Annotated in this window: 106 protein-coding genes and 3 pseudogenes (2 of these 109 only partly in view); 47 read left to right on the top strand and 62 right to left on the bottom strand. The window is 72.1% G+C overall.

Annotation, left to right across the window (positions count from 1 at the left end; all coding sequences use genetic code 11):
• Positions 1 to 96 carry the 5' portion of a monooxygenase family protein gene (locus JNO44_RS41040; protein WP_205369025.1) on the bottom strand. Its footprint begins 357 nt before the window's first position, so 96 of the gene's 453 nt are visible here — the first part of the coding sequence; its start codon is at positions 94 to 96; its stop codon lies off the left edge, out of view.
• Between JNO44_RS41040 and JNO44_RS44225 the strand changes: the two genes are divergently transcribed.
• Positions 84 to 515, top strand: coding sequence for a hypothetical protein (locus JNO44_RS44225; protein ID WP_240167889.1), 432 nt, complete (start codon positions 84 to 86; stop codon positions 513 to 515). The two genes, JNO44_RS41040 and JNO44_RS44225, sit on opposite strands and share 13 nt — an antisense overlap.
• Here the strand turns inward: JNO44_RS44225 and JNO44_RS41030 are convergent.
• From JNO44_RS41030 to JNO44_RS44955, 3 genes and pseudogenes are all read right to left on the bottom strand, one after another.
• A pseudogene (locus JNO44_RS41030) lies at positions 494 to 940 on the bottom strand (serine hydrolase); the annotation flags it as partial. The gene JNO44_RS44225 and the pseudogene JNO44_RS41030 sit on opposite strands and share 22 nt — an antisense overlap.
• A 323-nt stretch (positions 941 to 1263) precedes the next feature.
• Positions 1264 to 1545, bottom strand: a complete 282-nt coding sequence (locus JNO44_RS41025) for a DUF1048 domain-containing protein (RefSeq protein ID WP_240167888.1) — start codon at positions 1543 to 1545, stop codon at positions 1264 to 1266.
• A gap of 408 nt (positions 1546 to 1953) precedes the next feature.
• Positions 1954 to 2166, bottom strand: a complete 213-nt coding sequence (locus tag JNO44_RS44955) for a hypothetical protein (protein ID WP_205369024.1) — start codon at positions 2164 to 2166, stop codon at positions 1954 to 1956.
• Between the two features lie 48 nt (positions 2167 to 2214).
• On the opposite strand from JNO44_RS44955, the pseudogene JNO44_RS44215 reads away from it, so the two are divergent.
• Positions 2215 to 2328, top strand: a pseudogene (locus JNO44_RS44215) (RNA polymerase subunit sigma-24); the annotation flags it as partial.
• 56 nt (positions 2329 to 2384) lie between these two features.
• Here the strand turns inward: JNO44_RS44215 and JNO44_RS41015 are convergent.
• Positions 2385 to 2744 carry an ArsR/SmtB family transcription factor gene (locus tag JNO44_RS41015; protein WP_205371390.1) on the bottom strand — a complete coding sequence of 120 codons (360 nt, stop codon included), beginning with the start codon at positions 2742 to 2744 and terminating at the stop codon, positions 2385 to 2387.
• A 340-nt stretch (positions 2745 to 3084) separates the two neighbouring features.
• Between JNO44_RS41015 and JNO44_RS41010 the strand changes: the two genes are divergently transcribed.
• Positions 3085 to 4368 carry an MFS transporter gene (locus JNO44_RS41010; RefSeq protein WP_205369023.1) on the top strand — a complete coding sequence of 428 codons (1284 nt, stop codon included), beginning with the start codon at positions 3085 to 3087 and terminating at the stop codon, positions 4366 to 4368.
• A gap of 300 nt (positions 4369 to 4668) precedes the next feature.
• Here the strand turns inward: JNO44_RS41010 and JNO44_RS41005 are convergent, their stop codons facing one another.
• From JNO44_RS41005 to JNO44_RS40995, 3 genes are all read right to left on the bottom strand, one after another.
• On the bottom strand, positions 4669 to 5418 hold the full coding sequence (locus JNO44_RS41005; RefSeq protein ID WP_205369022.1) for a Rossmann-fold NAD(P)-binding domain-containing protein: 750 nt from the start codon (positions 5416 to 5418) through the stop codon (positions 4669 to 4671).
• 157 nt (positions 5419 to 5575) lie between these two features.
• Complete coding sequence (locus JNO44_RS41000) at positions 5576 to 6259, bottom strand: HdeD family acid-resistance protein (protein ID WP_205369021.1); 684 nt, start codon at positions 6257 to 6259, stop codon at positions 5576 to 5578.
• A 51-nt stretch (positions 6260 to 6310) separates the two neighbouring features.
• Entirely contained in the window at positions 6311 to 7789 is a 1479-nt protein-coding gene (locus tag JNO44_RS40995) for a glycosyltransferase family 39 protein (RefSeq protein ID WP_240167887.1), read from the bottom strand.
• 1022 nt (positions 7790 to 8811) lie between these two features.
• On the opposite strand from JNO44_RS40995, the gene JNO44_RS40990 reads away from it, so the two are divergent.
• The 10 genes from JNO44_RS40990 (at position 8812) to JNO44_RS40945 (ending at position 21522) form a co-directional block, all read left to right on the top strand.
• Entirely contained in the window at positions 8812 to 9483 is a 672-nt protein-coding gene (locus JNO44_RS40990) for a Crp/Fnr family transcriptional regulator (RefSeq protein ID WP_205369019.1), read from the top strand.
• A gap of 271 nt (positions 9484 to 9754) precedes the next feature.
• The gene (locus JNO44_RS40985) at positions 9755 to 13735 is read left to right on the top strand and encodes an AAA family ATPase (protein ID WP_205369018.1); all 3981 of its coding nucleotides are present in this window, start codon (positions 9755 to 9757) and stop codon (positions 13733 to 13735) included.
• Between the two features lie 186 nt (positions 13736 to 13921).
• Positions 13922 to 15319 carry a cyclic nucleotide-binding domain-containing protein gene (locus JNO44_RS40980; protein ID WP_205369017.1) on the top strand — a complete coding sequence of 466 codons (1398 nt, stop codon included), beginning with the start codon at positions 13922 to 13924 and terminating at the stop codon, positions 15317 to 15319.
• A gap of 33 nt (positions 15320 to 15352) precedes the next feature.
• On the top strand, positions 15353 to 17686 hold the full coding sequence (locus tag JNO44_RS40975) for an MMPL family transporter (protein ID WP_205369016.1): 2334 nt from the start codon (positions 15353 to 15355) through the stop codon (positions 17684 to 17686).
• Positions 17683 to 18261 (top strand): ester cyclase, encoded by a 579-nt coding sequence (locus JNO44_RS40970; protein ID WP_205369015.1) that lies wholly within the window; start codon positions 17683 to 17685, stop codon positions 18259 to 18261. Before JNO44_RS40975 ends, JNO44_RS40970 begins: the two co-directional genes overlap by 4 nt.
• Positions 18258 to 19223, top strand: a complete 966-nt coding sequence (locus JNO44_RS40965; RefSeq protein WP_205369014.1) for a ThiF family adenylyltransferase — start codon at positions 18258 to 18260, stop codon at positions 19221 to 19223. The genes JNO44_RS40970 and JNO44_RS40965 overlap by 4 nt, the downstream gene beginning before the upstream one ends.
• Positions 19220 to 19696, top strand: coding sequence for a hypothetical protein (locus JNO44_RS40960; RefSeq protein WP_205369013.1), 477 nt, complete (start codon positions 19220 to 19222; stop codon positions 19694 to 19696). Before JNO44_RS40965 ends, JNO44_RS40960 begins: the two co-directional genes overlap by 4 nt.
• Positions 19697 to 19730: 34 nt before the next feature.
• Entirely contained in the window at positions 19731 to 20945 is a 1215-nt protein-coding gene (locus JNO44_RS40955) for an acyl-CoA dehydrogenase family protein (protein WP_205369012.1), read from the top strand.
• Positions 20946 to 21043: 98 nt separating this feature from the next.
• Positions 21044 to 21193: a hypothetical protein gene (locus tag JNO44_RS40950; protein ID WP_167390895.1), complete on the top strand. Its 150-nt coding sequence runs from the start codon at positions 21044 to 21046 to the stop codon at positions 21191 to 21193.
• A 14-nt stretch (positions 21194 to 21207) separates the two neighbouring features.
• Positions 21208 to 21522 carry a DUF4190 domain-containing protein gene (locus JNO44_RS40945; RefSeq protein ID WP_205369011.1) on the top strand — a complete coding sequence of 105 codons (315 nt, stop codon included), beginning with the start codon at positions 21208 to 21210 and terminating at the stop codon, positions 21520 to 21522.
• Between the two features lie 91 nt (positions 21523 to 21613).
• On the opposite strand, the gene JNO44_RS40940 is transcribed toward JNO44_RS40945, so the two are convergent.
• Positions 21614 to 22216 (bottom strand): hypothetical protein, encoded by a 603-nt coding sequence (locus JNO44_RS40940; RefSeq protein ID WP_205369010.1) that lies wholly within the window; start codon positions 22214 to 22216, stop codon positions 21614 to 21616.
• A 253-nt stretch (positions 22217 to 22469) separates the two neighbouring features.
• Here JNO44_RS40940 and JNO44_RS40935 point away from each other — a divergent pair, with 253 nt between their 5' ends.
• From JNO44_RS40935 to JNO44_RS40915, 5 genes are all read left to right on the top strand, one after another.
• Entirely contained in the window at positions 22470 to 23918 is a 1449-nt protein-coding gene (locus JNO44_RS40935) for an AfsR/SARP family transcriptional regulator (protein WP_205369009.1), read from the top strand.
• Between the two features lie 203 nt (positions 23919 to 24121).
• Positions 24122 to 26455 carry a sensor histidine kinase gene (locus JNO44_RS40930; protein WP_205369008.1) on the top strand — a complete coding sequence of 778 codons (2334 nt, stop codon included), beginning with the start codon at positions 24122 to 24124 and terminating at the stop codon, positions 26453 to 26455.
• Positions 26452 to 26853, top strand: a complete 402-nt coding sequence (locus JNO44_RS40925; RefSeq protein WP_205369007.1) for a roadblock/LC7 domain-containing protein — start codon at positions 26452 to 26454, stop codon at positions 26851 to 26853. The genes JNO44_RS40930 and JNO44_RS40925 overlap by 4 nt, the downstream gene beginning before the upstream one ends.
• The gene (locus JNO44_RS40920; RefSeq protein ID WP_205369006.1) at positions 26850 to 27215 is read left to right on the top strand and encodes a DUF742 domain-containing protein; all 366 of its coding nucleotides are present in this window, start codon (positions 26850 to 26852) and stop codon (positions 27213 to 27215) included. Before JNO44_RS40925 ends, JNO44_RS40920 begins: the two co-directional genes overlap by 4 nt.
• Positions 27202 to 27792, top strand: a complete 591-nt coding sequence (locus JNO44_RS40915; RefSeq protein ID WP_205369005.1) for a GTP-binding protein — start codon at positions 27202 to 27204, stop codon at positions 27790 to 27792. Before JNO44_RS40920 ends, JNO44_RS40915 begins: the two co-directional genes overlap by 14 nt.
• Positions 27793 to 27836: 44 nt before the next feature.
• On the opposite strand, the gene ssuE is transcribed toward JNO44_RS40915, so the two are convergent.
• The 13 genes from ssuE to JNO44_RS40850 form a co-directional block, all read right to left on the bottom strand.
• Entirely contained in the window at positions 27837 to 28397 is a 561-nt protein-coding gene (gene ssuE / locus JNO44_RS40910) for an NADPH-dependent FMN reductase (RefSeq protein WP_205369004.1), read from the bottom strand.
• A 59-nt stretch (positions 28398 to 28456) separates the two neighbouring features.
• Entirely contained in the window at positions 28457 to 30076 is a 1620-nt protein-coding gene (locus JNO44_RS40905) for an FAD-binding oxidoreductase (RefSeq protein ID WP_205369003.1), read from the bottom strand.
• 55 nt (positions 30077 to 30131) lie between these two features.
• Complete coding sequence (locus tag JNO44_RS40900) at positions 30132 to 31019, bottom strand: LLM class flavin-dependent oxidoreductase (RefSeq protein ID WP_205369002.1); 888 nt, start codon at positions 31017 to 31019, stop codon at positions 30132 to 30134.
• Positions 31016 to 32437: an aminotransferase class V-fold PLP-dependent enzyme gene (locus tag JNO44_RS40895; RefSeq protein WP_205369001.1), complete on the bottom strand. Its 1422-nt coding sequence runs from the start codon at positions 32435 to 32437 to the stop codon at positions 31016 to 31018. The genes JNO44_RS40900 and JNO44_RS40895 overlap by 4 nt, the downstream gene beginning before the upstream one ends.
• Positions 32438 to 32475: 38 nt before the next feature.
• Positions 32476 to 33282, bottom strand: a complete 807-nt coding sequence (locus tag JNO44_RS40890; protein ID WP_205369000.1) for an SDR family NAD(P)-dependent oxidoreductase — start codon at positions 33280 to 33282, stop codon at positions 32476 to 32478.
• A 112-nt stretch (positions 33283 to 33394) separates the two neighbouring features.
• Entirely contained in the window at positions 33395 to 34252 is an 858-nt protein-coding gene (locus JNO44_RS40885; protein ID WP_205368999.1) for a sulfurtransferase, read from the bottom strand.
• 87 nt (positions 34253 to 34339) lie between these two features.
• Complete coding sequence (locus JNO44_RS40880; RefSeq protein ID WP_205368998.1) at positions 34340 to 35539, bottom strand: MFS transporter; 1200 nt, start codon at positions 35537 to 35539, stop codon at positions 34340 to 34342.
• A gap of 49 nt (positions 35540 to 35588) precedes the next feature.
• Positions 35589 to 36110, bottom strand: a complete 522-nt coding sequence (locus JNO44_RS40875) for a cupin domain-containing protein (protein ID WP_205368997.1) — start codon at positions 36108 to 36110, stop codon at positions 35589 to 35591.
• A gap of 71 nt (positions 36111 to 36181) precedes the next feature.
• Complete coding sequence (locus tag JNO44_RS40870) at positions 36182 to 37456, bottom strand: styrene monooxygenase/indole monooxygenase family protein (RefSeq protein ID WP_205368996.1); 1275 nt, start codon at positions 37454 to 37456, stop codon at positions 36182 to 36184.
• Positions 37453 to 38595: an LLM class flavin-dependent oxidoreductase gene (locus JNO44_RS40865; RefSeq protein ID WP_205368995.1), complete on the bottom strand. Its 1143-nt coding sequence runs from the start codon at positions 38593 to 38595 to the stop codon at positions 37453 to 37455. The genes JNO44_RS40870 and JNO44_RS40865 overlap by 4 nt, the downstream gene beginning before the upstream one ends.
• Positions 38592 to 39830, bottom strand: a complete 1239-nt coding sequence (locus tag JNO44_RS40860) for a styrene monooxygenase/indole monooxygenase family protein (RefSeq protein ID WP_205368994.1) — start codon at positions 39828 to 39830, stop codon at positions 38592 to 38594. Before JNO44_RS40860 ends, JNO44_RS40865 begins: the two co-directional genes overlap by 4 nt.
• Before the next feature lie 48 nt (positions 39831 to 39878).
• Complete coding sequence (locus tag JNO44_RS40855) at positions 39879 to 40685, bottom strand: TauD/TfdA dioxygenase family protein (RefSeq protein WP_205368993.1); 807 nt, start codon at positions 40683 to 40685, stop codon at positions 39879 to 39881.
• 1 nt (position 40686) lies between these two features.
• Positions 40687 to 41652 carry an isocyanide synthase family protein gene (locus JNO44_RS40850; RefSeq protein ID WP_205368992.1) on the bottom strand — a complete coding sequence of 322 codons (966 nt, stop codon included), beginning with the start codon at positions 41650 to 41652 and terminating at the stop codon, positions 40687 to 40689.
• A gap of 573 nt (positions 41653 to 42225) precedes the next feature.
• On the opposite strand from JNO44_RS40850, the gene JNO44_RS40845 reads away from it, so the two are divergent.
• Positions 42226 to 43215, top strand: coding sequence for a LysR family transcriptional regulator (locus tag JNO44_RS40845; RefSeq protein ID WP_205368991.1), 990 nt, complete (start codon positions 42226 to 42228; stop codon positions 43213 to 43215).
• A 114-nt stretch (positions 43216 to 43329) separates the two neighbouring features.
• On the opposite strand, the gene JNO44_RS40840 is transcribed toward JNO44_RS40845, so the two are convergent.
• The gene (locus JNO44_RS40840; RefSeq protein ID WP_205368990.1) at positions 43330 to 43770 is read right to left on the bottom strand and encodes a hypothetical protein; all 441 of its coding nucleotides are present in this window, start codon (positions 43768 to 43770) and stop codon (positions 43330 to 43332) included.
• Positions 43771 to 43949: 179 nt separating this feature from the next.
• Here JNO44_RS40840 and JNO44_RS40835 point away from each other — a divergent pair, with 179 nt between their 5' ends.
• The 4 genes from JNO44_RS40835 (at position 43950) to JNO44_RS40820 (ending at position 47627) form a co-directional block, all read left to right on the top strand.
• Positions 43950 to 45194, top strand: coding sequence for a sensor histidine kinase (locus JNO44_RS40835; protein ID WP_205368989.1), 1245 nt, complete (start codon positions 43950 to 43952; stop codon positions 45192 to 45194).
• On the top strand, positions 45191 to 45829 hold the full coding sequence (locus JNO44_RS40830) for a response regulator (protein ID WP_039640358.1): 639 nt from the start codon (positions 45191 to 45193) through the stop codon (positions 45827 to 45829). The genes JNO44_RS40835 and JNO44_RS40830 overlap by 4 nt, the downstream gene beginning before the upstream one ends.
• Positions 45830 to 45890: 61 nt before the next feature.
• Entirely contained in the window at positions 45891 to 46718 is an 828-nt protein-coding gene (locus JNO44_RS40825; protein ID WP_205368988.1) for an SDR family oxidoreductase, read from the top strand.
• Positions 46719 to 46919: 201 nt separating this feature from the next.
• Positions 46920 to 47627, top strand: a complete 708-nt coding sequence (locus tag JNO44_RS40820) for a restriction endonuclease (protein WP_205368987.1) — start codon at positions 46920 to 46922, stop codon at positions 47625 to 47627.
• Here JNO44_RS40820 and JNO44_RS40815 read toward each other — a convergent pair.
• From JNO44_RS40815 to JNO44_RS40800, 4 genes are all read right to left on the bottom strand, one after another.
• Positions 47624 to 48448, bottom strand: a complete 825-nt coding sequence (locus tag JNO44_RS40815) for a class I SAM-dependent methyltransferase (RefSeq protein ID WP_205368986.1) — start codon at positions 48446 to 48448, stop codon at positions 47624 to 47626. The genes JNO44_RS40820 and JNO44_RS40815 overlap by 4 nt on opposite strands.
• A 99-nt stretch (positions 48449 to 48547) precedes the next feature.
• Entirely contained in the window at positions 48548 to 49213 is a 666-nt protein-coding gene (locus JNO44_RS40810; protein ID WP_205368985.1) for an SDR family NAD(P)-dependent oxidoreductase, read from the bottom strand.
• Between the two features lie 119 nt (positions 49214 to 49332).
• Positions 49333 to 49998 carry a class I SAM-dependent methyltransferase gene (locus tag JNO44_RS40805; RefSeq protein WP_205368984.1) on the bottom strand — a complete coding sequence of 222 codons (666 nt, stop codon included), beginning with the start codon at positions 49996 to 49998 and terminating at the stop codon, positions 49333 to 49335.
• Positions 49999 to 50128: 130 nt separating this feature from the next.
• Positions 50129 to 51511 (bottom strand): MFS transporter, encoded by a 1383-nt coding sequence (locus tag JNO44_RS40800; RefSeq protein ID WP_205368983.1) that lies wholly within the window; start codon positions 51509 to 51511, stop codon positions 50129 to 50131.
• Between JNO44_RS40800 and JNO44_RS40795 the strand changes: the two genes are divergently transcribed.
• Positions 51510 to 51659, top strand: a complete 150-nt coding sequence (locus tag JNO44_RS40795) for a hypothetical protein (RefSeq protein WP_205368982.1) — start codon at positions 51510 to 51512, stop codon at positions 51657 to 51659. The two genes, JNO44_RS40800 and JNO44_RS40795, sit on opposite strands and share 2 nt — an antisense overlap.
• Positions 51660 to 51758: 99 nt before the next feature.
• The gene (locus tag JNO44_RS40790) at positions 51759 to 53186 is read left to right on the top strand and encodes an amino acid permease (protein WP_205368981.1); all 1428 of its coding nucleotides are present in this window, start codon (positions 51759 to 51761) and stop codon (positions 53184 to 53186) included.
• Positions 53187 to 53298: 112 nt separating this feature from the next.
• Here the strand turns inward: JNO44_RS40790 and argG are convergent, their stop codons facing one another.
• The 3 genes from argG to JNO44_RS44695 form a co-directional block, all read right to left on the bottom strand.
• Positions 53299 to 54753, bottom strand: coding sequence for an argininosuccinate synthase (gene argG, locus JNO44_RS40785; RefSeq protein ID WP_205368980.1), 1455 nt, complete (start codon positions 54751 to 54753; stop codon positions 53299 to 53301).
• A 376-nt stretch (positions 54754 to 55129) separates the two neighbouring features.
• Positions 55130 to 55366 carry a hypothetical protein gene (locus tag JNO44_RS40780; protein WP_039630984.1) on the bottom strand — a complete coding sequence of 79 codons (237 nt, stop codon included), beginning with the start codon at positions 55364 to 55366 and terminating at the stop codon, positions 55130 to 55132.
• Between the two features lie 77 nt (positions 55367 to 55443).
• Positions 55444 to 56475, bottom strand: coding sequence for a SpoIIE family protein phosphatase (locus tag JNO44_RS44695; protein WP_275695790.1), 1032 nt, complete (start codon positions 56473 to 56475; stop codon positions 55444 to 55446).
• A gap of 785 nt (positions 56476 to 57260) precedes the next feature.
• Between JNO44_RS44695 and JNO44_RS40770 the strand changes: the two genes are divergently transcribed.
• The 4 genes from JNO44_RS40770 to JNO44_RS40755 all read left to right on the top strand — a co-directional run bounded on the left by JNO44_RS40770 (position 57261) and on the right by JNO44_RS40755 (position 60495).
• Positions 57261 to 57758, top strand: coding sequence for a hypothetical protein (locus JNO44_RS40770; RefSeq protein ID WP_205368979.1), 498 nt, complete (start codon positions 57261 to 57263; stop codon positions 57756 to 57758).
• A 292-nt stretch (positions 57759 to 58050) separates the two neighbouring features.
• Positions 58051 to 58329, top strand: coding sequence for a hypothetical protein (locus JNO44_RS40765; RefSeq protein ID WP_039630977.1), 279 nt, complete (start codon positions 58051 to 58053; stop codon positions 58327 to 58329).
• A 751-nt stretch (positions 58330 to 59080) separates the two neighbouring features.
• Positions 59081 to 59890, top strand: a complete 810-nt coding sequence (locus JNO44_RS40760; RefSeq protein ID WP_205368978.1) for a hypothetical protein — start codon at positions 59081 to 59083, stop codon at positions 59888 to 59890.
• 329 nt (positions 59891 to 60219) lie between these two features.
• Positions 60220 to 60495 carry a hypothetical protein gene (locus JNO44_RS40755; protein ID WP_039630974.1) on the top strand — a complete coding sequence of 92 codons (276 nt, stop codon included), beginning with the start codon at positions 60220 to 60222 and terminating at the stop codon, positions 60493 to 60495.
• A 353-nt stretch (positions 60496 to 60848) separates the two neighbouring features.
• On the opposite strand, the gene JNO44_RS40750 is transcribed toward JNO44_RS40755, so the two are convergent.
• The 3 genes from JNO44_RS40750 to JNO44_RS40740 all read right to left on the bottom strand — a co-directional run bounded on the left by JNO44_RS40750 (position 60849) and on the right by JNO44_RS40740 (position 62160).
• Positions 60849 to 61187, bottom strand: a complete 339-nt coding sequence (locus JNO44_RS40750; RefSeq protein ID WP_205368977.1) for a hypothetical protein — start codon at positions 61185 to 61187, stop codon at positions 60849 to 60851.
• 128 nt (positions 61188 to 61315) lie between these two features.
• Entirely contained in the window at positions 61316 to 61591 is a 276-nt protein-coding gene (locus tag JNO44_RS40745) for a hypothetical protein (RefSeq protein ID WP_205368976.1), read from the bottom strand.
• A 326-nt stretch (positions 61592 to 61917) separates the two neighbouring features.
• Positions 61918 to 62160 carry a hypothetical protein gene (locus JNO44_RS40740; RefSeq protein WP_039630971.1) on the bottom strand — a complete coding sequence of 81 codons (243 nt, stop codon included), beginning with the start codon at positions 62158 to 62160 and terminating at the stop codon, positions 61918 to 61920.
• A 727-nt stretch (positions 62161 to 62887) separates the two neighbouring features.
• On the opposite strand from JNO44_RS40740, the gene JNO44_RS44950 reads away from it, so the two are divergent.
• Together JNO44_RS44950 and JNO44_RS40730 are read left to right on the top strand one after the other, a co-directional pair.
• Positions 62888 to 63505 carry a hypothetical protein gene (locus JNO44_RS44950; protein WP_205368975.1) on the top strand — a complete coding sequence of 206 codons (618 nt, stop codon included), beginning with the start codon at positions 62888 to 62890 and terminating at the stop codon, positions 63503 to 63505.
• A 129-nt stretch (positions 63506 to 63634) separates the two neighbouring features.
• Positions 63635 to 63982, top strand: coding sequence for a hypothetical protein (locus JNO44_RS40730; RefSeq protein ID WP_205368974.1), 348 nt, complete (start codon positions 63635 to 63637; stop codon positions 63980 to 63982).
• Between the two features lie 301 nt (positions 63983 to 64283).
• Here the strand turns inward: JNO44_RS40730 and JNO44_RS40725 are convergent, their stop codons facing one another.
• Together JNO44_RS40725 and JNO44_RS40720 are read right to left on the bottom strand one after the other, a co-directional pair.
• Positions 64284 to 64574 carry a hypothetical protein gene (locus JNO44_RS40725; RefSeq protein WP_205368973.1) on the bottom strand — a complete coding sequence of 97 codons (291 nt, stop codon included), beginning with the start codon at positions 64572 to 64574 and terminating at the stop codon, positions 64284 to 64286.
• Between the two features lie 376 nt (positions 64575 to 64950).
• A complete protein-coding gene (locus tag JNO44_RS40720; protein ID WP_205368972.1) occupies positions 64951 to 65127 on the bottom strand; it encodes a hypothetical protein in 177 nt (58 codons plus the stop codon).
• A 367-nt stretch (positions 65128 to 65494) separates the two neighbouring features.
• Here JNO44_RS40720 and JNO44_RS44200 point away from each other — a divergent pair.
• The 4 genes and pseudogenes from JNO44_RS44200 to JNO44_RS40705 all read left to right on the top strand — a co-directional run.
• Positions 65495 to 65722, top strand: a pseudogene (locus tag JNO44_RS44200) (chaplin); the annotation flags it as partial.
• Positions 65723 to 65758: 36 nt separating this feature from the next.
• The gene (locus JNO44_RS44690) at positions 65759 to 66007 is read left to right on the top strand and encodes an LPXTG cell wall anchor domain-containing protein (RefSeq protein WP_235096162.1); all 249 of its coding nucleotides are present in this window, start codon (positions 65759 to 65761) and stop codon (positions 66005 to 66007) included.
• A gap of 367 nt (positions 66008 to 66374) precedes the next feature.
• Positions 66375 to 66839 carry a MerR family transcriptional regulator gene (locus tag JNO44_RS40710; RefSeq protein WP_205368970.1) on the top strand — a complete coding sequence of 155 codons (465 nt, stop codon included), beginning with the start codon at positions 66375 to 66377 and terminating at the stop codon, positions 66837 to 66839.
• Positions 66840 to 66847: 8 nt separating this feature from the next.
• Positions 66848 to 67891: an aldo/keto reductase gene (locus tag JNO44_RS40705; protein WP_205368969.1), complete on the top strand. Its 1044-nt coding sequence runs from the start codon at positions 66848 to 66850 to the stop codon at positions 67889 to 67891.
• Between the two features lie 22 nt (positions 67892 to 67913).
• Here JNO44_RS40705 and JNO44_RS40700 read toward each other — a convergent pair whose 3' ends face one another.
• Together JNO44_RS40700 and JNO44_RS40695 are read right to left on the bottom strand one after the other, a co-directional pair.
• Positions 67914 to 68543, bottom strand: coding sequence for a class I SAM-dependent methyltransferase (locus JNO44_RS40700; protein ID WP_205368968.1), 630 nt, complete (start codon positions 68541 to 68543; stop codon positions 67914 to 67916).
• 76 nt (positions 68544 to 68619) lie between these two features.
• Entirely contained in the window at positions 68620 to 69609 is a 990-nt protein-coding gene (locus tag JNO44_RS40695; RefSeq protein WP_205368967.1) for a GlxA family transcriptional regulator, read from the bottom strand.
• A gap of 201 nt (positions 69610 to 69810) precedes the next feature.
• Here JNO44_RS40695 and JNO44_RS40690 point away from each other — a divergent pair, with 201 nt between their 5' ends.
• Positions 69811 to 70401: an isochorismatase family protein gene (locus JNO44_RS40690; protein ID WP_205368966.1), complete on the top strand. Its 591-nt coding sequence runs from the start codon at positions 69811 to 69813 to the stop codon at positions 70399 to 70401.
• Between the two features lie 139 nt (positions 70402 to 70540).
• On the opposite strand, the gene JNO44_RS40685 is transcribed toward JNO44_RS40690, so the two are convergent.
• Entirely contained in the window at positions 70541 to 71791 is a 1251-nt protein-coding gene (locus JNO44_RS40685; RefSeq protein WP_205368965.1) for a PP2C family protein-serine/threonine phosphatase, read from the bottom strand.
• A 190-nt stretch (positions 71792 to 71981) separates the two neighbouring features.
• On the opposite strand from JNO44_RS40685, the gene argJ reads away from it, so the two are divergent.
• Complete coding sequence (argJ, locus tag JNO44_RS40680) at positions 71982 to 73136, top strand: bifunctional glutamate N-acetyltransferase/amino-acid acetyltransferase ArgJ (protein ID WP_235094951.1); 1155 nt, start codon at positions 71982 to 71984, stop codon at positions 73134 to 73136.
• A 303-nt stretch (positions 73137 to 73439) separates the two neighbouring features.
• Positions 73440 to 74234 (top strand): SDR family NAD(P)-dependent oxidoreductase, encoded by a 795-nt coding sequence (locus tag JNO44_RS40675; RefSeq protein ID WP_235094952.1) that lies wholly within the window; start codon positions 73440 to 73442, stop codon positions 74232 to 74234.
• Between the two features lie 69 nt (positions 74235 to 74303).
• On the opposite strand, the gene JNO44_RS40670 is transcribed toward JNO44_RS40675, so the two are convergent.
• From JNO44_RS40670 to JNO44_RS40660, 3 genes are all read right to left on the bottom strand, one after another.
• Positions 74304 to 75023, bottom strand: a complete 720-nt coding sequence (locus JNO44_RS40670) for a DUF305 domain-containing protein (RefSeq protein WP_205368963.1) — start codon at positions 75021 to 75023, stop codon at positions 74304 to 74306.
• 88 nt (positions 75024 to 75111) lie between these two features.
• Complete coding sequence (locus tag JNO44_RS40665) at positions 75112 to 75579, bottom strand: DUF6153 family protein (RefSeq protein ID WP_205368962.1); 468 nt, start codon at positions 75577 to 75579, stop codon at positions 75112 to 75114.
• Positions 75580 to 75787: 208 nt separating this feature from the next.
• Entirely contained in the window at positions 75788 to 78067 is a 2280-nt protein-coding gene (locus JNO44_RS40660) for a heavy metal translocating P-type ATPase (RefSeq protein ID WP_205368961.1), read from the bottom strand.
• 549 nt (positions 78068 to 78616) lie between these two features.
• Between JNO44_RS40660 and nicT the strand changes: the two genes are divergently transcribed.
• On the top strand, positions 78617 to 79693 hold the full coding sequence (gene nicT, locus JNO44_RS40655) for a Nickel transporter NicT (RefSeq protein ID WP_205371386.1): 1077 nt from the start codon (positions 78617 to 78619) through the stop codon (positions 79691 to 79693).
• A 52-nt stretch (positions 79694 to 79745) separates the two neighbouring features.
• Here nicT and JNO44_RS40650 read toward each other — a convergent pair whose 3' ends face one another.
• Genes JNO44_RS40650 through JNO44_RS40640 form a run of 3 tightly spaced genes read right to left on the bottom strand, consistent with a single transcriptional unit; the run spans position 79746 to position 84410 of the window.
• A complete protein-coding gene (locus tag JNO44_RS40650) occupies positions 79746 to 81317 on the bottom strand; it encodes a GMC family oxidoreductase (protein WP_205368960.1) in 1572 nt (523 codons plus the stop codon).
• Between the two features lie 46 nt (positions 81318 to 81363).
• A complete protein-coding gene (locus tag JNO44_RS40645; protein ID WP_205368959.1) occupies positions 81364 to 82944 on the bottom strand; it encodes an APC family permease in 1581 nt (526 codons plus the stop codon).
• Positions 82941 to 84410: an aldehyde dehydrogenase family protein gene (locus JNO44_RS40640; protein WP_205368958.1), complete on the bottom strand. Its 1470-nt coding sequence runs from the start codon at positions 84408 to 84410 to the stop codon at positions 82941 to 82943. The genes JNO44_RS40645 and JNO44_RS40640 overlap by 4 nt, the downstream gene beginning before the upstream one ends.
• 214 nt (positions 84411 to 84624) lie before the next feature.
• On the opposite strand from JNO44_RS40640, the gene JNO44_RS40635 reads away from it, so the two are divergent.
• Positions 84625 to 85059, top strand: a complete 435-nt coding sequence (locus JNO44_RS40635) for a DUF6314 family protein (protein ID WP_205368957.1) — start codon at positions 84625 to 84627, stop codon at positions 85057 to 85059.
• A gap of 24 nt (positions 85060 to 85083) precedes the next feature.
• On the opposite strand, the gene JNO44_RS40630 is transcribed toward JNO44_RS40635, so the two are convergent.
• Together JNO44_RS40630 and JNO44_RS40625 are read right to left on the bottom strand one after the other, a co-directional pair.
• Positions 85084 to 85995 carry a class I SAM-dependent methyltransferase gene (locus JNO44_RS40630; RefSeq protein ID WP_420882726.1) on the bottom strand — a complete coding sequence of 304 codons (912 nt, stop codon included), beginning with the start codon at positions 85993 to 85995 and terminating at the stop codon, positions 85084 to 85086.
• Positions 85996 to 86004: 9 nt separating this feature from the next.
• Complete coding sequence (locus JNO44_RS40625) at positions 86005 to 86748, bottom strand: ATP-binding cassette domain-containing protein (protein ID WP_205368956.1); 744 nt, start codon at positions 86746 to 86748, stop codon at positions 86005 to 86007.
• A 343-nt stretch (positions 86749 to 87091) separates the two neighbouring features.
• On the opposite strand from JNO44_RS40625, the gene JNO44_RS40620 reads away from it, so the two are divergent.
• Positions 87092 to 87910, top strand: a complete 819-nt coding sequence (locus tag JNO44_RS40620; protein ID WP_205368955.1) for an SAM-dependent methyltransferase — start codon at positions 87092 to 87094, stop codon at positions 87908 to 87910.
• Positions 87911 to 87970: 60 nt separating this feature from the next.
• Here JNO44_RS40620 and JNO44_RS40615 read toward each other — a convergent pair whose 3' ends face one another.
• Positions 87971 to 88879 (bottom strand): helix-turn-helix domain-containing protein, encoded by a 909-nt coding sequence (locus JNO44_RS40615; protein ID WP_205368954.1) that lies wholly within the window; start codon positions 88877 to 88879, stop codon positions 87971 to 87973.
• A gap of 122 nt (positions 88880 to 89001) precedes the next feature.
• Complete coding sequence (locus JNO44_RS40610) at positions 89002 to 89244, bottom strand: DUF397 domain-containing protein (protein ID WP_039630922.1); 243 nt, start codon at positions 89242 to 89244, stop codon at positions 89002 to 89004.
• Between the two features lie 215 nt (positions 89245 to 89459).
• On the opposite strand from JNO44_RS40610, the gene JNO44_RS40605 reads away from it, so the two are divergent.
• Positions 89460 to 89987 carry an ATP-binding protein gene (locus tag JNO44_RS40605; protein ID WP_205368953.1) on the top strand — a complete coding sequence of 176 codons (528 nt, stop codon included), beginning with the start codon at positions 89460 to 89462 and terminating at the stop codon, positions 89985 to 89987.
• A gap of 36 nt (positions 89988 to 90023) precedes the next feature.
• The gene (locus tag JNO44_RS40600) at positions 90024 to 90935 is read left to right on the top strand and encodes a LysR family transcriptional regulator (RefSeq protein WP_205368952.1); all 912 of its coding nucleotides are present in this window, start codon (positions 90024 to 90026) and stop codon (positions 90933 to 90935) included.
• A 31-nt stretch (positions 90936 to 90966) separates the two neighbouring features.
• Here JNO44_RS40600 and JNO44_RS40595 read toward each other — a convergent pair whose 3' ends face one another.
• From JNO44_RS40595 to JNO44_RS40575, 5 genes are all read right to left on the bottom strand, one after another.
• Positions 90967 to 91332 carry a coenzyme f390 synthetase gene (locus tag JNO44_RS40595; RefSeq protein WP_205368951.1) on the bottom strand — a complete coding sequence of 122 codons (366 nt, stop codon included), beginning with the start codon at positions 91330 to 91332 and terminating at the stop codon, positions 90967 to 90969.
• A 77-nt stretch (positions 91333 to 91409) separates the two neighbouring features.
• Positions 91410 to 92534, bottom strand: coding sequence for a DNA-binding protein (locus JNO44_RS40590; RefSeq protein WP_240167885.1), 1125 nt, complete (start codon positions 92532 to 92534; stop codon positions 91410 to 91412).
• A gap of 174 nt (positions 92535 to 92708) precedes the next feature.
• A complete protein-coding gene (gene meaB / locus JNO44_RS40585) occupies positions 92709 to 93812 on the bottom strand; it encodes a methylmalonyl Co-A mutase-associated GTPase MeaB (RefSeq protein WP_235094962.1) in 1104 nt (367 codons plus the stop codon).
• 11 nt (positions 93813 to 93823) lie between these two features.
• Positions 93824 to 96055 (bottom strand): methylmalonyl-CoA mutase, encoded by a 2232-nt coding sequence (gene scpA, locus JNO44_RS40580; RefSeq protein ID WP_205368950.1) that lies wholly within the window; start codon positions 96053 to 96055, stop codon positions 93824 to 93826.
• A complete protein-coding gene (locus JNO44_RS40575) occupies positions 96052 to 97938 on the bottom strand; it encodes a methylmalonyl-CoA mutase subunit beta (protein WP_205368949.1) in 1887 nt (628 codons plus the stop codon). The genes scpA and JNO44_RS40575 overlap by 4 nt, the downstream gene beginning before the upstream one ends.
• 193 nt (positions 97939 to 98131) lie before the next feature.
• On the opposite strand from JNO44_RS40575, the gene JNO44_RS40570 reads away from it, so the two are divergent.
• Positions 98132 to 99418: a DUF4185 domain-containing protein gene (locus JNO44_RS40570; protein ID WP_205368948.1), complete on the top strand. Its 1287-nt coding sequence runs from the start codon at positions 98132 to 98134 to the stop codon at positions 99416 to 99418.
• Between the two features lie 18 nt (positions 99419 to 99436).
• Here JNO44_RS40570 and JNO44_RS40565 read toward each other — a convergent pair whose 3' ends face one another.
• The 4 genes from JNO44_RS40565 to JNO44_RS40550 form a co-directional block, all read right to left on the bottom strand.
• On the bottom strand, positions 99437 to 99838 hold the full coding sequence (locus JNO44_RS40565) for a DnaJ family domain-containing protein (RefSeq protein WP_205368947.1): 402 nt from the start codon (positions 99836 to 99838) through the stop codon (positions 99437 to 99439).
• Between the two features lie 99 nt (positions 99839 to 99937).
• The gene (locus tag JNO44_RS40560) at positions 99938 to 100567 is read right to left on the bottom strand and encodes a hypothetical protein (RefSeq protein WP_205368946.1); all 630 of its coding nucleotides are present in this window, start codon (positions 100565 to 100567) and stop codon (positions 99938 to 99940) included.
• On the bottom strand, positions 100564 to 102090 hold the full coding sequence (locus JNO44_RS40555) for a sensor histidine kinase (RefSeq protein WP_205368945.1): 1527 nt from the start codon (positions 102088 to 102090) through the stop codon (positions 100564 to 100566). The genes JNO44_RS40560 and JNO44_RS40555 overlap by 4 nt, the downstream gene beginning before the upstream one ends.
• Positions 102087 to 102791: a response regulator transcription factor gene (locus JNO44_RS40550; protein ID WP_073448522.1), complete on the bottom strand. Its 705-nt coding sequence runs from the start codon at positions 102789 to 102791 to the stop codon at positions 102087 to 102089. Before JNO44_RS40550 ends, JNO44_RS40555 begins: the two co-directional genes overlap by 4 nt.
• Before the next feature lie 154 nt (positions 102792 to 102945).
• On the opposite strand from JNO44_RS40550, the gene JNO44_RS40545 reads away from it, so the two are divergent.
• Positions 102946 to 103728, top strand: coding sequence for a polysaccharide deacetylase family protein (locus JNO44_RS40545; RefSeq protein WP_205368944.1), 783 nt, complete (start codon positions 102946 to 102948; stop codon positions 103726 to 103728).
• Between the two features lie 106 nt (positions 103729 to 103834).
• Here the strand turns inward: JNO44_RS40545 and ssgD are convergent, their stop codons facing one another.
• The 3 genes from ssgD to JNO44_RS40530 all read right to left on the bottom strand — a co-directional run bounded on the left by ssgD (position 103835) and on the right by JNO44_RS40530 (position 106463).
• Positions 103835 to 104245: a spore wall synthesis regulator SsgD gene (gene ssgD / locus JNO44_RS40540; RefSeq protein ID WP_039630897.1), complete on the bottom strand. Its 411-nt coding sequence runs from the start codon at positions 104243 to 104245 to the stop codon at positions 103835 to 103837.
• A 107-nt stretch (positions 104246 to 104352) separates the two neighbouring features.
• Positions 104353 to 105948, bottom strand: coding sequence for a PH domain-containing protein (locus tag JNO44_RS40535; RefSeq protein ID WP_205368943.1), 1596 nt, complete (start codon positions 105946 to 105948; stop codon positions 104353 to 104355).
• Positions 105945 to 106463: a PH domain-containing protein gene (locus tag JNO44_RS40530; protein WP_205368942.1), complete on the bottom strand. Its 519-nt coding sequence runs from the start codon at positions 106461 to 106463 to the stop codon at positions 105945 to 105947. Before JNO44_RS40530 ends, JNO44_RS40535 begins: the two co-directional genes overlap by 4 nt.
• A gap of 119 nt (positions 106464 to 106582) precedes the next feature.
• On the opposite strand from JNO44_RS40530, the gene JNO44_RS40525 reads away from it, so the two are divergent.
• Together JNO44_RS40525 and JNO44_RS40520 are read left to right on the top strand one after the other, a co-directional pair.
• The gene (locus JNO44_RS40525) at positions 106583 to 107311 is read left to right on the top strand and encodes a TetR/AcrR family transcriptional regulator (RefSeq protein WP_240167884.1); all 729 of its coding nucleotides are present in this window, start codon (positions 106583 to 106585) and stop codon (positions 107309 to 107311) included.
• 218 nt (positions 107312 to 107529) lie between these two features.
• Positions 107530 to 107856, top strand: coding sequence for a hypothetical protein (locus JNO44_RS40520; RefSeq protein WP_039630887.1), 327 nt, complete (start codon positions 107530 to 107532; stop codon positions 107854 to 107856).
• A gap of 41 nt (positions 107857 to 107897) precedes the next feature.
• Here the strand turns inward: JNO44_RS40520 and JNO44_RS40515 are convergent, their stop codons facing one another.
• Together JNO44_RS40515 and JNO44_RS40510 are read right to left on the bottom strand one after the other, a co-directional pair.
• The gene (locus tag JNO44_RS40515; RefSeq protein ID WP_067345211.1) at positions 107898 to 108404 is read right to left on the bottom strand and encodes a MarR family winged helix-turn-helix transcriptional regulator; all 507 of its coding nucleotides are present in this window, start codon (positions 108402 to 108404) and stop codon (positions 107898 to 107900) included.
• A 91-nt stretch (positions 108405 to 108495) separates the two neighbouring features.
• Positions 108496 to 110098, bottom strand: partial view of an FUSC family protein gene (locus tag JNO44_RS40510; RefSeq protein ID WP_205371380.1) — the 3' portion only. It continues 374 nt past the right edge of the window; only the last 1603 of its 1977 coding nucleotides appear in the window; its start codon lies off the right edge, out of view — the gene reads right to left on this strand; its stop codon occupies positions 108496 to 108498.

Genomic DNA, 110098 nt, shown 5'->3' with positions numbered 1-110098 from the left:
CGACCGCCACCGGTTGATCCGGATTCCGATGAGAAAGACCACCACGTACCCCTCGGCCGCCGCCGTGACCCGTCCCGTTATCGGTGCCGTACTCATGCTACGCTCCCCGCTCTCCACTGGAGAGCATCACGATCCATGACGACGAACTCGCCCCCGCTCTGGGCACGCTCGTCGCCTCCGTCGCCGCGCTCGTCCGCCTCGGGTACCCCTGCGACAGCGCGCATCTGCTGCCGTACGGCCGCATCGCCACCGAACCCGCCGTCGTCGACCTGGACGTGGTGGAGGAACAGCCCACGGCCGCCGGGCAGATCGAGGCGGCCGTCGCGCTCACCGTGCGCTACGAACCGGTGCTGCTCAGCCTGCGCAGGCTGGCGCACGTCCAGGAGGCGGCCCGGCGGTTCAGGAGCACGCTGGGTTCCGTCCGGCGGATCATGTGGATGCCCGGAGCCTGGTCGAGGTCTGTCGGCGGACCTGCCTCGACCAGGCAGGCGGGTCAGGCATCGATCGCCTGGTAGAGCGCGGTCCAGAAATCGTGGATGACCCGCGCCGAATCCGGGGTGGACATCCCGGTCTGGGTGAGCAGGATGCCGACGAGTTGGTTGTGCGGGTCGGCGTAGGTCGTGGTGCCGGCCCCGCCGTCCCAGCCGAACTGGCCGATGGGCGCGAAGTCACCGCGGTAGGTGCGCACCGCCATGCCGAAGCCCCAACCGCCGTGCTGCCCCAGGCCGTATGACAGATGGACGAGGTTGCGGGCCACGGCTTCTCGGGCGGTCAGCTGTTCGGACGGGAGGCGGTTGGTGGTCATCAGCTCCACGGAGGGCCGGGACAGGATGCGTTGGGCCCCGTGCATCCCGTGGTTGAGCAGCATCCGGAAGTAGGCGTGATAGTCGTCGACGGTCGAGTCGAGTCCACCGCCGCCCGACGGGAACGCCGGAGGCTTGCACAGTCCTGCTTCGGAGAAGCCGTTGGTGCCTCTTCTCATGATGAATCTCCAGTGTTCGATACACGCGGTGTTCGATCTGCAAGACCCGTCCCGGCGTGGCGCTCAGGGCAGCCGTGAGCGACGCACGAGGGGCAGGGGTGAGCGCGGCGTGGCCCGGTTCGCAGCCCCGAGGGGGCAAGCGCCCGAAGCGCGTTCATGGCATGCGCCATCGCCAGGCGCGCTGATACCGGCTGCCGCGGTCTTGGTGTCGCGGTCTTGGTGTCGCCGTCTGGATGTCGCTGTCTGGATATCGCTGTCTTGATGCCGACGCTGACGTGCTGTCAGGCCGTCTGGTCTTCTTCGCTGCCGGTGTCCTCGCCGGCGGCGCGCGTGAGGGCGTCGGTCAGCCGCTTCCGTTCGCGGGCGGGGACGTAGCCACCCTCCGAGTAGTTCTGGACGAACGCCTCGACGAACTCGACCGGGTCCTGCCCGACGATCTCGCGGATCGACGTTCCGTCCACCGCGGCCTGCTCGAACAGCTCGGCAAGGTCTTCAAGCATCGACGCATTGCTGTCACCGTCGGTCGGCACGAAATGCATCAGGTACCGCTCGATCGCCTCCACCGCCGCTTGGGGCCGATCACCTTGCGAGAAAGCCGCCCTTTCCAGCGTCGGACATGGTCATCTGCCTCTGCCTCTGCCTCCGAGCCCCCCTTCAGCTACTCGGTACTGCCGAGTACCAGTACACGGTAACACTGACTACTGGCGCCTGGCGCCGCTGAAGACGGCGACACCCGCCGTGCCGAATTCCGAAGGCAGGGCTTCCGCTTGAGGGCGGGGAGGACATGGTCAAGCAGCTCGGTGCGGTGCCTGAGAACGTCGAGGTGACGTGGCGCAGCCCCAAGGTGGCACAGGACAATCTGGAGTTCGGCGGCAAGGTGGGGGCGTGGGATGCGGCCGACGCGAGCCTGAAGCCGTTCGCGCGCATGGCCATCGCGGCGCTGGTCGGCTGCGGCTGGTGCCTAATGTCGGCTATTTCCAGGCGTAGAACGCGACGTTGGACCTGCCCAAGGCGAGCCAGGTCGCGCGGTGGCGCGAGTCTGAGGTGTTCATGCCGCTGGAGTGGGACGTGTTGGAGTACGCCGAGGCCATGACGAGCACCCCGCCGACCGTCACCGACGCGATGTACGCGAGCCTGCTCGACCGGCTCGGTCCGCCGGCGTTGGTCGAACTCGCCACGTTCATCGCCTATGTCAACCTGGCGACCAGGGCCAACGTGGCGAACGGAATCTCTGGCTGTGGTGGGCCGACACCGACCGCACGCAGGTGCGCGACCCCCGGTCCTGTCTGGTCCGGATCGTCACGCGTCAGGCACTCAACCGTCTGCGGACGTTGTCGCGCAGCCGCGGTGGACTCCGCTCACCCGGAACGGCACAGGGGGTGCTGGCTTGTGGCGGACGGTGTCAAGTCCGCTGCTGTTCCTGCCAGTTGGCGACCAGGGTCAGTAGGCCGGGGAACCGCGCCTCCAGGTCTTCGATCCGGACGTGGCTGCGCCGCTCCAGTCCGTACTGCCGCTGACGGATCAGCCCGGCCTCCCGCAAGGCTCGGAAGTGATGGGTGAGTGAGGACTTGGGGCGGTCCAGGCCGAACCAGCCGCAGGTGTGGTCGAAGTCCTCGGACTCCAGGAGCAGGGTGCGCACGATCCGCATCCGCAGCGGATCGCTCAGCGCGCCCATGACGACCTCCAGCCGCAGGGCGTCCCGTGCCGGCTCCGGCAGCGGCTCGGGCGCGTCGGCCGGTACGGGCCGCTGGAGCGTGGCGATATCGGGTCGTGCTGCACCCGAGCTGAGCGACGCGTCCGTGGAGCGCGGTCCGGTCCGCCGGCGAGGTGCCGTGGACGATGCCTTGGCGCTCGCGCTGCCTGTGCCCTTGGCGGCGCCTGTGCCTGTTCCTGTGCGTGTGCCTGTGCCTGTGCTCGCGTCTGTGCGCGTTTCCGTGTCGGTGTCCGTGTCTGCGCCCATGTCTGCGTCCCTCCCGTGCGGCGGCCTCACCCGCACCCGTCGTCTGCAGTACGACTTGCATCGTACTGCAGATCCCTGTACGAATCTTCTCGTACCGTCTGTACGAATCATCTCGTACTGGCTGGATGAGGAGGGGACACCCATGCCTGAAACCCGTACGGCGCCCATGCCCGGAACTCGTGCGCCACGCCCGGCGGCTTCCCGTGCGGTGCCGTCGGTGCCGACAGCGTCGTCGGCGTCATCGATGCCGCCGACCAGAGAGATCTGGTTCGCCGCGTGGCCGGTGGTCGCCGTCTTCGTCCTGTCGAACGCGGCGATGCCGCTGTACGCGGTCTGGCAACGCCGACTCGGCTTCACCTCGGGCACATTGACGTTGATCTTCGCGGCCTATGTGGTCGGTCTGTTGGGCGCATTGTCGGTGGCGGGAGTGGCCTCGGACCGCATCGGGCGCAAGCCGGTCCTGGTGCCGGCGCTGCTCCTGGGCCTTGTCGCCTGCCTCGTCTACGCCACCGCGCCCTCGGTGACGGCCCTGGTCGTTGCCCGCCTGCTGACCGGCGTGGCCACGGGCGTCGCGGTGTCGGCCGGCATGGCGGCCGTGACGGACGTCGCGGCCGGGCGGAGGATCGGGCCGCTGTTGGCGTCCACCGGAATGGTCCTGGGCGCCGGGATCGGCCCCGTACTGGCCGGGGTGCTGTCGGAGACCGCGCCCGCACCGACCGTGACCGTCTTCGCCGTGGAAGCCGTCCTGCTGGTGACGGCGCTGGTGGCGGTGGTCAGGATGCCGTTGCCCCGGCGGGACCGCGGCGCCGGCGCCGCCGCGAACGGTTCCTGGGTGCGGCTGCCGGCCGTGCCGCGGGCCAACCGGCGTCATCTCGCCCTCGGGCTGGCCGCGTTCGCACCGGGCATCAGTGCCACGTCCTTCGTGCTGTCGCTCGGGCCCTCGCTGCTGGCCGGTCTGCTCGGCACCGCGAACCGGGCGCTGGCGGGCGGGATGGCGCTGGTGATGTTCCTGTCCGCCACCGGCGTGCAGTTCGTGCTGCGGCGGATGGCCGTCCGCACCGTCCTGCTGGCTGCCGGCGCGGCCACCGTTGTCGGCACCCTGGCGCTGGTCACCGCCATCCACACCGCCACGCTCGTCCCTCTGGTCGCCGCGGTGGTGCTGGCCGGCGCGGGCCAGGGCGCCGGCCAGTTGGGCGGGCTCACGTTGCTCAGCCGCGAGGTCCCGGCCGCCCGCCGTGCGGAGGCCAACGCGGCCCTGAACGCCGGGGGTTACCTCCTCGCCGGCACCCTCCCGGTCGCCGACGGCTACCTCAGCGACGCCATCGGTCTGCCGGCGGCGGCCACCGCCTTCGGCCTCGCGGTCGCCCTCCTGGCCGTGGCCGGCGCGGTACTGGTCGCGGCGCGGGGCGGAGCGGCGCGCGGGTAGGCGAAGTTGCCGCCGGTGGCCGTGGCATGCCGCTGGTGACCACGGCAGGTCATCGCTGACCACGCATGCCACCGCTGACCACGGCATGACGCCGCGGATTGCGTCGGGCTCGCCTCGGGTGACGTCCGGGACTCCGGCGCGGTTCGCGGCGTCATCGCGGATCCGATATGATCATGACGCAACTTCGCCCCGCGGGCAGCGGGTGGGAGTCATGCGTCCGTGGTCCAAGGAAAGACGTCCACCAACCGGTGGGAGATGCAGGTGCAAGGCCGGCCGGGCGCTCGATGAAAGGCCCCTTCCTCATAAGAGGAGGGGGCCTTTTCCTTTCGGGCTCGGGCTCGGCGCGGGCGTGGTCTGCTCGGCTTGTCCCCGTGGCCCGTGCCCCGTGCCCCGTGCCCCGTGGAGCGTCTCGTACGGAGAACGGGGCAGCTCGCCTCGCGGCAGGCCGCTCGGCCCTCTAGCGTCGGGATCACGTCCGGTCCGGTCAGGACGGTCGGGATGAGGCTGGGGCGCACTGTCCTTCGCACGTCGGTGCGTCCAGCCGCCCGCCCCGGCGGCGACTGCCCTTTCCTCCCTCCCCTCGATGATCGCGACGTACGGCCCGGTGACGTCGAGGTACTCGCCCGTGTGCCCGCCCTCGGCGAGCAGGGCCGCGCCCACCGCGGCGCAGTCCTCCCTGGCGACGTATCCGACGTATCCGAGGGATCCGAGGTACCCGATGTCACCCTCACCGCTGGTACCGCTGATAGCGCTGATCCCGCCCAGGACCCCGTTGTTCACCGCTTCGCGCAAGGGCGCCAGTTCGAGCAGCACGTCCGGGTAGATGTTGTTGCGCAGGACGGTGAACGGCACTCCGGACCGGGCGAGCAGTCGCTCGGTTGCGCGGTGTTCCGGTACCGGCGTCAAGGGGTTGCCCGGCTCGCCGGCGCGTACGGCGACCTTGTCCGGGGTGCGGGTGAGTGCCACGACCTTCGCGGCGTCGACCCGTTCGACGAGATGCCGGAGGGTCAGCCGTCCGAGCCTGCCGGAAGCCCCGGTCACCACGTACATGCGGGCTCCCTCGGTTGCGCACCGCCCCGATTGCGACCTGTCTCGACTTTTCGTGGTCCGGTAGGTGGTCGTGGCCACGGCTGTGAGCCACCGGGCGGCGGGAGTCGCCGGCCCGGTGGCTGGTGGAGGGCGCTACGCGATCGGTCCGTAGCGCGGGTCAGTGTTGTGGGTGGGGGTGGAAGTGGAACGGGGACCGGTGGTGCTTGGTGGTGGTGCCCTTGGTGAGCCGGCCGGCTGCGACGCGCAGTTGGATGGCATGGGCCACCTCGACCACGCCCAGCACGATGGCCGCGATTCCCGCCACCATGGTGAGCACGGCGATCGAGGGGAACGGCGAGACGATCAGGACGATGCCGGCGAGGAGGGTGATGATTCCCAGGAACATCTGCCACCCGCGGGCGGGCATGTTGGGTGTGGACCCCGCGGCCGCCGTCATCATGATGCCGCGCAACAACCAGCCGAAGCCGATCCAGAGGGCCAGCAGCAGTATCGACTGCAGGGTGCCCCGGAAGCAGACGAGCCCCAGCAGAACGCTGAGCGCACCCGTGATGAAGTGCAGCGCCCGCAGATGACCGGGAACATGTGCGCCGAAGGCCGCGGCCAGCTGGAAAACACCGCTGACCAGCAGGAAGATACCGAAGACCACGCCGACGACGTGCAGCGTCTTGCCCGGCCAGGCCAGCACGGCCACACCCAGGGCGACCGATGCCAGGCCGATGGTGATCAGGGCTTGCCAGCTGCGGTTCGCGAGGGTGCCCAGCGCCTCGCCCATCGGGGAGGCGCCCTCGGCCTGCGGCTCACGCGGCGGGCTGTTGCCTGAGGATTCGGAGGGGGAAGTCATGCCGCCTGCCTCTCTCTGGAACAGCAGGATCAGGTCTGGACACCTCCATCGTCACCCCTTCGGCCCAGTCGCGCTCGGGGAGTGGGAACGGCCCGTCGCCCGTCGCTCGTAGACGCTCACCCTGCGGCCCCGCTGGACGCTGTCCGCGCGGCGCACGAAGTAGGTGTCCAGGACGCGCCGCTTGGTGCGGTCGGCAGCGGAAGTGGCACGGCTCGGACCGGGATCGGTGACGAGCACGATGTGTCGGGCGCTCAGCATGGCCCGCTCTATGTCCCGTGGCCCGGCCTCTATGCCCTTCAGCGTGCCGGACTCCACCGGCCCCTGGGCCAGCGCCAGATCCCGCAGACCCGCGAACGCCCGGGGCGAGACGAGGGCGGTGTCGCGGCGCGCGGCGGGGAGGAACAGCACGCCGTCGGCGGTGCTGCGGACGTGGTCGACGGTGGCCGCCGCGGTGAGCACGTCGTCGACGCGGCTCTCCATGGTGCGCAGCCGGAGCTCGATCGGGAGCAGCGCCACGAGGGCGACGGCCACGGTGGCGGGCAGCAGTATCCGGGCGTGGGTCCGCAGGCGCGTGGCGAGCGTGAACACGAGGACGCCTATGCAGAGCGCGAGACCTGCGTACGCGAAGAGCACATAGCGGGTGACGTAGAGCGGCTTGGCCACGGAGATCAACGCCAGGCCGAGTTGCGGCACCGCGCAGAGCGGCAGCGCGACGGCTGCCAGGGTCACCTGCCCGTGCGGCTCTCCCGGTTGGGTGCGCTCGGGGCGGCGCGCCCGTGGCAGGAGTGCGCCAAGGGCCGCGATCGCCACGGTGGTCAGCACACCGAGCACGGTCGGCCAGCCGAGCGGCTTGATCCAGGAGACCAGCGAGACCTGGCTGCGACTGGTCAAGATCACCGGCAGGGCTCCGACGACGGCCCCGGAGGCGGCGAGCCCCCACCCGACCCGGCGGGCGCGGTCGGCCCGGACGCACACCAGGGTGACGGCATGCGCGGCGAGCGCGAACAGCGAGAACCAGTTGAGCCACGCGGCCACCAGCACGGCCGCCGCGTACCAGGCCCACCGCCGACCGGTCGGCCGCTCAAGGGCCCCCACCAGCAGCCAGGTCGCGAGCATCACGAAGGCGAGGACGAAGGCATAGGACCGCCCCTCCTGGGCGTGCTCCTGCACCGCCGGGACGACCGCCAGCGCACAGCCGGCCGCCATCCCGGCCCAGCGTCCGGCGAGCCGGGCGCCGACCAGTGCGGTCAGGCCGCACGCGGCGGCGGTGGCGAGCACCGAGGGCAGCCGCAGGGTGACCAGGCTGTCGCCGAAGAGGACGAACACCGCGTGCATCACCGCGTAGTAGAGGCCGTGGACGACGTCGGCCTGGCCGACCATGTGCGCTATCTCAGCCAGCGACCGATGCGCCGCCTGCCACGTCGCCGCCTCGTCACGCCACATGCTGTGCTCGCGCGTGAGGCCCCACAGCCCGAGAGCGAGGGCGAGGACGGCCGGACCTGTGCAGACGGATATGCGACCGTGTCGCACTGTGCCTCCAATGACTGTGACGGTGGGGGTGGGGCCGGCCGGGCCGAAGGGACGCATGGTTCGGCGGTGCCGGGCGGTTCCGCTCGGCCGCGTCGGACGTCACGCGTCGCGCTCGGGCGCGGAGAGCGACGGCGCCGAAGTCGCCCAGGGCACGGGCCTGTTGGGCGCGTGCGGTGCCGTTCGGGCGTGGAGTGCGGCCCGGCGGGCGGGACTTCGCGGGCGCGGCCCGGGGGGCCATCCGATGGGTCAGGGTCGGACAGACCCTAGTGGCGGTCGGGTGATGCCCCAGCTGGCGCCGTGTCGTTGACGGCGAACCCCGCGGTCGTCTTCCTCGTCATGGGCGATGCTCCCCCTGTGCGGGCATGAACTCGATGCCATGCCTCCTGATCGCGTTCCCTACGGTACGAAGCGCGAGCCTGCACGTTCAAGTTACATCGTGAACGTATTTCCTAAAGGTGCCGGTCTGCGGTGCCCTGGTGGACCGCCCTCGGTCCGCCGCCTGTCGTGCCTCGTCCGGTGCGGGCGGGCGGCGGTTCCGCGTTCTGTTATCGATTGCGGAAAGGGGAGTGGGGAAACGGGGATTGGTGGGGGAATTTCTTGTTGCCGGAATCGGAATCCTGGTCGATTGGTGGCCGGGGGCGATGTGGGTCGGCCGGTCGGGGCGAATGAATTTGGCCCGCTTTGTGGGAGAAGTGGAAACCGGCCGGTAGCTGCCGTCACAAAATTTTCACATGATCGGAGAGTTGGATCGTTGCGGGTGTCGCTTATCGGTGGGATGATCCCCGCTGGGCGCTGGGCGGTATCCTGATTTCGGTCAATTGAGGATCGGCAGCGTGGGGGGTAGTGCGTGTATGTCGCGGCTGGTAGGGGAGCGCCGAATTTTATCGCGGTTGATGCGTGTGTGCCGATGGTGAGTTCCGCGGGGTGTGGTTGTTCTCGGTGTCGGGGCCCGGAATTCCGGCTTCGTTCGAGCGTGGCTGTTGCCGTTCGAGGGGAATTGGCCTCCCGTGGACGCTGAAGTAATGGCCACGTTGGCCCGCACTACGCTGTTTCGATCGCTCGGCGAGGACGCGCTGTTGAGCGTTGCTCGTTCGTGCGTGTCGCGTAATTTCTCCCGTGGTCAATTCCTTTTCTATCAGGGAGATCCCGGTGACCGGCTTTTCATCATCGTCTCCGGTCTGGTGAAGGTCGTCTTCACGTCGGTGCAGGGCGACGAACTGGTACTCGCGACGCTCGGGCCGCGCGAGGTGGTGGGGGAGATGGCGGTGCTGGACCAGGTGCCGCGCTCGGCGTCGGTCATCGCGACGAAGCCGACCAGGGCCCTGCTGCTGAACCGTCCGGTGCTGCTCGGGCTGATGCACACGCATCCGCCGGTGATGGACGCGCTGCTGAAGCTGCTCGGCGGGCTGGTGCGCAGACTCACCGAGCAGACCGGGGAGCTAGCCTTCCTCGATCTGCGCGGCAGGCTCGCGAGTGTGCTGTTGCGGCTCGCCCACGAGCGCGGACTCGCCGGCGCGCCGGCGGTGCTCGACCTGGGGCTGACCCAGTCCGATCTGGGCGCCATGATCGGCGCGTCCCGGCCGGCCGTGAACCGGGGGTTGCAGTCGCTCGCGAGCAGCGGGCTCATCGAGTTGCGCGGTCCGTGTATCGCACTGATCGATCCGGCGGGATTGCGGCGGCAGTCCGGCAATTAGCAGGGGCGTCATGCGGGGGAGTTCCCTCAAGGAGCTCCCCGCTTTCTCCTGCGCGTGACACGGCTGTCGGAGCCGGCGCGGGTGAAGTGGTGGTCGAGCGCCCGTCAGGGGCTCGCGGGAGTGGGGAGGTGCCGGCGCAGTGTCCTCGTACGTGCGCGATCGGTATGAAGTGGTTCCGGGTCCGTCGGATGCCCAGGGATTTCTGCTGGCCAGGGACCGCCAGCTCGATCGGCTGGTGAACCTTGAGTTCCAACGGCTCGATGATGCACAGATGCGTCGGCGGCTGTCCGAGCGCATCCGCGAGGTGTTGGCGATGCCGCCGCATCCCGGGCTCGTCCTGCTGCGTGACGCATTCCACGACGATGCGCGGTATTGCCTGATCAGCGACTGGGTCGACGGTGAGCGGTGGGGGACCCGTCCGCTTCCGGTGGCGGTCGCGCTCGACCAACTCGCGCAGATCGCCGACGTATTGGAATTCCTGCGGGCGCGGCGACCGAGCATGGTGCACGGGACGCTCAGCCCGGAACGGCTCGTCGTCCGGCCGGACGGGCGGGTGTGCGTGCACGGCCTGGCCACTTCGCTCCTGCGGGCCCGGCGAGGGCCGGCACCGGCCGCGGTCGTGCCCTTTCTCGCGCCGGAGGTGCTGGCCGGCGAGGAGCCGACCCCGGCGAGCGACCTCTACAGTCTCGCCGCGCTCGCCATGCACCTGCTGACGGGCCTGTCACCGGCGTCGGCGGCCGAGCACGGGCTCAGCGCCTCACCGCGGGAGGCCGCGCTCATCACGCACGTACTGCGCACCGGTCTCGCGCACGACCCGGTGCTGCGCCCGCCCTCCCCGGTGGATTTCGTCCGGCGGTTACGCGCCCGGCTGACCGCCACGCTGCCCACGGGCACGGTGACGTTCCTGCTGACCGACGTGTGCGACTCGACCCGCCTGTGGGACACCAACCCGCAGACCATGGTCACCGCGGTCGAGCGGTACGAGCAGCTGTGCACGGAGGTCGTCGACCGCTTCGGCGGGTTCCATCCGCGGGATCAGGGCGAGGGTGACAGCCACTTCGTGGTCTTCCGGCGGGCCGCGGACGCCGTGGCGTGCGCGGTGGAGCTGCAACGCAGGCTCGGCAACGAGGAGTGGCCCACCGGCGCCCCGCTGAAGGTGCGGATCGCGCTGCACTCGGGGGAGGCCAAGGTGCGCAACGGCAACTACCGCGGCATCGCGGTCAACACGTGCGCCCGGTTGCGCTCCCTGGCACACGGGGGCCAGATCGTGCTCTCGCCGGCCCTCGCCGAGGCGGTGCGCCCCGCGCTGCCCCCCAAGGTGCGGTTGCGCGACGTGGGTCTGCGCACCCTGCGCGGCGTCGCCCGGCCGATGCGGGTGTTCCAACTCGTCGGCGACGGACTGCCGGCGGACCTCCCGGCCCCGGGGAGCGCGGCGGGCCTGCCGTCCGGCGACCTGATCGGTCACGACGAGGAGATGTCCAGGATGTTCTCCGCGCTGGACACCGCGATCGGGGGCGTCCCGCAGGTCGTGCTGCTCTCCGGCCCCAGCGGGGTCGGCAAGTCCCAGCTGTGCGTGCGGCTCGCCGAGCACGCGCGGCTCAAGGACGTGGAGGTGTACCAGGGCAGGTGCTCGGAGCAGCAGGGCGCCCCCGCCTACTGGCCGTGGCTCCAGGTCATGCGGGAGATGTTCGACCAGTACGCCGATGCCGAGCTGCGCACGGCGCTCGGCGACGGCGCGTCCGACGTGGTCACCTTCCTGCCCGAACTGCGGGCCCGCATCGGCGAGGTGGCACCTCTGCCGCAGGTCTCGTCCGAGGCCGCCAGGTTCCGGCTCTTCGAGTCGCTGACGTCGTTCGTGCGCAAGCACTCCGCGCGCCGGCCCCTGCTGATCGTGCTGGAGGACGTGCAGTCCGCGGACCAACCGTCCGTCCTGCTGCTGGAGTTCCTGTCCGCGTACCTGCACCACGCCCGGGTGCTGCTGGTGGTGACCTACCACGATCCCGAGCCGTCGTTCGGGGCCGAGGGCCGGCGCGGCATCGGCGGGCTGCTGCGCCTGCAGTCCAGCGTGCGGATCGGGCTAAGCAATTTGACGAAGAGTCAGGTCAGTCGCTACATCGAGGCCGACGCCGGCGTCGAGCCGCCACCGGAGGTCGTGCACGCCGTCTACGAGTCGAGCGGCGGAAACCCGTTCTACGTCAAGGAGATCGTGCGGTTGCTCGCCGCCGAGAACAAGCTGCTGACCCCGCGCACGATCACCGAGATCGCCGCACCGCACGGCGTCCGGGAAGTGATCCTGCGGCGCGTCGGGCTGCTGCCGGATGCGGCCGCGCGGGTGCTGCGGGTGGCCGCCGTCATCGGCCGCACGGGGCCGTTGGAGGTGCTCGCCCACGTCGTCGGGTACGAGCACCGGGCACTGCTGGAGGCGCTCGACCAGACCGCGGCGGCCGAGTTCCTCACCCTCGGCACCGGTGCGCTGCCGCACTTCGTCTTCCCGCACTCCGTGGTGCGCCAGGCGCTGTACGAATCCGTCGGCCAGGCGGAACGGGCCGGGCTGCACCTGGTGATCGCCGAGGCGCTGGAGTCGCGTCCCCCCGTGGACTCCCGGCTCCCCGAGATCGCCCATCACCTGCTCGCCGCCGCCCCGTGGGGCGCGATCGGCAAGGCCGGCGACTACGCGCGCCGCGCGGCGCGGGAAGCGGTCGAGCGGTCGGCGTACGAGGAGGGCGCGCGGCTCTACCGGGCCGCGCGGCTGGCGCCCCGGGCGTTCGACGCACAGCTCGACACCGCGGAACAGTGCGACCTGCTGCTCGCCGAGGGCGAGGCGTGGTGGCGGGCGGGCGAGGCCACGGCGGCCCGGGCGGCGCTCGGCGAGGCCGCGCACGTCGCACGCGAGCGGGGCGACGGCACCCGTCTGGCGCGCGCGGCGCTGACCGCCGGTGAGCTGTGGGTCGAGGTGGGGCTGGTCGACGAGCCGATGGTGGCGATCCTGCGGGACGCGCTGGCGCTCCTGGACCCGGACGACGGGCGTACCGCACCCGTCCGCGCCCAGCTGCACGCGCGGCTGGCGATGGAACTGTCCTACGCGGGCGGCCCGCGGGGCACCGTCGACCACAGCGGGGACGCGGTGGAGCTGGCCCGGCGGTGCGGCGACCGGCGGGCGCTGGCCTTCTCGCTGTTGGCGTACCGGTACGCGCTGGTCCAGCCGGCCAGGTTGGCCGAACGGCTCGCCGCGATCACCGAGAGCATCGAACTGGCCGCGTCGGTGGGCGACTGCGAGCTCGTCCTGCGCGGCCGGGCCCTGCGCGCGATCGATCTGCTGGAGAAGGGCGACCTGGCGGCGGCGCGGAGCGAGATGGCCGCGTTCACCAGCGAGGCGCGCGCACTGCGCCAGCCGTTCCACGCCAACTGCAGCGCCGTGATGCGCGGCATGCAGGCGCTCATGGCGGGCCGTTTCGCGGACGTCGAGTCCGCGACCGAGCAGGTCCTCGCCGCCTCCCACCTGCTCAAGCGGCGCAGCGCGGTGCAGGCGGCGTATGTGCAGCTGTTCTTCCTGCGGCGCGAGCAGGGCCGGCTGGCCGAACTCGTCACCAGATTCGCCGAGTTGGCCGAGAACGACCGGATCCCGGGCTGGCAGGCCGTGCTGGCGCTCGCCCATCTCGACCTGGGCCATCGCGACCTGGCCCGGCGCGCGGTCGACACGATGCTGGCCGACGGCCTGCCCCGGCCCGTGGACACCACATGGCTGCCGATGATGGCGGCGGCCGCCGAGACCGCTGCGGCGCTGCGGGACCGTGCCACCTGTGACCGGCTCCACGCGGAACTCACGCCGTTCGCCGACCGCGCCGTGGTCGTCGGCGTCACCACACCGGCGGTGTGCCTTGGCTCGATGTCGCGCTACCTCGGCCTGCTGGCAGCGGAACTGGGGGACCTGGACGCCGCCGACGCGCACTTCGACCGGGCGATCGCGGCCAACCGGGCCCTGGGCGTCACCCCGGCCCTCGCGCACTGCCGGTTCGAACGGGCCGCGCTGCTGCTGCGCCGCGGTGGTGCCGACGACCTGCGGGCCGCCGCGCAACTGCTCAGCGAGGCCGCGGCGATGGCCGAGCGGTGCGGCATGCATGTGCTGGAACGGCGCCTGCACCTGCTGCGCCGGGACCGGCGCCTGGATCAGGCGGCGCGGCAGGTCATCCCCCAACCGAAGCGCCGCGGCGCGCCCCGCGGGGAGAGCGGGGCGGCCTCGTCGCGCCCCTGAGATCGCGGTGACTTCCGCGGGCCGCCCGGCGTCCGACGGGCGGCCCGCCTCCGCGCCTCCCCCTGTGCTCCAGGAGACACCCCGTCGGTCATCGGCGGCACAACCTCGCTCTCCCATCGCTGGCACAGTCCTACTCGGCAGCCGTCGTGGGGCGGTTGGCCGGGCGCGCGAGTGTGGGGGGAGCATATGGGAAGGGTGTCGGAGGCGCGGTTGACGACCGCGCTCAAAGCCGAACTGCTCGACCGGGTCGACCACGACCGGTTGAGCGGCCTGGACGAGCTCGACCGGAGCCTGCCGGTGTACCGCAGGCGGCGGCGCGGAGTGCGCGTGCACGCGGTGTGGGCCCGTGACCTGAGTGCCGATCAGCTGCGGTGTCTGATCGAGTTCCGGATCGCGCAGTACCTGCGCATCGGGTTCGTCGACCCGGCGAGGCTGGCCGCCGCGCTCGACGACGACCGGCCGCGCGGCGCTTCGTCGCCCGACGACCTGCACGTCGTGGCCTGCACGGACGACGGCCGGGTGCTCTGTTCGGCGCTGCTGCGCGCGCCGTCGGAGTCGGATCCGACGCGGCGCATGGCCGACCGGGACCGCGCGCTCTTCCCGGTGGAAGAGGTGCACGGCAGCGGGGTGTTCGACCGGCTTCTGCTGCTGCCCGAACTGCGGGCGGTGCGGGTGCGCGAGCTCGGCGGGTTCGTCAAGCGCAGGAGCGCCGAACCGCTGTCGGAACTGCTGTTGCGGGCGCCGGTCGAGGTCGGGGTGGCGATGTTCCGCGTCGTCGCGGGACCGCTGGCGCTGCCCATGGACGCGGTGATCGGCGATCTCGAATCCTCCGTCGCGAAGCTGAACCTCGATTTCTTCGGGGTGCGACCGGTGCTGGTGCGCGGCACCTCGCCGCGGGTGCCCGACGGCTCCTTCCTCGGACCTCGCTACGAGGGCCGGAAGGTCCACCCGTTCGCGATCCTGACGAGCGACCTCACCACGGCGCTGCCGCGGCTGGACGAGATCGACCGGGCATTGGACCAACCGGGGCTGCTCAGCCTGTTCGGGTTGCGGAGCAGCCTGGCGCCCGCGGAGCGCAGCACCCTCTCGCGCGACGGCGCGGACGACCTGCCGTCGGTCGATGCCCGGCCCGCCGGCGGGGACCCGCACGCGCTCGCCGACGAGATCCTGCGGATGCCGTTGCTGGACTGCCTGTCCCGCGCCGAGGCGGTGGCCCTGGCGAGCTGCCTGGAGGAGGTGCACGCCGAGGAGGGCGACACCGTCGTCCACCGCGGGGTGCCCGAGGACGCCATGTACCTGGTGCGGTCCGGCACCGCGGTGGTCCAGCTCGTCGACGAGCGGGGCCGGCGCACGACCGTCGGCGAGTTCCGGCCCGGGGACCACTTCGGGGAGATCGCTGTGCTGTTCGGCGGGCCGCGTACCGCGTCGGTGGTCGCGGCCACGCCGTTGCGGCTGTGGCGGTTGCGCAGCGTGGACTATCGGCACTACCTGGAGCGGGTCGCCGAGGTCGACCGCAGGCTCACCCGGATCGCGGCACAACGGGTGCACAGCCGTCTCGGCGACCTCCTCCGCATGGCCTCCTGAAGCTGTTCGACGACCATGGAGAAGGCAAGCACGATGTCTGAGGGAAAGGGCGACCGGTTCGCCCGGGCAGGCGAGTTCCTGGCTCGCCGCCGATGGTGGGTGGTGATCCTGTGGCTGCTCGTCGCCGGCGCGCTCGGAGCGTTCGCGGGCAAGGCCCAAACCACCTTGCAGGGCGCGGGGTTCGACGTCGAGGGCAGTGAGTCCCAAGCCGTCGCGCAGCTCCTGGACCGCGAGTTCCACGACTCCACCGCGACCAGCGCCGTGGTCGTCTACACCTCCGACGGCCCGGTTACCGACCCCGCCTTCGCCAAGAAGGCGGCGGTGGTCGACGAACGGCTGCGCAAGGTGCCCGGCGTGGCCGAGGTCCGCGGCTTCGCCACCTCCGGCAATCCGGAGCTGGTGAGCCGGGACCGGCACACCGCCCTCTCGACGGTGGTGCTGTCCGGCGGACAGAGCGCGGCGCAGAACGCGATCCCGGCCTTGCGGGAGCGGACCGCGGACGCGGGCATCGACGTCAAGATCACCGGGTTTCCCGCGGTGCAGTACGACACCTACCAGCTGAGCCAGGACGACCTGACGAAGACCGAGGCCATCACCTTCCCGGTCGTCGCCGTCTTCCTGCTCATCTTCTTCCGGACGGCGGTGTCCGCCCTCGTGCCGCTGCTGTTGGGCGGGATCGCGGTGGCCACCGCGACCGGGGTGCTCGGCCTGCTCGGCGCGCAGTTCCCGATCTCGGTGTTCGCGTTGAACATCGGCTCGCTGATCGGTCTCGGTCTCGCCATCGACTTCTGCCTGATCATGGTGCGCCGGGTGCGCGAGGAACGGGCCGCCGGTCGCACCGCGTCCCGGGCCGTGACCGCGATGCTGACGACGTCCGGGCGCTCGGTGCTGTTCAGCGGACTGACGCTGCTGCTGTCGATGGTCCTGGTCACGGTCGTCTTCCGCGACATGATGATCGTCCGGTCCATCACCTTCGGCGTCGCCCTGGTCTCCGCCGTCGGCCTGGCCGGCGCCATGACGCTGGTGCCCGCGCTGCTGTACCTCCTCGGGGACCGGATCGAGCGGCTGCGCGTGATGCCCGCTCCGAAGCCGAAGGCCCCGAACTCCGGTGTCTGGTACCGGCTCAGCATGTCGGTGACCCGTCGGCCGACCGGCTGGCTGCTGCTCTCCGTGCTGCTGTTGGGAGTGCTCTCCCTGCCGACCCTGCACATGGAATTCGTCGGCGCCAACACCGGCGCGCTGCCGTCGTCGACCGGCTCGGCGGTCGGCGCGCGGGAGGTCGAGTCCGCGTTCACCAAGAACGCGCTCACCCCCATCAAGATCACGATCCGGAGCCGGGACCGGAACGGCGCGTTCACGCCCGACTTCCTCATCGCGCTGCGCACGACCACCGACACCCTGGCGCGGGACCCGCGCACCGAACAGGTCGCCTCGCTCTCGACGATGCTGGGCAAGCTCCCGGACGGCGCGTTCGCGAAGCTGCGCAAGGACTCCTTCGACGGGGCGCCGGCGGCGCGGAGCGCGCCGGTCGCACGGCTGGTCAACCTGCACTCCCGCGCGGACACCGCGACGATCACCGTGGTGCCCAAGGCGGAGATGTACGACCGCGAACACCTCGACTACGTCACCGATCTGCGCGAGCACGTGCTGCCGGAGCTGACCGGCCTGCGCGGGTACGACGTCCAGGTCGGTGGTGACGCGGCCTCGTTCGTCGACTTCGAGACGTCGCTGTACGGGCGCTTCCCGATCGTCGCGGCGGTGATCACCCTGGCGATCCTGGCGCTGCTCCTGCTGTTCTTCCGCTCCCTGCTGCTGCCGCTCAAGGCCGTGGTGACCAGCGTGCTCCCGCTCGTGGCCGCCTACGGCGCGCTGGTCTGGGTGTTCCAGGACGGCCACGGCGAGGGTGTGCTCGGCTTCACCTCGCAGGGACGGCTGAGCGTGATCACCCCGATGATCGTGTTCACCATCCTGTTCGCCCTGTCCACCGACTACGAGGTGTTCCTGCTCTCCCGTGTGCGGGAGAACTTCGAGCGCACCGGCGATACGGAGCGGTCGGTCGCGCTGGGGCTCCAGCAGACCGCCGGCCTGATCACCGCCGCCGCGATGATCCTGATCGCCACGTTCGGCTCGCTGGCCGCCTCCTCGGTGGAGACGCTCAAGGAGATCGGCATCGGCCTCGCCATCGGCGTGCTGCTCGACGCCACGATCGTCCGACTGATCATCGTGCCCGCCACGATGCAACTGGCGCGCGGCGCCAACTGGTGGCTGCCGAAGTGGCTGCGCCCGATCCTGCCGCAGCTGTCGCACGAGGGCCCGTCCGCGCCCCGGCGCGTGGACACCCCGGAACCCATGGAGAGCACCGCATGACGATGACCGATACGCAGGACCACACCACGGAGGAGCGGGCGAACCTCGCCGCGGTCGCCGACGTGCTGCCGTACTGGAACGCGCACGACATCGAGGGCGTGCTCGGCTTCTACCAGCCGGACATCACCTGGAACAACATCGCGCTGGAGGCGACCTACCGCGGCAGGGCCGAGGTCGGCGGGTTCCTGGGCGAGCTGTTCACCGCGTTCCCCGACCTGACCTTCGCGGTCGGCGAGCGCCTCGCGCGGGGCGACCGGGTCGCCGAGAAGTGGACGATGCGCGGCACCCACCGCGCCGAGTACCTCGGCGTGCCCGCCACCGGCCGGATCGTGGAGATCAACGGAATGAGCATGGTCCGGATGCGGGCCGGCAAGTTCCTGGTCGACGACTTCTACTTCGATGCCTCCGGTGTGCTGCGCCAGTTGGGCCTGCTGCCGTCGCTCAAGGCGACGAACGGGACGGTCGGCCGGGCGGTCCTGAAGATCGCGGTGGCCGGTCGGCGGCTGGTCGGCGGCCTGGCCGCGGCACTGCCGGGGCGCGCCACCACCAAGCGCCGCGGGGACGGTGCGTCATGACCTCACCCTCGGTGTCGATCGGCCTGTCGGACGACGGCGACGAGCACGGCCGCGAACTCACCCACGACGCGTACTACGCCGAGCTGGTGACCCGCAACCGCGGACTGCTCTCCGCGCGGGACCAGGAGTCGCTGCGCCGGGCGACCGTCCTGGTGGCCGGCTGCGGCTCCATCGGCGGTGCCGTGATCGAGCCCCTGGTGCGACTGGGCGCGGAACGGTTCGTGCTCGCCGAGCCCGGCTCCTACGACCTGGCCAACCTCAACCGGCAGCGCGCGTGGTTCAGCGACGTCGGCCGCGGCAAGGCGCTGGTGCAGGCGGAACGGGCGCGCGACATCAACCGGTTCTGCACGGTCCGGGTGGTGCAGGACGGCATCACGGCCGACAACGTCGAGGAGCTGGTGCGCGCCGCGGACGTCATCGTCGACGCGATCGACGTGACCACCCCGGAGCCCATCAAGGAGAAGATCTCACTCCATGTGCACGCCGCCCGGCACCGGGTACCCGTGCTCTGCGGGTACGACGTGGCGGGCACCCAGGCGATGCTGGTGTACGACTACCGCAAGCCGCGGCGCGCACCGCTGGACGGGCGGATCAGGCCGGCCGACGTCGCGCGCACCGGACCGCTGGGGTTCCTGGCGAACGTGGTGCCGCGGGCCGCGATCCCGTTGGAGATCATCCCGGAGCTGCTGCGGCTGGTGCGCGGGCAGAACGACGGCTTTCCGCAACTCGTCTACACCGCCGACCTCTTCGGGGTGCTGGCCAGCCGCGCGGTCGTCGAGCTGCTGGCCGGCCGCCCGGTGCGCCGCCACACCGTCATCGACGTGCACCAGATGCTCCGGCCGCTCGGATCCCGGCTGCGGGTCGGCGCCGCGCGGGCGCTGAACCTGCTCCTGTTGCAGCGTCACATCGTGCAGGCGAAGGCCCACCGCCACGATCCGCCGGGCGCCGACGCCGGCCGGTGACCTCGCCGGCGGGTTCATCGGCGGGCGACCGCCGCACCACCACGACCCTCACCACCACACCGTCATCCCTGGGGGAGACCATGGCGTACTTCCGGACCAAGGAACAGGCCGCCGGCGTGTTCGCGCACCTCTTCACCATCCTGCTGTCCGACGAGCAGTTCACCGCGCGGATGCGCGAGGCCGGGTTGACCCTGCGCCTGGTGCAGTCCAAGCCCGACGTGGAGCTGTACGTCGACCCGGACGGCGTCACGGTCGACGCCGGCGTCGACAAGGCAGTGATCAACATCAAGATGTCGTGCGACACCGCGCACGCACTGTGGTCCGGACGCCTGCTGATGCCCGTCGCCCTGGCGACCGGCAAGGTCCGCATCCGCGGCAGCGTGGCCAAGGTGCTCGAATTCGTCCCGCTGCTCCAGCCCGCGTTCGACCGCTACCCGGAGATCGCCGCCCGGGCCGGCGTCGCCGCAGCGTGACTTCACTTTCCACACCCGAGGGGGACATGTCCTGATGACGACCGCTACCGATCACCTCGCATTCGGTTCGCTCACACCGGAGTTGACGGTGCTGCAGCAACAGGTCCGCGACTTCGCCGACGAGGTCGTGCGGCCGCGGGTCTCCCGCAACGACCAGGCACCCGCCGACGACTTCGACTGGGAACTGGTGCGCCGGGGCCACGAACTGGGGCTGTTCCGACTCGTGATCCCCAAGGAGTACGGCGGGCTCGGCCACGGCGTGCTCGGCGTCGCCGTGGCCCTGGAGGAGCTCGCCGCGGTCTGCGCGGGCACCGCGCTGATCTTCGGGGCGACGCTGCTCGGCCAGGCCCCCGTCCTGCTGTCCGGCGACCCGCGCCTGCAGAGCCGGTACCTGCCGCTGTTCAACGCGGCGGACCCGGTGCTCGCCTGCAACGCGGTGACCGAGGACCTGGCCGGCTGCGACCTGCTGATCCCGGAGAACGCGGTGCACGCCGCCGACGTGCTCAGCGCGCGCAAGGTCGGCGACGGCTACGTCCTCAACGGGCGCAAGCGCTTCATCACCAACGGCAAGGTCGCGCACTTCGCCAGCGTGTACGGCAACCTGGTGGGCAGTCCCGGCGCCACCGGCCTGACCTGCTTCATGGTCCCGCTCGACGCCGAGGGCGTCACCCGCGGCCCGGTCGCGGACAAGATGGGCTACCGGGCCTGCCTGGGCACCGAGCTCGTGTTCACCGACGTGGTGGTGCCCGCCGATCAGGTCGTCGGCGGCGAGGGCAACGGCATGGTCGTCAACATCCAGCAGATGAACATGGCCCGGGCCACGGTCGCCGCGATCTCGACCGGCATCGCCCGCGGGGCGTTCGAGCGCGCGAAGGAGTTCGCGGGGGACCGGGTCCAGGGCGGGGTGCCGCTGTACCGGCACCAGTTCAGCGCCCGCAAGCTCGCCGAGATGTCGGCCAAGATCGACGCGGCCCGGATGCTCTATCTGCGGGCGGCCCACCTGGCGGACACCGAACTGCCGGCTCCGGCGTACGAGCCGGCCGCGGCGAAGCTCTTCGCCGACCGCATCGCGATCGAGGTCGCCGAGGAGGCGATGTCGCTCATGGGGGCGCGCGGCTACCTGCGCGAGTACGGGATCGAGAAGTTCGTCCGGGAGTCGTTCGGCGCCCGGATCTACGAGGGCACGCCCGAGGTCCTCGCGCTCGCCGTCACCGAGGCCCTCTACGCGGAGGAGGACGACGACTTCTGAGCGCGCCCCGGCGCGCCGCGGGCGCCGCCTCCTGGCCACACGGCGGCGACCGTCGAGGACCGACCGAACCGACCGAACCGACCGAGGAGGGGCCGGAGATGGTTTCAGTTATCGCTGCGTACGTGGTGCTCGGAATCCTGCTGGGCGCCGTGGCCCATTTACCGGTGTCCGCCAGCGTGACCGCCGGCGTCGGGATCGGTGCCTGGCTGCTGGTGTTCCTGGTGCGCGAGCGCCTCAACGACCGCTGAGGGAGGTGTGCGGGATGACGATGACCGCACCTGGAAGGAAGAACGCGGACAGCGGGACGGAGGCGAGGAGCGCGGCCGTCGGGGGCACCCGTGGCCGGGGGCGGGACGCCGACGGCATGGCGGTGGCGGCCTTCGTCCTCGGCCTGGTGGGACTCCTGGTGGGGAACGTGCTGCTCGGACCCAGTGCCCTCGTGCTGGGCCTGCTCGCCCTGGGGGGCGGTACGGCCCGGCGGGCCCGGGCCTGGTCCGGTATCGCCCTCGGCGTCGCCGACCTCGTCGTCCTCGCCGTCCTGGTCTCCGTGGACGGCACGGTGTCGTGGAGTCTCTAGGGTCTGCCCGCGCAGTCCCGTCCGCCGGGCGGTGTCCGGCACACACTCTCGCCGCACCGGACACCGCCCGACCCGGCAGCGCCGCCCGCCGTCACGCCCCCGGGATGGTGGCGCGGAACTTCTTCGTCAGGTCGGCGCCGCGGATGACGCCGCCCTGGTGGTACTTCAGCCCCCAGGCGTCGATCACCGAGCCGTCGGCGAACATGCAGGCGGAGGTCGCCTTCGAGGGGTCGGTCTCGTTCTTGGGACCCCAACCGCCGCCGTCCGTGGGCCGGTTGCCGAACATGGCGGTGCCGTTGATGCCCTGGCAGTAGGCGATGGAGGGATTGCCGGGGCTGCTCGGGCCGCTGGGCTTGCGGACGTAGGCGAGCGCGGCCAGGGTCGGCTTGTCCGCGGCCAGGGTGTCCGCACCGATCATGATCTTGCTGCCGTCACCGGCGGTGAAGAGGCACATCTCGCGCTCACCGCCCAGCGGGGTGATCTTGTTGCCGGTGCTGGTGTAGTAGGGCACGCGGGTCTCCGCCGTGCCGCCCTGCTGCGCGCACCAGGCCGCGGCGGCCGACAGGTGGTGCCGTGCGGGCGCGGTGGCGGGGCCGCCGCGCGGCGTGCCGGCCGCGTTGGCCGCGTTGGCCGCCACGGCCGTACCGGACAACAGGACGAGAACGGACGCCGCAAGGGCGTAGGAACGCTTCACGCTTCCTCCTCGGGACGGGGTCGGTGGGGGAGACGTCGCCGGCCGGGCGCTGTGCACGGGCCCATCCTCAGCACCCCCCGTCGCATCGTCAACGCACGTCACCCGGCCACCGGGCGGACCCGGCGACATTGACGCGTTCCCACGGGTGCACCCCGGGCGACGTGCCCCGACCAGGGACCAGATCCGGCCAGTAACGCGGGTGTAACTCTCGTATCTGCCCCAGGAGTTCACTGCGGGTTAGAGTGTCCGGCTCATGAATCCCCCACTGCTGCGCATTGGCCTGCTCGGCGGGTTCCGGCTGGCGCGCGAGGGCGGCGCGCCGCTGGTGGCGCGCTGGTCCCGGCCCGGCGCCCGGACCCTGGTCAAGCTGCTCGCCCTCGCCCCGGATCACGCGCTGCACCGCGAGCAGATCATGGCGGTGTGCTGGCCGCACGCCGAACTCCGCGCCGCACTGGGCAGTCTGCGGGTGGCGCTGCACACCGCCCGGCACGCGCTGGAACCCGAACTGCCGCCGCGCGGCACCTCGGCGTATCTGGCCGCCGACGGCGATCTGCTGCGACTGGTACCCGACACGGTACGCGTGGACGTCGACGAGGCCGAGACCCTCGCCCGACGGGCCCTCGACGGGGGTGGACGTCCCGAACTCGCCCGCGCACTGGAGGAGTTGTGCGGGGAGCTGCTGCCCGAGGACCGTCACGCCCCCTGGGCCGAACCGGCCCGGGAGCGCCTGGCGCGCCGCCGCGCCGATCTGCGGCGCGCCCTGGCCGACCACCGCGGACCGCACGGCGGCGCGGCGCGGCCGGAGGCGGACGCGGCACGGGTACGGCTGGACTGGGCGCTGCACCTGGACCGTTCGGGGCGGTACGCGGAGGCCCTCACCGTGGCGCGCGAGGCCCTGCACGGGTACGAACGCCAGGGGTTGCGCGACGCCTGCGCCCTGGCCGCCGCCCGGCTGGCGGAGGTGCTCGGCCGCGGTCGCAGCGACGCGGCGCTGGCGGTGCTGGACGCCCATCCGCCCGGCCCCGACACCCCCGACGACATCCGGGCCGCGCACCACATGGCGCGTTCGGCGGTGCTCTCCTACTGCGGACGGTACGGGGAGGGCCTGGCGGCCGCGCGAGCGGCGGAGCGCTGCGCCGGGGCCGCGCGGGGGGCCGACCATCCGGTGCTGTTGGCCCGTGCGCTGGCCCAGCAGACCGTCTGCCTGGGCCTGTCCGGCCTCGCCGGCGAGGCGGCCGGCCCGGCAACGGCGGCGCTGGCGCCGGCCGAGGCGTCCGGTGACCGGGCGCTGCTGGCCACCGTGCTGTCCGTGCTGCGGGAGACCGAGCGCCGTGCGGGACGGCACGGTGCGGCGTTGGTGTACGGGCGCCGCGCGCTGGCCCTGGCCGAACAGGCCGGCCGCCCCACGGCGACCGCCTTCGAACGGGCCAACCTGGCGGAACTGCATCTGCTGCGCGGTGAACGGGCGGACGCCCAGCGCCTGGCGCTGGCCTCGGTCGAACTGGCGGAGCCGTTCGGCGGCACGGCGCTGGCGTTCGCCCTGACGGCGCTGGCCCGCGTCCGGGGCGGCGCGGCGCCGCAGGATGCCCGGCGGCTGCTGGAGCGGGCCGGACGCTGTGCGGCGGACGGCGGGCACCTCCAGGCCATCGAGGAGGTGCGGCTGGCCCGGGCCGAGATGGTGGCGGAGGCGGCGCGGCGGTGAAGGGACGCTCGGAGCCTGGCACACGCGCCGGTCCATAGTGCCCGTCGCCCGCCGAGGCAACTTCTCCCCTTCGCCTGATGGCTGGTTATGATCGGCACCCCCACGGCCTGCCGATGCCGGACCGGCGCCTTCCCCCTACCCGGGCGGAATCGCCGAACCGTATTGGTCTTCTGTACCCATCTCATCTCCGCCCACGAGGACTGATGACTGCGATAGATCCCGACGGCCCACGGCCCGACGGCCAGAGAAAGACCGCGAGAAATCGGCGACGGGGTGTGCTGCGGCTGCGCACCCTGCTGATCTGGCTGGCCGTGGTGCCCACCGTGGCCATGGGCGCCCAAGTCTCCCTCACCGCGGACCGGTTGCTTGAGCAGTCGGCGAACCTGCGCGAGGACGTGGCGGACGGCGAGCGGATCGGTGCCCCCCTGTACGGGCTCATGTCCGCGTTGCAGGCCGAGCGCAGCACGACGGCCGCGCGCTGGGCCGGGGCGCCGGTCTCGCACGCCGACCTGAGCGCTCGGCGCGCGGCCACGGACCAGGCGGTGGCCGCGTTCCGGCGGGCGGCCGACTCCGCGGACCCGGAGGAGGGCGACCGGATCGACCGGCATGTCCGCGATGCGCAGAAGCAGTTGGAACAGCTCGGCGCCTACCGCGAGCGCACGGACGTCCGCAGCGGCGGCGCGGACCGGACCACCGCCTACTACAGCGGGGTGATCGAGCGGCTGATCAGCATCTTCGGCCAGTTCAGCGACCTGGACGACGCGGCGCTCAGCCAGCAGAGCCGGCCGGTGCTCGCCCTGATCGAGGCGAAGGATCTCCTCGCGCGCGAGGACGCCGTCCTGGCGTCCGCCGGCCCGTCCGGGAAGCTGAGCGGGGCGAAGTTCGGCGAGCTCACCAACGCCGTGGGCGCCCACCGGTACCTCTACGACGCGTCGATCGTTCCGAATCTGCCCGAAAACGGACAGCGGTCCCTCGCGCGGATCGAGTCCTCGGACGTCTGGAAGACCAAGGTCCGCATCGAGGACGCGGCCCTCTCCGACCACCAGATCGTTTCGGGCGGCGTCGTGCTGCCCCAGGTGGTGCACGGCTGGCCGGCCATGTACGAACAGCTCGTCCCGCAGCTGACCGCGGTCAGCGCCGGCCAGCTGCGCGCGGTGCTCGCGAGCGCCGAAGCCACCGCCGACGACCTGGAGATGGACCTGTGGTGGATGGTCGGCGGCAGCGCCGCCGCCCTGCTGCTCGTGGTGGCCGTCGCGGTGTTCGCCACGCGCACCGTGCTGCGCCGCCTGGCCTTGCTGCACGAACGCACCGTCACCGTCGCCGAGGAGACCCTGCCGGAGATCGTGGACCGGTTGCAGCGCGGTCAGGGCATCGACCCCGACGCGCTGCCGACGGAGAGCAACGAGCAGGACGAGGTCGGCCGGATCAGTGACGCGTTCGCCCGCTCCGTCGCGGTGTCCGTCGACGGGCACCGGCAGCTCGCCGACGAACGCCGCGGCTTCGGCATGTTCGCAGCCGGTATCGCCTCCCGCACCGGAAACCTGGTCAGCCGCCAACTGGGCCTGACCGAGGAGCTCCAGGACACCTTCGGCCACGACGAGGCGCTGCTCGCCGAGCTGATGAAGTCCGACCAGCTGACCGTGGGCATGCGCCGGCAGATCGAGAACCTGCTCATCCTGGCGGACGGCGAGATCCCCGACCCGCACGTCGAGCCCATGCGCGTCGCGGACCTGCTGCGCGAGGCCGCCGCGGAGGTCGAGGAGTTCCGGCGGATCGAGCGGATCGCCCTCGACGAGGTCAGCGTCGAGCCGCGGGTGATCAGCGCGATCAGCCACCTCCTCGCCGAGCTGCTGGACAACGCGACCCGGTTCTCCCCGCCCGCATCGAAGGTCGCCATCCGGGCCGAACTCGTCACGGACGGGCTGTCGGTGGAGATCGAGGACCGCGGTCCGCGGGTGGCCGCCGAGCGCTACGAGGAGATGAACGGCCGGCTGCACGCCGCGCCGCCCTACTCCGTCCTGGCCGAGAACGCCCACCGGCTCGGCCTCTTCGTGGTCGGGCACCTCGCCGACCAGCTCCAGGCCCGGGTCACCCTGCGCCGCTCGACGTTCGGAGGGACCTCCGCCATCGTGATCATTCCCGCCGAGCACCTGGTCCGCAGCGAGCCGGCGAGCACGCCGGGTGCGGCGGCGCCCCGCACCCCCGCGCCGGAGCGCCGGGACGCGCGCAAGCCCGAACTCACCCTGCACCCGCGCCCCTCCGCCCCCGCCCTCGCCGCCACCGTGGCCGGGCTGCCACGCCGGCAGCCGAGCCAGGCGCCGGCGGCGGTACGCACCCCGCCCGCCGACGGCGCCGCCCCGCCGCCCCTGCCGGAGCGCAGACCGCAGACGCACATCGCCCAGCAGCTCCGCGAACGCCGCACCTCGGAACCGGTCAGCCAGGACACCGCGACACCCGAAGAGGTCGCCGACGCCTGGGCGGACTACGAGCAGGGCACCGAGACAGTGGAAATCGAGCTCCGACGGGACAAGTCATGACGACGAACGACGTGATCTACAGCATCCTCGACAACAATCTGAGCCGGATCGCCGGCATCGAGGGCGCCGTGCTGCTCTCCAACGACGGCATCATGCTCAGCGCGTACCAACTGGAACGGGACCAGGCGGAACGGATAGCCGCGGCGTCCTCCGGCATCGCGGCCACCATGAAGGCGATCTCCCGGGAGGTCGACGGCGGCCGGGTCATCCGCCAACTGGTGGAGATGAACGAGCGCTACCTGTGCATCGTCGGGTGCGGCGAGGGCAGCACGCTCATCGTCGTGACCTCGCGCAAGGCCCGCCTCGGGGAGCTCGGCGGCGAAGTGGTCCGGGCCTCGCAGGCGCTCGGCGAGTGGCTCGGCACCCCCGAGCGGGTTCCGGCACCCAAGCCGTCATGACCGCCGGACAACAGCCCGGCAGGGGGCGGCGGGCGCGGCTGTACGCCCTCACCGACGGGCGGACGACCGCACCCGGCGCCGCCCTGACCATGGACACCCTGATCACCGCCAGGGTCGCGCCCGATGCCGACGGCAGCCTGCCCACCGAGTGGCAGGCCATCCTCGGCATGTGCCAACCACCGAACGGGCGCGCCGTCGCCGAGATCGCTGCGCGGATGCACATGCGGCTGACCCCGATGGTGCTCCTGCTCAGCGAGTTGGTGGAGCGCGGCCTGATCCAGCACCGGCCGCCCCTGCAAGCGAACGAAACCTCCAACGTCCACCTGCTCATGAAAATCAGGGACAACCTTGCCCGGATATGACACCAGCGCCCAGGAAGAGTCCCCCGTCAAGATCCTGATCGCGGGTGGGTTCGGGGTCGGGAAGACGACCTTGGTTGAGGCGGTCTCCGAGATCGAGCCGCTCCGCACCGAGGAGCGGCTGACCGCCGCGGGGATCGGCGTCGACGACCTCGACGGCATCGAGTTCAAGACCGCCACCACCGTCGCCATGGACTTCGGCCGGATCACCCTGTCCGATGCCGGCGTGGTCCTCTATCTGTTCGGCACCCCGGGCCAGGAGCGCTTCTGGTTCATGTGGGACGACCTGTTGGCGGGGGCGCTCGGCGCGATCGTCCTGGTGGACACCCGACGGCTGGACCGCAGCTTCCCGGCCATCGACTTCTTCGAGAGCCGTGGGCTTCCGTTCGTCATCGGCGCCAACTGCTTCGACGGCGAACAGCCGTACACCGCCGAGCAGATCAGGACGGCCCTGCACCTGGGCGACCCGGACACCCCCGTCCTGATGCTCGACGCCCGCTCCCGCGAGGACGTCCGCGGCGCCCTGCTGTCGCTGCTGGACCTGCTCATCGCCGGGGCGGCACCCGCCGCCTCGGCCTGACCCGGCCGGCTCGCCCCGCGACGGCGACGCGGGGGCGAGCCGCCTCAACTCCCGGTCAAGGCGGAGACCGTGACGCCGTCGGTGAGGGCCACGAGGAACTCGTCGAGGGCCCGGTCCAGGCGGGGCGCGGTGTCCGGGTGGATCCGCAGGGCACCGTCGGGGCCCGGCTCGATCGTCCGGTCCAGGACGAAGGCGCCGCGGACGACCTGCCGGGCGCCCAGCGCGCACAGCACCGGGCGCAGCGCGTAGTCGATCGCCAGGGCGTGTGCGGAGCTGCCGCCGGTCATGAGCGGCAGCACCGCCTTCCCGGCCAGGCCGGTGCGGGGCAGCAGGTCGAGGAACGCCTTGAGCAGGCCGCTGTAGGCGGCGTTGTACACGGGGGTGGCCACGACGATCCCGGACGCGGCCTCGACCGCGTCCAGGGACCGCCGCAGCGCCGGGTGCTCGGTCCGGCCGGCCAGCAGCTCCGCCGCCGGCAGGTCCCGGACCCTGAGGTGGGTCGTCGGCAGGCCGACCAGCGACAGGCGCCGCACGAGGTGGCCGGCCAGCAGCGCCGTGCGCGAATCCGCGGACGGGCTCCCGGACACGGCGAGCAGGGACGTCATCTGAAGGCTCCTTGGCGGGAGTTGGGCTTGCGGAACGGCTCGGTGTCCGGCCGACGCGGTCAGGCGTCGGGCAGGGTGACGGACTGGGCGTGCCGGAAGACGTTCCGCGGGTCCCACCGCTTCTTGACCTGCTGCAGGCGGGGGTAGTTCTCCTTGTAGTACAGGTCGTGCCAGGGCACCGAGGACGTGTTGAAACGCGGATCGCCGAGGTCGATGTCGGGATAGTTGACGTAGCACCCGTCGGTCACGTCGCCCGGGACCGGGACGCCGCCGGTGTCCGCGTACACCTCGCGGTAGCAGTCCCGGGCCCAGCCGATGTACCGGTCGTCGTCGGCGGGGTCGTTCCAGAACGCCTGCCAGAGCATCTTGAAGGCGGCGCCCCGGTGCGGGGCCGCCGTGGCGGCCGGGTCGACGGCGTTGATCCGACCGCCGTACGAGGTCAGCAGCACATTGAGGTTCGGGTTGCTCAGGTCGTCGCGGGTGAGGTGCCGGTAGAGCGCCTCCAGGTGACTGTCGGGGAAGGCCGCCCGCATGTAGGACGACTTGTACTCGGCCCGCAGGGTGGGGTCGTTGAGCACGCTGTTGGTGGTGCCGAGCATCCGGACGGCGTGCAGCCACGGCAGCCGGCGGGCCTGCGCGAACCGCGGGAGGGCGGGGAGTTCGCCCATCGCCGCGGTCATCGCGCCCGGCGCGACGCCGACGCCGTCGCCCAACTGCTTGAGGTAGTCGGACAGGATCTGCTCGGCGTCCGGGACCGAGGCGTCGACGAGGGCCACCATGCCGATCTGCCCGGCTGAGCGGTGGTTGAGCACCAGCTGGCTGATCAGGGCGCGCTGCGGGCTGTCGGGCGAGGAGTTCGCCACGTGCCACTCCGCGTAGTTCTGCGTCAGCCGGTGGAAGTCCGCCCGGCCGAGCTCCGACCACGGCCAACTCACCGCGTTCACCAGCAGTTCGGCGGGCGGCCTCGGGAGCAGCCCGCGCGGGTCCCGGCCGCTCGCCCCCGGGGAGCGGAACCAGTAGCGGGTGACGACGCCGAAGTTGCCGCCTCCGCCGCCGGTGTGGGCCCACCACAGATCCCGGTGCGGATCGTCCTCCTCCCGGGTGGCCACGACCGCGCGGGCGCGCCCCGCGGCGTCCACCACCACGACCTCCACCGCGTAGAGGTGATCGACGACCAGCCCGTGGGTCCGGCACAGCGGCCCCCAGGCACCCCCGCTGACATGGCCGCCCATGGCGACCGAATAGCAGAAGCCGGTGGGCGCGACGACGCCCCAGCGCGGGTAAGTGGTCTGGTACGCCTGGAGGTTGGTGGCTCCCGACTCGATCGCGATGGCGTTCAGACGCGGGTCGTAGGAGATGTTCCGCATACCGGACATGTCGAGGATGATCTGCACGTCCGGGTGGTAGACGAAAGCCTCGTAGCAGTGCCCGCTGGACCGCACGCTCAGCCGCTTGCCCCGGCGCACGGCCTCCTGCACGACGCCGACCACCTGCTCGGTGGAGGTGGCCAACCGGATCGCCTCCGGAGCGGCGGTGTACCGCTGGTTGAGCCCGCTCACGAGATCCGCGTACTGCCGGTCCGCCCCCGTCACCGCGATCGCCGCCGCGGGCCGGTGCCGGCCCTCGGGCTGGGTGCCGGGCGCCTGCCCGCCGGGTGTTCCGGTCACTTCTGCTGTCATTGCTGTCACCTTCGTAGACGCGAGTTGCTGGGCGTCCGCCCCCGTTACGTTCACTTCAGTCGCCGCGCAGCGGCGGAATCACCTCGCGGGCGACGCGCGCGAATTCCTCGGCGTGCCGCTCGCCGGGCCAGTCGAGGACGAATTCCGTCACACCGGCCGTGCCGAAGCGCTCGAAGATCTCCTCGTAGCCGTGGCGCCCGGCTCTCGGGTCCCACGGGCCGAAGATCGTGTACGCCCGCCGGATCTCCGACGGGTCCCGTCCGGCCGCCGACGCCAGCCGGTCGATCCGCGCGTTCTGCTCCGTCGTGATGCGGAGCACCTCCTCGGCCGTCGCGCCGGGCGGGCCGTGGGTGTTCCAGGCGTCCGCGAGTTCGGCGGCGACCCGCACCAGGGTCGGCGACTGGCCGCCGACGATGAGCGGCAGGCGCGGGGACTGCAACGACCCCGGCACCGTCACCACGTCCCGGGCCCACAGGTGGGTACCGGGGTGGCTGAACACCCCGCCGCGCAGCACGCCGTCCACGATGGCCAGATAGTCGGCGAACCGCCGCACCCGCTCGCCGGGCGGCCACGGAACCCCACCGACGCTGTGGTGGTCCCAGGCGAAGAGGCCGGCGCCGACGCCCAGTTCGAACCGACCGCCCGACATGTGGTCCAGCGCGATCGCCTGCTTGGCCAGCTGCGCCGGCGGGCGCAGGATCTGGTTCGCGACGAGCGTGCCGATCCTGATCCGCCGGGTGCTCAGCGCGGCCATGGCGAGGACGGTCCAGCTGTCGAACCAGGTATGGCGCGGGTCCCGGAGGTCGGCGCTGTGATCCGGCAGGAAGACCTGGTCGAACCCCAGCTCCTCCAGCCATCCCAGGCGTTCGGCCAGCACCGGGAAGGGCTGGTCGGGATAGAGCATGACGCCGAATTTCCTGCGCGGTTCCCTGGTGGAGTTCATGGTGTGACGCCTTCCTGTTCCCGTCGGACGCCCTCCGGGATATCCCGGTGCGCCAGGAAATCCGGCAGCGGTCGGGGGTCGGGCACCGGACACCACCCGTCCGGCGTGTTCCGGTAGGTCCAGCGCGGGCCGTCTGCCACCAGCTCGGCCAGGGCCGACAGCAGGCGGTCGACGTGATCCGCGGTGGTCCCCAGGCCGATGCTGGCCCGCAGCGCCCGACCCGGCTCGTGCGGGTGGGCGCGGCACAGCAGCGCGCGGACGGCCTGGTGGGCGCAGAAGGCCCCGTCCCGCACACCGATGCCGTGCTCCGCGGAGAGCGCCGTCGCGACCAGGCGCTGGTCGACCGGCTCACCGCCGCAGCGCGCGACGCCGAACGACACGACGCCGACCGCCGGCGACCCCGCGTCCCACATCCCGAGCCGGCACACGCCCGGAATCCGCGCCAGCCCGTCCCGCAACCTGGCCGCCAGGGCCCGCTCGTGCGCGGTGATCGCGTCCCAGCCGGCCGCCGACAGCGCCTCGCAGGCGACGGCCATCGCATGGGCGCCGACCACGTTCGGGGAGCCGGCCTCGTGCCGGTGGGGCAGCCCCGACCAGACCACCGTCTCGTGCCCGCCGTCCGCGGTGACCCGCGCGCTCGCCCCGCCACCGGCCAGGTAGGGATCCGCCTCGGCCAGCCAGTCGGCCGCGCCCACCAACGCGCCCGCACCGAACGGCGCGTACATCTTGTGCCCGGACAGCGCCACCCAGTCGACTCCCCACCCGGCGAGGTCCACCGGCCCGTGCGCGGCCAACTGGGCGGCGTCCAGCACCGTACGGGCGCCGTGCGCCGCCGCCACCTCGGCCAGCGCGGCCACCGGCCACAGCTCCCCGGTGACGTTGGACGCCCCGGTGAGCACCACCAGCCTCGGTCCCGGCGGCGCGTCCGCCAGCGCCCCGGCCAGCAGCTCGACCGCCTGCCCGGGACCGGCGGGCACCCCCAGTCGGCACACCCGGGAACCGCGCCAGGCCAGCAGCGCCGCATGGTGATCGGCGGCGAACCGGAACACCGTGGTGTGCGGCGGCACCGCCCGCCCCAGGAGGTTCAGCGCGTCGGTGGTGTTGCGGGTGAACACCACCGTGGCGTCCGGCGCGGCGCCCACGAAGCGTCGCACCGCGTCCCTGGCCCGCTCGTAGGTCCGGGTGCTCACCTGGGACGCGAACCCGGCACCGCGGTGCACGCTGGAGTACCACGGAAGCAGTCGTTCCACCCCCTGGCGCACCTCGACCATGCAGGGGGTGCTCGCCGCGTGGTCGAGATTGACGTACGGCACCCGTCGGCCGGTCACCAGCGGCACCGTCAGACCGGAGCCGACGATCCGCGGAACGCGGCCGGGGCGGTGGTGGAGCCCGATGGACGCGGGGTGTTCGGTCAGCATGTCCCGCCCTCTCCTCCGTCAGTGGCCGGGCGCCCGGGTCACTGGGCGGTCCATCCGCCGTCCATGACCAGTACGGAGCCGGTGAAGAAGCCCGCCTCGTCGCCGGCCAGATAGGCCACGGCGGAGGCCGCCTCCTGCGGGCTGGCGATCCGGCCGAGCGGGTGCAGCCCGACGAACATCTGCTCCATCTCCGCGTTCCCGCCCACGCCCTCCCGGTACATGGGGGTGTCCACGGTGGCCAGCGCGAGGGCGTTGACGCGGATGTTCTGCGCGGCGTACTCCAGCGCGGCGGCCTTGGTGAGGCCGACCACCCCGTGCTTGCCGGCGACGTAGGAACTGATGCCGAGACCGAAGCCCACCATGCCCAGCTGGGAGGCGTTGTTGACGATCGTCCCGCCGCCGCGCCGCTCCATGGCCCGGATCTCGTGCCGCATGCACAGGAAGACGCTGGTCAGCACCGTACCGACGTCGGCGGCCCAGACCTCCGGCCGCTGCTCGGCGACCCGGCCCATGGTGCCCATCGCCCCGGCGTTATTGAAGGCGATGTCCAGCCCGCCGTAGTGGTCCTCCGCGGCCCGCACCGCGGCGGCCACCTCCTCGTCGACGGACACGTCGGTCCGTACGACCGTCGCGGTGCCGCCGGCGTCGGATATCTCCCCGGCGACCCGGTCGAGTTCCTTCTGTCGCCGGGCCGCCAGTACCACGCTCGCGCCCTGGGCGGCGAGCGTCTTGGCCGCGGCCTCGCCGATCCCGGAGCTGGCCCCGGTCACCAGGGCGACCTTGCCCCGCAGCCGGCCGTCGGCCTCCGTCGTCCCGGTGGACGGCGTCCTGTTGTTTCCGTTCATCGACGTGGTGGGCCGTGCGCACGGGCCGGCCCTTCTCCTTCCCGCTAGGTGTGCAATGCCTGTTGGCGGATGTGGATGTGGATGTGGATGTGGATGTGGGGCGGGAGCGGGGTCAGCCTTCGGGACCGCGCGCGACCGGCACCCCGATCAGCGAGCCGTACTCGGCCCAGGAGCCGTCGTAGTTCCTGACGTCCGGCCAGCCCAGCAACTCCCGCAGCACGAACCACGAGTGCGCCGAGCGGGCCCCGACCCAGCAGTAGGTGATGCTGCCGAGGGCCGGGTCCAGACCGGAGTAGAGCTGCGCGAGCTCCTCCTGGGAACGGAAGGTGTCGTCGTCCGCGACGACCGCCTCCCACGGGAGGTTGACCGCGCCGGGCACGTGCCCGGACCGCTGTGCCACCTCGTGGGGATCGTGACCGGGGGCGAACGCCGCACCGGCGAATCCCGGGGCGAACGTGCGACCGGAGTACTCCTCCGGTGCCCGGACGTCGATGATGTTCCTGGCCCCGATGCCGGCGAGCACGTCGTCGCGCAGCGCACGGACCGACGCGTCCTGCTCCCGGGCCCGGTACTCCGAGCCCGGGCGGTCCGGTACCCGCGTCGTCAGGGGGCGGCCGTCCGACTCCCACTTGCGCCGTCCGCCGTCCAGCAGCTTCACGGACCGGTGCCCGTAGAGGGTGAAGTACCAGTAGGCGAGCGTGGCGAGCAGATTGGAGTTCGAGGAGAGGACGACGACGGTGTCCTCGTCGCGGATGCCCTTCCGGCGCATCAGCCGCTCGAACGCCGCCCGGTCCACGACGCCCAGCCGCACCTCGTCCTGGAACTCGCTCCAGTTGATCCAGACGGTCCCCGGCGGGTGTCCCTTGCGGTACTCGGTGTCCTCGTTGCCGGTCTCGACGAAGACCACCTCGTCGGAGCCGAGGTGCGCTTCGGCCCATTCCCCCGTGGCCAGGGCGGCCTCACGAGCCATTGCTTCCTCCCGTTGTGACGGTGTGCGGTGGATCCGGCAGGGCCCGGTCGGACCGGTGGGAGCGCGCCCGGGCCCCGCCGGCGGGGCTCAGGCCGACGACGCTCCGGCCCCGGCCGCCTCCTCCTGCGCGCCGGGCCGGGCGGCCGTACGGTCCCTCAACCACGCGTAGCAGCTGAGGAGGATGCCCAGGACGGTGACGGCGGCGCTGGTCAGGTAGACGGACTTCAGCCCCAGTCCGCTGTCGATGACCCGGCCGCCGAGCCAGCCGGCGAGCGCGGCGGCGAGCTGGTACGCGGAGGCGTTCACCGCGATGGCCAGGGTCGGGGCGGCGCTGGCGGTGTTCAGGACCCGCGTCTGCATCCCCGGGATGACCGAGAACCCCATCGCGCCGATCAGGAACACCATGACCGCCGTCAGCACGATGTTGCCGCTGACCGCCCACATGGCCACCAGACCGAGCGCGAGCAGCCCCAACAGGCCGACCTGCGAGGGCATCAACGCCCGGTCGGACAGCCAGCCGCCGACGAAGTTGCCGACCGCTGCGCCCACGCCGTAGAGGAGCAGCAGGACGGGGACGGTGCCCGCCGCGAAGCCGGTGAGGTCGGTGAGCAGCGGTGCGAAGTAGGTGAACACGATCAGCAGCCCCATGTTGGCGACCGCCGTGATGACGATGGCGAGTTGCAGACTGGGGTTGCCGAACACCCGCAGCTCGGCGACGGCGGACGTGCCGGGCGTGGAGCTGCCGACGTCCGGTACGAACCGCAGCACGAGCAGCAGGCCCAGCAGGCAGACCGCCGAGATCGCGTAGAAGGTGGCCCGCCAGCCGAAGTTGTTGCCGATGAAGGTGCCGAGCGGCGCCCCCAGCATCATCGACAGGTTCATCCCGAAGACGAGCTTGGAGACGGTGGACGCCTGCTTGCCCTCGGGCGCCGTCGAGGCCGCGATGACGATCGCGTTGGCGAAGAACGTGGCGGTCACCAGCGCGGTCACGATCCGTGCCACGAACAGCACGGGGTAGACCGGGGCCAGGCCCGATGCGAGGTTCCCGACGACCACGATCACGAGCAGGGCCACGATCAGCGGCTTGCGGGCGAACCGTGCGGTCAGCGCGGTCATCACCGGGCCGCCGACGATCATTCCGATGGCATACGCCGTGACCAGCAGGCCGGCGGCGGGGATGGACACTACGAGGTCGTGCGCGATGTCCGGCAGGATGCCGGCGATGACGAACTCACCGGTCGTGATGCCGAACACGCACAGCATCAGGGTCATGAGCTTCAACGACATGGCGTCTCTTCTGTCGGGTCTGTCAGGTCTGTCGGGGGGCGGTGCCGCCCTAGGGGGTCAGCGGCGGGCCCGCGTAGCCGTACCCGTACTGGGAGCCGAGGGCGATGATGTGGTCGAGGTCGGGGCCGCCCACGTCCTTGGTGGGCAGCGTGAGCGCCTTCGCGTGCGGTATCTCGGCGTCCAGGAACAGGTCGAACTGCGGTCTGCGGTCGGGCTGCGGCGTCGAGTGGATGGTCAGGAAGCGGGCGTTGGGCGACGTCGTCACGAAGCCGTGCGGAATCGTCCGCGGGACGATCATCGTCGAGCCCGCCTCGGCGATCTGCTCCTCGCCGTCGCAGACCATGCGCAGGGTGCCGTCCAGGACGACGAAGATCTCGTCCTCGAAGTCGTGGACGTGCACCGGCGTGGTGTAGCCGCGGTTGCCCGTGTGCTGGACGACGGTGAAGGAGTTCCGGGTCGCCGCGCCGGGAACCCGGATCTGCGCCAGCCCGCCGAGCAGCCAGACCGCGGTCTGCTCGGACTCCGGGATGAGCCGCCCCTTCTCGTCGTACGTCATGTCCGGGAGTGACATCGCTCTCCTTGTCGCGATTCGGGATCGGGATCGGGATCGGGATCGGTACCGGGACCGAGGCCGGGGCGGGGTCAGCCCTGCCGTGGACCGGTGGGGTGCGGTCCGACGGGGCTCGGCTCCGCCGGCGTCCCGCTCCGGCAGGCGGCCACGAAGGACGCCACGCCCTCCTCGCTGGAGAGCGTGCGCCACATGGCGACCGGGTCGTGGAACCCGCTGACGAACGCGTCGGCCACCCGCCGGTCCGCCGCGGCCTGCGCGAACAGCGCCGCCACGTGCGGCGCGGGCGCGTCGAGGAAGGCGTTGCTCCACTCGACGACGTGCCGCGCGTGCTCCCAGAGCGCGGCGGAGGCGGACCGGCAGAACTCCTCGTCGTAGGGCCCCCGAGCCGTCGAGATGAGCTCCGCCAGCGCGAAGGCGGAGTGCGATCCGAGGTTGGCGCCCTGCGCGGTGAGCGGATCGTTGGTGATCCAGGCGTCGCCGATCGCCAGCGCGCAGCGCCCGTCGGCCAGTCGCGCCCAGCCGCGGCGGACCACCGGCGTGATCCCGCCCTGGGCGACCTCCCCCGGCGAGATGAGCGCGAAGTCCCCGGTGTCGATGCGCTCGCGGAGCGACGGGGCGTACGTCGCGACGAGGTCCAGCACGGCGCGGTGGAAGGCCCCCGGGTCGGCGTCGGCGTCCAGATGGCTGACCGACTCCAGTGGACCGCCGGGCACCGCTTCGAAGGCGAGCACGTCCGCCCGCCCGGCCGGGGAGAAGAAGGGCAGCCGCAGGATCTCCCCGATCCCCGGCAGGAAGTGGATGTCGAGCGAGTGCGGCACCGCCTCGTCGATGCCGAAGTACAGCCCGCTGCACAGGATGCGCTGCGGGGTGGTGTGCGGTGAGCGCTCCGGCACCGGCGGGAACAGCTCGCGCAACGAGCGGCTGCCGTTCGCCACCACCGTCAGATCGTGCCGCCGCGCGATGTCCTCGACCGCGGGCTCGCCCACGTCGAGCGTGCCGCCGCGCGCGACGAACTCGCCCAGCAGATGCGGCAGGTACAGCCGGAAGTCCACCACGCTGGACGGCGGAGCGAGCCGGGCCGGGAACGCGAGCGTGGGCCCGTCGGTGTGCACGGTGAGCGACCATTGATGCACCTGCGCGTCCGGGAAGTCCCAGGCGGACACCCCCAGCTGGCGCTCGCGCTCCTGGGTGGGGGCGAACCGCGCCGGGAAGTTGCGCGGTCGACCGGACTTGAGCTGGTCGATGTCCTGCGTCGAGTAGACCGTCGCCGCAATGTCCAACTGCTGTAGCCGTAAAGCGAGTTGTACGCCGGATATGCCGGATCCGATGATGCCGACGCTCGTCATGCGACCCCTCCCTCGGAGGTGGACGCCGACCGCAGCCGCTCGGCGAGCCAACCGATGGACTCGATGGTGAACCCGGCGGCCTCGGGGGAGGCCATCGCCGAGGCCGGAATGAGCATGGGGTGCCGCATGCCGGCGTCGAGCAGTTCCCCGATCCGCTTCAGCACGGTCTCCCGGCTCCCCACGACGACCTGTTCGGCCACCAGCTCGTCGGGGACCGCCGCCATCGCGCGGTCCACCTCGGCACGGGTCAGCCGATGCGGCAGGAGCTCCACCAGCCCCCGGTAGTCCTCCCCGAAGGGGTGTGCGAACCCGTGCGCCCGCCAGGACTCCGCGCCCGCGTGCAGGGCGAGGAAGCGGAGCGGCTTGGCGCGCAACAGGGCGTGGGCCGCCGCATCGGTCTCGGCCACCACGATGGGCACCCCGCCGGCGGCTACGACGCCGTCGGGGTCGCGGCCGGCCGCCACGGCCGCCGCGCGCACCACGCCCAGCCGCCGGGCGTACTCGTCGGGCGTCATCAGCTCCGACGGGAGCCACCCGTCGGCGTAGCGGCCGGCCAGGCGCAGCATCCGGTCGCGGTTGCCGCCCAGCCAGATGCGCGGGGTGCGGCCCTCGGGCGCGGGCAGGCCCATGAGCGCCTGGTCCAGGGTGAAGAACTCGCCCCGGAAGTCGTGCGGCCCCTCGCCGTCGAAGAACATCCGGAGGATCTGCAGCGCCTCCTCGACCCGGCTCACCTTGCGGTCGTGCGGTACGCCGTAGGGCCGGAGGTTCTCCTCGGCGCCCGCGCCGATGCCGAGGACCGGTGCCCGCTCGGTGAGGTGGGCGAGGGTGAGGGCGGTCTGGGCCAGCACGGCGGGGTGCCGGCGGTTGGGGTCGGTGACCCCGATCGCGAGCCGGACGGGCCCCGCCTGCGGCGCGAAGTTGCCCAGCACCGTGGCGAAGTCCAGACACCGGTCGGGGGTCGGCATCGCCGCCGCCAGGTAGCTGAAATCGGTGTCCCACGCCTGCCGGGGAAAGACGTTGATCAGGTGGTCGAACACCAGGAAGGTGTCCAGCCCGGCGGTGCGCGCGGTCTCCAGAAGGCCGCGACCGCCGGCGATGTCCCCCACGGCGTCCCAGACCAGGCCGACGTCGACGCTCATACCCCGCTCCTCACTGCCTGGGCCTGCGCAATGAACTCCTCAGTCTGGCCAGCGGAGTTGACGGTCCGCCACATCTCTTCCGGCCGGTCGAGATTGGCCACGAAGGCGTCCGCCACCCGCTGATCTCCCGCCGCCGCGGCCAGCAGCCTCGCCACCTGTGGCGGCGGCTCGCCGATGAAGAGGTTCGTCCACTCCACGACGGGCCGGGCGGTGGTCCACATCCGTCCCGAGACCGTGCGGCAGAACTCCTCGTCGTACGGGCCCCGGTGGGTCGCGAGCTCTTCCGCGAGCTGGAAGGCCAGCGCGGAGCCGAGGTTGGCGCCCTGCGCCGTCAACGGGTCGTTGGCGATCCAGGCGTCGCCGACCGCCAACGCGAAGGTGCCCCCGCCCACGTCGGACCAGCCGTGCCGGACGACCGGCACGACGGCGCCGTGCAGCATGTCGACGGGGCGGGTGAGGGCGAACTCCCGTGCGTCGATCCGCTCCCGGAGCAGCGGCGCATGACGGGTGATCAGGTCCAGTACGTCCCGGCCGAACCGTGCGGGATCTTCTCGGTAGTCGGTCTCGGTGACCGGGCCGAGCGGGCCGCCCGGCACCGCCTCGACCAGGACGACGGTCACCTGCCCCGCGAACGAGTGGTAGGCCGGGGCGTGGATCTCGCCGGCACCCGGGACCATGTGCATGGTCATCCCCGGCGGGTCGGCGGGCAGGACTCCGTGGAAGAGCCCGCCCGCCAGGTGACGCGGTGCGGTGCGGTACGGCGAGCGGGCCGGGTCGCGCCCGAAGGTGTCGGTGAGCGCCCCCCGGCCGGCGGCGACGACCAGGAGGTCGTGCCGCCCGGCCAGCCCGGCCAGCTCCGGCCCGTCCGCGACGGAGCGGACCGTCACGTCACCGCCCCGATCGGCATATGCCTCCAACAGCGCGGCGAGATACATCCGGAAATCGACGGAACTCGCCGGCTGCGGAAGCCGGCCCCGGAATCCGAATCCGCCGGGGCCTTCGACGCTCATGTGCATCCACGCGTTGTCGTAGGCGCTGGACGACCATCGGGTGATACCGAGGGCCTCTTCCTGCCTCCTGGTGGAATCGAAACGGGTGACGAAGTTCAGCGGTGGCCCGCTGCGCAGGCCGTCCGGCTCCTTGGCCGTGTACAGCGTGGTGTCGAGACCGAGCTGCTGCAGCCGAAGTGCCAGGTGCAGTCCGGAGATTCCGGCACCCACAATGCCAATGCTCATGCTTTCGCTCCACCTGTGCGGGGACGGGAAAAGGTCCTGCGGAGGGCTTCAGATGACCTCGACCCTCTGGAGATGCCGGTTCGTCGGGCCGGAGAACGCGTTGCGGCCGTGCACGAGCGCGTAGTTGTCCGCGATCACGATGTCTCCCGTCCGCCAGTCGTGGGCGTAGCAGTACTCGGGCCGGTGCAGCCGTTCCGCCATGCCGGCGAGGAACTCCTCGGCCGCCGCCGCACCGAATCCGTCGACCTGGACATGCACCGGGTTCTTGTAGACCGCGGGGTCCAGGGGCTCGGCGAAGCGCAGCACCGGTACACCGGTCGCGGGATGCTGGGAGACGAGCCGCTCGGTGATCAGTCCGCCGTAATGCGCCAGCTTCTCGGTGGAATAGGTCAGGCTGATGCCCGCCCACTGCTCGCGGAGCGCGGCGTCCGCATCCCGATAGACCGCGGTGGTGTCGGAGAAGACGGTCTCCCCGCCGGCGCCCGGAGTGGCGTTCAGGCACTGGAAGAAGAAGTACCGCGGATTTGCCTCCACGAACGCGCCGTCCCAATGGAAAGGCACATCGCCGCTGGCGAAAAGGTAGTTCCTCGGGTTGTCCTCGACCACCAGGTCGATGACCTCGCCGGGCTCCCACTTCAGCACCTCGCCCCAGCGGCGACAGTACGTGGCGAATTCCTCCTTCGCCATGAGATCGAACCCGCGCAGCACCAGCACCCGCGATTCCTCGGTCCACCTGGCGAGCACCTCGGCCGGGACATCCGTGATCCGCGCCCCGCCAGCGGCCTCCACAATGCGGCCGAAGGGCCGCAGCGGCGTGTGCGTGAACGCGCCGTGCGGTGTCGTCGAAGTCGCCATGTCAGGAAACCCTTTCCAGTGCGGCCGTGGAGAGATGGGGCGCTATGAAGTGGCTCGGGCGGCCGTCCCGCCACACGACCGTGGCGTGCAGCCGCTCGGCGTCCCAGCGCTTGACGAGGGAACAGCTCACCCCGTCGTCCAGCACCACGCCGTGCCACGGCGTCAGCCAGCCGTCCCTGGTCGGCATGAGCTGCAGACCGAACTTCTCCGAGTGCGGGGGCTGCGGGTGTATGGACAGCCGTATCGCCCGGGGGAATGTCGCGGCGACCAGCCGGCTCCACGCGTTGCTGCGCAGGATGGTCTGGTACGCCGTGTCCTTCGAGTCGTTGCGCAGTTTCGTCCGGGACGCGTCGGCGCCCCGGCGGGCCACCGCGTCCTCGAACATGAAGCGGTGTATCCCGTTGAACAGCGACCGCGTGCTGCGGTCGCTGCGGACCTTCTCCTTCAGCTCCGCGAGGGTGGCGGAGTAGTTCTCCTCCAGCACCTTCCGCATCACCGGATAGTGCATGCCGCCGAACGCGTCATTGAGGCCGAACAGGTCGATGGCGGACCACCGCGCGGTGCTGATCATTTCCGTGAGCGAATCCCGGTATTCGGTCACCGTGGTGTCGGCGACCCCGACCACATCGCCGAAGACATGGCCGTCCGAGCAGATCGTGACCCGGGCGCCCGGACGGTAGAAGTGGCCCACGTAGTCGCACAGCGACTGCAGGAATCCCAGCGCCAGACGCTCGCCGAGGTCCGGCAGTACGCCGAGCACCTTGCTCTGGTTCGGCGATTTCGCCGGAAAGGCCGGCACGACGAAGTGGATGGGCTCATCGCGCTCGATGAAGTGCTCCATCCGCTCCCGGTGTGCCTCGAAACACGCCGGACACGGATCGTCACCCGCGGTGTCGCCGTCCTGCTCGACCAGTGATTCGTCGACGCGCCGATATCGATACAGGAGTTCCAGGACACGCTGGGACACCTGCGTCGCGGTCGACGCCTCCATCATTTTTCCGTTCAACGTTCCTCCGAGATGAATGAATTGCTCGTTCCGGGCCCGACCGCAGGCCGGGTTCCGGGCTCAATCAATTCGTCCGACACTCTCTGGAGGGCTGTATGCCAGCATCCCCCGTAACCGTCACCGGCGACCGGCGCGGAACGGTACGCCCCACAAGAAGGAATTGGGTCGGAAACTGCCCCCGCTTCCCCCGCGATGCGTGATCCGCCACCGCGGCCGGCGCGCTGGACGCGGCGATTCCGCCATACCGGCAAGTGCGTTCTCCCGCAACGGAATCTCCCGCATCCAGATCGACGGTCGCTCCCGGATGAAAACGACCGAGAGCACTTCCGCATGCCTGCGGGTGGATTTGGGCAGGAGTAAGGAAGCCGTGGTCACTTTTCGGCACCTTTTCCCCAGCGGCGTCATTTCCCCCCGCAGCACGCTGAAGTAACGCCAGCTTCCCCCCGGATCAAGGCCCTACGCAAGGATCCATCGATTAACATGCCTGATGGATGACGGGGTGCCATCCATTGATCAAATGGGAGGAAGGCGTCCATGGCCGGTGTCTACGATCCGTCGGTTCAGCAACTGCGGTCGCTGCTGACGCTGGCCGAGGAGCTGCACTTCGGCCGGGCCGCGGCGCGGCTCTACCTCACCCAGCCCGCCCTCAGCCTCCAGATCCGCACCCTGGAACGCCGGCTGGGAGTCCGGCTGTTCACCCGCACCAGCCGGCGGGTGGAGGTGACCCCGGTGGGTCGCGCGCTGCTGCCGCTGGTGCGGAACATCGTCGGCGCGACGGACGAACTGCGCGACGCGGCCCTGTCCTCACTGGCCGAGGGCGGCGGCCTCCGGCTCCGGGTGGGACTCACCGACTGCGCGACCGCGCTCGGTGCCACCCGCCGCGTCATCGCCGGCCTCACCACCCGACACCCCGCCCTGGAGATCGACTTCCGCGTGGTGGACCTGGTCGAGCAGGTGACGGGCCTGGCGACCGGCCGGATCGACGCGGCCTTCGTCTATCTGCCGGTGGCCGAGGACTTCCACATCCAGCCGCTCACGACGGAGGCGCGCGTGGCGTGCTTATCGAGCACCGACCCGCTGTCCCAGCGCTCCTCGGTCTGCCTGGCGGACCTCGCCGACCGCCCCATGGTGAGCCTGACGCCGCAGGTGCCCCGGGCCGTACGCGACTTCTGGTCCGTCGACCCGCGACCGGACGGCGTCCCGGTGCGCTACACCGCACACGAGGTCTCCCGCGTCGAATCCCTGCTGTCCGCGGTGTCGTTCGACGGCGCCCGGGCCTTCCTGCCGGCCGTCGCGGCCGAACTCTATCCGCGGCCCGACGTCCGCTACCTCCCCGTGACGGACCTGCCGCCGTGTACGTTCGCGATCGCCTGGCCCGAGGCCGATCGCGACGCCCCGCACCTCGCCCTCCTGGCGGACGTCTGCCGCGCTCTGCGCGACGAGGGCTTTCCCACCGACCCTCCGGCCCCCGCCCCCCGGACGGACCCCGACGCTTCCCTCCCCAGCCTGGCCGAACGCCAGTGACGTGACCGCCGGCGGACGCGGCCGAGCTGCGTGTCCCATCCCCCCGCGCCTCGACCTCGTCGTCCCGAACCCCACGCCCTCGCGCGACGTGCCACGCTCCCACCAGCCACCGGGTCAGGCGGACCGACGCCGCGCCAGCCACCCGCACAGGGCGGCCAACGGCAGTTCGGCCGCGACGGCCATCACGGCCGCGACGGCCAGCTCCGGGCCGGGGGCGGCGGTGGCGACGTCGACACAGACGTCGGCGAGGAGGAGGACGGCCGCGGCGGCCGCGGGGGCGCGGTGCCGGAGGCCGGCGCGCCACAGGCGGGTACCGGCCGCGAGCAGGGCGACGGCCTCCAACACATCGAGAGTGACCCAGGCGATCGCCTCGACCGGCGGCAGGGTGCCCGCGAGGTAGCCGAGCCAGGGCAGGAGGGCGAGCCCGGAGCCCACGAGTATGCGGCCCTGCCAGCGGCGCGCCCGGCCGGGGCGCGCGGGCCCACCACGGCCGACGCGGGTCCCCGTGCAGCAACGGCCCGTGTACGCAAGGGGGGTGAGGGTGGTCGGGGCCATGGCGGCGGAGGATCCTTCCGGTGTCGCGAACCCGTCCGTCGGGCTCGTGATCAACACTCCGCTCCCCGCCGCCCGCAGTCAGTAGCACCGCTGTCCGACTTGGGGTGGCACCAGCTTCACCCCGGTTCCGGATACAGGCGGGATAGCCCCCGCTGACCTGGGCGTTTACCGTCGTACCCATGACCCGATCCGAGGGGCGGCCAGGCCGCCGGGCCCGTCTCACCGCGCAGGCCGCCTTTCTGTACACCGGCGTCCTGCTGCACGGTGCCGCCTTCCTGCTGTGGGTGTGGTTCAGCCTCACCGTCGTCTACGCACCCGGTGTGGCGGTGGCCCCGTTGCTGTTCGCCACCGCCGGCGCGACATCGGTGACCTGGCTCCAGCGCCGCCGCTTCGCCGCGTACGCGGACACCGCCATCCCCCACACCCCACCCGTGAAGGCCCCCGACGCCTTCCGGCGTGCCGTGGGCCGGCTGCGCACCGCCGCGTACTGGCGCCACCTCGGCTACCACCAGCTGGCCGGTCCGGTGCTGGGCGTCGTGGAGGCCGTGGCACTCGCCCTGTGGGTGGGCAGCATCGGCGGCATCACCTACTACGCCTGGTACTGGCTGCTGCCGCGGCACTGGGCCTTCGTCCAGTGGTCCGACGTCGACGGCTGGAAGATGGCCGTGGCCGGGCTGGTCGTCCTGCCGTTCCTGCCGCGGCTGACCGGTGCCCTGCTACGCCTGGAGTCGGTGATCGCCCGGCGGCTGCTCGGGCCCAGCCGGGCCGAGGAGTTGGCGCGACGCGTCGAGGACCTGGCCGAACGCCGGGCCGAGACGCTGGCCGCCGCGGACGCCGAGCGCCGCCGCATCGAACGCGATCTGCACGACGGCGCGCAGCAGCGCCTGGTGTCCCTTGCGGTCAACCTGGGCCTGGCCCGGGCCACCCTCACCGATCTGCCACCCGAGGCCCGAGCGGTCATCGACGAGGCGCACCGCGAGGCGAAGGAGGCCCTGGAGGAACTCAACCATCTGGTACGCGGCCTGCACCCGCACGTCCTGGACGACCGCGGACTGGACGCGGCGCTCTCCGGCATCGCCGCCCGGGCGCCGCTGCCCGTCCAACTCGCCGTCGACGTGCCCGAGCGGGCCGCGCCCGCCGTGGAGGCGGTGGCCTACTTCGTCGTCTCCGAGGCGCTGGCGAACGTCACCAAGCACGCACGGGCGAGTCGGGCCGAGGTGACGGTCGCACGGGCCGGTGACACGCTGCGGGTCCGGGTCGTCGATGATGGCAGGGGAGGGGCGGACCCCTCCGGGGGAACCGGCCTGACCGGGCTCACGCACCGCGTGGCCTCGGTGGACGGCACCCTCGCCATCGACAGCCCCCGCGGGGGCCCGACCACCATCACCGTGGAGCTGCCGTGCACGCTGCCAAGCGCGCTGTGATCGCCGAGGACTCCGTCCTGCTCAGGATCGGCGTGGTCAAAGTCCTGGAGACCGCCGGGTTCGAGGTGGTGGCCGAGGCCGGTGACGCGGAAGGGCTGTTGCGGGCCGTCGAGGAGCACCGCCCGGACATCGCCGTCGTCGACGTCCGGATGCCGCCCGGCTTCACCGACGAAGGAGTGCGGGCCGCGCTGGTCATCCGGCAGCAGTGGCCGGACACCGCCGTCCTGATGCTGTCCCAGTACGTCGAGGAGCGCTACGCCGCCGAACTGCTCGCGACGAACACCAGCGGCGTCGGCTACCTCCTCAAGCAACGGGTCGCCGACGTCGAGGAGTTCATCGAGGCGCTGCGCCGGGTCGCGGCCGGCGGCACGGCCCTGGACCCGCAGGTGGTGGCACAGCTGCTGGTGCGGCGCCCCAGCGACCCGGTGGGGCGCCTGACCGAGCGCGAGCGCGAGGTGCTGGCGCTGATGGCCGAGGGCCGCTCCAACGCGGGCATCGCCGCCCAACTGGTGGTCAGCGAAAGCGCGGTGGCCAAACACATCAACAACATCCTGGCGAAGCTGGACCTTCCCAGGGCGGAGGGCGACCACCGCCGCGTCCTGGCGGTGCTGCGCTTCCTGGGCGTGAGCGGCTAGAAGCTGCCACGGACCGCGACGGACTGCCATGGGACACCCCCAGGCCCTAGCCTGACGCTCCATGAACATCCTGATCGTAGGCGGCAGTGGCTTCCTGGGCCGCGAGCTGATCCAGCGGGCGGCGGTGGCCGGCCACACCGTGACGGCGACCTTCGCGACCCGCGCCGGCGACGTCCCCGGGGCCCGCTGGCTGCCCCTGGACCTCCGCCGCGGCGAGCAGATCCCCCGGGTGCTCGGCGCGGTCCGACCGGACGTCGTGGTCAACGCGGCGTATCGCAAGACCGACTGGGCCACCACGGCCGACGGCGCGATCCGGCTGGCCGTGGCCGCCACGCAGCACGGGGCCCGGCTGGTGCAGGTGTCGAGCGACGCCGTGTTCTCCGGTGCCGACGTCCACTACGACGAATCCGCCGCACCGGACCCGCTCACGCCGTACGGTGCCGCGAAGGCCGCCGCCGAAACGGCGATCCGGCTGCTCGCCCCGGCCGCCGTCGTCGCCCGCACCTCGCTGATCATCGGCGACGGCGGTTCCGCACACGAGGCACTGGTCCACGACCTGGCCGCCGGGCGACGCGGGGGCGCACTGTTCACCGACGAGTTCCGGTGCCCCGTCCACGTCGCCGACCTCGCCGGGGCCCTCCTGGAACTGACCGCCTCCGCCCACACCGGGGTGTGCCACCTTGCCGGAGCGGACGCGGTCAGCCGCCATGAACTCGGTGTGCTGATCGCCGAGCGCGACGCCTTGGACGCCTCCCGACTGCCCGCCGGCCGCCGCGCCGACACCGGCTCCCCGGGCGCGCTGGACGTCCGCCTGGACAGCGCCCGCACCCAACGCACCCTGCGCACCACCCTGCGCGGCGCCCGCACCTTCCTCCGCCGCGAACCCTGACGGCCTGACGGTCTGACGGCCCCGGGCCCGGCCGCCGGCCACCGGTACGTTCGCGCCAACCCTTTGCAACTGCGGTGCGGCGCCATCGGGTTCGGGCTACACAGGAGGGTCGGGAGGGGTCCTGCCGGTGAGCGGGGCGACGGCGGTCGGCCCGGAGGTCGGGACGGCTGCCGACGGCAACCGACAGGGGGAGGAACCCGCATGACCACGCGAGCCCGACGACCACGCGCCAGCACAGGGCGTCCCGGCCGACGTCCCGTCCGCCGCCCGACCCGGCGCCCCGGCCGCCGCCCCCGCGGCCGAGCCGCCCGGCGCCGCGCGCGCGAGCAGGCCGCCACCCGCCTCGTCGTCGCCGGCCTGGTGCTCGTCGCCCTCGTCGCGGTCGCGCGCGAGTACCCCGTCACCACCCTCGTCCTCGGCGTTCTCGCCGTCGCCGGCGCAACGTCGGTCTTCCTCGCCCGCACCGGCCGCCTCCACCTCCCCGGCCCGATCGGGCCCCGCCAGGACGTCACCCACACCCTCGCCGCGTACCACCACATGACCGGCACCCAGTTCGAGCACGCCGTCGCCGACCTCGCCCGCCGCGACCCCGCCGTGCGCTCCGCGACCGTTTCCGGCGGCGCCAACGACCGGGGGCTGGACGTCCTCGTCGTCCTGCACGACGGTCGACGGGTCGCCGTGCAGTGCAAGCGGTACGCCGAAGGCAACCGGGTCGGCGCCCCCGCGATCTACACCGCGAACGGCACGTACCGCGACTACCACCGCTGCGACCACGCCGTCATCGTCACCACCTCCCGCTTCACCCGCGACGCCGAGGTCGCCAACGCCTCGCTCGCCGCACCACTCCGGCTGATCGACGGCCGCGGCCTGGCCCGTTGGGCCGGCGGCGGCCGCCCGCCCTGGGCCTAGGGCGCCGTCCGCCCCAGGAAGAGGCTCGTGGTCACCCTCACCTGCGCGTGTCCGCCGTGAGCGTCCACGATGCGGGCCACCTCGTCGAGGACCCGCTCGCGGGGCCGGGCCGGGAGGGCCCGGTAGCCGCCGTAGGAGGCGAGCAGGCCGAGCAGGGCGGACGTGGACCGTTCGTGGACGGAGGTGTAGAGGCGGTGCTCCGGGGCGACGAAGCCGGCCGCCGTCATCTCGCGCCACTGCCGGGACTCGGGGCCGCGGCGCGCGGGGCGGGGGCGGGGATCGAGGAGCGTGTCCGCAGGTATCTCGATGCCGTGCCGGGCGTGGGCGGCGGTCAGGCGCTCCGTCAGCTCACCGGACGAGAGGCACCAGTGGTTCCAGAAGAGCCCGATCGCTCCACCGGGCGAGAGCGCGGCCCGCGCTCTGTCCCAGCGTGCGGCGGGATCGACCCAGTGCCATGCCTGTGCGCAGTACAGCAGCCCGTAGCGCCGCCCGGGGCGCCAGCTCTCGAAGTCGGCGACCTCGACGGTGACCTCGGGCAGTTCCGCGCAGCGGCGGCGCAGCACCCGGGCCATGCGGACGTCCGGCTCGACGCAGGTCACCGGTACGCCGGACCGCGCGAAGGCCAGTGTCGCCTTGCCCGTTCCGGCACCGACCTCCAGCGCCGGCTCGTGCGCGGCCAGAGCGGAGAAGTCCAGGACGTCCTGGACGAGTTGCGGGGGATAGCCGGGTCTGGCCGTGTCGTACTGCTCGGCGTCGTCGCCGAAGATGTGCCGGCGCGACCGCGCCGACGCCGGGTCATGGTCGGGAGTCCCGTACGGCATGGATGCCACGGTAGGCGACCGGCCCGCCGACGGGGAGGGCGCCCGTCGTGGATTGGCCGGCCGCACCGGCTGTACCGACCGGCCGCACCGGGCCTCTCGCTACTCGACCGTTCCGCCCTCGATCAGCACGTCGTCCACCCACGCCCCGGCCGACTGCCGGGCGAGCCGCAGGTAGTGCTCGGCGATCCGGTCGGGGTCGAGGTCGGATCCCGGGGAGACCGGTCCGCCGACGGTGACGGTGGCGAGGTGCACCCCGCGCGGCCCGAACTCGTCGGCGAGCACCGAACGGGCCGCGCGCAGCGCGGCCTTGCCGAGGGACAGGCTCGTCGCCCCGGCGCGCGGGGCCGGCATACCGGACGTGAGCAGAACGGTGCCGCCTCCGGCCGCCGCCATGCGCGGAGCCAGGTGCGTCACCGCGCTCACCGCGCCGACCACGTTGACCCGTAGCGTCGCCGTCAGCTCCGCTGCGGACAGTTCGCCCGGGCGGTCGTAGCGGACCCAGGCGGCGTTGTAGACGAGCACGTCCGGGACGCCGAGCCGTTCGACGGCGGCGTCCAGGCCGGCGCGCAGCGATGCCTCGTCGGCCGCGTCGGCGAGCAGGCCGAGAGCCGTGCCGCCGGCCTGCTCGACCGCCGCGACGGCGCCGTCGACGGTGGACCGGGAGCGGGCCAGCACCGCCACCGACGCGCCGTCCTCGGCGAACCGCCGGGCCACGGCCCGGCCGATGCCGGGCCCCGCCCCGATCACGAACGTCGTTCCCGTCATGGTGCGTCAACTTCCCTTCACTGGCGTCGGGGCAATCGACTGCCGCCGATCATGTCCGTCGCAGGGGTAACTCCGAGGCGCCCGCCGGGTATTCCGCGCCGCGGCCGGGCCCGGTCCGCTCAGCGGGGCAGGGTCTGGGTGACGCGCCACAGACGGCGCGGGAGTTCGCCTTCCTCGAAGGCGTGGACGTCGGCCAGGCGCCAGCCCTCGGCGAGGTCGTCGACCAGGCGCCGGGAGAAGAAGTGGACGGCGAAGCCGCCGTGTTCGTAGATGTCGTCGCCGTGCCCGGTACCGGCCTCGTAGTGGGCGTCGCCGATGTGCCGGACCGTGTAGACGAACACGCCCCCCGGGCGCAGGACGCGCCGGACCTCGTCGACCAGGGCCCGGATGTCGGGTGTGGACAGCGCCATGCACAGCAGCATGTGCGCGAAGACCGCCTCCGTGGAGTCGTCCGCCAGCGGCAGCGGCCCACGGACGTCGTGCACGGAGGTGGTGATCCGGTCGCCGAGGCCCTCGACCCGGGCGGCGTGGCGCAACTGGTCGAGGGCGGTGGCGCTGAAGTCGGTCGCGTGGACGGTGAAGCCCTCGCGGGCGAAGTGCAGGGCGTCGCGGCCGTGGCCGGCGCCCAGTTCCAGCACCTTCGCGGCACCGGCGGCACGGAACACCTCGGCGGCATGCCGGGCCGGCGCGGAAGGCCGGCTCCCGTACATGCCGGGGTGCGCGGAGTAGGTCTCCTGCCAGTGACGCCACTGGTCGGCCGCCAGCCCCCGCTCGCCGTGCGCCATCGTCCCTCGCCTCGTGCGCGCCCTCGCCCGGTGCGCGCCCTCGCTTCGTGCGTAGTGCACCTTCCACACTAGTACGGGGGTGCGAAAGCCCGGACGCGCCCGGAGGCCGTGCGCCCCTGGCCGGCGGCCCTCAGTCCCGGAGCGCCCGGCGGTGACCGTCGTCCCGCGAGATGGCGAGGGCGAGCGCCCCCACGGCGCAGGTGACGACGACGTAGTACGCCGGGACGTCGGGGTTGCCCGTGCGGCGGATGAGTTCGGTGATGAGCAGGCCCGCGCAGCCGGAGAAGACCGCGTTCGCCAGCGCATAGGCCACGCCGAGGCCGGTGTGGCGGGCCTGCGTGGGGAACATTTCGGCCAGCATCGCCGGCCCCGGACCGGCCGACAGGCCCACCAGGGCACCGGCGAGCGCCACCGCGCCGCACGTCAGCCACACCGGGGCACCGGGGTCCTGCACGACGTGGAGCAAGGGCAGCGCCGACAGTGCCGCGAGGACCGCCCCGGTGGCCATCACGGGCCGCCGGCCCAGCCGGTCGCTCAACGCGCCCGCCGGGACGATCGCGGCGGCGAAGCCGAGGTTGGCGACGACCGTGGCCAGCAGCGCCTGTTGCGCGCTCCTGCCCACCGTCTGCTGAAGGTAGGTCGGCAGCACCACGAGGAAGGTGTAACCGGCCGCCGACCACGCCATGAGCCGCCCGCATCCCACCACCACCGCGCACACGGTCCTCGCCGACACCGACTCCCCGGCCGCCGCCGGCCCGGGCACCGCCTGCCCGGCCGTCGACTTCCCGGACGCCCCCGGAGGCACCCGCACCCGTACCCGATCCGCCCGCGCCGCTCGCACGAACGCCGGCGATTCCGTCAGCCGCAGCCGCAGCCACAGCGCGCCCAACCCCATCGGCAGCGCCGCCAGGAACGGCAGCCGCCATCCCCACACCGCGACCTGGCTCTCCGTCAGAGCGGACGTCACCAGCGTCGCGGCGGCGGCACCCCCGAGCAGTCCGAACGCGACGGTGAGCGATTGCCACGCCCCGTACGCCCCCCGTTTCCCGGGCGGTGCGCTCTCCGTCATCAGGGCGACCGCGCCGCCGAACTCCCCACCGGCCGACAGGCCCTGCACGATCCGCAACGCCGTCAGCAGCCAGGGCGCGACGGCACCGACCGTGGCGTACGGGGGCAGCAGGCCGATCGCCGTCGTCGCGGCGGTCATCGTCAGTACCGCGGCGACCAGCGCCGGCCGGCGCCCGTAGCGGTCCCCGACCCGGCCGAGGAGGAGCGCGCCCACCGGCCGGAAGAAGAACGCCAGCGCGAACGATGCATACGTCCTGACCAGCGCCTCCGCGGCCCCGCCGCCCTGCGGGGTGAAGAAGGTGGCCGCGATGGTGGTGGCGAAGTACGCGTAGACGCCGAACTCGTACCACTCGATGAAGTTGCCGACCGCACCCGCGACCACGCTCCGGCGCGCGAGCACCGCCCCGGACGTCCCGCTGGACGGCCCGTCAGTGGAAATCCTCATGACGGAAGCCTTCCCCGCCCGCCGGGCCCGTCCCGACCGTGCCCGGCATCGCGAACTTCCGCCCCGCCGCGTCGAGTTCGCCGTGCCGGGCCGGACGTTCCAGGCGTACCGGACCCTCCGGGCGTATCCGCCCCCTCACTCCACGTGAGCGCGGCGTCCGAATAGCGGGCGTTCACGCCCCGCGCGCCACCCGCCCCGCAGACTCGTCAGGCTCATCGAACGTCTCACGCAATGAACAGGCACGACCATGACTCGGAATCTCCCCCGGTCAACCCAGGGTTCCCCGCAGGCCGTGCAGGCCGTGCAGGACGCCGCGCCCGCGTTGTCGCACGGACTCAAGCAGCGTCATCTGTCGATGATCGCGCTCGGCGGGGTGATCGGCGCGGGGCTCTTCGTGGGCTCCGGGGTCGGCATCGCCGCGGCGGGCCCGGCCATCGTGCTCCTCTTCGTGGGCACCGGCGCCCTGGTCATGTTGATCATGCGGATGCTCGGCGAGATGTCCGCGGCCCGGCCCTCCACCGGCTCGTTCTCCGTACACGCCGAGGAGGAACTCGGCTCCTGGGCCGGGACCACCTCGGGCTGGATGTACTGGCTGATGCTCTGCGCGGGCGTGGCCGCCGAGGCCACCGCGGCGGGCGCCATCATGCACACCTGGGTGTCGTTCATCCCCGCCTACGGCTGGGTGGCGATCTTCATGGCGTTCTTCTGCGCCAGCAATCTGACCGCGGTCAAGAACTTCGGCGAGTTCGAGTTCTGGTTCGCCGCCATCAAGGTCACCGTGATCGTCGCGTTCCTGGTGCTGGGCGTGCTCGGCATCCTCGGAGTGTTCGGCGACGCCCCGGGCACGCGCCACCTCACCGGCCACGGCGGCTTCTTCCCGACCGGCGCCGCCGGCCTCGCCGCAGGGCTGCTGACCACCATTTCCGGCTTCGCCGGCCTGGAGACCGTCACCATCGCGGCGGCCGAGTCCGACCGGCCGAGCCACAACGTCGCCCGCGCCGTCCGCACCGCCGTCTGGCGCATCGCGGTGTTCTACATCGGCTCCATGGCCGTGGTCGTCACCCTGGTGCCGTGGAACGACCCGAAGGTCGCCACGGACGGCCCGTACGTCACCGTGCTCGACCGGCTCGGCATCCCGGCCGCCGGCACGATCATGCAGATCGTGGTGCTGGTGGCCCTGCTCTCCGCGATGAACGCCAACATCTACGGCTCCTCGCGGATGGCGTACTCGCTGGTCAGCCGGGGCCAGGGCCCACGCTTCCTGGGCAAGGTCACCCGGGGCATCCCGGCCGCCGCCGTGCTGGCGTCCTGCGTGTTCGGCTTCGCGGCGGTGATCGCCGGGGTCATCTGGCCGACCACCGTGTTCGCCTGGCTGCTCAACATCGCCGGCTGCTCGGTGCTGGTCGTCTGGTCGATCGTCTGCCTGACCCAGCTGAAGATGCGCCGCCGCCTGGAACGCGAGGCGCCCGATCAGCTCCTGGTGCGGATGTGGGGCTTCCCCTACCTCACCTGGGTGGCGTTCGCCGCCATCCTCGGCGTCTTCGCCGTCATGGCCACCAGCGGGGACGGCCGGCAGCAGCTCGCCGGCACGGCCGTCGTGGTGGCGGCGCTGATCGGCGCGGACCGCGTCAGGCGGCGCCGCGCCCGCCGGACCACCGACGCCGCCCAGCAGTAGCCGGGGGCGCCGCCCACCGGCCCCGGCCAACGGAGAAGGCCGGCTCGACGCGCACCGCGCCGAGCCGGCCTTCTCCGTCCGCACAGCCCCCGCGGGGGCTCGTCCGGCGGCGTCAGTCCGTACCGAACTCCATCGCGGCCCGGTCCAGCAGGGCGTCGTCCTCGGAGACCTCGCCCCGCGAGGCGATGGCCTCGGCGCCGCCCTCCGGCAGCTCCGGCATGGTCCCGATCAGCCCGGTCGCGGCGGCCTGGGAGGCGCCGATGGTGGGGCTGCCGGTGCCGATCAGGCCGAGGCCGGCGTACTGCTCCAGCTTGGCGCGCGAGTCGGCGATGTCCAGGTTGCGCATGGTCAGCTGGCCGATCCGGTCCACCGGGCCGAACGCCGAGTCCTCGGTGCGCTCCATGGACAGCTTGTCCGGGTGGTAGCTGAAGGCCGGGCCGGTGGTGTCGAGGACCGAGTAGTCCTCACCGCGCCGCAGCCGCAGCGTCACCTCGCCGGTGACGGCCGCGCCGACCCAGCGCTGCAGCGACTCGCGCACCATCAGCGCCTGCGGGTCCAGCCAGCGACCCTCGTACATCAGCCGGCCCAGGCGCCGCCCCTCGTTGTGGTACTGGGCGAGGGTGTCCTCGTTGTGGATCGCGTTGACCAGCCGCTCGTACGCGGCGTGCAGCAGGGCCATGCCGGGCGCCTCGTAGATGCCGCGGCTCTTGGCCTCGATGATCCGGTTCTCGATCTGGTCCGACATGCCCATGCCGTGGCGCCCGCCGATGGCGTTGGCCTCCATGACCAGGTCGACGGGGGAGGCGAACTCCTTGCCGTTGACCGTCACCGGCCGGCCCTGGTCGAAGCCGATCGTCACGTCCTCGGTGAGGATCTCGACGTTCGGGTCCCAGAACCGCACACCCATGATCGGCTCGACGGTCTCCACGCCGGTGTCCAGGTGCTCCAGGGTCTTGGCCTCATGGGTGGCGCCCCAGATGTTGGCGTCCGTGGAGTACGCCTTCTCCGTGCTGTCCCGGTAGGGCAGGTCGTGGGCGAGCAGCCACTCCGACATTTCCTTACGGCCGCCGAGTTCGCTGACGAAGGCCGCGTCCAGCCACGGCTTGTAGATCCGCAGGTTCGGGTTGGCCAGCAGGCCGTACCGGTAGAACCGCTCGATGTCATTGCCCTTGAACGTCGAGCCGTCGCCCCAGATCTGCACGTTGTCCTCAAGCATCGCCCGCACCAGGAGCGTGCCGGTGACGGCGCGGCCGAGCGGCGTGGTGTTGAAGTACGCCCGCCCGCCCGAGCGGATGTGGAACGCCCCGCAGGTGAGCGCGGCCAGGCCCTCCTCGACCAGCGCCGCACGGCAGTCGACCAGGCGCGCGATCTCGGCACCGTAGGTCTTCGCCCGGCCGGGCACCGAGGCGATGTCGGGCTCGTCGTACTGGCCGATGTCGGCGGTGTAGGTGCACGGGACGGCACCCTTGTCGCGCATCCACGCGACCGCGACCGAGGTGTCGAGGCCGCCCGAGAAGGCGATGCCGACGCGCTCGCCGGCCGGAAGGGAGGTGAGGACCTTAGACATGGAAAGATTATGCATCGGAATGCATGGTCATGCAACCCGGAGGTACGGCCCGGCCGCCCGGCGGCCTGCCGGGGGGCGTCGACGATCGGCGTGTCAGGTGTTCTCCGGGCCGTCGTTGCGGTCTCGCCGCACGTGGACCCAATGGACCGCGCGCGTCCGCCAGCGGCAACAGGAAGAACCGCCTCCCTCCCGCTCGCAACGCGCCGTTCACTTCCGTCCTGATCGCCGGAATTCCGCCACGTGACCAGACGGCGCGCCGGCCCGCCACGGGATCCGTACGACTCGCGAAGAGCGGCGAACGGCCCCGCCGCCCGGGCTTGTCGCCCTGGCGCCGAGGCCGTTGCAGGTAATTTACGCGGCTTGTGGCAGGTGTGTCTTAGCGGCAGTTGCCCGCGCTGGTGACCTGCGCGCCAGGGCTGCCCTCGCCGCCGAGCAGGTTGGCCAGCAGGCCGTTGGCGATTCCGACCTCGCCGAGGATGTCGAGGTTCAGTTCGTGGTTTTTGCAGCCGCCGCCGTGCTCTCCGCTGCTCTGGGCGTGAGCGGTACCGGTGCCGAGGAGCCCGACGCTGCCGATTACGGCAGCCACTGCAGCGGCCTTGCGAAGCTTGTGCATTTTTCCTCCTTGAATCGAGCGGAACGGGCATCAAAGATCCAGTTTGCGCTGATTCGGAGGCTAATCCGATATACATACTATTGCTCACCCCGGCGCAGCCATCCGGGGGTTGGGGGCTTCGACACGCCGTGTCGAGCAGCACGAACGGCCCAGCCGTGAGGTATAGCGATCAACTTTCGGGCGCACTTCCGACGGCCTGTCACGCGCCGTTCGGATCGGGGGTGTGGGGGTGGGGTGGGGGCGGCGGATGGCGACGGCTGCGGCGTCGTCGGTGAGGCGGCCGTTGGTGTGGGTGAGGAGGTCTTGGCGTAGTTGTTGGAGGTGGAGGTGGAGGTGGTGGCGGGGGTGAGGGGGTGGGCGTGGCCGTTGCGGAGGAGGAGTGGGGGTGGGTGGCCGCAGCTGATGGTGCTCAGTTCGTGGCGGTGGTCGGGGATATCGAGGAGGGAGACGGTGGCGAAGGTCTCCTCGGCCCCAGCACCAGCCCCGACACTGGCACCGGTCCCGGTCCCGGTCTCGGCGTCGGCGTCGGCTTCGGTGCCGACCCCAGTCCCGGTCCCGGTGCTGGGGTTGGTGTTGTCTGCGGTGGTGTGCCATTGGCTGGTGTCCGAGCGGATGGCGCCGTCGCGGTGGCGGGCGAGGCGGGGGAGGGTGGCTTGGCGGTGGGCGGTGGTGCGGGCGGCGGCGAAGAGGTCGCCGCCCATTCCTGCTGCTTCTTCGGCGGGGAGAGGGAGGCGATTTCGAGGTCGCCGCTGTGTGGGGGGGAGGGGGCGCAGGAGGACTCTTTGGGCGACAGCTGCCACCGAGCGGCTGCGGGAGAGGCGGCGTTCGCTGCGTTCCCGTACGACGGTGAAGACGAAGACCAGTGCGGAGACCACGATCAGGGCACCGATCTGCGCGTAGAGGTTCTCCGTGAACAACGCGCCCTGCAGGGCGGCGACGATGACGTCGGCGGCCAGCGTCAGCCCGCTGATCAGGGCGGTCGGCACCGGGCCGGCGACGGCCGCGCCGAGGGCCGGGGCGGCGACCAGGAGCGGCCGCAGATGGACGTCCGGCGGCGAGAGGGCGTCCGCGGAGCACACCGCGACGATCAACCCGATCGGAATCAGCATCGGGGCGTGGCTCGGATCCGGTCGTCGGCGCAGATGCGCCAACCGTCGAAAAGCCATGCGTCATGGTCGCATTCGGACAGGAGCGCACGAAGCACCTCGCCGCACTCCATGACCGCCGCCCACACGAACGCTCACCACCCACCGCCCCTCCCCACCACAACTTCCGTCCCGTGAAACCCAGTTCGACGGACCCATCGGACGGCACCGACCTCCCGGGACGCCCCCGCCGCCGACCCACGCCCGCCGACGGGACGGTCAACTGCGGTCAACGACAGGACCGAAGCCCACCGCTTCCGAACGTCCGCCCCTCCATCAGGCATCGCGCACCAGCAACCACCCGAAGGGCTTCGGACACACCCCCTTCCACGAAGGAAAGGGCACCGGCACTCCAAATGATTCATACCGGTGGGCAAATGGGTGACCGTGCATTGATTCCCGTGACCAGGCCCGGGCAAGTGCCGTTCCCCGCTGGGAGAGAACAGCTGTTGGGCCTATGGGCCGCTGGCCGGGATCATCTCTCGTCCCTGGCAATTGGGGCGGCCCGCGGCCACCACGTCGATGCGACGTCCGAAGCGAATCGGAGGAGAGACGATGGACCGCGCCATCGAATCCCGGCCGCCCCGGATGCCTTTACGACGGGTGTTGCCGCGGTCCCGCGGAAGGCTTCCACCGTGGTTCTGCACAGGGTGCGCAAGATGCGAAGCCCGGGGTCACCTCTGTTTGCGCACTCAAGACAGCGATAAGTAATCAGATTTCCATACAGGTCATGAAGGGCCGAGGGTTCCATGCGCAAGCTTCACCAGATCGCGCTCGTCGCCGCCGCGGCTGGCGGTCTGTCCACCATCGGCGCCAGCGCTAGCCACGCCGACGCTCCTGTCGGGTACAGCGGCCCGCCCACCGCCACGCAACCGGACGCCCCGCAGGCAGACGCCTGGACGGCCTCGGGCGCTACGTCGCACACTTACGGATCGCACGGAGGCCCGCAGCAGGCCGGGCCGCAGCAGGCCGCCGCCCCGCAACCCCTCGTTCCGCAGGGCGGCCCGGACGTGTCCCCGCAGCTCAACCCGCAGCTCAACCCGCAACTCTCGCCTCAGGTGGCGCAGCTCCTGCCACAATCCGGTCCGCACGACCAGAACAACGCCTTCCGCCCGTACCAGGAGTGCAGCCCGCAGTCGTTGCTCGACGCCAACGTCCCGATCGGCCTGCTTGCCACTCCGGAGACGCGGGGCTTCAACTGCGCCCAGAACAATGCCCAGGCCAACGCCCACGCAACGGCCAGGTAGTAGCAAGGCGACGACTGCCGCAGGCCCTTCGAGGGGATTCCCTCGGAGGGCCTTCTTGCACGCCCTGGGCAAAGGGGCCTTGGGGCGCGGCCCGAATCCGGTCCATTGCAGTGTCTCCGACCAATCGGACTCATGTGCGCCTGAACTGCTCAGGTTCCGGGGCAACTTCCAAAAACTTCGATCTCATAATCCGGCGCGTCGCTCAAGGATGATGGATATTTCGTATTAGCCTCCTCAAGTGTACGAAGTCGGTACACCGCAGATCACATCGGCTCAAACTTCCGGAGAAGAAATGCGCAAGCTCTACAAGGCGGCCGTCTTGGCTGCTGCCATCGGTAGCGTTGGCTTCCTCGGCGCCGGCACCGCCAACGCCGATGGCGGCATGGGCGGCGGCAAGTTCGACATCAAGCAGGGCAGCCAGTGCCGTTCTCATGACCTGAATGTGGATGTCCTCGGCGAGGTCGGCATCCTCAACGGCCTGCTGGGCAACGCGCTCAACGGTGAGGGCTCGCCGGGTGCGCAGTCCACTCACATGGGTTCGAGCATGGGCTGCAACAACAGCGCGTTCTGACCCGCTAGTAGCAGTCGAGCAGGTCACCCATAGGGTTCTCGACGCCGAGCCGTAAGGCCGGCGTCGAGAACCCTTTTTTCGATCCTTGAGACCGTCTCCGCGCGTATCGGTTCGCCATTGGCTCCTCTTGCTGCGACCGGGACGAGTACGAAGTCACCGCCCCGGCCCAATTTCTACCCCGAACGCCGGTCGCATTATCGCGAAATAACCTTTCTGTCGTGGCTTCGACTTGAACGCGCCAGCGTATCCTCGGTGATGCCCGCGATCGTCGACAATGCCCCTTCCTGGGAACGTAGTTGGCGATGCCGATATAGGAGTTCGGGCGTCGCGGACCCGCGTCCAGGCCGCTGACACTCCAAATGATTCATGCCGCTGGGCAAACGGGTGACCGTGCACCGATTCCCGTGACCAGGCCCGGGGATGCGCCGTTCCACGGTGGGAGAGAACAGCGAATGGGTCAATGGGCCGCCGGCCGGGAGGGCTTCTGCTTCCCGGCACTTGGGCGGTCTGCGGCGACGGTGTCGACACGGTGCCCGACGTGAATCGGAGGCGAAGCGATGCGCTGCACCGCCGAATCCGAGGTCCGTCGGAAAGTCCTACGGCTGGTGTTGCCGCGGTCCTTCGGGTGGCTCCCGCCGTGGCTTTGCACGGGGTGCGCAGGGCGCGAAGCCCGCGATTACCTCTGTTTGCGCACTCAAGACAGCGATAAGTAATCAGATTTCCATACAGGTAATGAAGGGCCGAGGGTTTTATGCGCAAGCTTCATCAGATCGCACTCGTCGTCGCAGCGGCTGGCGGTCTGTCCACCATCGGCGCCGGCGTGAGTCATGCCGATGCTCCTGCCGGGTACAACGGTGCCGCCCCGCCCATTGCTCCTCAGGCCCCGGCTCCGCAGCAGTACGCGTCGGCCCCCGCACCGCAGCAGCCGGTGCCGCAGTACGCGCAGCAGCCGGCTCCCGCGCCGGCCCCCGCTCCGCAGTACGCCCAACAGCCGGCTCCGCAGCAGCCGGTTCCGCAGTACGTGCAGCAGCCGGCACCCCAGGCTCCGGCTCCGCAGTACGTGCAGCAGCCGGCTCCGGCTCCGGCCCCGGCCCCGGCCCCCGCTCCACAGCAGTACGCGCCGGCTCCGGCCCCCGCTCCGCAGCAGTACGCGCCGGCTCCGGCCCCCGCTCCGCAGCCGCAGGCGGCCCCCCAGGTATCCGCTCCGCAGTACGAGGCGCCGCACGTCACTGCCGCGGCCACCTCGGGCGGTGCCGCAATGGCCTCCACGTCTCCCGGCGGCGGCCCCCAGTCCGCCCCGCAGGCGTCGGCTCCGGCCCAGGCCCCGCAGGTCGCCCCCCAGGCGGCCCCGCAGGTCACGCCCCAGGTGGCGCCGCAGGTCTCCGTCCCGCAGGTCTTCTCCCCGCAGCCCGCCCCCCGGGTGTCGCCTCAGGTGAACCCGCAGGTCAACCCGCTCGTCAATCCCCTGATCTCCCCGGACGTTCCGCAGGTGTCCCCGCTCGGCATGGGGCGGCTGGCGGCGCCTCCGCTGGGTCAGCTCGACCTGCCCCGCATGGCCTGACCGGGACGCTCCGGAGTACCGGCGCCGAACCGCGGCGACAGCGGGGCCGAGCCACCGACTGTCGCCGCCGAGCGCACTCCGGTCACAACAGCCGGGCAGAACAGGTCTGTTGATTCCGGAGCCGCAGCTCATGGACGCTGTCCGGCGCGCCGTTCCCCTTCCCGATCAGCCCTCGTGCACCCGAACTCCAAGGGTTCCTCTGCGCTCGCTGCGCAGGGGTGTGCCCGTTCCGGCCTGCCGATGCCGGGCCACGGGGCACCACACCGGCCTCCGTGGCAGCAAGAAGCAGTCCAACCACCCGTCACAACCGCTCAATCACCGGAGAAGACATGCGCACGTTCCACAAGGTTGCCGTCGTGGCTGCCGCACTCGGCAGCGTCGGAGCCTTCGGCGCAGGCACCGCATACGCCCACGGCGAGCCGGGGCACGACCTCGACGTCAGTCAGGGCACCGAGTGCCGGTCGCACGACATGAACATCGACGTCCTCGGGGCAGTGGGACTTCTCAACGGCCCGCTGGGCAACGCCCTCAACGGCGAGGGCGCGCCCGGTTCGCAGCCCTCTCACCTGGGCTCGGACTTCCGCTGCGACAACAGCGCCTTCTGAGCGACTGCCCATAACGCAGGAGCTTTCACCGTCCCGGTGCCGAGCCACGAACTCGGCGCCGGGACGCTTTGTTTGCAGGGCGGCGCGTACGCTTGCCGGGCACGCGAACGGCGGATGGCCGGACCGACATCAACTCGGCCTGGCCATCCGCCGTTTGACGGGGTGCTTTGGGTCGTCACCCCATGATCAGACGGAAGGGGAAAGCAGCCTGTGGTGCTGCCGGTTCGGCGCGCGGGCCGTCATGTTGCCTGGCGGCGCGTCGGCCGGCTCCGGTCGAGGGATGCTCGCGGGGCGCCTGCGTGCCTTGCAGGAGACCCGGCTTCGCGATGCCCGTCGACGATGCGCACAACAGCTCACCCGCGGTTTTCTCCATCCATTGCGGGCTGCGAGTCGCCGGGCACCGGAGCCGAGTTGCTGCAGGTGACGGCGGGCCCGACCAGCATGGTCCCCGGATTCAGCACTCCGTGCGTGGGGAGCTGGAGGGGGGACGACGGCTGGCAGTTCTGCTGCTGGGTGAGGCTGTACTTGCCGTCGTCACTGGTCGTTTTCTGAAGGCAGCTGACGTTCCCTTGGACGTCCCGTGTGCAGAATCCTCTGGTGTCCGCTGCCTGAGCCTGAGGGGCGATGACACAGGCGACGGTGAGGCCGCCCATCAGTGCCGCGACGGCTGCGATCTTCTTCCGACTGAACATGTACTGCATTCCTTTGTGGTCGATGCTCGGGCGCGGTGACCGTGAACGGACCCGCGCCCGAGCTCTGAGAATGCCGAAAGGGGTTCCGGTGCCCGGACCCGCAGGTCGGACACCGGAACCCCGCCCGGTTACTTGCCGAGGGCGCTGTTGTTGCAGCCGATGCTCGAGCCGATCGGGGTGGCCTGCGCGCCCGCGGAACCCTCGCCGTTGAGGACGTTGGCCAACACTCCGTTGAGAATGCCGACCTCGCCGAGGACGTCGACGTTCAGGTCGTGCGTCCGGCACTGAGAGCCCTGGTGGACGCCGACGCCGCCGCCCCCGCTGGCGTACGAGGTGCCGGTGCCGAGGAATCCGATGCTGCCCAGGGCGATGGTTACGACAGCAACTTTCTGAAGCTTGCGCATTTCTTCTCCGTGGATTGGTGCGGAAACGATCGGTTACCGATCGACTTCGTGCAGTTGCGGATAGTTAATACGAAAGATTCTCGGTTGCTGGGAGACGCGCCGGATGTTAGGAGCTTCTTGCGGTGAGCTGAACGCCTGCAACGATCCCAAGTTCCTGGTGGGTTGGGGATTCAACGGGCCGAGGGGGGCTCGAAAGGTCCTTGGTGAACCACTCGTTCGGCCGCATCGGTGCGGCCCGTGCCGGCCGGCAACAAGAAAACGGGCCCTTCGGGGGAACATTCCCGAAGGGCCCGCGTCCGGTGTCGGGTGCGACGATCCCGGTGGTCCTACTTGGTGAAGGAGTGGTTGAACTGGCCGCAGGTGGTGCCCCAGGTCTCGGGAACGGCGAGCACGCCGAGCGGGAGGTTGGCATCGGCCACGGTCTGCGGGCTGCACTCCTGGTACGGACGGAAGAGCTCGTTGTGCGACCTCCCGCCCTCGTGGGCGTAGGCAGTGCCGACCCCGGCACCGACGGCGGACAAACCGCCGGCCGCTGCGGCCACGATCATGACCTGCTGAAGCTTGCGCATGGAACCCTCGACCTTCGTACCTGTACTTAAGCCCTGCTTGCTGGCTGTGACTGCGCGCACACTAGCAGTAGCCAATCTGGGCGTTCCAGTCCGTTGTGTGCATTGTGTCGGGTGGGTGGCGGGCGCTTCGTCGGCACGTGGCGAGGTACTCCGTGCCGTGGTGCTGCGGGAGTTGGGGCCCGGCCTGCGTCAAGGCGCGGTCCATATGGCTGCCTGACGTGCCGTCATTTCGGATTGCGGGCGTCCGTCGTCGGACTTGCGGTGCCGGCGCTTTCGTCGATTCTCGAGAATCGCGGACGCGGCGCCGATGGCAAACGGGTGACAGTTGGGCGGCTCCCGTGCCCCTGTTGGGGGCTCGTCTCGTTTCCCTGTCGGAGGGCGCAGGAGAAGGGTTCGGTAGACGCCGTGTGGCGTGCCCCGGATCCCGTCGCGCGCTTTTTCTGCTGCTCGTGTCGGCGTCAACTGGCCGTATGTGTTTGCTGGTTGGGGATTCCTCGGCGTGGGTCTGTGGTGATCACTGCGCGTACCTCGTTCGCGGTACGGGGCGCCGGGATGCGCTGTGGCCGGCTCGTCGTGGGCGTAACCGGTGGGGCCTCCTGTTGCGGGTCCGACACGAAGTGTGTAGAGGAGCGAAATCCATGATTGGCCACTCTGGGTCTGCATATCCTCACACTAGGTAATCGCGGCATGTCATCTCCATCCCACGCAATCAAGGATCAAAGGTTCCATGCGCAAACTTCAGAGAGTTGCCATCGTCGTCGCAGCCGTCGGCTGCTTCTCCACCGTCAGCGCCGGAGTCAGCCTGGCTGACGGGTACGGCGGCGGGCCGCAGGTCGCGGCCTGGGCCGTATCCCAGTCCGCGGCAGGTGCCGTCGCCACCGGCGGTTCCCCGCACGGCGAGCAGGCGGCTCCGCAGGCCGCTCCTCAGGCTCCTGCTCAGCAGGCTCCTGCGCCGCAGGCCGCCCCGCCGGCCCCCGTCCAGCAGGCTCCGGCCCCGCAGGCCGCCCCGCCGGCCCCGGTCCAGCCGGCTCCCGCGCCGGCCCCCGCTCCCCAGGCCGCCCCGCCGGCCCCCGTCCAGCAGGCTCCTGCGCCGCAGGCCGCTCCTCAGGCTCCGGTGCAGCAGGGTCCGGCCCAGCAATCCGGCCACGACAAGGGCCAGGAGGTGTCGATCAAGCAGAACACCATGTGCCGGTCGCACGACCTGAACGTCAACGTCCTCGGTCAGGTCGGCCTGCTGAACGGCGTGTTGGGCAACGCGCTCAACGGCGAAGGCAAGGCCGGCGAGCAGGGGACCCGCCAGGGTTCGAACATGGGTTGCGACAACGGCGCCGCCCTCCGCAAGTAAGTAAGACGGGGTTCTGGTGTCCGGCCTTCGGGTCCGGGCACCAGAACCCTTTTTCGGCATTCTCAGGGCTCGGGCGCGGGCTCGTTCGGTGCATTGCGCCCGGGCGTCAACCACAAAGGAACGCAGTACATGTTCAGTCGCAAGAAGATCGCAGCAATCGTGGCACTGATGGGCGGCCTCACCGCGGCCTCCGCCCTCGCTTCCCAAGCGCATGCAGAGGGCGGGGATCAGTGCAGCCGCGGCGAGACGGGTAACAAGGTCTGCGTTCACAAGTACGAGGCCGCCTACCGAACGAAGGACGGCAAGCGCATCGTCATCGACCAGGAGCAGCGGTGCGCGTCGACCGCCAGGGACCGTGTGGTGTGGCCCGAGAACGGTCTGCTGGGCGACCAGGAGACGAACGTCGGCCCGCAGATGAACTGCTCCAACCACTTCTCGGCCCCCAAGGGTTTCAAAGGTCCGCACGTCAACCTCTGAGCCTTATGTGACGGACGGCCGGGGCGGGTGATCCCGCGTCGGCTGACATGCCAAGGGACCGGTCGCACGTCGGCGACCGGTCCCTTGGTCGTGTGCGGAGGTGGCCGGCGCCGCGAACTCGGCCGGGCGCGGGGCTCTTGTGCTGTGTGGTGCCGCGCGGAGCCGTGGGCCGCGGCGTGCCGTCGGGGTGGAAGGCGTCGGGGTTCAACGTGCCCCGGGGGGAGAGGATTCGGGCCCCGACATGCAGGGGTTCCGGCGCCCGGTCTGCGACCTGGACGCCGGAACCCCTGGCTGTTTTCGGTTACTTGTTGAACGCCCCGTTGTTGCAGCCCATGGTCGAGCCCATGTGGGTGTTCTGCGCGCCCGGCGAGCCTTCGCCGTTGAGGAGGTTGCCGCCCAGACCGTTCCCGATCCCGACCTCACCGAGGATGTCGACGTTGGTGTCGTGTGATCTGCACTCGGCGCTCTGCTTGATGTCGAAGCGGGCGCTGCCGCCGCCCCTCTCGCCGTCGGCGTTGGCGGTACCGGCACCGAGGATGGTGACGCTACTGAGGACAGCAGCCACGAGAGCAGCCTTGTGAAGCTTGCGCATTTCTTCTCCGGTGAATTGAGCGGGTGAGGTCGTTTATGCAACGACTTCGTACTGCCAGGGAGGCTAATACGAAATGCCTCTGAAGTCGTTCAACGACGCGCCGGATTGTATGATGTCGAATTTGCGACTTGGTGGGCGGGAGGGGATTTTCGGGCGTCGGCGGCCGTGGGTGGGAGTGGGCGTCAGGTCGAATTCCCCTGTTTGGTCGAAGGTATTCGAGGGGGTGAGATGCGGGGCTTCTGTCGTATGGCCGGCGCGTTGTTATCGGGGTGCGGCTTGTTCGGGCTTTTCGGCGTCGCGCGATCAGGTGACCGGTTGGCGTGGGCGAGGGAGTCGGTGGTGCGCGAGTGCCAGGGTGGCCTGTGCCAACTGCACGTCAGCAGTACGGAACGAAGTAGGAGCAGTCATGCGCCGTGCCCTTGTCAGCCTTCTGGGAGCCGTGGCTCTCACCGGGGTCCTCTCGGTACCCGCCCACGCCGGCGGCCTCGGTGCGGGCGGCCGCGGGATCATCGGTGACCCGCTGAAGGTCGCCAGCGATATCGGGCCTCTGCATCTCGGCCGGTTGCCTTTGCTCGGCCACTGAGCAACCCCTTACCGATCAGGGCGCTCCGAGGTCACCTGCGGGTTCCGTGTGAACGGGTGGCATGCCGCACTCGGGGCGCCCTTCTGTATGCCTTTTTGTAGATTAGAAATACGAATATGAAGGCATTGTCGGGGTGTTATTTTCCTGGAATTTGCCGGGACTCGGCGTCATGAGAAAAGCATCGGCATACAAGCATAATTAGCACCTCTCTCCCGGAGTGAGTATGCACATCAAGCTGAAAGAGTGATCGAAATGGCGCATTCGGAGCTTTCTGCGTCCGGCGTCGTTGTGTGTTGTGCGGTCCGCGGATGTGGCCGCGCTGTCAAGGAGGAGTCACGTGATCAAAAAGGTCATTGCCGCATCGGTTGCCACTGGCGGCCTGCTGCTCGCAGGGGCCGGGGCGTCGGTCGCCGACGCCGGAGCCGGGGGATCCGCCACCGGGTCCCCTGGTGTCCTGTCCGGCAACCAGGTCCAGGTGCCCGTTCACATCCCGGTCAACGCATGCGGCAACACCGTGGACGTGGTCGGGGCGCTCAACCCCGCCTTCGGCAACGACTGCGTCAACGGTGAGAAGGGGCATGCGCGGCCGCACCACCGCAGAATGAAGGAGAAGGAGCACCACAAGCCGCAGGTGCGTCACGAACGCCCGGCTGCACCGCACGTGCATGTGCCGGCCGCTCCGGCGCCGGCCCCCGCTCCCGAGCACCGGGTCCACCGCCACATTCCCGTTCGCCCCCAGCTGGCTAAGACCGGTGAGGCAGAGACCGGCCTGGCGATCGCGAGCAGCGCCGTGCTGCTGATGGGTGGCACCCTGCTCTACCGCCGGGGCCGCCGCGCCGCTCGTATCTGAACGAGAACAGCGGTTATCTCTCAAGCCGCGGCGGTGGAGGATCGGTGCGGAGCGCAGTGTTCGGCGAGGTGACGTCGAGTTCTTCGGTCACCTGGATCGTCGGGATGCGCTCGGCGCGGATGTGGACATCGTCGCGGCGTGGGTCGCAGGTGGTCTGACGTGGCAGTTCGCCGTCGGCGACGGTGAACTGCCGACGTGGGGCGCTCGGATGGTGCCGTCCTGCGAGAGGGGTTTCCTGCCCGTGGGCACGGGGGCGTGGGGCAGTTGCCGCGGGGAGTCAGCCGGTACACGTCGGTCGACGGGTGCCGGCTCCGTCGTGTGGCGGGCGCTTGCTTCGAGTGCACTCGAGCGTTCTAGCGTGACGGGCATGACGGCGATCGACACCACTCCCGTGAAGTCCCCGGACGTGGACCGCAGTGCGTCCGCGGGGCCGGTCCGGCCGCGTTCCGGCGGCCGGGGCCGCTACGCGATCAGCGAGGTCGCGGCGCTCACCGGGCTCAGCGCCCACACCCTGCGTTGGTACGAGCAGATCGGGCTGATGCCGGAGGTGGAGCGGTCGCACGCCGGGCAGCGCCGGTTCGGCGAGCACGACCTTGAATGGCTGGCCTGTCTGGGCAAGCTGCGGCTCACCGGGATGCCGATCGCCGTCATGGTCCGCTTCGCGGAGCTGGTCCGTCGGGGCGAGGAGACCTTCGACGAACGCCGGGAGATTCTGGAGCGGACCCGGCACGAGGTCCTCGCGCGCATCGCGGAGCTGCAGGGCACCCTCGACGTGCTCGAAACAAAGATCGATTTTTATGCGGGCGCCCGTCGGGCGTCGGAAGGGGCCTGAGCGCCATCATGGGCAACGCCATACAGCAGATCAGCAAGGTCGAGTTGGGCGCCGGTGGCCCGCTCGTGGGTGTCCAGGGCTTCGGTGCGATGGGCATCAGCGCCGCCTACGGCGAGACGGACGACGCGGCGGCCCGCGAGACCCTGGAGGCCACCGTCGAGGCGGGCGTCACCCTCATCGACACCGCCGACATGTACGGGGTCGGCGCGAACGAGGAGTTCCTCGCGCCGTTCGTCGCCGCGCACCGCGACGAGATCACGCTGGCGACCAAGTTCGGCATCGAATACCGCGCCGACGACCCGAGCTACCGGGCCATCCGCAACGACCCGGCGTACATCAAGCAGGCCGTCGAGGCGAGCCTGCGTCGCCTGGACGTCGATGTCATCGACCTGTACTACATGCACCGCCGTCACCCCGACGTCCCGCTCGCCGAGTCCGTCGGAGCCATGGCCCAACTGGTGCGGGAGGGCAAGGTCAAGCACCTGGGACTGAGCGAGGTCACCGGGGCCGAGCTGCGCGAGGCGCACGCCGTGCACCCGATCACCGCCGTGCAGACGGAGTGGTCAGTCTTCAGCCGGGACGTCGAGCACAGCGTGGTGGGCGCCGCCGCCGAGCTCGGTGTCGCGTTCGTGCCGTACTCGCCGCTCGGTCGGGGCTTCCTGACCGGCTCGTTCGCCGACGCGGGCAAGGAACTCTCCGGCAGCGACTTCCGGCAGTTGCTGCCGCGCTACTCCGGCGACAACGCCAAGGCGAACGTCGCCCTCCTGGAGCCCCTGCACAAGATCGCGGCCGAGCGTGGCGCCACCACGGCGCAGATCGCGCTGGCCTGGGTGCAGCAGCGGGCCCAGGTGCACGGCCTGACCGTCGTCCCGATCCCCGGGACCCGCAAGCGCAGCCGTCTCCTGGAGAACGCCGCGGCCACCCGCATCGTCCTGGCCGCCGACGAACTGGCGCTGCTGGAGCCGCTCGCCGGCCGGGTCGCGGGCGAACGCTACGCCGACATGTCGCTCACCTCCGCGGCCCGGGAGGCCAAGGGCCCGTCGTCCGGGTGAGCCCGGGGCGCGGCCGTGCTCGTCAGGAGTCCTTGCGGAAGACGAGCAGGTAGCGCCAGAACAGCAGTCTGCGGATGTGGCATCCGGGCAGCAGTGCGGCGGCCTGCTGGCGGATCTCGGGCAGGAGCATGGTCGGTTGCCTCACCGGGGGTGTGGGCCGGGCCCGGTGCGCCGCCGCGGCAGGGCGGAGCCGGTCCCCGGTGGCGACGGCGAGTCGGGCGACGGCGTTGGTGGGGGCCGCCGCCAGGCCCCACGTCCAGTCGCGCCAGCCCCGCTCCGCGTAGCACCCCAGGACCGCCAACACCCCGCCCGGGGCGAGGGCGTCGCGCAGCGCGGCCACCGTGTCGAAGGGCATGTGGTGCAGGCTCGCCAGGCACGAGACGAAGTCGTAGTGCCCGTGGGGGAGTTCGATGTCGGTGGCGGATGCCCGGCGGAAGCGGGGGGCGTGGGCGCCGCCCGACCGCTCCGCGTGGGCGCGGGCCTGTGCGATGACCTCCGGGGCGGGGTCGATCGCGTCGACCTCGATGCCCCGGGTGGCCAGGCGCTGCGCGAACCGGCCGGTGCCACAGCCGACGTCCAGGGCCGCGGTGCAGCTCCGCGGCACCTGGCGCAGCAGTAGGCGGTGGTAGTGGTCGTTGTGGTCGAAGGGCATGGCGTGAGCCTGCCACAGGCCGGTCGTCGGGCGGCCGGGTTCGTTGTCCTGGCCCGCCAGGGATTACGGGACACCCTTAGGTCGAGCGCCGGAAGCGATTGCGGTATTCCGTCGGTGTCGTGTCGAGCGTGCGGCGGAACGCCCGGATGAGGGTGTCCGTCGTGTGGAAGCCGCAGGCGGTCGCGACGCGTTCGAGGGTGTCGTCGGTGGATTCGAGCCGGTTCCGTGCGGCTTCGACGCGGGCCGATTCGAGGTAGGCCGCCGGGGTCGTGCCGAGTTCGGTCTTGAAGATGCGGGTGAGCTGCCGTTCGCTGACGTGGGCGTGCTCGGCGAGGTCGGCGACGGTGAGGCGGTCGGCGAGGTGGCGGGTGACGTGGTGGCGCAGCTCGTCCATCCGCCGGGTGGTCGAGGCGGGCTCGATCGGGACGCTGAACTGGCTCTGACCGCTGGGTCGTTTCAGGTACATCACCAGCTGCCTGGCGATGCGCAGCGCGACGGCCTCGCCGAAGTCCTCGGCGACGAGGGCGAGCGAGAGGTCCAGGCAGGCGGTGATGCCCGCGCCGGTCCACACGTCGTGGTCGCGGATGAAGATCGGGTCGGCGTCGACCTCGACCGAGGGGTGTTCGGCGGCGAGTTGCTGCGCGGTCGACCAGTGGGTGGTGGCGCGCTTGCCGTCCAGCAGGCCGGCGGCGGCGAGCAGATGCGCTCCCACGCAGACGGAGGCGATGCGCCGGGCCCGGCCGGCGAGGGTCTGCACCCACCGGACCACCGTGGGGTCGGTGAGGGCGCGCACCCGGCGCTGGTCGTCGACTTCGACCGAGCCGGGGACCATCAGGGTGTCGATGGCCCTCGTGGCGGCTTCCCGGAAGGTGAGGTCGGGGAGGACGCGCACCCCGGCGGAGGTGGTGACCGGGTCCAAGGTCTCGGCGGCCAGTACGACGTGGTAGCCCGTCGCGTCGTCCGTCTCCCGCCGCAGCAGGGCGAAGACCTCCGGGGGGCCGGTGACGTCCAGCAGGTCGACGCCGTCGAAGAGGAGGACGACGATGAACCGTTCGACGCTGCTCAAGGGGGCTCCGTCCGGTCGGCAGCGGTGGTGTGGCGTGGCGAGGCGAGGCCGCGGACGGGACCGGTGGGGCCGGCGCCGGGCGTGTCTGTATCTGCAAGTTACATGACATTGCCGCCATGTCGGCCGGATCGTAGCGTGGGGTGTGCCAGCGCGCGATGGCTCCAACTCTCCGATTCCCAGCCCAAGAAGGTGTGCACGACGATGCCGACGAAGACCCTGCGGGACGTCAACGGCCTGGACCAGAAGCCGGCGTCGCTGGCCGACGCGACGCTGATCCTGGTCGACTACCAGAACACCTACACCCGCGGCGTGATGGAGCTGTCGGGATGGCAGGACGCCCTCGACAACGCCGCCGCGCTGCTGGCCCGCGCCAGGACGGCGGGGGCCAAGGTCGTCCACGTCATGCACGACGGCGGCGCGGGCAGCCCGTACGACATCCGGGACGACATCGGCCGGATCCACCCCCTGGTGGCGCCCGTCGAGGGCGAGCCGGTCGTGGTGAAGACCGCGCCCAACGCGTTCGTCGACACCGACCTGGGCGACCGCGTCGATGCCGCCGGGAACAAGGACGTCATCGTCATCGGGTTCATGACCCACATGTGCGTGACCTTCACGGCGGAGGGCGCGTTCCTGCGCGGCAACCGGCCCACCGTCGTCGCCGACGCCTGCGCGACCCGGCCGCTGGCGACGGCGGTCGCCGAGGTCTCCGCCGAGCAGCTCCAGCACAGCGCGCTCGCGACGATCGGTGACCTCTACGGCGTCGTGGTCCCGTCCGGTTCGTCGCTGAGCTGAGCGGGGGCCGGGCCGCAGGCCCGCCGCCACGGGGAGCGTCCCGCAGTCGTCCGCGTGTGAGGGGACGGCGGGCGCGGGACGCTTTCCGCGGCGGTGTTGCGCACACCGGGTGGCAGGTTCGGCGCCGGACGGGGCCCGGTCACAGGCGGACGACGACGAGTGCGACGTCGTCGCGGGCGCCGCCGGCCACGCCGAGCCGGGCGAGCAGGGCGTCGGCCAGGCGCTGGGGGCTGAGGTGGCCCATGGTGGTCAGCGCCTCGGTGAGCCGGTCGAGGCCGGAGCCGATGTCCTCGTCCCGGCGTTCGATGAGGCCGTCGGTGTACAGCACGAGGGTGTCGCCGGTGCCGTAGGCGGTGCCGGCCTGCGGGCGGGGCACGTGTTCGGGGCGTGCGCCGAGTGGCGGGTCGGTGGCCTGGTCCAGCAGCCGGCAGCTCCCCTGGGCGCTGAGCAGCACGGGCGGGGGGTGGCCTGCGCTGGAGTAGACGATCAGCTTCGAGCGGGTGTCGATCAAGGCGGTCACCACGGTGGTCGCCAGGGCACCCTCCACGGAACGGGCGTACAGCCCCAGCACCTCCAGCGCCTGCGCCGGCCCGGAGACCGCCCGGCTCGCCGCGGACAGCGCGCTGCGCAGCATGCCCATGATGGTGGCGGCCTCCAGACCGTGGCCGACCACGTCGCCGACCGCGACCGAGAAGCGGCCGTCGGCCAGGTCGACGGTGTCGTACCAGTCGCCGCACACGTTCAGCGAGCCGACCGCCGGCAGATAGCGCACCGCGACGTCCTCGTGCCGGGCCAGGTCCGGAGAGTGCAGCATCGCCTCCTGCAGCGTGACGGCGACCTGTCGCTCCCGGGCGTGCGCGGCCCGCAGTTCGTCGTTCAGGCGCTGGAGTTCACGGGCCCGTACGTACAGTTCGGCCTCCATGCTCTGGGCCCGCTCGGAGTGCGCGCGCTCGGCCCACCGGCCGCTGCTGGGGATGCCGCGCGTGCGGAGGAAGTCGGTGACGTCCTCGACCCGGTGGATGAGGTAGGCCACCTGCCCGTCCGGTCCGTGGACCGGTGTGTTGACCGGGGACCACCAGCGTTCCTCGAACGTCCCGGGCCGCGCGGTGACCGGGATGTCGTACCGCTGCACCACCATGGTGTCCGGTTCGCCGGTCTGAAGGACCCGCTCCAGGGAGGCGCGCAGATTGCGTACGCCGTCGGCCATCCGGTCCATCGGGTTGTCCGGGAAGGCGACGAACAGGTGCTGCCCCACCAACTCCTCGCGGCGCCGGCCGGTGGCCCGGCAGTACGCGTCGTTGACGTCGACGACCACCAGGTCCGTGCCCAGCACCAGGTACGGGCTCGGCGTCGCGGCGAACAGCGCCCGGTAGTCGAGTTCCGGCCTCACGCCCCTGCTCCTCGGTGGGGAGTCCCCACAGCGTCCACGCTACGCACCGCGGGTCGGCCGTGCGCGCCCGGCGGCACCGGGAGAACCGGGAGAACCGGGAGAACGCTGCCCGGGTGCTGGACAGACCGGGGAGCCGCCTGCAAAGGTATGTTGCGTGACGCATAATCATTCTTCCAGTGATGGCGGCCCCGTGTGGCCGACGGGGTTCCACGGCTATACCGGGCACGGCGGGCTGCGCGAGCAGGGCGACGACATATCGATCGTGGTGTCGGACCGGCCGGCGGTGAGCGCCGCGATGTTCACCAAGAGCCTCTTCGCCGGGCCCGCGGTGCTCCTCAGTCGCGCCCATGCAGCCGAGCAGCGGCTGCGCGCCGTGGTCACCCTGGCGCAGAACGCCAATGTGGCCACCGGTCGACAGGGCGCGGAGAACGCCGCCGAGGTGGTCGCCCGGGTCGCCGGGCTCGTCGGGATCCCGGCGGACGAGGTGCTCATCGGGTCCACCGGCGTCATCGGGCGCCCGCTGCCGATGGACGCCATCCGGGGGCACTTCGACCACGCGGCGCCGCACGGCACCGACGTGTTCACCGCGGCGCCGCTGGACGTGGCGCGGGCCATGATGACCACCGACACCCGCCCCAAGACCGCGGTCCGCACGGTCGGTGACGCCCGGATCGTCGGCATCGCCAAGGGTGTTGGCATGCTGGAGCCGGACATGGCCACGATGCTGGCCTACGTCGTCACCGATGCCGCGATCGCGGCGGCGGACCTGGACCGCGCGCTGCGGACGGCTGTGGACCGGACGTTCAACTGCCTGAGCGTGGACACCGACACCTCCACCTCCGACACCGTGGCGGTGCTCGCCAACGGCGCGGCCGGCCCGGTCGATCCGACGGAGTTCGCCACGGCCCTCGCCGACCTGTGCCTGGACCTCACTCGGCAGCTCGCGAGTGACGGGGAGGGGGCCACCAAGCTCCTGCGGGTCACCGTGGCCGGGGCGCGCGACGCCGCGCAGGCCAGGCGCGTCGCCAAGAGCATCGTCAACTCCCCCCTGGTCAAATCGGCCGTGCACGGCGCGGATCCCAACTGGGGGCGGGTCCTGATGGCCATCGGCAAGAACACCGAGGACCGCGACATCGTGCCCGGCCGTGTCACGGTCGCGTTCGGCGACACCGAGGTCTACCCGGCCGAGCCGACCCCGGACGTGCTCGGGAAGCTCACCGACGCCATGCGGCGCAGCGAGGTGGACATCGCCGTCACCCTCGGCATCGGGGACGGCGAGGCCACCGTGTTCGGCTGCGACCTGTCCGCCGGCTACGTCCGGATCAACGCGGACTACACGACATGACCCGGTCGCGCCGTGGCCGCCATCGGCCCGTACCGAGGGCGGGGTGCGTCAACTCGACGTCCTGACCGCCTCGTTGCGGTTACCAGGGGGGCTCTGGACGACCGTGGATTCCGGCGGCCGGGGGGCTCGGGCGTCGAGCGGGTGCCGGACGGGGCCGTCCCCGCCCGGCCCGCCGGCGCCTCCGGCCCCGCCGGGGTGGCGGCCGGCATCATGGTTATGTACCGATCGGTCCAAAGTCATGGTAGCGTGCGGTTCGTATTTCGTATCGATCGGTCCAAAACACGGATGGCGCGTGATGACGTGATGAGCAGCAGGGAGCGGGGCGTCGGCATGACTGTGGACGGGACGGCGAACGGGACGCTGGCGGGCAAGGTCGCCCTGGTGACCGGTGGTTCGCGGGGGATCGGGGCGGCGATCGCCCGGGCGCTGGCCGCCGAAGGGGCCGCGGTGGCGATCGGTTTCACGGCGTCCGGGGAGCGGGCCGACGCGGTGGTGGCGGAGCTGGTGAAGACCGGTGTCCGGGCGGCGGCCTACCGCGCCGACCAGGGGGACCGGCAGCAGGTCACCGACCTGGTGGCCGCCGTGGTGGCCGACTTCGGGCGGCTGGACGTCCTGGTGAACAACGCGGGGGTGTCGGTCAACGGCGCGGTGGACGACGCCGAGGGCGATCCCGCGGTGTTCGACCGGCAGTTGGCGGTCAACGTCGGGGGCGTCGCCTCGGCCGTCCGCGCCGCCGCCGGCGTCCTGGGGGAGGGCGGACGGATCATCACCGTCGGTTCGAGCCTGGCGAGCCGTGCCGGGTTCCCGGGCGTGGCCGACTACGCGGCGACCAAGGCCGCGATCGTCGGCTACAGCAAGGGCGCGGCCCGGGACCTGGCGCCGCGGGGCATCACGGTCAACGTCGTCCAGCCCGGCAGCGTGGCCACCGACATGAACCCGCCGGAGGGGGACTTCGCGGACGCCCAGCGCGCGGCCAATCCCATGGGCCGGTTCGGGCGGCCGGAGGAGATCGCGGCGGGCGTGGTCTTCCTCGCGAGCCCGGGGGCGTCGTTCGTCACCGGCGCCGTCCTGGACATCGACGGCGGATATCTGGCCTGAGCGGCGGGCGGTGCGCGGCGGTCGCCGCGGCCCGTGGGGGACGGGCCGCGGCGACCGCGACGGCGGGCATCAGAGCCGGTCGAGGAGCTTCTTCATCTGGGCGACCTCGGCGGACTGGCCGCGGACGACGTCATCGGCGAGCTTCTTGGCCGTGGCGTTGCGCCCGTTCTGCTGCTCGTCCTCGGCCATGTCGATCGCGCCCTTGTGGTGCTCGATCATCATCGACGCGAACTTCCGGTCGAAGTCCCGGCCCTTGGCGGCCTTGAGCTCCTTCATGTCCTTCTCGGACATCATTCCGGACATGCCGGAGCCGTGCCCCATGGAGCCGTGGTCCATCGAGCCCGAGCCGTGGTCCATGCCGGGCATGCTGCCGGCGGACTCGGGCTTGCCCCATGCCTTGAGCCAGGACCGCATCCGCTGGATCTCGGGGTCCTGGGCCTGCTCGACCGCCGCCACCAGCTTCTTGATCTCCGGGTCGGCGGCGCGGCCGTCGGCGAGCCGGGCCATCTCCAGGGCCTGCTGGTGGTGCGGGATCATCATCTGCGCGAACATCACGTCCGTGTCGCCGACCGGGCCCGGTGCGGGGTTTGCGCCGGTGGTGCCGGCCGTGGCCGACGGCGTGCCGCCGTGGTCCGCTGCGTTCTTGTGATTCCCCTCGGTGGTGCCGCCGCAGGCGGCGAGGAGCAGGGCCGCCGCGGCGGCGAGGCCGGTGAGGGCGAGGCGGCGGGCGCCCGGGCGGGCGGTCCGGCGGGCGGGCGGAAGCGGGGTGTTGCGCTGCTGCGCGGTCATGTCGATACCTCGTGCTGTCTGTTCGGTGGATGTCTCGGGCGAACGCGGGATGTGCGGGCAGCGTGCAGTGCCCGCGGTGGCGTTCGGCCTAGATCCGCAGTACCGACAGGTGGGCGAGGTCCGGAGGGCGCGGTGGGGGGTTGGGACGCAGCGCGGCCAGGGTGCGGGCGCGCAGCGGGACCGGCCGGTCGGCCCGACGGCGCAGCGCCACGTACAACAGGCCGGCCAGCGCCCAGCTCCCGAGGACGGCCAGGCACAGGGACGTCATGTCCATTCCCTTGCCGGGCGGGTGGGAGCGCGAGGTGTCGCCGTGGTGCGCGGTGGCGTGCTCGGGGGACGCGGCCGGCCCGGCCGTCGTGGCCATGCCGTGGTCCGGGGCCGGGTGGGCGCGGGTGGCGGCCGCGTGCGCGGCGGTCCCCGTGCGTGCCTGTGAGGCGTCGGCATGGCCGGTGGGATGGCCCAGCGTGTGCATCGCGAAGACGCCCAGCGCGAGCACGGCGACCAGCAGCAGGTGCCCCCAGGCACCGGCCGCCCGCATCCGCCGGCTCGTTCGCATCCGCTCGACCTCCCGCACCCGAGGGTAGGGCAGGGAGCGGCCGGTGCGCCGCGCACCCCCTGCCGGCCTCTCGCGGGCCACCGCGCGCCGACACCCCCATACCGTCGGGCGGTACGGGGGGCGTCGGCGGCGCGTGCGGTGTGCCGGCCGGCCCGGCCGGGCGGGGGCCCTCAGGCCCGTACGAGGCGGCGCAGGGATCGTCCGGGCATCACTTGTCCGCTGCCTGGAATCCGCGCAGCCGCAGGCTGTTGCCGACGACGAAGACCGAGGAGAAGGCCATCGCCGCACCCGCGATCATCGGGTTGAGCAGTCCGCCGGCGGCCAGCGGCAGGGCCGCGACGTTGTAGGCGAAGGCCCAGAAGAGATTGGACTTGATGGTGCCCAGGGTGCGGCGGGAGAGCCGGATGGCGTCCGCCGCGGCGCGGAGGTCACCGCGGACGAGGGTGAGGTCGCCGGCCTCGATGGCGGCGTCGGTGCCGGTGCCCATCGCCAGCCCGAGATCCGCCTGGGCCAGTGCCGCCGCGTCGTTGACGCCGTCGCCGACCATCGCCACCGACCTGCCCTCCTTCTGGAGGCGCTGGACCACCGCGACCTTGTCCTGCGGCAGCACCTCGGCGATCACCTGGTCGGGGTCGATGCCGACCTCGGCCGCCACCGTCCGGGCCACCGCGGCGTTGTCACCGGTCAGCAGCACCGGTGTCAGCCCGAGGGCGCGCAGCCGGCGGACCGCCTCCGGGCTGGTCTCCTTGACGGCGTCGGCCACCTCCAGGACCGCGCGCGCCGCGCCGTCCCAGGCCACCGCGATCGCGGTCCGCCCGGCCTCCTCGGCCGCCGCCTTGGCCCGCGCCAGCTCGTCGGGGAGGGTGATCGCCCACTCGGCGAGCAGCTGCTCCCGGCCGACCAGCACGGCGTGTCCCTCGACGACGCCCTGCACGCCCAGTCCCGCGATGTTGGCGAAGTCCTCCGGTGTCGGCAGGGTGCCCACCTCGGCGCCGGCGCCGGCCGCGACGGCCTGCGCGATCGGGTGCTCCGAGGCGTGCTCCAACGCGCCCGCCAGCCGCAGTGCTTCGGCCTTGTCGGTGCCCGGCGCGGTGTGCGTGGCCAGCAGGGTCATCCGGCCGGTGGTGACGGTGCCGGTCTTGTCCAGGACGATGGTGTCGACGGCGCGGGTGGTCTCCAGGACCTCCGGCCCCTTGATGAGGATGCCGAGCTGGGCGCCGCGGCCGGTGCCGACCATCAGCGCGGTCGGCGTCGCCAGGCCCAGCGCGCACGGGCAGGCGATGATCAGCACCGCGACCGCGGCGGTGAACGCGGCGACCGCGCCGTGGCCGGTGCCGAGCCAGAAGCCGAGGGTGGCCAGGGCCAGCGCGATGACGATCGGGACGAAGACGGCGGAGATCCGGTCGGCGAGCCGCTGGGCCGCCGCCTTGCCGTTCTGGGCGTCCTCCACCAGCCTGGCCATCCGCGCCAGTTGGGTGTCCGCGCCGACCCGGGCGGCCTCGACGACCAGCCGGCCGCCGACGTTGAGGGTGGCGCCGGTGACGGTGTCGCCGGCCGAGACCTCCACCGGCACCGATTCCCCGGTGAGCATGGCGGCGTCCACGGCGGACGCGCCGTCCACCACGGTGCCGTCCGTCGCGATCTTCTCGCCCGGCCGGACCAGGAAGCGGTCGCCGACGTGCAACTGCCCGATCGGGATGGTCTGTTCGTGCCCGTCGCGCAGCACGGTGACGTCCTTGGCGCCCAGCTCCATCAGCGCCTTGAGGGCCGCACCGGCCTTCCGCTTGGCGCGCGCCTCGAAGTACCGTCCGGCGAGGATGAAGGCGGTCACGGCGGCGGCCGTCTCCAGGTAGATGTTGCCCGCGCCGTCGGAGCGGGCGACGGTCAGCTCGAACGGGTGGGTCATGCCGGGCGTGCCGGCGGTGCCGAAGAACAGCGCCCACAGCGACCAGAGGAACGCGGCCAGGGTGCCGGCCGAGATCAGGGTGTCCATGGTGGCCGCGCCGTGCCGGGCGTTGGTCCACGCGGCGCGGTGGAACGGCCAGGCGGCGTAGGTGACGACCGGTGCGGTCAGGGTCAGCGACAGCCACTGCCAGTACGCGAACTGCAGCGTCGGCACCATGGCCAGGGCGATCACCGGAACGGCCAGCGCCACCGCGGTGATCAGCCGCTGCCGCAGCGGGCGGAGCGGGTCCTCCGCCGCGCCGCCGCCGTCGCCCGCGCCGTCCGCGGCGGCGGTCTCCCCGGTGGTCGCGGCCGGCGCCGGCTCCTGCGCGGTGTAGCCGGTGGCCTCCACCGTGGCGATCAGGTCCTGGACCGAGACGTCGTCCTGGAAGGCGACCTTCGCCTTCTCGGTGGCGTAGTTGACGGTGGCCTCGACGCCGTCCATGCGGTTGAGCTTCTTCTCGATCCGGGCGGCGCAGGAGGCGCAGGTCATGCCGCCGATGGCGAGCTCGACCTCGGTGGCGCCGGGGCTGGTGGTGGTCATGTCTGTCTGCTCCTCGCAGCTCACGGAACGGGGGGGTACGGGGCGCCGGGCGGGCGGTCGGGGACGGTCGTCCGCCGGCGCCGGAGTGGGGGCCGACGGCTGTGGCCCCCACCTCCCGTCATACCCTAGGGGGGTATCTATGGCGTGGCTTCATGTATACCCCCCACCCGTATCCATCGCAAGGGTTTCCGGCAGCTTGACTCGATACCCCTGGGGGGTATGGTGCGGGGCGGGTTGATCGGCCGCACCACCGGCGGTACTCGCCACCGGCGGCCCGCGAGGAGGGGTTGCGCTCGGTCGGGCGCCCGCCGCGCCCGCCGGCCCAGGGGCCTGTGCCTGTCCGTGGTCCTGACCCGTGTGTACGAGATCAGTCGTGGGCTTTACTGCACATTGGTTGCAAGTAAAACCGGCCCGCAGGAATGTAAGGAGGGCGCCCCGGTAGAGGCCGGGGTGGAACGGAAGAAAGCAGTGTCACCCATGCCTACGCCCCCCTCCCCGACCCTGGTCGGTCAGGCCCCGCCGTCGCGCCGGCAGCGGATCGCGCGGTCGATGACCCGCGCCGAGTGGGGGCGGATGGCCGGTATGGCCGGGTTCATTCTCGCGCTGCACGTGATCGGCTGGTTCACCCTGGTGGCGATCGTGGCCCCGGAGCACTACAGCCTCGGCACCAAGAGCTTCGGCATCGGCATCGGGGTCACCGCCTACACCCTCGGCATGCGGCACGCCTTCGACGCCGACCACATCGCCGCCATCGACAACACCACCCGCAAGCTGATGCACGAGGGGCAGCGACCGCTCTCGGTCGGCTTCTGGTTCTCGCTGGGGCACTCCAGCATCGTCTTCGGGCTGGCGTTCCTGCTGTCCCTCGGCGTCAAGGCGCTCGCCGGGCCGGTCAAGGACGACAACTCCCAGCTGCACACGGTGACCGGCATGATCGGCACCACCGTCTCCGGCGTCTTCCTCTACGTCATCGCCGCGATCAACATCGTGATCCTGGTCGGGATCTGGGGCGTCTTCCGGCGGATGCGGGCCGGCGACTTCGACGAGGCCGCGCTGGAGGAGCAGCTCAACAACCGCGGCCTGATGAACCGGCTGCTCGGCCGCGTCATGAAGTCGATCACCAAGCCCTGGCAGATGTACCCGCTCGGCCTGCTCTTCGGCCTCGGCTTCGACACCGCCACCGAGATCGCGCTGCTGGTGCTGGCCGGCTCCGGCGCCGCCTCCGGGCTGCCGTGGTACGCCATCCTCTGCCTGCCGGTGCTGTTCGCGGCCGGCATGAGCCTGCTGGACACCATCGACGGCTCGTTCATGAACTTCGCCTACGGCTGGGCGTTCTCCAAGCCGGTCCGCAAGGTCTACTACAACCTCACCATCACCGGTCTGTCGGTCGCCGTCGCCCTGATCATCGGGACGGTGGAACTGCTCGGCCTGCTCGCCGACAAGCTCGGCCTGCACGGCGGGTTCTGGGACTGGATCGGCGGACTGGACCTCAACCTCCTCGGCTTCGCCATCGTCGGGCTGTTCTTCCTCACCTGGATCGTGGCCCTCGCCATCTGGAAGTTCGGCCGCATCGAGGAGAAGTGGACGGCCCACGTGCGCCCGGCGGAGGAACGGGCCGCCGACTGAGCGCGGCGCGCCGACCGGGGCGAGGGCAGCCAAGTCCCGACGGCCCCGAAGGTCACTCGCCCCGGATCAGGTCCGCGCACCTCTCGCCGATCATCATGGTGGTGATGCACGGGTTGACCGCGGTGAGGAACGGCATCGCCGAGCCGTCCGCCACCCGCAGACCGGTCGTGCCCTTCACCCGCAGCTGCGGGTCGAGCGGCGCGGCCAGGTCGTCGGCGGCGCCCATCGCGACCGTGCACGCCGGGTGGTAGACGGTGTTGTGGGTGGCGCGGATGTAGTCCAGCAGTTCGTCGTCGGTGGTGACGTCCGGGCCGGGGGCGAGCTCCGCACCCGCCCACTGGGCCATCGGGGCCTGGGCGACGATGTCGCGGGCGAGCCGGAGCCCGTAGGTCATCACCCGGACGTCGTGCTCGTGGGTGAAGTAGCGCGGGTCCACCTGGGGCTTGTCGCGGAAGTCGCGGGTGCGCAGCCGGACCGTGCCCTGCGAGCGGGCACGGGTGACGTTCGGGGTGAGGCAGAAGGCGTTCTCGGACGTCGGATAGCCGCGGCGGTAGGTGTTCATGTCGAACGGCACCTGGCCGTAGTGGAACATCAGGTCCGGCCGGTCCAGGCCCGGCTCGGTGTCGTAGAAGATGCCGATCTCCCACCACTGCGTCGAGGTGTCCACCATCGGCTGCCGGGCGTCCCACATGATGACGCCCTCGGGGTGGTCCTGGAGGTTGGCACCGACGCCCGGCGCGTCCACCAGCGGCGTGATGCCGGTGGCGCGCAGGTGGTCGGCCGGGCCGATGCCGGAGAGCATCAGCAGCTTGGGGGAGTCGATGGCCCCGCACGAGACGATCACCTCGCGGCGGGCGGCGACCGTGCGGGTGTGGATCAGGTCGGGGGAGAGGTAGTCCACGCCGGTACACCGCCGGTCGCCGTCGAAGCGAAGCCGCTTGGCCTGCACCCCGGTGCGCACGTCGAGGTTCCGGCGGCGGCCCATGACGGGGTGCAGATAGGAGACCGAGGCGGAGGAACGGGTGCCGTCCGGGCGGCAGTTGATCTGGAACCAGTTCGCCCCGCGGACCACGGTCGTGCCGGTGTTGAACGGGGTGGTCGGGATGCCCGCCGCGGCGCACGCCTGAAGCAGCGCGGCCCCGCACGGGTCCTTGGGCGGAACGGTGCGTAGCACCACCGGCCCGGACCGGCCGTGGTTCTCGCCGGGCGCGTCATTGGTCTCCAGGCGCTGGAAGAGCGGGAAGCAGTCGGCCGCGCCCCAGCCCGTACAGCCCAGCGCGGCCCACTCGTCGAGGTCCTCGGCCGGCGCCCAGAAGGCGATGCAGGAGTTGTGCGAGGAGCAGCCGCCGAGCACCTTGGCGCGGGCGTGCCGCATGAAGCTGTTGCCGTTCTCCTGCGGTTCGACCGGATAGTCCCAGTCGTAGCCGGACTGCAGCAGGCCCATCCAGCGGTCCAGCCGCAGGATGTTCTCGTCGTCGACGTCGGAGGGGCCGGCCTCCAGCACGCAGACGGTGACGGACGGGTCCTCGCTGAGCCGGGCGGCCACCACCGCGCCGGCCGTGCCGCCGCCGACCACGACGTAGTCGAACGAGTCGGTCTGCTCCACGTGCGGTGCGTCGGACATGGCGCTGTCTCCAGGTCGGGAGGGGCGGACGGGGGACGGGGCGGGATCAGGGTGCGGGCGCGGTGTCGCCGGAGTCCGCGCCCTCGGCGGCGTGCGAGGCCAGCACGCCGGTGCGGTGCCGTTGGACGAACCAGTAGTAGGCGAAGCCGCCGAGCGCCACGACGCCGATGAACAGGAAGGCGCCCCAGCGCAGATACCAGTGCTGCGGGCCGGTGGCGTTGTAGACCGCGGCGCGCGGCCAGGCGAGGTTGACGGACATCGCCAGTCCCCAGAGCACCGCCAGGACGTTGACCGGCAGGCCGAACCGGCCCAGCGAGAAGGCGCCCTCGCGCGCGGTCCACCTGCCGCGCAGCCGCTGCACCAGCATCGGCAGCGTCACCATCAGATACGCCAGATAGATCATGATGATCGCGATGCTGGTGATCACCGAGAAGATCTGCGGCTGATTGACGTTGATCAGCAGGATCGCGACGCCGATCACCCCGATCACCACCGCGGGCACCACCGGCGTCTGGAACCGCGGGCTGACCCGGGCCAGCCGCGCCGACGCCGGGAGGTTGTTGTCCCGGGCCATCGCGTACGCCAGCCGGATGGCGGCGGTGTGCACCGCCAGTTCGCAGACGGTGATCGCGACGACCACGCACCACAGGACGATCTGCCCGACCGTCGATCCGAGGGTCGCCAGCACGACGTACTGGAGGCCGTCCACCGACAGCCGCTCGTCGTGCAGGTCGGGGACGGCCAGCAGCGCGAACAGCAGGATCAGCCCACCGATGACGAACGAGGCGATCAGCGCGCGCAGGATCGCCCGGGGGGCGTTGCGGGTCGGGTCCTTGGACTCCTCGCCCAGCGAGGAGGCGGTGTCGAAGCCGTACATGACGTACGCGGAGGCGAGCGAGGCGGTCAGGAACGCACCGAAGTACCCCAGGGTCTCGCCGTGGCCCTTGCCGAAGGTGTCGGTGAGCGCGGTCGCCGGGCCGCGGGTGACGTGCGCGGCCAACAGCAGGATCAGCACGATCGCGGCGATCAGCTCGATGGCCACGCCGGCCGAGTTGATCCGCGCCATCAGCTTCACACCGAAGGCGTTGACCAGGGTGGTGAAGGCGATCAGGACGGTGCCCAGGAGGACCGCGTTGGCCGCCGCGTCGGTCTTTCCGGTGCCGTTGCCGACGAACTGGAACCACGACGAGATCTGCGGCAGCGTCACCTGGTAGGCCAGCGCCACCGCGGCCAGCGAGACCATCGACGCGGTGAGCATCATCCAGCCGCCGAGCCACCCCGCGTGCGGACCGCCCAGCTGCTTCGCCCAGTTGTAGATCGACCCGGCCACCGGGTAGCGGCAGGCCAGCTCGCAGAAGCACAGCGCCACCATCAGCTGGCCGACGAAGACCATCGGCCAGGACCACCAGTACGCCGGGCCGCCGTGGCTCACGCCGAAGTAGAACAGCTGGAAGGTGCCGGTGAGGATGGAGATGTAGCTGATGCCGGCGGCGAAGGTGTGGAAGTTGCCGAGGGTGCGCTTGAGTTCGGGCTTGTAGCCGAGCTCGGCCAGCGCCCCGTCCTCGTGCCCGCCGTCGTCGGCGGACCCCTCGGCGGAGCCGGGGGGAACGGAACCGGAACCGGTCACTCGAACCACCTCTGCGGGCGCGGCGCGGTGTTCCGCCAGATGTGCTTGGCCTCCTGGTACTCCGCCAGCCCGGCCGGCCCCAGCTCCCGGCCGATCCCGGACTGCTTCATCCCGCCCCACTCGGCCTGCGGCACGTACGGATGGAAGTCGTTGATCCACACGGTGCCGGCCCGCAGCCGGGACGCCACCCGGTGCGCGCGCTCGCTGTCCTGCGTCCACACCGCCCCGGCCAGCCCGTACACCGTGTCGTTGGCCAGCGACACCGCCTCCTCCTCGTCGCGGAACCGCTCCACGGTCAGCACCGGCCCGAACGACTCGTCGCGCACCACCGACATGTCCGGGGTGCACTCGTCCAGCACCGTCGGCAGGTAGTAGAAGCCGTCCGCCAGCTCCGGGTCGTCCGGTGGCGCGCCCCCGCAGCGCAGCACCGCGCCCTCGTCCAGCCCGGCCGCCACATACGCCGCGACCTTCGCCCGGTGCGCCGCGGAGATCAGCGGACCGGTGCGGGCCCGCTCGTCGAACGGGCCGCCGAGCGGGATCCGCCGGGCGCGGGTCACCAGTTCGTCCACGAACCGGTCATGCAGATCCTCCTGGACCAGCAGCCGGGCGCCCGCCGAGCAGACCTGCCCGGAGTGCAGGAAGACCGCCGTCATGGCGTAGTCGACGGCGGCGTCGAAGTCGGCATCGGCGAAGACGATGTTGGGGTTCTTGCCGCCCAGTTCGAGGGCGATCTTCTTCACCGTGGGCGCCGCCGCCGCCATGATGCGGCGTCCGGTGACCAGACCGCCGGTGAACGACACCATGTCCACCCGCGGATCCTCGGTCAGCGGCGCCCCGACGAGGGGACCGGTGCCCAGCACCATGTTGGCCGCCCCGTCCGGTACCCCGGCCTCCGCCAGCAGCCGCATCAGGTGGATCGCGGTGTGCGGGGTCAGCTCGCTCGGCTTCAGCACGAAGGTGTTCCCGGCGGCCAGGGCCGGCGCGACCTTCCAGGCGGTCTGCAGCAGCGGGTAGTTCCACGGCGTGATCAGCGCGCAGACCCCGACCGGCTCGTGCCGCACCGTGCTGTCGGCCTCGGCGATCCCGGTGTCCACCACCCGGTCGGTGCCGCCGGCCGCCCCCAGGTTGCCGAAGTAGCGGAAGCAGCCCGCGATGTCGTCCATGTCGTAGCCGCTCTCCACCAGTCGCTTGCCGGTGTCCAGCGACTCGGCCCGGGCCAGCGCCTCCCGGTCCCGCTCCAGCAGCTCGGCGACCCGCAGCACCACCCGACCGCGCTCGGCGGCCGGGGTGCGCGGCCACGCCCCGTCGTCGAACGCCAGCCGGGCCGCGGTGATCGCCGCCGCCACGTCCTTCGGTCCGCCCTCATCGACCGTCGCGACGAGTGTGCCGTCCGCCGGGCAGCGGATCTCCCGCACCTGCCCGTCGGCCGCTGCGGTCCACTGACCGCCGATGAACAGCTCAGGCATGGGTGGGCCTTTCGGTCTCGTCTCCGGGTGGGTGCCGGCGGCGGGCACACACGGGACGGGCACCCGGCCGCGATGTTCTCTTTCGGTGGTGATCTCCGCACCGAGCGTAATTCCGCTGTCGGGGGACCGCACGGTACGGGGCGCCGGGCCGGGCCGGCGGGGCGCGCGGTGGGGCCGATCGGGTGACCGACCGGTGCTGCCCGACAATGGGGGCATGTACCTGGTCACCGACGCCGCCGCCTACCTCACCGGCCGTTGGCTCGTCGAGCGCGCCGTGCACGACCTGCGGGCCGGCATCGACGGCAGCTTCCGCGGCACCGCGGACTTCCGGCCGGACGGCCCCGACGGGGCGCTCCGCCACGCCGAGGAGGGCGAGCTGACCTGGGACGGCGTGGTGCACCCGGCGACCCGCACGCTGCGGCTGCGCCCCCGGTCCGACGGCACCGCCGCGGTCTCCTTCGCCGACGGCCGCCCGTTCCACGACCTGGATCTGCGGACCGGCCGCTGGACCGCCGTCCACCCCTGTGCCGCGGACCGCTACGAGGGCACGTTCACCGCCGTCGCCGAGGACCGCTGGCACCTGCAGTGGCGGGTCACCGGCCCGGCCAAGGACCAACTGCTGCGCTCGGTCTACCGGCGCGCTGACTGAGAGGACGGAGCGAGCCGCAGTCGGCTACGGCAGCTCCGGCTTCACCGCCCGCACCGCGTACAGCAGCGGAATGATCGGCTCGGAGTCGGGCAGCCGCCACCAGCCGTTGGTGTCCGGCACCATCGACGGGAAGCGCGGCCACGGCAGCACCTCGCTCTCCCGGACGCCCCGCAGGGTCAGCCCGGCCCCGATCAGCGCGTCGAGCACCTCCCCGACGCCGTGCCGCCACTCGTAACTCGTGGTGGCGCCCTGGAGCGGCGGGCCGTCGGTGTACGTGGTGGGGGTGTCGCTGCGCAGCGGGCCCCGGCCGGCCAGGTAGTCGTGGCGGAGCAGCAGCGGCGGGGTGTCCGGGTCGGTGGGCGGCGTCGGGCCCAGCGCGTTCAGCAGCGGGTGGAACTCCACCAGGTAGAACGTTCCGCCCGGCCGCAGCAGGGCGGCGACCGTCCCCGCCCACGCGGCGAGGTCCGGCAGGTAGCACACTGCGCCCTTGCCGGTGTAGACCACATCGAACCGGCGGTCGCCGAGCGCCTCGACCGCCCGGTACACGTCCGACCGCACGAACTCCATTTCCCGGCCGGTCTCCGCGGCCAGCCGCCGGGCCTGCGCCACCGCCTCGGCGGAGAAGTCCAGCCCCACCGCCCGTGCGCCCCGGTCCGCGAACGCGGCCGTCTCGGTGCCCAGATGGCACTGCAGATGCAGCACATCGCGGCCTGCCAGCTCGCCGAGGTCGGACCATTCGAACGGCGCGAACCAGTCCTCGGCGCTCCGCGACCCGTCCAGTCCGTAGAACGCGCTGGCCACATGGACCGGGGTGCGGGCGTCCCAGTTGGCCTCGTTGGCGCGCACCATCTCCTCGGTACCGGGCGGCTCCGACCGGCCGCCGGCGGGCGGACCGAGCGGCGCCCGGCCTGTGGACTCGCTCTGCTCTGTGGTCATGCCCCTCTTCTACCGGCCCGCCCCGCGCGGACACCAGGACGCCGCCCCGCCCCGACCAGAACCGGCCACCCGGCCCGCGGCGACCACCCGGCCCCCGGCGAGCACCAACCGCCGGGCCGTGCGCCCCGCCAGGGCCTCGTCGTCCGTGGCGACGACGCAGGTGAGCCGGTACTCGCCCCACACCCGCACCAGCAGCTCGGTGAACTCCGCCCGGGCGGACGGCGGCAGGCCCGCGGTCGGCCGTTCCGCGAGCAGTACGGTGGGCCGCTTCACCAGCGCCCGGGCGAGCGCCGCCCGCCGGCGCGCGTACCGGTCCAGCTGCCCCGGCAGCAGGTCGCCCCGGGCGGACAGCCCGACCTCGGCCAGCGCGTCCCCGGCCAACTCCCAGCGATCGGCCGGCCGCAGCCGCAGCGGGGCCAGCGCGGCGGCCACGCCCTGCCGCACGGTCAGCCCCGCGAGTGGCCCGGGATCGTCACCGTCGCCCGAACCGATCAGACCGATCGACTCGGCGCGGATCCGGCCGAGCCGGGAGGCGGTGACGGTGGCCAGATCCGTACCGTCGAGCAGTACGCTGCCCCGGGTCGGCCGCTCCAGTCCGCCGAGGATCCGCAGCAGCGTCGAGGCACCCGCGCCGCGCGGCCCCTGGACGGCGAGCGCGGTGCCGTCCGCCACGGAGAACGCGACGCCGTCCAGGGCCCGCACCAGCTCACCGCCGCGGCGGTAGTCCTTCGTCACGCCGGTCAGGTGGTACACGGTGCCCTCTCCTCCGGCCGACGGATCGCGGCCTCGGCCCCGACCGTAGGCACCCCGTGTGACCGGGCCATGAGCGGACCGTGAGAGGCCGATGAGAACGCCGGCCGGTCGCAGCGATTCCCCGGCCCCGGAAGGGGGCGGCCGAGCGATGCGCGTCTTCCCGCACGCCCGACCCGCCGCGGCCCGCTCCGCGCCCGCCGTGTTCGTCGGCGGGATGGCGCGAATCGCTCGGCCCGCGCCCGTCGGCGCATCCGCCCGACTGCCCGTACCCGCCCGCCAGTTGGAGCTGACGCCTGGTGGTCGTACGGTTACCCGCACCGCAATCCGACGGGAAGAGTGGGGAATGAGCCAAGAAAACCGGCAGCTGTCCAGCGCCGTCGACGTGAGCATTCCGAGTGTCGCGCGGATGTACGACCACTACCTCGGCGGCAAGGACAACTACGCGGTGGACCGCGAGGCGTGCGAGGAGCTGAGCAAGGTCGTCCCGAGCACCCGGGTGCTGGCGATCAACAACCGGCGGTTCCTGCGCCGGGCGGTCCGCTGGCTGGCCCGCGAGCAGGGCATCCGGCAGTTCATCGACCACGGCTCCGGGCTGCCGACCCAGGACAACGTCCACCAGGTCGCCCAGCAGGTCGATCCCGGATCGCGGGTGGTCTACGTCGACAACGATCCCATCGTGCTGGCGCACGGCCGGGCGCTGCTGGAGGAGAACGAGAACACCGCCGTCATCCAGGCGGACATGCGGGACACCGACGGGATCTTCGGCAGCCCGGAGGTGCGGCGGCTGACCGATCTCGACGAGCCGGTCGCCGCGCTGTTCGTCTCCGTGCTGCACTGCATCCCGGACGCCGACGACCCGGCCGCCCTGGTCCGCCGGGTGGCCGAACGGCTGGTCCCCGGCAGCTTCCTGGTGGTGTGTCAGCTCGTGAGCGAGGACGTCGCGACGCGGGACTTCGTCACCGAGTTCATGCGGGTCAGCACCCAGGGGAACTGGGGGCGGGTACGGCAGCAGCATGAACTGCGCTCGTTCCTGACCGGGTTGGAGATCCAGGAGCCGGGGCTGGTGGAGGTCTCGACCTGGCGACCGGATCCGTTGGACGCCGGCCCCAAGCAGCTGACGCAGGAGTGGATCGAGTACGGGGGCGTGGCGCGCAAGCCGTAGCGGCGCGACGGCGCCGGAGCGGGGCGGGATCCGGGGCGGTCGCCGGGCCCGGCCCGCCCGTCAGCCCGCCTGCTCCACCATCCGCTCCAGCATCGCGAGGGAGTTCCGCGGTGACTCGGCCTGGGCGCTGAGCCGGTCCATCACGGCCAGGTAGTGGTCGACGTCGTCGCGCTTGTCCAGGTACAGCGCGCTGGTCAGCTGCTCCAGATAGACGATGTCGGGGAGGTCGGGTTCCAGGAAGCGGAGGATGGTGATCGGGCCGCCCGCCGCGGCGAGGCCGCCGAGGGCGAACGGTGCGACCTGGAGGGTGATGTTCGGCAGCCGCGCCATCTCCAGGAGGTGCCGGACCTGACTGCCCATCACCTCGGGTCCGCCCAACGGGCGGCGCAGGCACGCCTCGTCGATGATGGCCCACAGCCGGGGCGCGTCGGTGAGCGTCAACAGCCGCTGTCTCTCCATCCGTAGTCCGACCCGCTGTTCGGTCTCCTCCGGAGTGGCTCCCGGGTTGCCCAGCCGGGCCACCGCGCGGGCGTACTGCGGCGTCTGCAACAGGCCGGGTACGAACTGGACTTCGTAGGTGCGGATGACCGAGGCGGCCGATTCCAGGCCGAGATGGGTCTCGAACCAGCCGGGCAGCACGTCGCTGAACTGGTGCCACCACCCGGGCTTGCCGGTCCGGCGGGCGAGGGTGAGGAAGGTGGCGCGGGCGGTGCTGTCGGTGACGTCGTACAGCGTCAACAGGTCGGCGACATCGCGTTCCTTGCAGCTCACCCGGCCCAGTTCCAGGCGGCTGATCTTGGCGTGGGAGGCGCGGATGGCGTCCCCGGCGGCCTCGCGGGTGATGCCCGCGGCTTCCCGCAACCGGCGCAGTTGGGTGCCCAGCACGATGCGCAGGACGGTCGGGCCGCCGCGCGGATGGTCCAGATAGCGGCGCAGGGACGGGTCGCTGCTCGGCTGCGCGGCGCTCATGGTGACTCCCCTGAGTGGTCGGGTGAACGCCCAGTGTCCCATTGCCCCGTGAGGGCGTACACCTACGCCGACTATCCGGCCGACATATGCCTCAGTTATGGCGCGTGAGGGTGGTCCTCTGCTCAGTCGTGGGGGAACAGATCATCGAACTCGCCGTCCTTGGCGCCCTGTACGAAGGCGGCCATCTCGGCGCGGGTGTAGATCAGCGCGGGTCCCGCGGTGTGTCGCGAGTTGCGCACCGCGACTCCGCCGTCCGGAAGAAGCGCCAGTTCAACGCAGTTGCCGTTGGGGTTGCTGCGGCGGCTCTTGCGCCACACCGCGCCTTCGATGCCGGTGGCCGGCATCCCGTTGGTCATCGACTCCATCACAGCTGCTCCCTTGGTGGGGGGTGTGCTCGGGACCGATCCGGGACCGTGATCACGGTTGGCGTGATCCTGTCCCTGGGGTGCCGTCCGTGTCGATGTAATTGCAGATGCACTTGCAGCGATGGACGGCTGACGAGGATATTAGCCCCCTGGGGCGGCCCCGCCCAGACCGTCCCGGACGCGCCCAACCCGTATGCCCCTCCGCGGAGATCGTGATGACCACACACCCGGCACAGTCCGAGCGCGACAGCCTCCGGGAAGGAGGGGAGCCAGCGGCCACCACCGGCCGTGAAGCGTGGTGGATGCCCGGCCCGGACGGCTTCGCGGCCTGTGCGCTCGGCGGTGCGCAGTGCACCGTGGCGGAGGCGCGACGGTTCACCCGGAGCACCCTCGAAGCCTGGCGGATGTGCCCGCACCTCGCCGACAGTGCGGTCCTGATCGTTTCGGAGCTGGTCACCAACGCCCTGCGACACGGATCCGTCGATCCCCTCGGCATGGGCCTCGACCTCCTTATGGAGGGGCGCTTCTGCCAGGCGTGGCTGGCGCTGACCCGGCAGGAACACGGCGTGCTGTGCGCGGTCTCCGACGGCGGGTCCACGGCGCCCGTGCTGCGACCGCGGGACGAGCTGGCCGAGTGCGGGCGCGGGCTCCACCTCGTCGACCGGCTCAGCGACTCCTGGGGCTGGACACCGCCGGACGCGTCGGGCAAAACGGTGTGGGCTACGGTGATGGCGCGCGGCTGAGCTGCCGCGGGACCGACCGCCGGGGACCGGGAGCCGATGGATCTGCTGTCGCTGCGCTACTTCCGCGCGGTCGCGCGACGGGAACACATCAGCCGGGCCGCCGAGGAGCTGCGGGTGGCCCAGCCCTCGGTGAGCCGCACCATCGCCCGGTTGGAGGCCGAGCTGGGGGTGCCGCTCTTCGACCGGCAGGGCCGCACCGTCCGGCTCAACCGCTACGGGGCCGCGTTCCTCGTCCGGGTGGAGCGGGCCCTGGACGAACTCGACGACGGGCGACGGGAGTTGCACGACGCGGCCGGGATCGACCAGGGGAGCGTGGCGATCGCCGCGGAGACCCTGATGCCGCTCGCCCACCTGCTCGGCGACTTCCGGGCCGCCTACCCCGGCGTCGCGGTGCGGCTCCTGCAGTCCACCCCCGAGACGATGCTCGATCAGCTCCGGACCCGCGAGGTGGACTTCTGCGTGGCCTCGCAGCCGCTGGACGGGCCGGGGCTGGAGACGGTGCGATTGCGGCGCGAGGAGGTGCAGCTCGTGGTGCCGGCCGGGCACCGGCTGGCCGGCCGGGAGCGGGTCTCGATCGCCGACCTGTTCGGCGAACCGTTCATCACCACCGGGCCCGGTCACTGGCAACGCGTCCTGCTGGACCGGCTGTTCGCGCCGACGGGTCGGCGACCGGTGATCGCCTGTGAGGGCGACGAGCCCGCCGCCACCCTCTTCCTGATCCGGGCCGGACTCGGCATCGGCCTGGGCCCCACGCTCGCCCGCGAGGCCACCGCGCACGAGCCGATCTCCTGGGTGCGCCTCGACGCCCCCGGCTGCTTCCGCACGCTCAGCCTCGTCCGACGCGCGGACGGCTATCTGTCGGTGGCCGCGGCCCGCTTCCGGGACGTGGCGGTGGCGTACTACACGGCGTCGAAGGGCGCCGCGGAGGACCCGGCACGGCACGGCTGACCAGGCGGACCGGCCGCGTCGAACCCGGCGCTCAGGATCCGCCGCGCAACAGATAGCCGTTGCGGATCGCGGCGGGGTCGGCGAACGGGCCGCTGCGGTACGGATGCACGGCGATGGCCAGTTCGTTCGCGGCCGGACCCTGCTCCGGATGGGCCGCGAAATCCCCCGCGTGGCAGTCCAGTTGGCGCTGGACGCCCTGCTGACAGATCTTGGCGAGCTGGTCCGCCTCGACCGGGGACAGCGCCACCCCGGGCCGCAGCTGGACGTGCACCACCGGTCCGGCCTCCAGCTCGCCGCCCGCCTCCAGGGTGAGGCAGAACCCCTCGATCAGGTCCGCCAGCGGATTGCCCTCGAAGAGCCCGCGCTCGACGTCCTGCGGATAGCTGTTGGCCCCCATGATGTCTCCCGGCCCCGGTCGGTGGGTGGTACCGACATTTTCGGGGCCCGGCACCCGGGCGTCATGAGTCGGACTACTCAGGTCCGCGAGTGAGTACCCGAACCCAGCGCCGCCTCGGCGAGGGACCGCTCGACGCGCTCCACGGCGGTGTACGCGCCGAACGCGGCCAGGCGCAGCAGTGCGGTGTCGTCGGACGCCCCGTCCGGAGCCGTGAGGCGCCAGAACTCTACGTCCGCCGCGGTGAGTTGGGACGGTTCCAGGGCCACCAGGAGCGCCACCGCGACGGTCGGGCGGTCGGCGCCGCGCAGCCCTTCCAGCGCCGCGTAGAGCCAGGCCCGGGCGGCAGGCTGACGATCCGTCAGGCCGGTGTCGGACGGGTGGCCCCCATGAGCGGCGACGACCGTCCGCACCCGCGTGCGGACGGCGTCGGAGAGCCACGGGTCCCGGTCCGCCACCGCCGCGGACCGGAGCGCCGCCACCCCCGCGCCCAGCGGCGCCCCGCCGGCCCAGGCCGGCTCCGGGCCGATCGGGCCCGCCAGCAGCGGCAGGCTCTCCCCGGGGCGCGGCGCGTGGGCCGGTGTCGGACGCGCCGCGCCCCCGCCGCCCAGCAGGCGGTGCGGCCACCGCTCGGCGGCGCGGCCCGCCCGCGCGGACAGCAGCGCGGAGCCCAGCCGGGTCAGGAAGTGCGCGGTCAGGGCGGTGCCGAGGAACTCGGGGGCGTGGTCGGGCGGGCCGGGCGGCGGGGCGTCCGGGGCGTCGGCGCCCGCACCCCAGGCCAACAGCCGGGCATGGTCGGGGTCCTTGGGCGTGCCGCCGTCGCGGACCGTCCGGGCCAGCGTGCGGTGGCCGGCGGCGTGCAGCGCCCGGGCATGGGTGCGCACCACCGGCGGGCACCGCATGGCCCGCGCCACGCCGGCCGCCACCAACTCCTTGTCGGTACGGGCGGCGCTGCCGGTCAGCAGTGACTCGCGGACCGCCACCCAGGTCGCGCACAGCAGGTCCGGCACGCCGAACAGCAGCCGGAACTCCGCGGGTATCCCGGCCGGGCCGAAGTGACCCGCCAACTGGGCGTGCACGGCCGCGAGGCGCGGCGACGCCGTGGTGGCGGGGTCCACGGGGGTGGTGTGGAGGAAGGGGCTCGGCACGGCGGTCTCCAGTTCGGGCACGGCGGCCCGGCAACGGCCGCCTCCGGAGTCGATCATCCGCCGCCGGGGCGTGCCCGGGCGTCGTACAGGGGGAGACACTTTCCCCTACCGCACCCGGAGCGCGACCGGTTCGCACGTCCTCCCGACGGTGTAGGGGAACCCGTAAGGGGCCCTGGCCCCGGGGGCGCAGGGGGCGGGCCGGGCAGTCGTCGCGGCCCGGCCGTCACCCGCTCAGGTCGCGCTCGCCCGCTCCCCTGACGCACCGTCCGTCACGTCGCCGGCCGAACCACCGAGCGCGCCGCCGTCAGAACCGCCCGCGCGGCCGCCGGCCAGGCCCTCGGCCAATCCGTCGCCCAGGCCGAAGGCCGACAGCAGCCGCTCCGCCGCCAGGGTCGCGGTGATCTCGCCCGCGCGGACCGCCCCCTCGACCTCCGGACCCAGCCGACGGACCTCCGGATGCTCCTGGAGGCGGTCGATCAGCCGGTCCCGGACCATCGACCACGTCCAGTCGACCTGCTGGGCGCGGCGCCGCTCGGCGAGCGCGCCGGTGGACTCCAGCAGGGTGCGGTGCTGCTCGATCCGCTCCCACACCGTCTTGAGCCCGGTGCCCTCGCGGGCGCTGCAGGTGAGCACCGGCGGGGTCCACGCCGCGTCGGCCGGCTGCAACAGCCGCAGGGCGCCGGCGAGTTCGCGCGCCGCCGACCGGGCGTCCCGCTCGTGCGGGCCGTCCGCCTTGTTGACCGACACCAGGTCCGCCAGCTCCAGCACGCCCTTCTTGATGCCCTGGAGCTGGTCCCCGGTGCGGGCCAGCGTCAGCAGCAGGAACGTGTCGACCATGTTGGCGACGGTGGTCTCCGACTGGCCGACGCCGACCGTCTCCACCAGCACCACGTCGTACCCCGCGGCCTCCATCACCACGATCGACTCCCGGGTCGCCCGCGCCACCCCGCCCAGCGTGCCGGACGTGGGGGAGGGACGGACGAACGCCGCCGGGTCGGTCGCCAGCCGCTCCATCCGGGTCTTGTCGCCGAGGATGGAGCCGCCGGTCCGGCTGGAGGACGGATCGACGGCCAGCACCGCCACCCGGTGTCCCATCCCGGTCAACAGCGAGCCGAGCGCGTCGATGAAGGTCGACTTGCCGACGCCCGGCACGCCGCTGATGCCCACCCGCCGGGCCGCGCCGGAGTACGGCAGCAGCCGCACCAGCAGCTGCTGGGCCGCCGCCCGGTGATCGGCGCGGGTGGACTCGACCAGGGTGACCGCGCGGGCGATCCAGGCCCGGGAGCCGGCCCGCACCCCCTCGGCGTACCGGTCGACATCGATCCTCGCAGGCATGCCCCTCCGCTCTACAGCTCGTGGCCGAGGACCGACGCCAGGTCCCGCACCAGGTCGTGGGCCGCGTCCGGGATGACGGTGCCGGGCAGGAACACCGCGGCGGCGCCCATGTCCCGCAGCGGCTGGACGTCCTGCGGCGGGATCACCCCGCCGACCACGATGGTGATGTCCTCCCGGTCCTCCGCCGCCAGCGCCTCCCGCAGCGCCGGCACCAGCGTGAGGTGACCGGCCGCCAGCGAGGACACCCCGACGATGTGCACGTCGGCCTCCACCGCCTGCCGGGCCACCTCGGCTGGGGTCTGGAACAGCGGGCCGACGTCGACGTCGAAGCCCAGGTCGGCGAAGGCCGTGGCGATCACCTTCTGGCCGCGGTCATGGCCGTCCTGCCCCATCTTGGCCACCAGGATGCGCGGCCGGCGGCCCTCGGCGCGCTCGAACGCGGCCACCAGCTCCCGGGTGCGCTCGACCCCCGACGAGGGTCCCGCTTCGTCTCGGTACACACCGGAGATGGTACGGATCTGGCCCGAGTGGCGGCCGTAGACCTCCTCCAGGGCGTCCGAGATCTCCCCGACGGTCGCCATCGCGCGGGCCGCGTCCACCGCCAGCGCCAGCAGATTGCCCTCAAGCCCCGGCCCTGGCGCGGCCTTCGCCGCCTCGGTCAGCGCCCGCAGTGCCCGCCGGCAGGCGTCCTCGTCGCGCTCCGCCCGCAGCCGCTTGAGCTTGTCGATCTGCTGGGCCCGCACCGCGGAGTTGTCGACCTTGAGGACCTCGATCTCCTCGTCCGTCTCCACCCGGTACTTGTTGACGCCGATCAGCGCCTGACGCCCGGAGTCGATCCGCGCCTGCGTACGTGCCGCGGCCTCCTCGACGCGCAGCTTGGGGATGCCCGCGTCGATCGCCTTGGCCATGCCGCCGGCCGCCTCGACCTCCTCGATGTGCGCCCAGGCCCGGCGCGCCAGATCGTGGGTGAGCCGCTCGACGTACGCGCTGCCGCCCCACGGGTCGATCACCCGGCAGGTGCCCGACTCCTGCTGGAGGAACAGCTGGGTGTTCCGGGCGATCCGCGCCGAGAAGTCGGTGGGCAGCGCCAGCGCCTCGTCGAGCGCGTTGGTGTGCAGCGACTGGGTGTGGCCCTGGGTCGCGGCCATCGCCTCCACACACGTCCGGGTGACGTTGTTGAACACGTCCTGCGCGGTCAGCGACCAGCCCGAGGTCTGCGAATGGGTGCGCAGCGAGAGCGACTTGGGGTTCTTCGGGTCGAACTGCTTCACCAGCCGCGCCCACAGCAGCCGGGCCGCGCGCAGCTTGGCGATCTCCATGAAGAAGTTCATGCCGATCGCCCAGAAGAAGGAGAGCCGCGGCGCGAAGGAGTCCACGTCCATGCCGGCCGCCATGCCCGCCCGCAGGTACTCCACCCCGTCGGCGAGGGTGTACGCCAACTCCAGGTCGGCCGTCGCACCCGCCTCCTGGATGTGGTAGCCGGAGATCGAGATGGAGTTGTAGCGCGGCATCTTCTGCGAGGTGTACGCGAAGATGTCGGAGATGATCCGCATCGAGGGCTGCGGCGGATAGATGTAGGTGTTGCGGACCATGAACTCCTTGAGGATGTCGTTCTGGATGGTCCCGGCCAGCTTCTCGGGCGGTACGCCCTGCTCCTCGGCGGCCACGATGTAGAGGGCGAGAACGGGCAGCACCGCGCCGTTCATCGTCATCGACACCGTCATCTTGTCCAGCGGGATGCCCTCGAAGAGCTGCCGCATGTCGTAGATCGAGTCGATCGCCACGCCCGCCATGCCGACGTCACCGGTCACCCGCGGGTGGTCGCTGTCGTAGCCGCGGTGCGTGGGCAGGTCGAAGGCGACCGACAGGCCCTTCTGGCCGGCGGCGAGGTTGCGCCGGTAGAAGGCGTTGGACTCCTCGGCGGTGGAGAAGCCCGCGTACTGCCGGATCGTCCAGGGCTGGTTGACGTACATCGTCGGGTACGGGCCGCGCAGATACGGCGCGATGCCCGGGTAGGTGCCCAGGAAGTCCAGGTCGTCGAGGTCGTCCGCGGTGTAGAGCGGCTTGACGTCGATGCCCTCCGGCGTCTCCCAGGTCAGGTCCGTGACGCTCTTGCCGGTCGCCTGCTGGACGGCCTCCGCCCAGCGGTCCCGGTCACCGGACGCCGCCGCCCCGGATGCATCGCCCAGCTCCACCGTGCTGAAGTCCGGGATGGCGCCCGCCTGTCGTGCAGTCTCCTTCATCCCGCCACCTCCGTGACATCCAGGGCCGAGGACAGCACCCCGGCCGCGTCGCAGCCCGCGAACACGAACGTGTCCACTCCGGCCGCCACGAAATCCTCCCGGTGCTCGCGCGGTTTGCCCGCCAGATACACCCGCACCGCGCCCGCCGACTTCAGCGCCGCGGCCACCTCCGCCGCCTGCTCGGCGTACACGGCGTCACTGGAACACACCGCGGCGATCCGCGCGCCGCTCGCCGCGAAGGCCGCGGCCACCGACTCCGCCGTCACCTGCTCCGCGGTGGTCTCGATGCCGCCCGCCTGGAAGAGGTTGGCGGTGAACGCCACCCGCGCGGTGTGCGCCGCGACCGGGCCCAGCGCGGCCAGGAACGCCGCGGGGCGCGCCCCGTGCGCCGCCAGATGCGCATCGGAACGGGCCCGCAGCGCCTCGAACGCGTCGTCCCGGCGTACCCGCGGCAGCCCCCCGCCGGCCGGTACCGGGGCCGCCTCGCGCTCCAGCGGCGACTCGGCCAGCTGCGGGAACTCGCTGACACCGGTGATCGGTTCCCGGCGGTGCGCCAGGTCCGCGCTGCGCCGCCGCCAGGTCTCCGCCAGCCGGTCGCCGAGCATCCCGGACCGCAGCGCGGCGACCTGGCCGCCGGCGCCCTCGATCTCCTGGAAGAACGCCCAGCCCGCGCGGGCCAGTTCGGCGGTGAGCTGCTCGACGTACCAGGAGCCGCCCGCCGGGTCGATCACCTTCGCCAGGTGCGACTCCTCCAGCAGCACCGACTGGGTGTTCCGGGCGATCCGCCGGGCGAACGCGTCCGGCAGGCCCAGCGCCGCGTCGAACGGCAGCACGGTCACCGCGTCCGCGCCGCCCAGGCCGGCGGACAGCCCGGCGACGGTGGTGCGCAGCATGTTCACCCACGGGTCCCGACGGGACATCATGACCGTCGAGGTGACCGCGTGTTGGCGCTGCGCGGCGGCGGCCGGCGACACCCCGCAGACCTCGGCGACCCGGGCCCACAGCAGCCGGGCGGCACGCAGCTTGGCGATGGTCAGGAACTGGTCGGCGGTGGCGGCGTAGCGGAACTCCAGCTGCCGGCAGGCCGCGTCGATGCCCAGGCCCCGCCCGTCCGCGGTCAGTTCCCGCAGATAGCCCACGCCGGTGGCCAGCGAAGCGCCCAACTCCTCGGCCGCCGAGCCGCCCGCCTCGTGGTACGGCAGGGCGTCGACGGTCACCGCGCGGATCCGCGGGGCGCTCTCCTCGGCCCAGCCGGCCAGGTGGGCGGCGGCCGCCAGCCCGTCGGCCAGTCCGCGGTCGTCGCCGGTCCGGGCGAGCACGCCCAGCGGGTCCGCGCCCAGCGCGCCCGCCGTCTCGGCCAGCGCCACCCCGGACTCCCGGTAGAGCCGCTGCAACTCCGCTGCCGCCGCGGGGAATTCTGCACCCGCGTCCAGGACCACCGGCGCCAGGTCCAGATACACGCCCTGGAGCGCCTGGGCCAGACCGGACACCGGGACGCCGCCGTCGCCGACGGTCAGCCATACAGACGTGACCCCGTTCTCCAGGTCGGCGAGCACCGCCTCGTTGACCCGCCGGGGATCGGTGCCCGCGTGCCGCTGGCGCACGTCCCACCCCGAGCCGGCCGTGCCCTCCGGCCGGCCCGCCCTTATGAACGGCGGGAAACCCGGCAGGCCCGCGGCCGGTGGCGCGTCCTGTGCGGTGTAGAGCGGTCGGACGCGGATCCCGTCCTGGAGATCCGTGGTGAGCGCGTCCTCGGCGGCGGCACCGGTGGCCTCGGAGGCGCCCGATTTGCGGAGCACCCCTTCGACGAGACGCTGCCACTGCTCGCGCTCGGCCGCCGGGAAGGCGGCGGCCAGGGGGAGTTCGGGGGACTCGGCGGTCATGGCAGCAGGCTAGGCGAGCGACCGTCGACCGGAGCAGGGGGCAAGGCTGTGACCTTGCCCTCGTTGAGCCGGCCGCCGAACGCCATGAACAGGGCGAACCCGCCCCGGACGGGCGAGCGCCGCTCCGCCTGCCGCTCCCGAGACGGCGCTGTCCGCCGCGCTACGGTGGCCCGGCACCCCACCGAGGAGCGGCATGCGCCACCCGCCGATCACCCGCCCCGCGCTCGCCGCCGGCCTGCTCGCCCTCCTGCTCCTGACCGCCGTGGCCGCCCTCCTGGCGCCGGCGCCGCCCCGCGGCACCGACGACCACGCCGCCTGCACGGGCCGCACCCCCGCCTCCTGGACCACCGACCCGGCGACCACCACGGCATTCGCCCGCTACGGCGACGACGACTCCCGCGGCGACGACTGGACCGGCGGTGACGGCACCCACTCGGTGCGCCTTCCGGACGGCCGGACGCTCTGGCTGTTCTCCGACACCTTCCTCGACCGGGTCCACCCACCGCCCAACCCCCAGGGCGCGCCCTACCGTTGGCGCACCACCGACGCCGGCGGCACGCCGTTCCTGCGGCACAATTCCCTCGTTCTGATGAACTCCTCGGGCACGCCGGAGCGCACCCTGACCGGCGGCACCCCCGCCGCCCCCGGGCCGTTCTTCCCCGACCCGCCCGGCGGCGGCTGGCGCTGGCCGGTCCACGCGACCGTCGAACCGCGCGCCCCCGGCTCACCGGACCGGGTCGTCCGGGTGCTGCTGTGGAACCGCGTCCCCGGCACCGGCGCGTGGATCTTCGGCGTGCCCCGCGGCACCGAGGTCGCCACCCTCTCCCTGCCCGACCTCCGGCTGGAGTCCCTCACCCCGGTCGCCGACCGCAGCGCCGTCGCCGACCCGGGCCGAGTCGTCCTCTACGGCACCGCGCTGGTCCGTGACGGCGCCTGGAACTACGTCTTCGGCGGTGACGACCCGCCCTCGTCCCCGGCCGACAGCGGCTATCTGGCGCGGGTCCCGGTCGGTCGGCTCGCGGACCGGGCGGCCTGGCGGTTCTGGGACGGCGCCCACTGGCAGCGCGACGCCGGGCGGGCCGCGCCGGTCCTGCGCGGCGGCGGCCGGCGCGGCGTCGGCAGCGCCTTCACCGTCGTCCGCGCCGCCGGGGGTACCTGGGTGCTGCTCACCATGGACACCGCGGGCGGCGCCGGACTGCGGACGATCACCGGCTATTGGGCCTGCTCGCCCCAGGGCCCCTGGCACGGCCCGACCGGCCGGATCACCCCGCCGCGCCCGGCCGGCCCCGACCCCGACCACATCGCGGTCTACAACCCGCAGGCACACCCGGAGTTCACCACCGACGCGGGGCTGCTGCTCAGCTATGACGTCAACTGGCTCGGCCCGCCCGGCGCCCCCGCCGACCCGGTGGTCAACGGCGACGTGGAGCTGTACCGACCGCGGTTCCTACGGGTCCGGCTGGCGCCGACCGGGCCCTGACGCGCCGCGTGCCGGAGCTCAACTCCCGTGCCGCGCCCGCCAGATGCGGGCCTGCTCCTCGATGTCGAACGGGACGAGGTTCAGCGGCGGGCCCTCGGGCGGTGCGGCCAGCGCCGCCCGGATCCGGTCGTTGATCTCCGTCAGGATGCGGCGCAGCGCGGCCTCGCTCGGCGCCTCCGCGGCGCCCTGGAGCGCCTCCTCGGCCTCCTTGCGCAGGACGAGGGTGGGCGGGAGGAAGGAGAGCTGCTCCCGGCTCATCTTCTCCTTGATCCACCAGGTCTCGTCGTACGGCCGGTCGAGATGGGGGAGGGGCTTGCCGAAGCCCGGCAGGCGCTCGAAGCCGCCGCGCTCGTCCGACTCACGGATCTGCTTGTCGACCCAGCTCTCGAAGCTGACGCCGGGGGGTTTGCGCTCGGTCATCGTGGGATTCTCCCGAGGTGCGGTCCGGACGGTCCTCGCTCCTTCACCGTAACGCACGCTCCCCTTCCGGCCCGGCCCGGACGGACGGGGAGCGGCCGGTCAGCCGCCCTCGCCGGCGCTGTCGTTCGCGCCGGTCGGGGTCGGCTGGACCAGCGGGAAGGCGTTGTTGCCGCCGCAGACCATGGGTCCGACCCGGACGCCGTCGCCGACCAGGGTGACCGTGACCTGCCCCGGCGGCTTGTCGCCGGGGACCCGGGCGTTGGCCGCGGTGCACACCAACTGGTTCAGCGAGGCAGGGTCCACCAGCTTGGCGTTGACCGGCAGGGTGATCGCGACCCGCCCGGGCCCGGACGTCGCGGTGAGCGGAGCGGGGAACTTCGGCACCACGCTGGACAGCCCGCGCATCCGCTCGGCGTGGTTCGGCCCCTGCACCAGCAGGTTGATCGCGTCCTGCGGGTCCAACGGCTCCTTCGCCGGGCGGGTCGCCGGATGGAGCCCGTCCGGGCCGTAGAAGAACAACTGCACATCGGCCGGGGGCTTGCCCGGGGCCCGCACCCCGGTCGCCGGCTCACCGGCGTCGATCACATCGGTGGGCTCGATGCCGCAGCCGGCCAGCGTCGCGGTGAGCACCCCGGCCAGGGTGCCCAGCGCGGCCCGGCGGCCGGGGGTGCGGCGGACGGCGGTACGGCGGGCGGCCGGACCGTGCGCGGTCGGACGTCGGTTGATCATGTGGCGTCGTGCCCCTTCCTGGCGGCGGGCTGCTCGGCGGGCTCGTCGGCGGCCCCGTCGGCCGGCGCCTCCTCCTGCCGCAGCGGCAGTTCCACGGTGAACACCGCGCCGCCCTCGGGGGAGTTGGCGGCGCGCAGGGTGCCGCCGTGCAGCCGGACGTTCTCCTGCGCGATGGCCAGCCCCAGCCCGCTGCCCTCGGAGCGGGCGCGGGCCGAGTCCGCCTTGTAGAAGCGGTCGAAGACGTGCGGCAGCACCTCGGGGTCTATTCCCGGGCCGCTGTCGCGGATCTCGATCAGCACCGTGGCGTCGCCGGGCTCCGGCGCGTGCAGCACCACCCGCACCGGCTCGCCGCCGTGGTGCAGCGCGTTGCCCACGAGGTTGGCCACCACCACGTCCAGCCGGCGCGGGTCGAGCCGGACCCGGACGTCGTCCGGCAGGTCCGCGGTCACCCGCTGCTGCCAGGCGCGGGCCTGGAGGGTCTTGCGGATCGTCTCGGCGACGTCGACCTCGTCCAGGTGGAGCGCGGCGGCGCCCGCGTCGAACCGCGAGACCTCCATCAGGTCCTCCACCATCCGCGCCAGCTTCCCGGTCTCCTGGCTGATCAGCCGGACCGCGGAGGCGGTGTCCGGGTCGAGCGAGTCGGCGTCCTCGTCCAGCACGTCGGTGACCGCGGACATCGCGGCCAGCGGCGTCCGCAGCTCGTGCGAGACGTCGGCCGCGAACCGTCGGGAGTTGGCCTCCATGCGGCGCAGCTCCGCCATGCTCTCCTCCAGTTTCGCCGCCATCTCGTTGAACGTCCGCGACAGATCGGCGAGTTCGTCGGCGCCCTTGACCTCAAGCCGGGTGTCCAGCTTGCCCTCGGCGATCCGCCCGGCGGCCTGCCGCAGCCCCCGGACCGGCCGCAGCACCCCGCGCGCCGCGAACAGCGGCAGGATCACCGCCAGCGCGAAGGCCGGCAGCGCCCCGCCGCGCGCGGCGCTCACCAGCGCCTCGACGTTGGCCTCCTCGGCGCGCAGCGGCAGCTGTGCGTAGACCGTCAGCGCGGACGGCTGGTTGTCGGTCTGCCGCACCGGCATCCCGATCAGCAGCCAGGGCGCGCCGTCCCGCTCGATCCGCTGGAAGGCCGGCACCCGGCGCTTCTCCACCGACGCCTTGAAGTCGGCCGGCACCGTCATGTCGCGCCGCAGCCCGCCCTCGTCGTCGTCCGGGACGCCGTTGTAGTGCACCGAGATGTCCCAGTCCCGGGACTTGCCGGAGCGTTCCAGCTTCACCCGGAAGAAGTCCAGGTCGGACCGGGACGGCGGCACCGCCAGCTCCGGGGCCAGCGAATTGACCTGGGCCCGCAGGTCGTTGACGGCGGTGTCCTGGGACCGCTGGAGGATGGCGTTCCGGGCCTCGCGGTAGGTCAGCCCGGCGGTGGTCAGCGCACTGACCGCGGCCACCAGCAAGAACGCCACCACGAGCCGGGCGCGCAGCCCGCGCACCGCGGAGACGCCCGGCACCAGGCGGCGGAGGCGGCTCACAGCGGTCCGAAGCGGTAACCGAAGCCGCGCACGGTCTGGACGTACCGGGGGCTGCGCGGGGTGTCCTCTATCTTCGTCCGCAGCCGCATCACACAGGCGTCCACCAGCCGCGCGTCGCCGTGGTAGCTGTGCTCCCAGACGTGCTCCAGCAGCTGCTGCCGGCTGAAGACCTGGCCCGGGGTGGCGGACAGGAACAGCAGCAGCTTCATCTCGGACGGCGCCAGCGCCAGGTCCTGACCGGCCTTGCTGACGACCAGACCGGCCCGGTCGATGGTCAGTTCGCCGTAGGTCTCCACGGGCGCGGGCCCCGGCTCGGTGGCCGGGGCGCCGTCGGTGGGCAGCGCGGTGCGCCGCAGCACCGCCCGGATCCGCGCCTCCAGGACCTCGCCACGGGCCGGTTTGACGATGTAGTCGTCGGCCCCGGCCTCCAGCCCGAGGACCACGTCGAGATCGTCGCCGCGAGCGGTGAGCATGATGATCGGCAACTGTCGCTCGGCGCGGATCAGCCGGCAGATCTCGAAGCCGTCCTTGCCGGGCAGCATCAGATCCAGCAGCACGATGTCGGGGCGGAAGGACGGCAGGGTCGCCAGTCCCTCCTCGCCGCTGGCCGCGGCCGCGACGTCATGGCCGCGCCGCCGCAGCGCCAGGGACACTCCGTCCCGGACGGCGGCGTCGTCCTCGATCAGCAGTACGCGTGGCATGGGTCCAGTATCAATAAGTTTCATGATGGATCCGTAACAGGAGCATCCTGTCCCGAGTCCTGTGCATCTGTGGGGGTGCAGGCGGCGTCCGTGTAAAGGGGCACACCAAGTCGCCGGCAGGTATACAGCAGAGCACACGAGGGGCGGGATTGACATGGCAGGGCGCTTCGGCACGGGACGACGCTTCGGGATTGAGGGCGGGATCATCGGCGTGGCCACCGCGGCGGTGGCGTCATTGGCGGTTGCGGGAGCGTTCGCCCTCCTCCAGCCCAGCGCCGAGGCGGACACCGTCAGCCCGGACCGCAAGCCGGCCCAGCCGCCGCGCAGCGCCCCGGTCGACCCGTCCATCGTGCACGCCTCCGACCGCCCGGGCCGCAGCCTGAACATCACCATCGACGACGGCCCGGACCCCGTCTGGACCCCGAAGGTCCTGGAGGTCCTGAAGGAGAACGGCGTCAAGGCGACCTTCTGCATGATCGGTCCGCAGGCCGCGGCGCACCCCGCCCTGGTCAAGAAGGTGGTGGCCGACGGCCACAAGCTGTGCGACCACACCGTGAACCACAACACCGCCATGGACCACCGCTCCGAGGACTACCAGTCCCGGCAGATCCTCGACGCCCAGAAGATGATCGAGGACGCGGCGGGCGGCGCCAAGGTCGAGTACTACCGTGCCCCCGGCGGCGCCTTCACCCCCTACAGCCGCAAGCTCGCCGCCGAGCGCGGAATGCGCCCGCTGGGCTGGAACGTCGACAGCAAGGACTTTGAGGGCGGCTCCGTCGCGCAGATCGAATCGACCGTCCGTGGCGAACTCCGCAACGGCCCCACCGTCCTCTTCCACGACGGCGGCGGCAACCGCGCCCGCACGGTGGAGTCGCTGCGGCAACTGCTGCCGTGGATGAAGCAGCAGGGCTACGGCTTCGGCTTCCCGCAGCGGTAGGGCGGCCCGTGCCCCGACGCACGCTCCATACAGCCGAACGGGCCGGTCACCACCGGCCCGTTCGTCGTCTTCCGTCCGCGCGTCACCCGCGCGGCGCCGCCCCGCCTCACGCGGCGCCGAACAGCTCCGCCAGCTCGTGCTCCACGCCCAGGTGCTCGTGCTCGCGCCCGGCCGGCACCGCCTCGTACGAGCGGGCCAGGAACTGCCGGACCTCCGCGGTCCGCAACTGGACCATGGCGATGCCCTCGTCGGCGTGGAACTCCATCACCGTGCGCTCCGGGCCCGAGGGCCGCACCCGTACGTCGCCCCGCCCGACGGCTTCGTGCAGCCCCTCGGCGAGCAGGTCCCGGGCGAACGCCCAGTCCACCGCCGCCCCGTCGAGCGAGATCTCCGGCGGGAAGGTCATCCGCACCGCCAGCGGATCGGTCCGCTGGTAGCGGAGTACCGCGGGCACCGCGTGACCGACCGACGTCGCGAGGAGACGGACCTGGACGGCTTGGTCGATGGCGGCGTGCATCGCGGCGGCTCCCTCACGACGTGGTCGGCCCGCGGGGCGCGGGCGCGGTCATCCTGTAGGACGGTCGGCCCGGCCCCGCCGTGCATGCGTCGGGGGTGTGATATGCGTCATGTCGCCGCCGTCGGGCCGCTGTTCCGCGCCGGGTGGGTGAGGAATTCGTCCAGGATGCCCGGAGTGGCCGTCGCCGCGAACGCGGGCGCGACGCCCTCGGCGAGGTCCGGGATGCGATAGCCCTCCTCGCCCGCCGCCACCGCCGCGGTGAGCGTCACCAGCCCGGCCCGCCGGGTGAACGGCGACGTGCTGAACGTCCAGGCGGCGACGGCCTCGCGCCGCAGGGCCAGGGTGTCCCGGCTGAACGTGCCCGAGCGGGCGACCAGATGCTCGCCGACGATCCCGTGCCCCAGATTCCGGTACGCGTCCCGGGCCAGCCACAGCACCACCGGCGTGGTGACCACCGCATAGATCCACGCGGCGTGCAGCAGCACGGGGGTGAACGCCGCCCCCAGTCCGGCCAGCAGCGCGGTGCCCGGCAGTACCGCGAACAGCAGCCCGCGCACCCGCCGCCGGCGCAACGCGACCCGCGGATGCCGGGCCAGGTGCCGGCCCTGAAGATCCTGACGAACCGTCACCGGCGAGTCGGGGAAGGGAGATCGCAGCGTCCCGCCGGCCACGCGGACCGCCTCCCGCCGGGGCGCCGGCGGGAGCAGCCCGCTGCGCTTGCGGTTCTCCTCCTTGTTGCCCAGGCCGCTCGCCACCGCGCGCACCAGCGCCCCGCCGCCGGCCCGCAGCAGCAGCGGCTCGCGCAGCAGCACCCCGCGCAGCCGGGCGCGCTCGATGGTCACCGAGCGGGTGGTCAGCAGCCCCCGGTGCACCCGCAGGGTGCCGGCGTCGGCCCACTCCAGGCGGTAGTTCCACCAGTTCTCGACGTAGAGGACGACCGCGCCGACCGAGCCGAGCGCGATCACCGCGAGTAGCGCCGCGGGGACGGTCAGCCAGAGCATCCCGTTGCCGAACTCCTCGAACGCCCGCCGGACGAAGCCGATCTTCCAGGGCTCGATACCGATCTCGTGCAGCGCCCGATAGACCGAACCGCCCGCGACGAACACCCCGCCGACGACCCAGAAGGTGAGCGGCGCATACCGCAGCCAGCGCCAGCTGATCCGCGCCAGCACCGGGTCCTCGGCGACTGCCCCGGTGGCCGCGCGGGCCAGCAGCTCCGCACGCAGCCGCTCGCCCTCGGCCACCGGGAGGGCCTCCAGCGACAGTTCGCCGCCGCCCTCCCCGGAGCCCGCCGTGCCGGCCCGCAGGACCGTGACGCCCAGCAGCCGGTGCAGCGGCGACGCCGTCAGGTCGACGGTGCGGATCCGGTGCAGCGGGACGCTCCGCGACCGCCGGGTGACCAGCCCGCTCCGCACCTCCAGGCTCTCGCCGGTGACCCGGAAGTCCGTGCGCGCCCAGCGGATCCACCCGGCCGTGGCGACCACGGCGAACACGGCGGCGATCGCGGCGAGGGTGAGCCATGCGCCGCCGGTGATCCGGCCGCCGGTGGCCAGCGCGGTCAGTGCCAACGAGCCGAGCGGCGCACCCAGCCAACCGCAGTGCACCAGCAGGGTGCGGGGGCTCAGCCGCCGCCACTCGGGCGCGGCGGGCGGCACGGGGGTCGGCGCACCGCCGCCTGCGGTGCCGTTCCAAGGGGTGCTCATGCGGCATCCCCCGGCACGTCCTGGGCGACCTCGCCGATCCGCCGGGACAGCTCCTCGGCATCCGCGTCCGACAGGCCGGCGATCTTGATGTCGCCGGCGGTCGAGGCGGTGGTCACGGTCACCGTCGCCAGTCCGTACCGCCGCTGGATCGGCCCGCGCACGGTGTCCACCGTCTGTACCCGGGACAGCGGCGCGATCCGCCGCTTCTGCCAGAACCAGCCGCCCGCCGCGTAGACCGCTCGCTCGCCCAGCTCCCAGGCGTGCACCGCGTACCGCATCCGGGGCATGGCCACGAGGTACCCGATCGCGGGCAGGACCAAGGCGACCAGCAGCAGCGGCCCCAGCCACGGCAGCGCCCCCGGGAAGAACAGGAGCGACAGCACCGCCAGGACCAGCGCGGTCAGCAGCATCGGGCCGCTGAGCGTGAGCAGTGCCTGGAGCCGCCACCAGGCGCGGGCGCGGGGATCGACGCGGTGGCGCGGCGGGCGGAGGAGCGGTGCGGCGTGCTCGGGCATGGGGAGTCACCGTTTTCCAAGTCAAACGTATTGTGTGGCGGTACGTTATAACGGTACGGGCGACTTGTAAAAGTCGGCCGATGGCAAAGAGCAGGCAGTACGGAAGAAAGGAACCGCCCGTGCCCAAGAAGGTGGATCACGAAGCCAGACGCCAGGAGATCTCCGCGGCGCTCTGGCGGCTCGCGAACACCCGGGGCGTGGACGGGGTCAGCCTGCGCGATGTCGCCGCCGAGGCCGGCATCTCGCTCGGCCGGATCCAGCACTACTTCCGCAACAAGGACGAGTTGCTGCTCTTCGCCCTCAGGTACATCAACCGCAAGGCCACCGAACGCATCGGGGAGCGCATCCGGGCCCTTAAGGAGGCCCCCACGCCGCGTACGGTGCTCCGGGCCTGCTGCGCCGGGATGCTCCCCCTGGACGCGGAGAGCCGCGCCGCCCTGCTGGTCGCCGCCGCCTACTACTCCCGTGCGGTCCACGACCCCGCCCTGGGGGCGGAGGCCCGGGACGGCATCCCCAAGCTCCGCGACTTCTTCGTCGACCAGCTGAGGCTGGCCGCCGAGCACGGCGACATCCCGCCCGAGCGCGCCACCGAGGACGAGGCCATGCTGCTGATCGCCCTCGCCGACGGCCTGGCCTCCTACGTCCTGCTGGGCGTCCACGGCCCGGAGCAGGCGCTGGCCGTGCTGGACCGGCAGCTGGACAACCTGTTCGGGGCGCGGGGCGGCACCGGGGGCGGCGCGGGGAGCGGAAGCGCCGTCGACGCTGACGGCGGTACCAGCGTCGATGGTGGTGTTGGCGTGGATGGTGGTGTCGGCGTTGGTCGTGGTGTCGGCGGCGACGCCGAGTGAGGGCGGTGGAGCGGCAGGGCTCCGCCGCCTCTCGCGTCTGACGCACCATCGGTTGGTCGGTATGGGCCCCTCGGCCGCCTTTCCGCGCTTTCCCGCCATCGTGCTCGGCCCGCTCGCGGGGTCTGCCATCCTGTCGTCCGACCGTCGCGCAGGACCTGCCCCGCCACCCCCCGGCGGGCGCTTCCGCGCGTCACCAGCATGACCAAGGGGAGGCGGCAATGCCGTACATCGGGGAGACCTGGCGGGTGGAACGGGGCGCCGACGTGGTCGGCGAGATCACCGTCACGGAGGCGGACTTCCCCTGGTTGAACGGCCGTTTCACCCCCGGCCCGGCCTTCGCCGAACTGCGACCGCACTTCGTCCGCGAGCTGGCGCTCATCGACACCGTCGACGACGACCTGGCCGCCTGGGAGGACGCCTACGCCCGCGCCAGCGACGGCGTCCGGCTGATCGCGCCGGACGGCCCGGTAGCGGAGTTCCTGTTGCACATCGAGGACGACGCGGCGTGGTTCCGCTGGAGCGACGAGCCGTTCCCGGTGGAATGACGCGCTGTTCCCCGGCGGGAGGGGCAGCGGGGTGAGCCGATTCAGTCCAACAGGCTCGCCAGCCGCCCCTCCAGCACCACCAGCAACTCGCCCAGCGCCACGGACAGTTCCTCCTGCCGCTGTTCGCCGATGCCCTCCAACAGTGCCGCCTCGTAGCGCAGTTGCTCGGGCAGCACCCGGTCGATGGTCTCCCGCCCCTCCTCCGTGAGCGAGAGGTGGGCGACCCGGCGGTCCCGGTCGTCCGGCCGGCGGCTGATCAGCCCGCGCTCCTCCAGCTGTCGGACGCGCTTGGTGACCGCCGCCCCCGAGGCGAAGGTCTCCCGCGCCACCCGGCCGGGGGTCAGCTCGCGGTCCATCCGGCGCAGGGTGCCCAGGATGTCGAACTCGGGCCGGGTCAGCCCCGCTCGTCGCAGCGGCGCGTCGGCGGCCTGCTGGAGCAGCGCGGAACAGCGGTTGAGTCGCCCGATCACCGCCATCGGGCCGGTATCCAGCCCGGGGTGCACCTGCTGCCACTGGCGCAGCACCCCCGCGACGATGTCCTCGGTCACCCGCACTCTCCTCTCGGCCCCGTCCGTCCGTCCGGCATCCCGGTCGCCCACGACCTCATTGTGCCTGCCCAGAGCCGTTCCGAGGGGCGCGTCAGGCAGCCAGTGCGGGCGCCGCCAGCCGCCGTACCAGGACCGCCAGCGTGCGGTGCCCCTGTTGCTCGGCGCGGGCGATCCGCTCCTCGGGGAGCGCCCGCTGCCACCACTCACCGGCCGCCACCTCGACGGCTTCCCGCAGCTCGACCAGGGCCCCGGCGAGCGCCTCGCGCGCCCAGCCGGCCTCGCGCGCCCAACCAGCCCCGTCGGCCCCGTCCGCCCGATCTCCTCCGTCCGTCCCGAGCGCGCCCTCGCGCGCTGCGCCCGGCCCGTCCGCGTCGGCGTGCCGCTCGCCCGTCGCGTGCGCTCCGGTGTGCTCCCCGGCCGACCCGGACGGCGCCGCCGGCCCGTCCGCCAGCAGTCGGGACGCCGTCGCCTCGGCCTCCACGACCCGTTCCAGGGCCCGATCGATCCGATCGGACGCCCGCCGGTTGGTGACCAGTACGCAGCAGACCAGCCCGACCGCCGCACCCACCACGGTGTCCAGCCAGCGGTCGGCGATCAACGTGCCGGCCGCCAGCGGCCGGCCGAACTCGGTCAGCAGCAGCGCCATCGGGGTCACGCACACCGAACCGAGCCAGTAGTTCCGGCTGATCATGGCCTCCGCGCCGAGCTGGAACGCCAGCGCCAGCACGATCATCGCGAGGTGCCCGGTGCGGAACACCGGCAGCAGCGCGGTGAACAGCGCCAGCCCCAGGAGGTTCCCGAGGGTGCGCTGAAAGGCGCGCTGCCAGGAGAGCGTGGTGTTGGCCTGGTAGATCGACGCCGCGGTCACCACGGCCCAGTAGGGATGCCCGACCCCCACCGCCATCGAGACCCAGCCCGCCAGGACACAGCCGACCGCGACCCGCGCCCCGATGGGCAACAGCGGCGAACCGGGCCGGAGCCGTCCCACCACCGCCCGTACACCCCGCGGCCGTCCCGGCGCCGGACGCCGCAGCCCGCTCGGGTCCACGGCCGGCCGACCGGCACGGCGCCCGCCGGCCGTACGGGGCCGGGGCTCCCCGCCGCCGGCTCGCAGGGCCATGCCCGGCTCCAGCGCCACCCCGAACTCCCACGCCACCCCGGCCAGTTCCTCGGCCTCCGCGGTGGTCAGCGCCACCTCGGGCAGTGGGCGCCCGCTCCGCAGCTCCCGCGCCCAACCGCCGAGCCGATCGGCCTGGGCCGTCGCATCCCGCGGGACACCGCCGAGCGCCGACTCCGCCCGCACCAGCAGTCGCTCCAGCCCCGCCCGTGCCGCGGCCGCCTCGGGTGTGCGGGCCGGGACCAGGAAGAGCGCGTGCCAGGCGGCGTTCACCGCCGCCGCGGTGGCGTGCCGGGCATGCGCCACCCCGGCCGGATCCGTCACCCGGGCCGGTTCCGCACCCCCGGCCGGTGGCGCGGAACCGGCGTCCGCCCGCGCCCGCAGCAGACCGGCGGCGGCCTCCAGGGCCCGCGCGGTCGCGATCCGCTCCGGCCCCCGCGGCCGCACCAGGGCCGGCGCCATGCACACCAGCCAGGCGAACGCCCCGGTGGCCAGCGCCAGCCCGGTGTGCGGCAGCACCTCCCCCGGCCGCTGCGGCACGAAGAACGCCGAGGCCGCGATGAACGTCAGGATCAGA

Origin of the sequence: Streptomyces noursei (genome assembly GCF_016917755.1) — a bacterium.
GTDB lineage: Bacteria > Actinomycetota > Actinomycetes > Streptomycetales > Streptomycetaceae > Streptomyces > Streptomyces yunnanensis.
This window is presented reverse-complemented; position numbering and strand designations above follow the sequence as displayed.

Excerpts from the sequence above, each read along its gene's own strand:
- JNO44_RS40900 (WP_205369002.1), bottom strand. The coding sequence starts at position 31,019 with ATGAACTCCACCAGGGAACCGCGCAGGAAATTCGGCGTCATGCTCTAT.
- JNO44_RS40665 (WP_205368962.1), bottom strand. The coding sequence starts at position 75,579 with ATGCGAACGAGCCGGCGGATGCGGGCGGCCGGTGCCTGGGGGCACCTG.
- JNO44_RS40755 (WP_039630974.1), top strand. The coding sequence starts at position 60,220 with ATGCGCACGTTCCACAAGGTTGCCGTCGTGGCTGCCGCACTCGGCAGC.
- JNO44_RS40565 (WP_205368947.1), bottom strand. The coding sequence starts at position 99,838 with ATGACCGAGCGCAAACCCCCCGGCGTCAGCTTCGAGAGCTGGGTCGAC.
- JNO44_RS44955 (WP_205369024.1), bottom strand. The coding sequence starts at position 2,166 with ATGAACGTGGCGAGTTCGACCAACGCCGGCGGACCGAGCCGGTCGAGC.
- JNO44_RS40980 (WP_205369017.1), top strand. The coding sequence starts at position 13,922 with ATGGGAAGGGTGTCGGAGGCGCGGTTGACGACCGCGCTCAAAGCCGAA.
- JNO44_RS40740 (WP_039630971.1), bottom strand. The coding sequence starts at position 62,160 with ATGCGCAAGCTTCAGCAGGTCATGATCGTGGCCGCAGCGGCCGGCGGT.
- JNO44_RS40550 (WP_073448522.1), bottom strand. The coding sequence starts at position 102,791 with ATGCCACGCGTACTGCTGATCGAGGACGACGCCGCCGTCCGGGACGGA.
- JNO44_RS40875 (WP_205368997.1), bottom strand. The coding sequence starts at position 36,110 with ATGTCACTCCCGGACATGACGTACGACGAGAAGGGGCGGCTCATCCCG.
- JNO44_RS40780 (WP_039630984.1), bottom strand. The coding sequence starts at position 55,366 with ATGCACAAGCTTCGCAAGGCCGCTGCAGTGGCTGCCGTAATCGGCAGC.
- JNO44_RS40895 (WP_205369001.1), bottom strand. The coding sequence starts at position 32,437 with ATGCTGACCGAACACCCCGCGTCCATCGGGCTCCACCACCGCCCCGGC.
- JNO44_RS40890 (WP_205369000.1), bottom strand. The coding sequence starts at position 33,282 with ATGAACGGAAACAACAGGACGCCGTCCACCGGGACGACGGAGGCCGAC.
- JNO44_RS40750 (WP_205368977.1), bottom strand. The coding sequence starts at position 61,187 with ATGTTCAGTCGGAAGAAGATCGCAGCCGTCGCGGCACTGATGGGCGGC.
- JNO44_RS40950 (WP_167390895.1), top strand. The coding sequence starts at position 21,044 with ATGGTTTCAGTTATCGCTGCGTACGTGGTGCTCGGAATCCTGCTGGGC.
- JNO44_RS40720 (WP_205368972.1), bottom strand. The coding sequence starts at position 65,127 with ATGCAGAGGCCCGATATCGCTGGCGACCTTCAGCGGGTCACCGATGAT.
- JNO44_RS40640 (WP_205368958.1), bottom strand. The coding sequence starts at position 84,410 with ATGCCTGAGCTGTTCATCGGCGGTCAGTGGACCGCAGCGGCCGACGGG.
- JNO44_RS40595 (WP_205368951.1), bottom strand. The coding sequence starts at position 91,332 with ATGGGGGCCAACAGCTATCCGCAGGACGTCGAGCGCGGGCTCTTCGAG.
- JNO44_RS40630 (WP_420882726.1), bottom strand. The coding sequence starts at position 85,995 with ATGACCACAGAGCAGAGCGAGTCCACAGGCCGGGCGCCGCTCGGTCCG.
- JNO44_RS40790 (WP_205368981.1), top strand. The coding sequence starts at position 51,759 with ATGACTCGGAATCTCCCCCGGTCAACCCAGGGTTCCCCGCAGGCCGTG.
- JNO44_RS40710 (WP_205368970.1), top strand. The coding sequence starts at position 66,375 with ATGACGGCGATCGACACCACTCCCGTGAAGTCCCCGGACGTGGACCGC.
- JNO44_RS40970 (WP_205369015.1), top strand. The coding sequence starts at position 17,683 with ATGACGATGACCGATACGCAGGACCACACCACGGAGGAGCGGGCGAAC.
- ssgD (WP_039630897.1), bottom strand. The coding sequence starts at position 104,245 with ATGCACGCCGCCATCGACCAAGCCGTCCAGGTCCGTCTCCTCGCGACG.
- JNO44_RS44690 (WP_235096162.1), top strand. The coding sequence starts at position 65,759 with ATGAAGGAGAAGGAGCACCACAAGCCGCAGGTGCGTCACGAACGCCCG.
- JNO44_RS40765 (WP_039630977.1), top strand. The coding sequence starts at position 58,051 with ATGCGCAAGCTCTACAAGGCGGCCGTCTTGGCTGCTGCCATCGGTAGC.
- meaB (WP_235094962.1), bottom strand. The coding sequence starts at position 93,812 with ATGCCTGCGAGGATCGATGTCGACCGGTACGCCGAGGGGGTGCGGGCC.
- JNO44_RS40560 (WP_205368946.1), bottom strand. The coding sequence starts at position 100,567 with ATGATCAACCGACGTCCGACCGCGCACGGTCCGGCCGCCCGCCGTACC.
- JNO44_RS40985 (WP_205369018.1), top strand. The coding sequence starts at position 9,755 with ATGCGTCGGCGGCTGTCCGAGCGCATCCGCGAGGTGTTGGCGATGCCG.
- JNO44_RS40690 (WP_205368966.1), top strand. The coding sequence starts at position 69,811 with ATGCCGACGAAGACCCTGCGGGACGTCAACGGCCTGGACCAGAAGCCG.
- JNO44_RS40925 (WP_205369007.1), top strand. The coding sequence starts at position 26,452 with ATGACGACGAACGACGTGATCTACAGCATCCTCGACAACAATCTGAGC.
- JNO44_RS40535 (WP_205368943.1), bottom strand. The coding sequence starts at position 105,948 with ATGAGCACCCCTTGGAACGGCACCGCAGGCGGCGGTGCGCCGACCCCC.
- JNO44_RS40955 (WP_205369012.1), top strand. The coding sequence starts at position 19,731 with ATGACGACCGCTACCGATCACCTCGCATTCGGTTCGCTCACACCGGAG.
- JNO44_RS40835 (WP_205368989.1), top strand. The coding sequence starts at position 43,950 with ATGACCCGATCCGAGGGGCGGCCAGGCCGCCGGGCCCGTCTCACCGCG.
- JNO44_RS40855 (WP_205368993.1), bottom strand. The coding sequence starts at position 40,685 with ATGGCGACTTCGACGACACCGCACGGCGCGTTCACGCACACGCCGCTG.
- JNO44_RS40860 (WP_205368994.1), bottom strand. The coding sequence starts at position 39,830 with ATGAGCATTGGCATTGTGGGTGCCGGAATCTCCGGACTGCACCTGGCA.
- JNO44_RS40605 (WP_205368953.1), top strand. The coding sequence starts at position 89,460 with ATGACCACACACCCGGCACAGTCCGAGCGCGACAGCCTCCGGGAAGGA.
- JNO44_RS40520 (WP_039630887.1), top strand. The coding sequence starts at position 107,530 with ATGCCGTACATCGGGGAGACCTGGCGGGTGGAACGGGGCGCCGACGTG.
- JNO44_RS40545 (WP_205368944.1), top strand. The coding sequence starts at position 102,946 with ATGGCAGGGCGCTTCGGCACGGGACGACGCTTCGGGATTGAGGGCGGG.
- JNO44_RS40820 (WP_205368987.1), top strand. The coding sequence starts at position 46,920 with ATGACCACGCGAGCCCGACGACCACGCGCCAGCACAGGGCGTCCCGGC.
- JNO44_RS40865 (WP_205368995.1), bottom strand. The coding sequence starts at position 38,595 with ATGAGCGTCGACGTCGGCCTGGTCTGGGACGCCGTGGGGGACATCGCC.
- JNO44_RS44695 (WP_275695790.1), bottom strand. The coding sequence starts at position 56,475 with ATGCTGATTCCGATCGGGTTGATCGTCGCGGTGTGCTCCGCGGACGCC.
- JNO44_RS40650 (WP_205368960.1), bottom strand. The coding sequence starts at position 81,317 with ATGTCCGACGCACCGCACGTGGAGCAGACCGACTCGTTCGACTACGTC.
- JNO44_RS41010 (WP_205369023.1), top strand. The coding sequence starts at position 3,085 with ATGCCTGAAACCCGTACGGCGCCCATGCCCGGAACTCGTGCGCCACGC.
- JNO44_RS40615 (WP_205368954.1), bottom strand. The coding sequence starts at position 88,879 with ATGAGCGCCGCGCAGCCGAGCAGCGACCCGTCCCTGCGCCGCTATCTG.
- JNO44_RS40840 (WP_205368990.1), bottom strand. The coding sequence starts at position 43,770 with ATGGCCCCGACCACCCTCACCCCCCTTGCGTACACGGGCCGTTGCTGC.
- JNO44_RS40600 (WP_205368952.1), top strand. The coding sequence starts at position 90,024 with ATGGATCTGCTGTCGCTGCGCTACTTCCGCGCGGTCGCGCGACGGGAA.
- JNO44_RS41000 (WP_205369021.1), bottom strand. The coding sequence starts at position 6,259 with ATGACTTCCCCCTCCGAATCCTCAGGCAACAGCCCGCCGCGTGAGCCG.
- scpA (WP_205368950.1), bottom strand. The coding sequence starts at position 96,055 with ATGAAGGAGACTGCACGACAGGCGGGCGCCATCCCGGACTTCAGCACG.
- JNO44_RS40845 (WP_205368991.1), top strand. The coding sequence starts at position 42,226 with ATGGCCGGTGTCTACGATCCGTCGGTTCAGCAACTGCGGTCGCTGCTG.
- JNO44_RS41005 (WP_205369022.1), bottom strand. The coding sequence starts at position 5,418 with ATGTACGTGGTGACCGGGGCTTCCGGCAGGCTCGGACGGCTGACCCTC.
- JNO44_RS40920 (WP_205369006.1), top strand. The coding sequence starts at position 26,850 with ATGACCGCCGGACAACAGCCCGGCAGGGGGCGGCGGGCGCGGCTGTAC.
- JNO44_RS40610 (WP_039630922.1), bottom strand. The coding sequence starts at position 89,244 with ATGGAGTCGATGACCAACGGGATGCCGGCCACCGGCATCGAAGGCGCG.
- JNO44_RS40570 (WP_205368948.1), top strand. The coding sequence starts at position 98,132 with ATGCGCCACCCGCCGATCACCCGCCCCGCGCTCGCCGCCGGCCTGCTC.
- JNO44_RS40805 (WP_205368984.1), bottom strand. The coding sequence starts at position 49,998 with ATGGCGCACGGCGAGCGGGGGCTGGCGGCCGACCAGTGGCGTCACTGG.
- JNO44_RS40530 (WP_205368942.1), bottom strand. The coding sequence starts at position 106,463 with ATGCCCGAGCACGCCGCACCGCTCCTCCGCCCGCCGCGCCACCGCGTC.
- JNO44_RS40745 (WP_205368976.1), bottom strand. The coding sequence starts at position 61,591 with ATGCGCAAGCTTCAGAAAGTTGCTGTCGTAACCATCGCCCTGGGCAGC.
- JNO44_RS40870 (WP_205368996.1), bottom strand. The coding sequence starts at position 37,456 with ATGACGAGCGTCGGCATCATCGGATCCGGCATATCCGGCGTACAACTC.
- JNO44_RS40590 (WP_240167885.1), bottom strand. The coding sequence starts at position 92,534 with ATGATCGACTCCGGAGGCGGCCGTTGCCGGGCCGCCGTGCCCGAACTG.
- JNO44_RS40705 (WP_205368969.1), top strand. The coding sequence starts at position 66,848 with ATGGGCAACGCCATACAGCAGATCAGCAAGGTCGAGTTGGGCGCCGGT.
- JNO44_RS40885 (WP_205368999.1), bottom strand. The coding sequence starts at position 34,252 with ATGGCTCGTGAGGCCGCCCTGGCCACGGGGGAATGGGCCGAAGCGCAC.
- JNO44_RS40935 (WP_205369009.1), top strand. The coding sequence starts at position 22,470 with ATGAATCCCCCACTGCTGCGCATTGGCCTGCTCGGCGGGTTCCGGCTG.
- JNO44_RS40660 (WP_205368961.1), bottom strand. The coding sequence starts at position 78,067 with ATGACCACCACCAGCCCCGGCGCCACCGAGGTCGAGCTCGCCATCGGC.
- JNO44_RS40760 (WP_205368978.1), top strand. The coding sequence starts at position 59,081 with ATGCGCAAGCTTCATCAGATCGCACTCGTCGTCGCAGCGGCTGGCGGT.
- JNO44_RS40880 (WP_205368998.1), bottom strand. The coding sequence starts at position 35,539 with ATGTCGTTGAAGCTCATGACCCTGATGCTGTGCGTGTTCGGCATCACG.
- JNO44_RS40815 (WP_205368986.1), bottom strand. The coding sequence starts at position 48,448 with ATGCCGTACGGGACTCCCGACCATGACCCGGCGTCGGCGCGGTCGCGC.
- JNO44_RS40730 (WP_205368974.1), top strand. The coding sequence starts at position 63,635 with ATGTTCAGTCGCAAGAAGATCGCAGCAATCGTGGCACTGATGGGCGGC.
- JNO44_RS40620 (WP_205368955.1), top strand. The coding sequence starts at position 87,092 with ATGAGCCAAGAAAACCGGCAGCTGTCCAGCGCCGTCGACGTGAGCATT.
- JNO44_RS40700 (WP_205368968.1), bottom strand. The coding sequence starts at position 68,543 with ATGCCCTTCGACCACAACGACCACTACCACCGCCTACTGCTGCGCCAG.
- JNO44_RS40825 (WP_205368988.1), top strand. The coding sequence starts at position 45,891 with ATGAACATCCTGATCGTAGGCGGCAGTGGCTTCCTGGGCCGCGAGCTG.
- JNO44_RS40770 (WP_205368979.1), top strand. The coding sequence starts at position 57,261 with ATGCGCAAGCTTCACCAGATCGCGCTCGTCGCCGCCGCGGCTGGCGGT.
- JNO44_RS40810 (WP_205368985.1), bottom strand. The coding sequence starts at position 49,213 with ATGACGGGAACGACGTTCGTGATCGGGGCGGGGCCCGGCATCGGCCGG.
- nicT (WP_205371386.1), top strand. The coding sequence starts at position 78,617 with ATGACCCGCGCCGAGTGGGGGCGGATGGCCGGTATGGCCGGGTTCATT.
- JNO44_RS40965 (WP_205369014.1), top strand. The coding sequence starts at position 18,258 with ATGACCTCACCCTCGGTGTCGATCGGCCTGTCGGACGACGGCGACGAG.
- JNO44_RS40905 (WP_205369003.1), bottom strand. The coding sequence starts at position 30,076 with ATGACAGCAGAAGTGACCGGAACACCCGGCGGGCAGGCGCCCGGCACC.
- JNO44_RS40725 (WP_205368973.1), bottom strand. The coding sequence starts at position 64,574 with ATGCGCAAGCTTCACAAGGCTGCTCTCGTGGCTGCTGTCCTCAGTAGC.
- argG (WP_205368980.1), bottom strand. The coding sequence starts at position 54,753 with ATGTCTAAGGTCCTCACCTCCCTTCCGGCCGGCGAGCGCGTCGGCATC.
- JNO44_RS40930 (WP_205369008.1), top strand. The coding sequence starts at position 24,122 with ATGACTGCGATAGATCCCGACGGCCCACGGCCCGACGGCCAGAGAAAG.
- JNO44_RS44950 (WP_205368975.1), top strand. The coding sequence starts at position 62,888 with ATGCGCAAACTTCAGAGAGTTGCCATCGTCGTCGCAGCCGTCGGCTGC.
- JNO44_RS40635 (WP_205368957.1), top strand. The coding sequence starts at position 84,625 with ATGTACCTGGTCACCGACGCCGCCGCCTACCTCACCGGCCGTTGGCTC.
- JNO44_RS40945 (WP_205369011.1), top strand. The coding sequence starts at position 21,208 with ATGACGATGACCGCACCTGGAAGGAAGAACGCGGACAGCGGGACGGAG.
- JNO44_RS40975 (WP_205369016.1), top strand. The coding sequence starts at position 15,353 with ATGTCTGAGGGAAAGGGCGACCGGTTCGCCCGGGCAGGCGAGTTCCTG.
- JNO44_RS40575 (WP_205368949.1), bottom strand. The coding sequence starts at position 97,938 with ATGACCGCCGAGTCCCCCGAACTCCCCCTGGCCGCCGCCTTCCCGGCG.
- JNO44_RS40675 (WP_235094952.1), top strand. The coding sequence starts at position 73,440 with ATGAGCAGCAGGGAGCGGGGCGTCGGCATGACTGTGGACGGGACGGCG.
- ssuE (WP_205369004.1), bottom strand. The coding sequence starts at position 28,397 with ATGACGTCCCTGCTCGCCGTGTCCGGGAGCCCGTCCGCGGATTCGCGC.
- JNO44_RS40800 (WP_205368983.1), bottom strand. The coding sequence starts at position 51,511 with ATGAGGATTTCCACTGACGGGCCGTCCAGCGGGACGTCCGGGGCGGTG.
- JNO44_RS40795 (WP_205368982.1), top strand. The coding sequence starts at position 51,510 with ATGACGGAAGCCTTCCCCGCCCGCCGGGCCCGTCCCGACCGTGCCCGG.
- JNO44_RS40990 (WP_205369019.1), top strand. The coding sequence starts at position 8,812 with ATGGCCACGTTGGCCCGCACTACGCTGTTTCGATCGCTCGGCGAGGAC.
- JNO44_RS40670 (WP_205368963.1), bottom strand. The coding sequence starts at position 75,023 with ATGACCGCGCAGCAGCGCAACACCCCGCTTCCGCCCGCCCGCCGGACC.